Below are 91,661 nucleotides of genomic sequence, written 5' to 3' on the forward strand. Positions count from 1 at the left end.
GGGGGTCGACGGTGCCGCCTGCATCAGGCCCGTCGAAGAGACGGTGGAGCGACTCGGCGGACATCTGCCGCAGCGGCTGATTCTGAGGACGTACCCGAAGTACCCGCGCGAGTGGGACAACGACTTCGCCGGTGTATCTCCGGAGCTGACCCACTGGTTCGCCGACCGCGGTGGAGTTCTGATCGGAATCGACGGCGCCTCGTTCGATCCGATGGACAGCAAGACCATGGACGGGCACCACGCGGCAAGCGATCGTAGCGTCGCGATCCTCGAAGGACTTTGCCTCGACGACGTCGACGAAGGCTACTACGAGTTGATCGCACTGCCGCTGAAGTTCCTCGACCTCGATGCCAGCCCGGTACGGGCCGTGCTCCGGACTCTGCCTTCATCACCCTCAACGCCGACACATGCAGGAGAAGAATCGTCATGACATCGACAACCACACTTTCGTTGGAAGACTGCGTCAAGGCCGACGCAGTGGATCCCCTGAGGGAGTTCCGCCGCGAGTTCGCGATTCCGGAGGGCGTTCTCTACTTCGACGGAAACTCGCTCGGCGCGCGTCCCATTGCCGCGCAGGAATGCGCCGCGAGAGTGATCGGCGACGAGTGGGGCAACGGCTTGGTTCGCAGTTGGAACGAGGCTGGATGGTTCGACCTCCCGGTCCGCCTCGGTGACAAACTTGCCCCGTTACTGGGAGCAGGTGAAGGCGAAGTGGTAGTGACGGATTCGACGTCGATCAACCTGTTCAAGGCATTGGCCTCTGCGCTGTCCATCGCGGCTGCTCAGGATCCCAGCCGGAAGGTGATCGTCTCCGAGCGCGACAATTTCCCCACTGACCTCTACATTGCGGAGGGCATCATCTCGCTGCTCGATCAGGGATACGAACTACGCCTGATCGACCAACCGGGCGACCTCACCGAAGCAGTAGGACCGGACACCGCCGTAGTGATGTTGTCGCACGTCAACTACCGCACCGGAAACCTGTATGCGATGACGGAGGTCACTGCAGCAGTGCAGGAACGTGGCGCCCTCATGATCTGGGATCTCGCACACTCGGCCGGCGCCGTCACTGTCGATCTGAGCGGTGCCGACGCCGACTTCGCGGTCGGGTGTACGTACAAGTACCTCAATGGCGGTCCGGGTTCACCTGCATTCATCTGGGTCAACCGTCGCCATCAGAACACCGGAATCCAGCCGCTGTCCGGGTGGTGGGGGCACGCGCGACCATTTGCGATGGAGTCGGCCTACGAACCCGGCGCAGGAATACGACGGTTTCTGAGTGGTACTCAACCCATCACGTCGTTGTCACTCGTCGAGTGTGGTCTCGACGTCATGCTCAAAGCTGACATGGCCGACATCCGCAGCAAGTCGCTCGCGCTGGCCGATCTCTTCATCAGCCTCGTCGAGGAGCGTTGCGCTGATTACGGTTTGCAGTTGATCACGCCGCGCGAACACGAGAGTCGTGGATCGCACGTGAGTTTTGTTCATCCCGAGGGCTATTCCATCATGAAGGCTCTCATCGCGCGGGGCGTCATCGGCGACTACCGCGAACCAGGAGTGCTGAGGTTCGGTATCACTCCGCTCTATCTCGGATACGCCGACGTGTGGAACGCCGTCGACGTGTTGCGAGACATCCTCGAGAACAAGTCCTGGGATCGCCCCGAATTCCGCGAGCGCGACGCAGTCACCTGATTCTTCCAAGTTTCCGCGGACCGGGAGGTACCGCCTTTCGCAAGGAGCTTTCATGAGTGATTTCAAAAACATTCAGCAGCGAGAATCAGGTCTCAAACGCGAACTCGGCCCCAAGCAGATGAGCATGATCGCGCTCGGCGGTGCGATCGGCACCGGACTCTTCCTCGGCAGTAAGTTCGCCATCGGATTTGCCGGCCCGAGCGTCATCATCAGTTACGCGATCGGCGGGTTGATCGCCCTCCTGCTGATGGGTGCCCTCGCCGAAATGACTGTTGCACATGCGACATCAGGTTCGTTCGGTGCGTACGCAGAGTTCTACGTCGGACCGTTGATCGGCTTCCTCGTTCGCTATCTCTACTGGTCGTGCATCGTCCTCGCGGTCGGTACCGAGGTCACCGCAATCGGTGAATATATGCAGTTCTGGTTCGCCGACGTACCGTCATGGCTGTGGATCGTGTTGTTCTCCGGAGTGCTGATCGGCGTGAACATGTTCAACGTCAAGGCCTTCGGAACGATGGAGTACTGGTTCTCGACGATCAAGGTCTTCGCGATCGTGGCGTTCATCGTGATGGCAGCGTACGTAGTGTTCGGTAGCGGGAACCCGGACTACGGATTTCACAACTACACGGCCGGTGGCGGATTCTTCCCGAATGGTTTGTCCGGCATGTGGTTTGCCGTGATCGTATCGATCTTCAGCTACTTGAGCATCGAGATGATCGCCATTGCAGCCGGTGAGGCGGAAAACCCCGCGGTGGCGGTGAAGAAGGCGTTCCGTGTGACGATCGTCCGACTGTTCGTCTTCTACATCGCAACGCTTGCCCTGATTCTGGCAATCGCTCCGATGGACAAGATCTTGAGCGGCGGAAGTCCCTTCGTCACGGTGATGCAGGTTGTGAAGATTCCGGGCGCAGACAGTGTGCTGAACTTCGTGGTGATCATCGCCGCGCTGTCCGCGATGAACAGTCAGCTGTACGTGTCTTCGCGAATGATGTTCTCGCTCTCCCGTGCTGGTGACGCGCCGGCCATTCTCGGCAAGGTCAGGGCCAACGGCTCACCGGTCAATGCCTTGCTGCTGTCGACGTCGGGTATCGCCGTCGCAACCATCGTCTACGTGCTCTTTCCCGAGCAGGCATTCACCTTGATGATCTCGCTGTCGATGTTCGGGGCGATGGCGACGTGGCTGCTGATCTTCGTGACGCACTGGTTCTTTCGCAAGCGGATGGCAAGCGAAGGACGAACCCTCTCGTTCACGATTCCGTTCTTCCCGGTGGGGACGATACTGGGTGGTGTCCTCATGGTCGCGATCCTCGTCACGACATTGTGGGTCGAGGATTTCAAGATGACCTTGGTGTTCGGGGTGCCGTTTGTTCTTGCCGTGATCGGCATCTACTACTTCACCCGATCACGTCGGGCGCAGAGTCGAGCGGTAACGGCTGAACAGATTCAGGACGAGATCACCGGCACGGTGGTCAAGCGGGTTCCCTGACTCGCGCTGGCAATCACAGGGTTTCGGCGAAGAACTCCACAGTGCGGGCCCAGGCGAGAGCAGCAGAATCCGGGGCGTAGTGGCTGGTCGAAGTGTCGTTGTTGAACGCGTGGCCGGCGTCGGCATAGCGGTACACCCGGGCGAGATCGGACGCGGTTGCGCGCAATTGCTCGACGCTCTCCGGCGGGATACTCGGATCGAGGTCGCCGTAGTGACCGAGCCACGGGACCTGCAGTTGCGCTGCAAGTTCGGTGCCTGCGGCAATCCCATCCCATCGGGCTTCTGCAACGCCGCCACCGTAGTACGTGACAGCGGAATCGACGAGGGGTACGGCGGCACACCACAGGGATGCGGTGCCGCCCATGCAGAATCCGAGGGAGCCGACGTTGTCTGCTCCCTCGGATCGGCTGTAGTCGACGGCGGCACGTACGTCGTGGCCGATGCTTGTGCTGTCGAGTGCCATGAGCGCATCCTTCGCGGACGGGAAGTCGGTGAAGGAGGTCTGTGCGCAGCGGTGGTAGAGATGCGGGGCGACGGCAAGGTAGCCGGCATCGGCGAGGCGTTCGAGGATGCTCTCGATGTGTTGGTTCACGCCCCACGCTTCTTGGAGAACTACTACCGCATGTCTCGGTTCACTCGGCGAATCCGGTCGGCTGACGGTCAGCGGTACATCACGTGTGGTCGTCGTGAAAGTTCCCATGTCCCGACTGTATGCGAGCCCAGCCTGTAGGTGCACGGTCGAACTAGACTCGTCAAATGTTGAGTTCCGCCGTTCCGCCGATCAGCTTGGGCAGTTGGCCGACGCCCGTCGAACCTCTGGCGCGTTGCGCGCAGGCACTCGGATTGGGGCCGGAAGATCTGTGGATCAAACGTGACGACGTCACCGGCCTGGGCGGCGGCGGCAACAAGATCCGAAAGCTGCAGTACACCTGCGCTCAGGCTTTGGCCGTCGGCGCGACGACTCTGATCACTACCGGTGCACCGCAAAGCAATCACGCTCGCTTGACTGCGTCGGCAGCAGCCCGTTTGGGATTGCGTTGTGTGCTGGTGCTCGGTGGTGCCGAGTCGGAATCCGCGCAGGGAAATCTCGTTCTGGATGCACTCGCGGGCGCTGAGATCGTCTGGGCCGGTGGGGACACGGCATCCGCGCTCGACGCCGCGGTGCAGGCCGTCGCGGACTCGGGCGGTGTACCTTTTGTCATTCCCTTCGGTGGTACCAGCGCGGTGGCTGCGCAGGGATACGTGGACTGCGCACGCGAGATCGAACAGCAACTCGCCGGCGTCGATCGCGTCGTGGTTGCACTCGGATCGGGTGGAACGATGGCAGGCCTTGTCGCGCATCTGGGCGTCGACAGAGTTGTGGGCGTCGACGTCGGGGCTGTTGCCGACCCGGTGTCGACTGTCGCTGGGTTGTTGGACGAGATGCCTGGTCCGACCGTGCGAGCCGCAGATCTTCAGATCCTGCGAAACCAAGTTGGACAAGGATATTCGACGCTCACGGAAGCATCAGCCGGCGCGATCCGATGTTTGGCTCGTACTGAGGGCATCTTCCTCGACCCGACGTACACCGGCCGAGCCTTTGCGGGATTGATCCAACTCGTGAAGGACAAAGCCATCACGGCGGGATCAAAAACGGTCTTCCTGCACACCGGTGGGTTGCCTGGCCTGTTCGGACATCCCGAACTGTCGACGCTGCGGTGAGCGAGCAGATCGACTACCCGCTCAGCAGTCCGCTCGACGAACTGTCCGAGTGGCAACGCGTAGTGCGACCGCTGCGCGTCAGTGCCGACGGGTACTTGCGGTTGGCGACCAATCGGCTGGCCGTCGATTCCGACTACACCTGGGAGATGCACCGCCACAGCGATCACGAATTGCTGTGGGCGATCGACGGTGTTCTCGAGGTCCGTACTCCGGAGACTGTGTACACGGTGCCGAGCGGAGTCAGTCTGTGGATCCCGTCCTTTGTTCCCCACGAGGTGACAGCGCGCAGCGGCACAGAATTGTCGTGCACGTGGTTGGTGGCATCCGATGTGACCGGGTTGGATCGTGTGGTGGCCTTGTCCACCCCTCCGCTGCTCGAACAAGTACTCGATCACCTCACCCGAGACGACCTGACCGACGCGGCTCGTCGACGAGCCGAGGCGTTTGCCATCGACCTCGTCGAACCTGTTCCGCGACTGATTTTCGATGTACCGCTGCCGACGACGCCGTGGCTTCGGCAGATCGCAGATCAGTTGGTCGCCAGCCCGGCCGACACCCGATCGGTCGAGGAGTGGGCCACCGACGCGAAGGTCAGTACGAGGACTCTCACACGAAGGTTTCCGGCCGAGACCGGATTGACCTTCTCGGAATGGCGTATGCGATTGCGGGCTCATCACGCGATGCAACTTCTGGCACTCGGTCGAAGCATCTCGTTTGTGGCGCGGAAGACGGGTTTTCGTTCCGAAAGCGCGTTCGGTGCGGCTTTTCGTCGAACGATGGGCGTGACACCGGGGGAGTTTGCAAGCCTGATCGATCATCCGCGCGCGCCAATGACCGATTGGCTACAGGACTAGTCCGAACAGCGACTCAAAGCATCTCGATCGGACTTGTGCCGTGCCGCAGAATGAACTTAGGGTTGGCTAAACAATCACCCTGTAGGAGTTCTGCGTGCGCGCAATTCGATCATTTTCTTTCGGTTCCAGAGTCATTGCAGCGGCGGCGGTTGCCGTCGTAGGTGCGATGGTGGTGACCGGCTGTTCCTCGTCGTCGGCCGACTCCGAGCAGACGGACGTCCGGACCGTCGCGTCGGCGTACGGGGACATCGAGGTTCCGGTTTCACCTGAGCGCGTCGTCGCCGCGTCGTACGACACTCCTTGGCAGCTCATGTCCCTCGGAGTGAAACCGGCTGCTGTGCAGGACTACGGCAAGTGGATCAGTGAATTCACGCCGGAGCAGCAGGCCTTCGTCGACGGGCTCCCGACCATCGGGCCTTTCGGGGAAATGAACTTCGAAGCGATCGCTGCGGCGGATCCCGACATCATTGTCGGCGACGCCGACGAGGTGGACCAAGCGGCGTTCGACCGTCTGTCCGGCATTGCACCCACCGTCATCGTCAAGGGAGAGAGCCGAGGCGACTGGAAGAAGATCACCACCGAGCTTGCTGAGGCAATTGGCAAGACCGACGTGCTCGAGTCGACGCGGACTGCTTACGAAGAGAATCTCGAACGTGTCCGTGGCGAGTACGCCGACGTGATCGCGACCAACAAGTGGATTCACATTTCACTCGGAGACGCGCCCGGCGCTTTCTCGGTTCAGCAGCCCACCGGTGCGATCGGCAATTTGGTGGTCAACGAACTCGGATTGGCGTACGGGCCCGGTGTTCCGACCAATTACACCGATGCCGGATACGCGTCCTATCCGATGGAGCAGTTGGCCGACATCCTGAACGGCGTGACGGTCGTGCTGTATCCGCTGAACGCGGACGGGTCGACCAGTGCGGCGGTTCAGGCGGTCCTCGACGACAACCTCTTCACGAGGCTGCCGGCGGCGCAGGCCGGGCACGTCTTCGGATTGCAGTCGAGCGTTACAGACTTCGTGACCGCGAACGGTTGGCTGAACGAAGTGAAAACGAAGGTGTTTGCAACGCTCTGACGCTTGCTCACCTTTCCACTGCGTGCCCGCAACTGACCAGTTGAGGGCGCGCAGTCTTTTTGGTCGCCACTACGAGCGGAAATCCTGTCCTCTGCTTATGATTTCTGTCACTGCCGGTTACCGTTACTTCGACGAGGGCGACGCGGTTCGACCTTGCCTTGGCAGGGATCATCGATCCTCGGCGACGTGCGGAGGTGGTCGCCATCCCCGCAGATCCGTGGGGTATTTTGTCCGTATCTACTGTCGGGGTGAGCAGTGATGTGCGGGGGAGTTTTTGGTGAGTACAAGCGCTCGTGCCGTCTTTCGAGCAGGGCGCTCTGGATTTCGGGACCATACCCGTCCGGACATTAGTTCTGGTTTGCTGAGCGTGAACGGTGCGTGGGGCGAATCGTTCGAGGGGACGAAAGGCGAGATCGGCGAATGACAGCGACTTCCGACGCACGGCGTACCGAATCGAACGCTGTCCAGAACACCGACTCGCCGTCCGGCGAAAATCCGCGCTGGCGCGACCGCAAGAGGTACCTGTGGCCGCTCGGATTGCTGATTCCACTCAGCCCGTTCCTCTCCTGGATTCTCGTCGACAACCTTCGTCTCGGATTGTTCTGGGCGACCGGCGCGTGGCTACTGGTCATCGTCATCCCGATCATCGACGTGCTGGCCGGTGAAGACGGCGAAAGTCCGCCGGACGATGCGATCCCACGACTGCAGAAGGACCGCTACTACCGCTGGTGCACTTACGCGTTCCTCCCCTTGCAATACGCCGGTCTGGTCTTCGCCTGCTGGTGCTGGATCAACGCTCCGATGGGAATCGCGGAGAAGATCGCGATGTCGTTCACGGTGGGCGTCGTCGCCGGCGTCGGTATCAACGCGGCCCACGAGCTCGGCCACAAGAGCGAGAAGATCGAACAGTGGCTCGCGAAAGTGGCGCTTGCGCAATCTCTCTACGGGCACTTCTACGTGGAACACAATTTCGGCCACCATGTGCGTGTAGCTACTCCGCAGGACCCGGCCAGCTCACGGTTCGGTGAGAGCTTCTGGAGGTTCTTGCCACGAAGTGTGTTCGGCGGGCTGCGTTCGGCATGGCGCATCGAGAGCGCTCGACTCCAGAGGAAAGGCAAACGAACCTGGAGCTTCGAGAACAATATTCTCAACGCTTGGGCGATGAGTGTTGTCCTCTTCGCGACGCTGGTCGGTATCTTCGGTTGGGAGGTCGCGCCCTGGCTCCTGCTGCAGGCAGTTGCCGGATTCACCTTCCTCGAAGCCGCGAACTACCTCGAGCATTACGGCCTGCTGCGTGGCAAGCGTGCCGACGGCTCGTACGTTCGCTGCAGCCCCGCTGACAGTTGGAACAGCGATCACGTCGTGAGCAATCTGTTTCTCTACCAACTGCAGCGGCACAGCGATCACCACGCCAACCCGAAGCTGCGGTACCAAAGTCTGCGTAGCGCGGCCGAAGCGCCGCAACTTCCGGCCGGCTACGCAGTGATGATCGTGATCGCGTGGATTCCACCGCTGTGGCGCCGGGTGATGGATCAGAGATTGTTGGACTACTACGACGGCGACACAGAACGAATCAACGTCGGCTGATCCGCATCCCTCTCTGAACTGTTCGGAGTTGCCGTCTCAGCGACCGTCGTCCCACACGGTGTTGCCGCTTGCAGTCGTCGACGGGTAGTCCTGGACGGCGTCCCAATGCTCGACGATTTTGCCGTTCTCGTCGAATCGGAAGATGTCCATCGAGCCGCTGCCGGCCGTTCCCTCACCGGACGAAGCGAAGGTCTGAACAAAGACGAAGTCGCCCTCGGCTACCGTCCGTGGAAACTTGGTGGCCTTGTCTTCGGTAACGGGTTCGATCCCGGCCAGTGCGGTGACAAATGCGTCCTTGCCGTCAGCGAACGAGGGGTTGTGCTGCGTGTAGGTCGGACCGACCAACTGGTCGGCAGCCTCGGCGGCTTTGCCTTCGTTGAAGGCGAGCTGCAGGAACGTCAACGCGTTGGCCGTGTTGCGCTCCAAGACTTCTGACGAGTTGGACGGCGACGAGGTGGGTCCGTCGAACATCGTGTTCGGATTCGCGGACGTTTCCGGCACGTCTTGAATGGCATCCCAGTGTTCGACGATCTTGCCGTTGTCGACGCGGAAGATGTCGAACACGGCCTGGCCGCGGTCGCCGGGTGCAGACGTGGTGTGGGACTGGAGGGCAACCAGATCGCCCTCGGCGAAAACGCGAGTGATCTCGGCATGCAATCCGGGTGTGGCCTCGACGTAACCGCCTATGCCGCTGACAAATCCAGCTGCCCCATCGGCGGCGGTGGGGTTGTGTTGGATGTAGACGTCGCCAAGGTATCGGTCGGCGGCTTGCTGAACCTGACGGCCGTTGAACGCCAGTTCGTAGAAATCCGTGACGACGGTCTTGTTGGATTCGAGTTGATCGCCCTTTTCGGCAACAACGCTCGTGGACGTCGTAGAACTGCTGGGCGTTGCGGATTCCGCGTCGTTGGAGCACGCGGTGAGCAGGAGTGCGGCGGCAGCGGGAACAGTCATCCAGGCTGCGCGCCTACGAAGGTTGCTCATATTCAGTGTGCGACGGTGAAACGCTGGCGACGGTGGGCCGGAGTCTCGATCTCGTCGACAAAAGCGTGGGCGTAGTCTTCGCCCGCGATGGCGGAGTTGCCCTCGGCGTCCGTCAGGAGAATGTCGCCACCCAACTGGAACGATCCCTTCGGGGCGACGCCGGCATGGGCACCGAACGCTGCGGCCGGGCTCACGTAGAACCAGTCGACATTGCTGTCGGTCGCGCGGAGCGCATCGAGGACGTCGGCGTGAGCGAGTGCCTCACCCTTGTATGCGTCCGGGAAGTCGGGGGTGTCGACGACGCGTGGCCCACCCTCGGAGACCAACAGGCTGCCGGCGCCACCGACTACGGCAATGCGAGCACCGTTGCGTGCGGCGGCATCTGCGAGGGGAGTGACGGCGTCGAGCAGGCGCTTGCCGTCGATCTCGCGAGCGGGGATGGCAACGACAACGACGTCGTTGTCTGCCGTGATCTGCTCCACGATCGTGTTGTCGTGAACAGAACCCTGCACGACATTCGTGTCGGTTCCGGACTGCGCGCTGCGAGCGACGACGGTTACCTCGTGGCCGCGTGAAGCGGCTTCTTTCGCGATTGCGCTTCCTGCAAAACCGTTTCCACCGAATACTGCGATCTTCGACATGGGGTGTGCCTTTCCTTGATGTCGTCGTTGTGCTTGTAGTAGTAAATTTATTCACCCCGAGCTGCATTGTCTCGGTCAGTTGCGGGCATTCCTTGGTGAAAAACAGACATCATGATGACGATGGGCCGACTGCTTCGGGTCGAAGTTGCGAACCGTAGGGTTGGTACATGACTCTCACCGCCGACAACAATGCAGGTCCAGTGGCAATCGAGCGCTCGGACGTCGAAGCTGCGCGGACTCGTATCGCAGGACTGGCGCGGCGTACTCCGATCTTTCGCACTGCGCTACCGACGCCACAGGGTGAGGTACCGGTTCTGTTCAAGCTCGAGTACCTCCAGCACGGCGGTTCCTTCAAAGTGCGCGGCAGTCTCAATGCAGTGGAACGAGCGGTCGCCGACGGCACCATGCCCGATGCCGGCGTGGTGATCGCGTCTGGCGGCAACGCTGCAATCGGGGCCGCGTGGGCAGCGCGGCGACGAGGACTCACCTGCACAGTGGTGGTACCGGAGACAGCGCCTGATGCCAAGGTGAAGGCTCTCGGAGAGTTGGGTGCAACCGTTCACAAGGTAGGCGACCGGTATGCACTCGCTGCTGCCGCTGCGGCGGACATCGCACGCACCAGCGGTGCGCTCGAACTGCATGCCTACGACCTGCCCGACATCGTCAGTGGGGCCGGCACCATCGCTCTCGAGCTCGAAGACGACGCATCCGGACCGATCACGTATTGCGTTGCAGTCGGCGGCGGCGGGTTGGTCTCTGGAATCGTCGCGGCGGCTCGTCCCGAAGATCACGTGGTAGCCGTCGAGCCGACCGGAGCTGCCACCTTGCACACCTCGCTCGATGCGGGGCGTCCGGTGGATATCGAAGTGAACAGTATCGCCGGAGACTCGTTGGGGGCTACACGAATTGGTGCCATCGCCTGGGAGACACTGCATGAGAGTTCGGTAGACAGTGTTGTGGTCGAAGATGATTCGATCCGACAGGCGCGGGCATTCATGTGGCGGGAGTTCCGGATTCTGGTGGAGTTGGGAACCGCGGCAGCATTGGCTCCGGTTCTGAACGGAACGGTGTCGCCGCCGTCCGACGGTGAACTGTGCGTGGTTTTATGCGGAGCCAACACACATCCGACCGACCTGTAATTTCAGCGTATTTGTTTGCCTGCGTGTGAGAAAGTCGCAGGTGGGTACCTCTCGCAGTATGAGTACCAGCAGCATTATCTGGATAATTGTTGCCGTGGTCGTGGTGATAGCGATCGTGGCCGCACTCCTGTGGGTGGCGCGAAACAGGCGTGACGAGCGTCGTCACATCGAGGCAGAACAGATCCGCGAAGACGTCGCAGACAAGTCACTGCAAGTAGGCGAGCGCGAGGCGCGGGCAGAAGAGACAGCAGCCAAAGCGCGCATGGTGCAGGCAGAGGCCGACGCCAAAGCGGCGGAAGCGTCTGCGCTGCAACATCATGCAGCGCAGCATCGGAAAGAGGCGACGAGTTCTCGCGACGAACTGAACCAGCAACGAGATCATGCAGACGCGATTGACCCCAAGGTTCCCAACCCCGAAGAACCGCGGTCGACGCCGGATCAGAACCCTCGAAACCCTTGATCTCGAAACACTTGATGCAGGCGTTCGAGGGAAGCGTCTGCCCGTATATGGTTCGACGATCATGATGAATAAAGAATCGTCACCGCACGACCAGAAGAGCGTCGCGTCCACGGCGGCTGACGTCGCACAGAACAATGTCTTCGAGCGCTTTGCCCGTGCCGGATTCGTCGTCAGCGGTGTGGTTCATCTGCTGATCGGATATATCGCGATCCGCCTTGCTCTCGGTGGATCCGGGTCTGCGGACCAATCGGGTGCGATGGCCGAGTTGGCAGGAAAGCCAGGGGGTGTCTTCGCTCTGTGGGTCGGCGTCGTGGCCTTCCTTGCCATGGCGTTGTGGAGATTGGCCGAAGCTGCGTTGGGAAGCTCGTCGTCGCCGTCCTCTGACGACAAGAAGAAAGAGTTCTTCAACCGCGCAAAGGCTCTGGGCATTTCGCTCGTCTATTTCGGTTTTGCTTTCACTGCATTCGGATTCGCCCGCGGTAGCGGGAAGTCCAGCAGCGGTCAGAGTGCGGGGATCACGGCGCGTTTGATGGAGAACACGCTTGGAACTATCGCATTGGTGATCGGCGGGATCGCGATCATCGCCGTTGGTGTGTACCACGTGTACAAGGGCGCGAGCCAGAACTTCCTCGATGATCTGAAAGGCACACCCAGCAACTTCGTGCGCCGACTCGGAACCGTCGGGTACGTCGCCAAGGGCTTGGCCATCGCTGCAGTCGGCATTCTGGTTCTTCTTGCGGTCAACAGTTCCGAACCCGGCAAGTCCTCCGGACTCGACGGAGCGTTCAAGACGCTGGGCGCGCAGCCGTACGGAGTGGCGCTGCTGATCCTTGCCGGATTGGGCATCATCACCTACGGGCTCTACTGCTTCGTGATGGCGCGCTCGACGAAGATGTAGCGCCTGTAGGCAAGTGGGCCTATCCGAATGACCCGGTCTGGAAGCCGACGTCGCTGCCCGACGAACTTCCCGTCGAGCTACCGAATATGGGTCGTCTCGGAACCAGATCATGCATCAGGTTCACGGCTGCAGGGTCGATCATCGCCGCATTTCCACCGTTCGCCAGAATCGTGATCGACCAGCCGCTGTCGGGAACCAGCAGGGTGATGCAGTTGGATCCCGAGCTGTCTCCGTTTTTCTTGGCGAACCGTTGTGGGAAGTTGGGCGTCGGGGGTTGGAGCTGCCACGCCATTCCCATTCCGAATGCAGGATTCTCCGGAGCTTGCGTGTCGATCTGCTCGAGCATCGAGGTCAGGACTGGTTTGAGCGGGTTGTTTCCGTAGCCGAGAGTTGTTGCAGCCCAAATCGACATGTCCTCGGCGGTGCTGACCAGCCCACCCCCTCCTGCGATCGCACCCGTGTTGTTCCACAGAGGCGCTCGTGTGCCGTCGAGGTGGTACGGAACGGCAAGGTCGGTTGCTTTGGTCTCGATCACGGTACCCATCATCCCGAGCGGGTCGGTGATTTCGCGGGCGACTGCCGCCGCGAATGGTGGCTTCTCTTGTCCCGGAATGATTTTGTCGGCCATGAATGTGCCGAGCAGTCCGAACCCGAAGTCCGAGTACAGCCAGTGGCTACCGGGGGCGAACTCCAAGGCGCCGGCGTCTTGGAGTCCTTTCCAGAGCATATTTCTGGTGTACTTCGCCTTCTCGTCCGTGCACGATCGTGTGGGATCGGCACACCCCGCCGAAAGATTGGGCGGGTCGTCGCTCAGGCCGGAACGGTGGGTGACCAGTTGGCGAAGCGTGATCTCCTCGCCGCCGATGCCTTTCGGCAGCGGGTTGCCATCCGAATACTTGCTCGCCAGGTCGTCCAATCCGACTTCTCCCCGAGCGATCAGTTTCGCCAGTAGTGCAGCGGTGAAGGTCTTGGTCTCCGAGGCGATCTCGAATTGCGTTCGTGGAGTGACTCTCACGCCGTTTTCGACGTCGGCCTGGCCGTAGTGGTACGTAGTGGTGACACTCGCCTTGCGGTTCTTCTCATCCGGTTTGACGATAGCGAAGGCAAGGCCGGGAACGCCGCTGTTCAGCAGTGTCTCTGCGACGCGTTGCACCGCTTGGGCTTCAGCAGGATCGCCGACCCGCGAACCTGGATTGGGTGCCGTGGGGCCGGCGGCGCCGGCGGTCGAGGAGGTCGCGAGGGTTATGACCGCGGTTGCCGCCAGCCCTGCAACGCTGATGAACTGTCGTCGTGACGTCCGGGCGGACCCTCGATCCTGGTTATCCATTGTTTGCACATTACAACCAAAGTCGACTGGTTTGACTGTTTTGTCGGAATTGCCAAGGTGTGGTCCTTAGAGGACAGTGTCGCTAGATCACTCCGCCGTTGACGTAGATGACCTGGCCATTGACCCAACGAGCTGGGCCGGCGAGAAACGCGACAGCCTCCGCGATGTCCGCCGGTGTGCCGAGGCGTTCCAGGGGAGCCAGCTTGGACAGGTTCTCCACTGTAGCTTCGTCTTTCCCGTCAAGGAACAGATCGGTGGCCGTGGGGCCTGGGGCTACGGCGTTGACCGTGATATCGCGTCCCCGTAGCTCTTTCGCGAGAACCAGAGTGATCGCGTCGACAGCACCTTTGGTGGCGGCGTACGCGGCATAAGTCGGAAATGCCAGCTTCTTCACGGAGGTGGAGAAATTGATGATCGCACCACCGCGCCGGACACGTCTGGCTGCCTGCTGGTCGACCACGAAGGTCCCTCGGACGTTGGTCCGATGCATCCGATCGAAATCGTCGAAGTTCAGTTCTGCGACGGTGGAGAGGATCATGATTCCGGCTGCGTGAACGACGACGTCGATGCCCCCGAACTCCTCCTCGACCGTATCGAACAGTGCGGCGACTTCACCTTCGTCGGCGACGTCCGCATGCACCGCTATGGCGCGACCGCCCGCAGCGACGATGGCGTCAGCTGTTTCCCGGGCGCGTTGAATGTTTCCTGAATAGTGCACGGCGACAGCCATTCCGTCGGCGGCGAGCTTCTCGGCAGTCGCTCGCCCGATGCCGCCGGAAGCTCCGGTGACGATGGCGACGCGGGTGGTGGTGTCAGTCATGATGTAACTCCTGAACTGGTTTCGGTTGCATCGGACAGCTTGCGAAGCCACTCTCGTAGTAGGCCGACTTCGTTGGCGGAGAGAGAAGTTGAATCTGCGGCGGCCAGTTGGGCGTCGAGAGTAGATGCAACTCTGTTGAGTGAGGTTTCCGGGTGGGCGCCGGATTCGTCGATGATGGACGCGAAGATTCCGTCGCGAACTCGCTGTGACAGCGTCGGATCGGGGTACTGTTCCGGCCTGACGACGAGCATCAGAGCGACGCCCGCATTGGCGGACATCACCATCTGCGTAGCCACGTCGACCGATACGGTCAGAACACCTGCCGCAGCGCATCGTTCGAGAACGGATCGAAGTAGCGCCTGAGCCTGCAGGGCGGTGTCGGCGCTCTGGGCGGAAGGTGAGTGCATCAAGCGGTAGTGAGCGGGATGCGCGAGCGCGAAGGCGGTGTGCGCATCCCAGCCGGCCCGTAGATCGGCAACGGGGTCATCGGAAGGTGTCGCAGCGCGTTTACCTCCGAGGTATTCGAAGAAGCCCGCCTCGACGACGGCTGCGAGCAGTCCGTCCTTGTCGCCGAACTGACGGTAGAGCGCGGGGGCGCCGACGCCGGCCATCTCGCACACGGCGCGGGTGGATATGTCGCCGTTGGGGGAGGTGTTGAGCAGCTCGGTTGCCGCGGCCAGAATCTTTGCTCTCGAACCCATGGAAACAACGCTAACACAAATATGTAATCGTTGCTATCGCCGGTTTGGTCGTGCGAACGAACTACAGACACAGGCGCCAGAACTTGATCAGATGAGTGAGCCGGTCCGGCCACGGTTCTGTGTGGAGTGACAGCTAGAGCCGTTCTGTTCTCACACTCTGAATGAAGGAATCCTGGTGATCGATTCGGAAACTACTGTTGCGCAGAATAATTCGCATTCCGGTTATCTGGGGTGGATTCTGCGGGTCATCAGTGTCGTGGCGTGCGCTGCGGTTGCAACGGTCGTTGTCTCTCTGACGCTCGGGCCGCCATTCGCGCGGGCCTGGGCACAGTGGGTTGCTCGTCATCTAGGTGGGGACTTCGAGACGGGAGTCGTTGTCGGATTTGTGACTGGGCTTCTGGGCACCGCTGTGACTTTGTTTGCAGCGCTGATGAGTTCGTTGGCGTGGCGGCGACGCGGTGGCCCGGCATTGTCGCTTGGTGTCGGTGCCATTGCCATGCTTGCCGTTATTCCTGGCGCAGTGAATTTGAGTATCGCGGTCGGTGCAGCAGGATCCGGTGTGAGGGCGGCGGGGAGGATCCTCGACGTCGACGGGCCGGCGTTTCGTGGAGCCTGGATAGCCGGATCTGTGGCGGGGCTGTTGCTGTATATGGCCGCGGCGCTGCTGTTAGGGAGGAGCCTTCGTTCGACGTTCGGGCCTGTCAGGCAGGTGGCGGCGCCGCTCCCTGGGGTGGTCGGCGGCACGAATGCCTTGGCCATCGTCGCACTTGTACTTGGAATCTTCGGTGGAGTTCTTGCTATTCCAGTGGGGTATGTGTCGTTGAACCAGATTCGCCGTTCCGGCGAAAGTGGGCGCGGATTGGCAGTGGCCGGACTCGTTCTCGGCTATCTGTCCCTGGTCGTCGTCGTAGGTTTCGTATTCGTGGCTGTGTCCGCGGCCTATCGATAATTTGGGTCGCGCGTCAGAGTTGGGTGGGCTGGAGTGGCTCGATGTCGGAGGTGCGAGGTCCGAACAGGCCCATAGCCCGGGTGCGAATGGACGGTAGTGCTTCGTGGATGCTCCCGCCGAGGCGGTGGAGAGAGTTGAACGAGCGTGATTCCCAAACCGGAAACTCTCCGTCGGTGTCGCGTGATGCTGTGTCCCACAGGAGGGCGTCACCGTTTTCGCTCCATCCGAAAACCTGCAGCGAGTCGGGGAGTGACCAATCGCCGTCGGGTTCGATCATCCAATCGAACTCGTCATCCTGTCCTTCTCTGTAGACCGAATGAAGATGGGCGGTGAGGTTGCGGGCGCGCCCTTGCCAGCCGTCGGCAAATCCGGGAAGGACGGGCGGATAGATGAGCCAGAGTCCGAAGGTCCGCGCCCAACCTGCGTGCCTGATGAATGCGCGATATGAATCGGGGAAGCCCTGCCGGTCGGGAAATCGAAAAGAATCCAAAACAGTGAAATCTATGTGTTGAAGCGTCGACTGGCCTTCTACCGTCAGCGCGTTGGGTCCCTGTGCAAACACGTCCTCAACACTAGCAATGCGAGTTCGTGAAGGATCTTGGGCGGGAGGTCTTGGCTGGTTGTTCCCCGAGTTCGTCGGATCAAATACCTTCAATGGCCCGCAAGATTCACCACCAATCGAATCACCAACTCGCCGTCCACCTCTCGGGTCCGTTTCTCGCAGATCACGTTCATCAATGCGGTGCCCTCATCGATGCCGAGTTGGTGTGTGAGTAGCGTGTCGATCGTGTCGTCGACGCTCGCCAATGCAGCTGCAGCGGAGGCGAGTTGGTCGTTCGTGACTCCTCTGTTGCCAGTCAAGGCAACGCGCAGAGCGCCCCTGGTGAACGTGGTGATCGCGGGTGGTGTCGGTCCGCCCGTGTTGGCTTGTCGCACCCCGGCGATGTCCACCCCGGGTAACAAATCGGACGTGGCCTTGGCCGGCACTCCACCAATCGGATGCATGGCGACAACTCGATCGCCGAGGCGTTCCAGAGCGGTGTCGATCGACGTTACTGTGCCGGCGCGGTGAGTCGCGACCAGCACAGCGACCGAGCCTGTGGTTTTGCGTACCCAGTTCTCGGTAGCGAGCGAGTTGACCACGGATGGAAAGTGATTCGTCGTCCACTCCATGCCGAGTTCGGTGCGGTGGACCATTACTACTCGGACGGTTGGGAAGAGAACGGAGGGTGCGAGGGCCGCAGCCAGATTTCCGATGAGACCGTCGCCGAAAATGAGCAGCGTCTCCGGTGACTCGCGTGAGAGGCAGGAGAGCGCATACCTGACGACGGCGTACGGTTCGACGAGAGTAGCGCGTGCGCTGGAAAGTTCCAGTGGCAACGGCGTGACCAACCCTCCACTGACCGCGGGCACGCCGATGATGACGCGTTGTTGAAACAACCCCTCGACGTTGTGGCCGAGAAGAAACGATGAATCATGCGGATGCGTCGGGTTGACCACGACTCGATCACCTACCTCGAAGTCGGTGACGCCGTCGCCCACTTCGACGACGCGGGTAGCGCCTTCGTGGCCGACAATGGGCGAGGGGTCGTCCCTGTCTCCGCGCACAATCTGAATGTCAGTCCCGCACAGGCTGACTTTCTCGGGGGCGACGAGAAGTTCGCCGGGCCCGGGAGTTGGAGTCGGCCGCTTTTCGACGCTCGACCGACTGCCCCTTCTCACGATTGCGCGATGGGTGAGTTGCGTTGTCATGAATCCTCTTTCACAGCTTGCTTACGCGGAGGCGACCGGCGGCAATATCGTCGGCACCGGACAGGGTGTCGATATCGTGAGGACGGCACAGGTATATCGTCTTACGGATTCTCTCGGGAGTCAGTGACGTGTCCGCGTACGATCGCACCGAGGCGAGTTGGGAACACAGTTCCCTCTCGTACATCTCGGACAGACCTTCGGCGAGCCCGCCACCGATCCCGATGCGATCCAGTCGTGGATCGAGGGCGATCATCGTTCTGACCAGCTCGGCGATCGGCTCGACGACCACGCGCAACAGAAGTGATGCACCAGGGGCGCCTGACTCGAGTGCTGGACCGAACGAATCTCTGTCATAGGGCAATTCGAGAGCCGAGGCGACAGCAGTCAACGCCGAGCCGGACGAGATCGCCGCGACATGTCCGACGCCTCCACATGCGCAGGGTAACTGTCGCACCGTATCCGGCCCCGACGTCACTGCACGAAGGTGGCCGACCTCCCCTTGCAACCCCAATGCGTCCACGGGAATCACTCCCTCTTTTGCATCAGCTATCCGCAGTGCGATCCCGCTGCTGATGGTGAGGTAGGCGATGCGCCGATCGGTGGGACGTGTAAATCCACGAGCGAACGACGCCAACCCTGCCGTCACGTCGTTCACGAGTGTCCATCGAACGTCCGGGCGGTGGGATTCGAGGAGACGCAGCAACGGAATCTCACCGGCAGGAGCGCCGCCCCACAATGGGCCGGATCCATAGGCGACGCCCTTCTGTTCGTCGAGCGCGGCCCCGCACGCCATGTTCACTGCGGCACCCGGCGGTAGATATCGATCCAGTGTCTCGATCAGCTCGCGCAGGAGTTGATCGGGAGTGGCAGACGGTTGTCGGAGCACGCTGGGCGATGGCAGCCGTTCGGTTCGCTCACCGCTGCGGATGCGTAGCCACGTACCTCCCAGATCGACCGATACGGTATCCGTCATATTTCCGGTACCACGTCGATTACGAGCTCCGATCTCTCTCGGGAGAGTCGTAGTGAAGTAAAGTTATTCACTCTCAAAAGGTTTCGTCCGGGCTCGGCTCCGATTGCAACGCATGATGCGCCGGAATCGGCCGCAGCAGCCATGCCGGCCGAGGAGTCTTCGAATACGGTGGAGGAGGCGGCGGGAACCTTCAAGCGCGCCGCCGCTGCAAGAAAGCCCTCGGGATCTGGCTTGCCGACGCGCACGTCCTCAGCGCATACCGACGCGTGTGGAAGCGGGAGGCCGGCTTCAGTGAGCCTTCGCACCATCATCGATCGAGGGGCCGACGTGACAATCGCCCACCGCTCCGGGGGCACAGACGCCAGAAAGTCCTTGGCGCCGGCGATGGCGCGAACTGGATGCGAGTTCTGCTCTTCGCTTTGCCTGATCCAGTTCAGTTCGGATTCGACGTTTGCTCGATTACCGAGAACCCGAACGATGATGTCGGAAGCGATGCGGCCTGGAAGTGCCTGCGCTACCACCGCCCGATCAACGCCGTGCCGGTCCGCGAATTCGAACCAGACGGCCTCGATCGACGCCTGCGAATCGACGAGGGTTCCGTCCATGTCGAACAGCAGCGCCGAGGTCGAAATGGATTGTCGAATCGAGCTGGGCCGCAGAGTCATAAGACGGCCACCCGACTCATTCCCAAACTTTCGCCGGCAATGCGAATCAGATCGAGATCGTGGTCGGTTGAGCGGCGCAGTCGCTGGTCGCCAGGATCGGTATCGAGCACAATCGTCTGTGCACCGATCTCAGACAGAAAATCGATGTCGGCACGTATCTGGTTGATGGTTCCGTACCCGAGTGGACGGTCTGGTGATTCGACAGATTTTTCGGTGGGGAGAAAGTAGATGCGGGGGACGAACTCACGCCCGGGGGCGAGTGAAGCGACTCCAGCGATGCATAGGCCCCGGGTAGGGTGCAATGGGTGCCATGCAGTGCCTAATCTGTTGGTTCGGTCGATCGCAGCGGGTCCGTTGCCGCCGATCCACAACGGAGGGTGTGGTTGCTGCAGCGGTAGAGGTCCGTTGTGCACGCGATGTGTTCCGGCCGAGCCCGGTGCGTCGTATGTCTCCGACGTCCACGCTGCGATCAGGGTTTCGAGAGTGGTATCCGTCAGTCGGCCTCGACGTGTGAACGGAACGCCGAGGACGTCGAAAGCCTGTGCAGTCCAGCCGACCCCGATGCCCACGATCAACCGTCCGCCGCTGAGTCGATCAATCGTCGCGGTCGCATGGGCGAGGTGGGCCGGGTGTCGGTGACTGCCGATCAGCACGCCGCTGCCCAGGCGAATCGACTCGGTACCCGCTGCGAGCCAGGACAGCGTGGCCAGGCACTCGTAAAACGGAGCGGGAGAGCGGCGATTCGCGTCGTCGGTCAACACCACGTGATCCGAGAGCAGGACATTGTCGAATCCGGCAGCTTCCGCTGTCCGGGCCCACGCGAGAATCCCCTCGGGGTCGATCTGCGGCCCGAAGTTGGGGAGATTGATTCCGTACTTCACAGCGAACTCGGAATCAGTCGTGCGGCGCCCCCGTAGCGGAACGTCAGGAAGTTTCCCCCGTTGGCGGTCAAAGGGCGAGGGGCCTCCTGCCGGCCGATGTGGTGCTCGAACAACTCGATGTTCAAGTCGCCGACGGATACCATCGCCATCCGGGACGTTCCTTCGACGTCGAGATCGAACTGTGCCGTCATGAACCCGCGATCCGCTGCGATGTCGGTGCGGAGCACCTCGGTTCCCGAATGGGCGGTCACCAGACGCGCTATCGCGGCGTCGAGGTCCGGGACGCTGTAGCCCGTGTGATCCAAACCGCGGCAGGTCGGGAGAAGGGCCGACGCGATGTCCTCTCGTCTGTGGTGGAGTCGGGCCTGGGTCTCGTGGAAGTATCCCGGCTCCTCGGGCCACTGCTGAAGTTCGAAGAGATCGCCCCACGGCGACCGGAAGTACACCCACTTGTTGCCCGCAATCGGACCCTCGGGTACCTCGATCACGTCGCCGAGGACTGTCACGTCGCTTCGCGAATCAAGGTAGCTCACAGCGAGTTCGATATCGCCGACAGTGAAGCACAGATGGTTGGTGCCGATGTCGACCAACCGCGGCGGGGGTTGATGGGGCCAATCCGCTGATACGAAATCCACGACCCCCGACAATCCGATCGGTACGGAGGCACGTCCGGGGGATCTTACGACGCGGTTCGCACCCAGGAGTGAAGCGAAGAAGTTGGCGGCGGCGTCCGCATCGGGAACGGTGACACCGACTGTGGACAAGGCATTTTCGACATTCGCGGTCACGGTCATGGGATCAGCAGTACCTTTCCTCGGGTTCCGCCCGCGGCCAGCAGAGCGTGGGCTCGGGGTGCTTCGTCGAACCGGAATGTTCGGGCGACAGGGACGGTGACCGAACCGGTCGATACCAGTTCGGCGAATGATTCGAGGCCCGAGCCGTCCTCGTCGACATAGCTTTTCGCCGGTGTGATTCCACGTTGCGGTGCGGGTTGCTCGTTGTCGTCGATGGAGATGAAGGCGCCGTCGTCTCGCACACTGTCGACGGATTCGGCAACACCCGCCGTGTCGACGATGGCGTCGTACTCCTTCTGCGGCAGGTCGACGGGACTCGCTATGACCCTGCTGAGGCTGAGGGCCAAGAGTTCGTCAGTGTCGCTCTCGCGAGCGAGGGCTTCGACGCGGTGTCCCCGCGAGATCAGCAGCGCCGACGCTATTCGGCCCACCGCGCCGGCAGCACCGGTCACCAACACCGTGGATTCTGATGCAAGGTCGAGTTTCTCGAGGCATTGCACAGCGGTGAGCGCCGCGAGTGGGATCGCAGCAGCGTGCTCGAGGGTGACGTTCGACGGAGCGGGTGCGAACAAGGACTGGTCGGCGGTGACGCGTTCGGCATAGGTTCCGTAGCGGTGTGCCGGTTGCGCGATCATTCCGATGACGCGGTCTCCTGGCGTGAAGCGTGTTACCGCGGATCCGACTGCGATAACAGTTCCGGAGACGTCCCATCCCAATACCGCTGGGAAGTGCAACTCGATGGGCAAGAACCCCGAACGGGTCTTCAGATCGACAGGGTTGACGGCAGCGGCTGCAACGGAAACAGTGACGTCTCCGGGGCCGGATGTCGGCTCGTCAACCTCGGTGAGAGTGAGAACGCTTGGGTCGCCGGTGGCTTCGATTGCGATGGCTTTCATGCGATTCCTTTCATGAGACCTTGCGTTGGAGAATGATCGACGGCGTAGCGGGCATTCGCTTCGGCTGCAGTCAGAACCAGTCCGCCGTCGACGGTAACGGTGGTCCCCGTGAGATAGCTCGAACCGGACCCGGCGAGGAACGCCGCGGCTGCTGCGACCTCGTGCACACCGGCCGGACGCCCCAACGGGATAGCGGGGCGATCGATGTCCGCATACGAGGATTCGTCATCGATGCCGTTCATCGCGGTGGCGGTTTCTCCCGGTGCGACGGAATTGACGCGCACTCCGTGGGGCGCGAATTCGAGGGCGAGGACACGACTCGACGCCGCCAATGCGGCCTTGCTGGCGCAGTAGATTGCACCGCCGGTGATGGGGACCGTGTCATGGATCGATGTGATGTTGACGATCGATCCTGCGATACCTCGCGCGATCATCCGGCGCCCCACCGACGAGGCCAACGCAAGTGGGGTGATCGAATTGACGGCCATGACCTCGCGCATTCGATCGATGGCGAGTGCATCTGCGGGTGATCGATCGTTGATCCCGGCATTGTTTACCAGGCAGTGGATCTCACCCAGTTCATCTGTGCATCGCAGAACGGCGTCGACTGTCGATTCGGCATTGCGCAGGTCCAGTTGCAGGGGAACGACGTCGATGCGGAACTGCGCATTTATTTCGCTCACCAACCGTGCGATGCGATCGAGACCATTGCCGTATCCGAGGACGAGGTTGTGACCCTCTTTCGCAAGCGCGAGCGCGATTGCCCGGCCGATACCACTACTCGCTCCGGTTATTACTGTGTATTCGAGCTCACTCAACAGAGATCACCACCTTCGGCCGTGTCCTGTGGCCTTCGAGACGATCGAACGCGGACTGTGCTTCGGTCAGAGGAACCACACTGTCGATCAATGCGGTCAATGCCGGGCGAATCAGCGGGAACAGTTCCGCGGCTCGGCGGTAGTGATCTACCCCGTGACGTACTCCGATGATCGAAATGCCGGCCAGCGCAACCGCTCCGGGATCGATCGATTCCGTGTGCGCCGCGACGCCTACGAGGATGCACTTGCCTCCCGGACGGAGAACGCCTACGGCGGTACCCAGCGCACCGGCGCCGCCAGACGCCTCCACGACCACGTCGTACTGCCCGGTCAGGTGTGTGGCATCGGTGAAACTGTGTGTGACGGTGCCGGAGTCGAGGTGTTCGATCGACCGGGGTTCGAGAACCTCGACGGTGATCGGGTATCGACTCAGCATGGCGATGGACAAGCTGCCGATCGTGCCCGCGCCGACGACGAGAACCCGATCACCCGGCGACACCGAAGCAGCGTCGAGCGCCTCGAGCACCGTTACGAGCGGCTCGATGAGAACGTGCTCCGGTTCGACTGTGACGCGACCGAGTGAAACGACCGTGCGCCGCGGCATGCGGAGGAATTCGGCTGCGGCACCAGGATGTTCGTATAGCCCGACCTCACGCAGATCGGAGCATTGGTTGCGTCGTCCGGCCCCGCAGGCCGAACACGCCTGGCAGAAAATCATCGTGCTCCCGGTGACTACGTCACCCGCCGACAGATCGTGAATATTCGGGCCGGTCTGCTCTACGGTGCCCACCCATTCGTGCCCGAAGTGATGCGGAAACGACGTAAGGCCATCAGTGAGGTATGACGACGTGCCGTGCAACAACTCCAGATCCGTACCGCACAGACCGACATAGGCAACCTTGACGACGACATCGTCAGGCCCGCAGTTGGGACGGTCGATCGTCACGATCGACACGGAACGGGGAGCGTCGATCATCGCAGCTCTCATGGCTTTCACGTCACGCTCCGAGCAGTGCGCCGACTGACGAACAGCAGCAGTACTGCGCCCGCCGCGAGGACTGCCCCGATAGCAGGCAGGACTGCAACACTGTTGCCGCCGGACAGAGCGATCGAGCCGATCCACGCGCCGGCAGCATTCGCCAGTTGGAATCCTGCAATGTTGACCGTGGCAGCAAGGTGCGGGGCTTCGCTTGCGGCACCGATGAGTTTCGAGGCGAGCGGCGGAATAATGGAAAAACCGGTAGCACCGAGCACGAACATCCAGGCGAAGGCAAACCAAGACGTTCCGCCGAAGACGAAGAGAGCGAGAAGTGCCAACGCGAGCGCGGTCAACGCGATGTACAGCGTTTTGTCCAGGTCCTTGTCCGCGTAGTAACCACCGAGTTGATTGCCGACAACAGACCCGACGCCGAATACGAACAACACCACCGTCACCGTCGACACCGAGATGCCGGCATGCTCGGTGAGATACGGCGAGATGTAGGTGAACACCACGAAAAGCGCTGCCTGACTGAGAGCGGTCAGCCCGATCGCCCACAGAACTGGGCCACGGGTGAACACCCGTAGCTCTGAGCTGACGTTCCCGGTCTGGTGCGAGGGAGCGGCGTTGCACGTCGAGGCGATCAGCGCAGCGGTGACCAGCAGTTGGAAAACGGCGATGATCGCAAAAGACCAGCGCCAACCCAGTTGTGTACCGATGAGAGTTCCCAAGGGGACGCCGAGGACCGTCGCCAGGTTCAGTCCGAGGGTGACGCGGGCGATCACACGCCCTTGGAATTCAGGCGCCACCAACGACGTCGCCAGCACCAGGCACAAAGCGAAGAACGTCGCGTGTGGCAGAGCAGTGATGATCCGAAATATCACCATGGTTGCGAAGTTCGGTGCCAGCGCAGTTCCAATGTTGCCGATGACGAAGAGAGCCATCAGAGCCGCGATGAGAGGTGTCCGCGGCACCCTGGTGGTAGCGATCGTCAGTAGAGGGCCACCGATGACCACTGTGACGGCATAGATGGTGACGAGCAGTCCTGCTGTGGAGGTGCTGACCCCGAGGTCGGTGGAGATGTCCGGAAGTACGCCGGCCACAAGGTATTCGACAGTGCCGACGCCGAACACTGCCAGGAGCATCCAGATTATTGCGGCATTCGCGTTGGTAGAGCGAGCCGTTGTCGTCAATTCGTGCGGAGTTTCGACCACCATGGCCTATCCCTTCTCGTATCCGGTGTATTCGACGACTGCGCATCCCCATGTGAACCCGACGCCGATGCCGGTGAGCATGATCCGGTCTCCGGGGTGCAGGGCCTTGCTGCGGCGGAGCAGGTCGAGGCCCAGTAGTGGGTCGGCAGCACCGGTGTGGCCGATGGTTCTGCCGAGTTCGACCAAGGTCTGCTCGGCGCGGATCTTCAGCGGTTCGAAACATTGTTTGCGAAGTAGGACGTTGCCGAAATTCGGTACGATCCAGGTGGCGATGTCACCGTGATGAGTGGCGGCATCACCCAAAGCTGTTTCAGCGCACCGAGACAGGGCGGCCGCGTTGCGTGACCAGAACTCGTCGATGGAGTGAGTCTCGGTGAAGCCCCCCACCCGTGCTCGGAGATCGATCGGGTCGGCGGTGCCGTAGACAGGCATGCTTGTGCGCTCGTGCCCGCGGTGCATCTGCTCGAGGTGTGCATCAGTGACTACGGAAGTCGAAAGAATACGAAAGGGACCCGGATCCGGGCCGATGACAGCAGCGGCCGCGCCGTCTCCGTAGGCGAGACCGCTGTCGGAATTCCACCGGTCGAACAAGGGGAGACGCCAAGCGTCGGATGCAGTTACCAGGCCTTTGCCGTGTCCGTCGAACCAGCGGCCGATCAGTTCGATTCCGACGATTGCTCCGGCGCAGGCTGTTCGGATCTCGATCGGCAGGCAGTCGTCGATGCCAAGTTCGTTCTGAATGTAGGCGCCGCAGTTCCACGCCTCCAGGCCGTTGTGCAGAACCACTGCATGCACGAGTAGGTCGATTTCGTTGCTGCTGATTCCGCTGTCGGCCAACGCAGCTCTGCCTGCGAAAACTGCCATCTCCGGCGCGGATTCGCCGATATCAGGGTCCGACACTGCAACCGAAGTCTGTCCGGTCTTCTGATGTTCGACGGGATCGAACCGTCCTTCGGTCACCATGTCGGAGGCTTGTTCCCGCCTGTCCGGTAGGTATGAGCCGAAGCCTTCGATGTAGAGGCCGCCCCACCTCATGACGCGACCTTCGTCACCGACGTCTCACGGACGCGTAGCTCGTCGCTCTTCCTGTTCAAAAGGGCGGAGGCAGAGTTGATTCCGTCGATCGTGACATCATTGACGAAGTGGTGCCCACCGATCCCGACCGGCAAAGGCAGCCGTTGCCGCCCGTCCCGATGACGCACTGTGTCGGCCAATGCGGCGCCGAGGACGCCCGGTGTGGACAAGACGTCGTTCCAGGTGGGAAGGCCGAGGCGCCTCATTACAGTCAGGACGCGATCAAGTTCAGCTTCACTGACACTTCCCCGCAAATAACCCAGTGCAGACGTCAATGCCATGTCGACAGCTACGGCTTCACCGTGCAGAAGTTCCGGTAGTGCTTCCATCTCGAGCGTGGGCGAGAATGTGTGGCCGTAGTCGACGCAGCGTTCGAGGCAGGATTCCCACAGATTGGGCTGCAGTTCCTCGAGCATCAGGTGGATCGACTCGGCGATGACTTGTGTTGCTGCTGTGTCGAGTTTGTCGGAAGAGCCCTGAAACCTGTCATCGATCAATCGTTCCCCGAAGATTTCCAGCAGTTCGAAGAGGTCGAGGGATTTGATCAAGGCCATCTTGAGTATCTCGGCAAGGCCGTTGGACAAGTGTCGGTTGTCGAGGGTACGCAGGAATGCTCGGTCGACAAAAGTTGCCAGGGCCGGTGCATACGTCCCTAGTCGATTCTTGCCCATGCCGTAGTTGACTCCGGTCTTGACGCCGACCCCGGCGTCGACGAGGCCGATCAGTGTGGTGGGGACCCGGATGTACGGCGTTCCGCGGCGGTAGACGCTCGCGGCGAAACCGACGATGTCGAGTAGAACACCCCCGCCGATCGCGATTACCGGCTCCCTGCGTCGGTCGATGCCGAACCCGTTCATCGCGTCGACCACCCGCACCGCAGAACCCCACTCTTTGACCGTCTCGTCGGCTCGCATCGGTACGAAGGATGCTCGTATTCCGTGGTGTTCGAAGTAGCCTCGAATTCGATCCCCGTGAATTCGGTCGACGTTCGCGTCGATGATGATCAAGCGTCGGTCTCCGCGGTGTAGCGACGCTGCGCTGCACCCGTCGAGTAGTCGAGTGCTGTCCTTGGCGAACAGATTTCGTGCGGCGATCACGTGATACTCGACCTGTTTGACCGCTTCGACCTTCCATGTCGAATCGGTGGCCGCGCTGTGGCTGAGACCCAGTTTGAATGAAGCGGCACTACGCATGTCGATCCCCCTAGACGGTGTGAAAGAGCGTTCGCGAGCTGTGTCAGCAGTACGGCGGTACTTCAGTGAACGAAATGAACTTTCGAGGAGAACAGTAGGACATTCGCATAGTGATCGCTACAAGAGTAGAATAGATCACATTTGGATCGGTAGATGCTGCGGAATTGGGAGGTTGCATGGCCGGGGTGCCGGGACAAGGGCGGAAGTTCGACGTAGACGCGGCCTTGGACAAGGCGATGTATGCCTTCTGGGAGCACGGCTACGAGGGGACATCCGTTGCCATGTTGACTGCTGCGATGCAGATCAATCCACCGAGTCTCTACAGCGCTTTCGGCGGCAAGGAAGGAGTGTTCTTTGCCGCCGTCGATCACTACAACGCGACTCGCGGCGACTTCATGGACCGGGCGTTCGCCGAAGAGCGCGAGGCATCCGAATTGATTCGCCGCCTCTTGAACGACGCGGCGTCCCATTACACCGACGAGTCTTGTCCGGGTGGTTGTCTGATCATCAGCGCGGCGGTCAGCGTGACCGACGCCAACAGTCACATAGCAAACCGATTGCGCGACATGCGAAATGCCAACGTGGTATTGCTGTCGCAGAGGATCGCAGCCGATATCGCCAACGGACTCTTGCCCGCTGACTCCGATCCCGAGGACCTTGCCGAGTTCATCGGCGTAGTCATCCAAGGCATGTCTCAGCGCGCCCGAGACGGTGCAACACAGAGGCAATTGGAACTTGTAGCGAACAGGTCTTTCGACTCGCTGAACTTCTCGAAAGACCTCATCGGCTGAACAGATTTCAGTTGTTGGTCGTGGGTCGAGCTGGATTGGGTGATGGAGAGCATCGAGGTCGGTCCTAGTGACCTTCTATCCCAATATAATTCGTCACTGACCGTGATGGCTGTCGGTTCGTTGAAGGAAGGGGCGGGGCCAGGCGCCGAGTGCAAGGACGGCGAGGGTTGTCTGGACGAGTCCGGTGGTGAAGAAGATGCCCTGCAGCGGCGACCAGGCCAGGATCATGGCTATCTCGACGAAGATCCAGGTCATCATCGTCAGGCCGGCGGCGGCGTGCAGGCCCCACGTCAGACGGAACCTGTTGTGCTGGGCGAAGAGCGCGGCGGCCTGGATGCCTCCGACGACAACGCCGAGGAGGATTCCGGGCCAGAAATATGAAGGGAAGACGGTTCCCTCGATCCACTCAGGAGGCAGGCCCATCCCGCCGCCGATCGTCAGGCCCGCCATTCCTACGAGCGCAGAGAGCAGGTTTAGCCACGCGATGGCGGACAGACCGATCCGGAGACCCCGTGGAGGGAGCGATGTGGACGTCATGCCTGACAACGATAGAGAGGGTCAGTCGAGCCCGTCCATGTTCCTGCGCGTTGCCGCGCTGGCAGCGTCGGCATCACCCGCGACGATGGCTTCCACTAGATCTCGGTGGGCAGCGGCTTCGTCGTCGATCGATTCGGGGTCTCGCGCCGCGACGTCGGTGATCACGTCCAGGGCCGAGTTGCGGAGCGTTTCGATGAATGAATCGAACACCATCGACAACACGCTGTTGTGCGCAGCATTCACCACGGCGCGATGTAGTTCCATGTCAGCGTCGACAAATTCTGTTGGTGTCGAGGCATTTTCACGGGCTTCGAGTGCTGCGTGTAACAGATCGACGTCGGCCGAAGTTCGGCGCATGGCAGCCAGGCGGCCCGCTTCCACTTCCAGGAGTCTGCGTACTTCGTAGACTTCGCGGCGGTCCGAGCGTTTGAGTTCTCGCTCGAGTTCTGTGACCGGTGTCGAGGACATGACGTAGGTGCCGGACCCTTGATGCGAGTAGAGCTGGCCCGACGCGATCAGTGCGCGAACGGCCTCTCTGCCGGTCGAACGCCCGACTCCGAGGAGTGTGCTCAGATCCTGTTCGTTCGGGATTTTGGTCCCGACCGGCCACTCGCCGTCGCCGATGAGGCGCGCAAGTTCGTCCGCGGCTTTCTGTACCAGCGACTGCTGCTTGATCTGGCGCACTGCCATGTGACTGCTCCTGACTGACTCGGTGAACCGCAATGGAGCGGCTCACCGAGTAATACTTCATGTCCTCCGATGAATCTTCAGACTACGGGGCCGTCTTTCGGTTTATCGAAGGGCGATGACGTCCAGTTCGCGCTCCGTCTCGTCTTCCGGGTCGAGTCGTCGATCGCGCAAGGTGAATGCGATGACGGCGCCGACGAACAGCACTGCAGTTGTCGCCCCGATCGCCATGCGCGGTCCGAAGTGATCTGCCAGGTAGCCGAACAGCGGAGATGCGATGCCCCCCACGGACATCGCGAGTCCGAGCGTCACCCCACTTGCTGTGCCGGGGCGATTCGGTAGGTAGTCCTGCGCCAATGTCACCTGTGGCGCGAAGGGCAGGAACATAGCAAATCCGAGACAGACGATTCCCAATTCGGCAACTGCGACGTGCGGGGCGGCAGCGAGCAGTGCCAGTGAAGGTACCGCAAGCAGGTAGCCGAGTCGGATGGATGCGCGTCGACCACGACGGTCCGCGAGGACTCCTCCCAGTAGCGTTCCGGCCGCTCCTGCCAATGTGAAGGAGGACAACACGATTGCAGCGCTCGAGGACGATCCGTTCAGTGCGTTGAGCACGAACGGTGAGACCAACGACAGTGTGGTCACGTACGGAATTGACCAACAGACCGTTACCAGCACGAGTCGTGTGAACGAGCGCCAATCGTCTGACACGGGACCGTTCGCTGCCAGTTGCGCACTCAACGACTGGGCTGACTCGGCCGCACCCGTGTTGGCCGATCGCGACTGGGCGACCATCCACCAAATAGCCGCCACCGCTGCAGGAACTGCGAGTAGATAGCCGCCGGACAAACCGAGTGAGCCAACCACGAGCGTGACAAACGGTGGCGCCAGCGAGGCGCCCAACGTACCGCCCACGGAGAACACGCTCATGGCTTTCTGTGAATGACCTCCAGCCGCGCGTGCCAAATTTGTGGCGGGAGGATGGTATGCGGCGATGCCGATGCCGGCCACGGCAATTGCCAGCCAAGTGACGATGTAGGTGGTGCTCATCGCTGCCACGACAATGCCTGCTGCGGCCGTCACAAAACCTGTGGGTACCAGCCAGTTTCGGCTCTTTCGATCGACCAGCATGCCGAATGCAGGTTGCACGACACTGGATAGTCCGGTCGCGGCGAGCGTGATTCCGGCGACCGCGGAATAGGAATATCCGCGTTCGAGCATCATGAACGGCAACAGCGCAGGCACAGCCCCCTGGTACAGATCGTTCACGACGTGTGTGCCGGTGAGAAATGCAACTTGCCCCTTCTTCATCTCCTTGGGCATCCCTTCGTTCAGGTCTTCAAGTCCTCAGGTCCTCTGAGGACTTGAAAGCTATCACGAACCCGCGGGCGCACGGTTGCGTTGGAGACCTGGATCTCATTCGAGACGACTGACTAACTCTCAGCAGTCGCGGCGTTGCGGGCGGCGAGTTGCGCGAAAGCGTGGGTAAGTTCTGCCGGGCCGACGACATCGATGTCGGTGTCGAATCGGTTGAAGGAGGCTGCCAGCGCCGTCCAAGACCATGATCCGGCTTCGAGACTGCACTGCTCGGGGCCAAGATCTTCGACGATGCCTTCCCCGACAAAGGGAAGAACATAACTGGCTGGTCGATGGAGAACGACCTTGCCGTGGCACGGCCATTTGTTGATATGTTCCGATCCTTTGAAGCGCGCGGACACGTATTCGCTGACGTCGCCGCCGGGGATTTCCTTCGGCGTGAACCGGGGACCGTTCGGGGTGCGTGGGGTGATGCGATCGGCGCGGAAGATTCGCCAGTCGTCTCGCGCGAGATCCCACGCGACGAGATACCAGCGACGCTTGGAGGTCACCAGATGATGCGGCTCCACTCGGCGCGGCGGTGTTATTTCGCTGTTGTCGGTTGAGTGGTCGTTCGAGTAATCGAAGCGGAACACCTCGCGAGCGCGGACTGCAGCGGAAATCGCTACGAGCACCTCTGGGGACACGGAGTCTGCGTCGCCGGAACCGGCCGAAATCGTGGTGAAACTGAGCGCGTCGAGGCGATGGCGCAGACGCGAAGGCATCACTTGCCGCACAGTGGTCAACGCTCGAACCGCATCCTCTTCGATACCGACGCCGGTCAGCGTCGCCGCCTGCAGCGCAACTGCCAGTGCGATGACCTGATCGTCGTCGAACAGCAGGGGTGGCAGCTCGCTGCCGGCGTCGAGTCGGTATCCGCCGTCCGGGCCCATGGTCGCCGCAATGCGGTAACCCATCTCCCTGAGCCGGTCGATGTCGCGGCGGACAGTGCGATGGCTGATGTCGAGCCGCTCGGCGAGTAGAGCGCCCGGCCAGTCGCGTCTCGTCTGCAAGAGGGACAGCAGATTCAAGAGTCGAGTGGTGGTCGCCATGCGGTGAGACTACGACGAGTCTAGGACGAAAACAGTCCTATACGGCTGTGAGAGTCGACGTTGTCAGGGAAAACCCGAGCGACGTTCGTACCAGGAGCAGACATGAGCATCAAGACAACGACCCACCTCAACTTCCGCGGAGACGCCCGCGAGGCTCTGGAGTTCTACCAGTCCGTCTTCGGTGGCCAGGTCACGATCGCAACCTACGGCGACTTCGGGATGCCCAAGGAGGTGCCCGGCGCTGAGAACGTCGTGTTCGGCCAGGTGGAGACAGAGGACGGCTTCTGTGTGATGGCATACGACATCCCTGGACAGTCGGGCGGCTCGGTCGGCAACGCAGGCTCGACACACCGCGAGAACGGCACCACGATCACTGACCAACCGTTCTTCGTCTCGGTTCGCGGTGAAACCCTCGAAGAGGTGCAGAACTACTGGGCCAAACTCTCTGCTGGTGCATCGATCATCGAGGGTCTTGCCGCCGCGGCGTGGAGCCCCGGTTTCGGCATGCTCACCGATGCGTTCGGGGTGACGTGGATCCTCGACGTCGCTGCCGGCGAAAACCCGGCCTGATCATTCAGACGACGAAGCCGCTGGCACCGAAAGGTGTCCAGCGGCTCCAGCGCGTCGGTGCCCGTCTTGCGCCTCTCGGCAAGTGGCCACTCGAAGTGGCAATTCTGGGGTGGTACCCGGGGCAAAGAATCGAACACCGACACCATCTCCAACGAACCTCCACACGGAGTTATTCCATGCTGACTTGTGCCGCGGTCAATCGTGGTCCTGCTCATCGCTCAGCTCCAGCAGAGCTGGCGACAACGGCTTTCGATTCTCTTATGCGCGCGTCGTAGCACCTCGAGGATTGCCTGGGTATGAGATTCCCTGGTCAGTAGGCGAAGCACGAGAACGGCTCAGGCCCTCATCTCGGTGTGAGATGGGGGCCTGAGGTGAGGATCTGAATCAGCCGGTGACACCGGTCAATTCGTTGGGGGCGTGATCGAGAGTGGTCTCGGTCAGGATGCTGCCGTCCTCGAGGTCGACTGCGATCAGCTTCTTCGACGCGGGGTCGGTGACGTAAGCGGTGTGGTCTTCTACGAAGAGCGCGGGCCTGGGCTCTTGCCATTTGGTGGGCTCGGTCCATGCGTCTATGACGGCGATCTTCTTGGTGACGACGCCGGTGTTCGGGTCGATGACGTGGATGGCGCCGTCGGTGCCGAGCACCAGTGCCTCTCCGTGTGGTCCGCGGCCGAGTGAGCGGAAGGTGTAGCTGGTGCCGAGGTCGACGAGCTTGAGTTCGGACGTCGTCGTGTTGGTCAGCGAGACCCGTTGCGGACGTTCGAGTTCGGCGTCCTTGTCGGTCTTGTAATCACCCAGCACGATGTCCGACTCCTCCGAGCCCGCCTGATTTCCGATGCGGCCGTATGCATCCGGACTCTGGACCTTGGTGATCGCTCCGTTCTTGTACACGAGCAACCCGTCCTGGCAGCCCAGCACGATGGCTTCGCCGGCAGCGACTGCTTCGCCGTGGACACCGGGGCACTGTTCGTTGCGCAGGATTTCCCGGCGGTCGGCATCGAGGATGGCAATGCCGTTGCGGGACTCAGAATTTCCGATGGTCGTCAACAGGCTGCCATCGGCAAGTGCGACCGCAACGCCGTGATGGGGTTCTGGCGTGGTGTACGTCTCGACGCGGGGTTGGCGTTTTGCCAACTGCGCCGGATCGAAGATCTCGACCAGTCCCGAGCCGTCGTTGAAGAGAACGGTTTTTCCGGCATGGCGTACAACGTGTCCGGGTTCGTTGGCTGCGAACTCGACCTCGGACATCGCGGGATCGGCTGTGTAGTAATGAGAATGATCACCGTGAGCCGAAGACCACGTGCCGGTGTCGAGCACCTTGAATGCTTCGCCGGCAGAGATCATGACGTGGCGACCGTCGCCGGCCGGGTTGAGTCGGGTGAAGCCGTCGATCTCGGTCTCGCCGACCACGTCGAGGGAAGTTGCATCCAGCACCAGGACGCCGCCGTCGTACGACACGGCGAGACGTGGTGTTGCCGAGGCCTGTTCGGTTGGTGCGGCCGACGTCGTGGTCGTGGTTTCGGACTGGGCGGAGTCCTTGTTGTCGGACGAGCAACCCGTAACGAGGGCGAGTGAGAGGCCTACTGATGTGGCAAGGGTGAGGCGCCGCGACATGCGGGTGTTGAGGTGCATGGGTATAGATCTACTGCTTAATGTAAATGATTGTCAAAGTCGAGTATGCGAATATTCGCATGTCAGGTGTAGTCGGCTCGCTCGAGCATGCGCGAGGCGATGACCCCGAAGACGAGTCCCCAGAAAGCGGCTCCGATATTGAGTAGCTCGATGTCGGAGATCGTCACGAGGAACGCGATCAAAGCGCCGAAGGTGAATTTCCCGCCGAATGCGGTCACGAAGGCTCCCTGTAAGGCCTTGAGCATGGCCAGACCACCCAGAGTGACGATGAATGCCGTCGGAGTTCCCAACATCATCGCGACGAAAGTCGGGGCGAACAGTCCGAAGACGACGGCGAGTAAGCCGCAGAAGATTCCGGCGGTGTATTGGCGTGTCCGCTCTCCCGACGCCGTGAGCAATGCGTTCGTCGGCCCGGTAAGGCACGTCGAGATACAACCCACCGCCGCGTTCACGAGAGAGAACACACCGCAGGCAACCGTTGCTGCCCCGATCGGCGGTTGATGACCCGCTGCGCGGAGGACTGCGATTCCTTGGCCGTTCTGCACGACGACGACTGTGATCGCCAGCGGTACAACCAGTTCGATCATCGCCTGCCAAGACCAGGTTGGCGTGGTCAGCATCGGATGCGCCAGCCACTCGTGCGCGTCGCCGGTGGAGTTGAATCTTCCGGCCGCGAGTATCACGACCACGCCGACGATCAACGCGCCGAGAACGGGCGGAACGAATCTTCCCAGCTTGGCGAACACGCTCAGAGCGACAAAGGTGGCGATCATCGGCAGGGCGATCACCGCGTCGTGGGCGGGCGCTTCGACCAAATCCGTTCCGAAATGAAGGAAAACGCCTGCCACCATTGCCATTACGATGGGCAAGGGTAATGCGGCCATGATCGGTGTGACCCACCCTGTCAATCCCAACAGCAAGATCAGGGCGCCGGTCGCGAAGAACGCTCCGAGCACTTGCTCCCACGGCAGATGCTCCAACGACGCTCCGACGACAACGGTTCCGGGAATCGTCCAGAAGAAGGCCAGCGGCTGCCGGTACAGCCAGGAAGCCGTGATGGTGAGAATTCCGTTGACGAAGAAGGCACCGAAAAGCCAAGAGGCCAATTGAGCTTGACTCAGTCCACCCGCCAACCCCGCAGCGAGAATGACCGCCACCGGCCCGGTGGCCGAGAAGACGATGCCGATGATTCCGTTGGCAATGGACGTTCCGCCGAAGTCGCGCAAGACCCGCTTCGGGCCGTAGAGCGGTTGGGGGAGTGGCTCGGTGACGACGCGAACGGGCGCAGTCGTCGTAGTGTCCGGCATGTTCTCAGTTCTCCTGATGCGGATCCGAAAGCCCTCGGTCGCGGAACAAAGCCGCGAGTTCGCTCCGTGATCGCAGTCCGAGTTTCGCGTACGCGCGCGTGAGGTGATATTGAATGGTCTTGACGGAGAGGAACAATTCGCCGGCAGCTTCCTTGTTGGACTTGCCCGCTGCGACAAGGTCTGCGACGGCTCGTTCTTGCGGGGTCAGGTCGGTGATTCCCTTCTCCGTCCGCGAGAGGTTCAACCCGCCCGCGCGGAGTTCGCGCTCGCAGCGCTCGACGTAAGTAGCGGCGCCCAACGAGTGATACAGCTCGCGGGCGGCGCGGAGGACGACGTCGGCCTCCGCGCGTTTCCCGGCCCGGCGGAGAGTTTGGCCGTAGGCAAAATTGATTCGGGCTCGGTCGTAGGGGAGCGGCAGCGTCTCGATGCCGAGTAGTGCAGCATCGAAACTTTCTCTTGCCGAGTCGAGTTCGCCCCGTGCGCCGTGGATCCGGCCGCGAACGTAGCCGAGACGTGCCGCAGCTGAGCGGTGCTCCCGACGTCGTGCGGTCTGCTCGTGTGGTTGCAGAAAGGCGTCGGCATCATCAGCTCGCCCGACCATGACCAATGCATTGGCGTAGAGATCGACCCACGGCCAGAAGCCCGGCTCGTCGAGCCATTGTTGCGCCTTGCTCGAGGTGAGCGGAGCCAGCGCCACCAGAACTTCGGCGTAGTCGGCGGCGGCCTCGGCAACCTGGGCCCTGGCGAGAAGTGCAGGAACATACATGATTTCGTAGGCATGAATGCCGGCGTACGCACGTCGCACATGGTCACGGGCCAGTTCCCAGTTGCCGCGCAGAGCGTGAATCTGTGCTCCCGACCAGTGGACCAACGGCCGGATGATCTCGATCTCGAACCGATCCACCTCGGCACCGGCGCCCTCGACGGTCGAGAGCGCTTCGTCCCAGGCGCCGAGAGCGAATTGAGTGCGGGCGAGCCAGGCCTGTGCCCACAGTGAGATTCTTGCCGAACCACTGGAAAACTCTGTGGACACCGCACTTTCGAGGTCGCGTCTGGCGGACTCCGGGTGGTCCAACGCAAGCTCGAGCCATCCGCGTCCCATCTGGAAGCGCTGTGCTTGGGCTCCGGGGCGGACACGATCGGAGAGTTCGGCGTATGCCGCGAGCGCATTCTCGGTTCTTCCGGTAGCACCGAGCCCGAGACCCTTGATCGCTTCGGACTCCACTGCTGCGGGATCGGAAGGGCCCACCAATTCGACTGCACGGTCAACCCACTCGACGAGCGCCGTGCCATCGAGCCGAGCCAGAGAATGCAGGACCATTCGTTGGGCGATCATCGCAGCGATGCCTGGCTCACGATCCACGCTGCAGCTGTCCCACGCTCTGGTCAGAAGATCGGCGGCCTCGGTCGGTCGCCCTCTATGGATGGCGAGGTAGCCGAGGACGGCGTCGCGGAGAGGCCCGCGCGAAATACTCTCGATCTCCGGCACGAAGACCATGGCGCGGGGGATGTCACCCGATCCGGTCAGCGCGTCGACTCCGCGGAGCAGTCGGTCCTCGTGTTCGGTTCGGGCCGTGGTGAGACGGCTTGCCGTGACCATGGCGTCGGCGACTTCCGACCACGCGCCGTCGGATGCTCGTAGTGATGCGTACGCAACGAGTTCGGCGGCGAGGTCCTCGTCATGGGTGGTGCTGGCAGCGGCAAGGTGGAAAAGCCGTTCACCTTCTCCCCAAGCGATCTCGGCTGCGCGTGTGTGCAGCAGATGCAAGTGCGCGGGTCCCAACGCCCCGCGCACTGCGGCCGTGACCATCGTGCTGTTCAGTGACACCTCGGTGCTGCCGTGCTGCTCGTGGACAGAAAGGAGGCCGCTGGCGAAGGCGCTGTCCAAGGCGCCGACCACGTCGTCGATTTCGGCTAGCTGAGCAAGATGCGACAACGTAGTGCTGCGCCCGACAACTGCTGCAGCTTCGATCAACGTTCGTGCTCCCGCCGAACACGTAGCGAGGGCGGCGGCGATCGACACTGCACGATGGCGAGGGACGGGCAAAGTTCGGTGCCACTGGGTCCAATAGGTAGGTGGCAGCTCGTCGAGAAGCGAGACGATGTCGAGTGTGTTGCCCGCGGTGAAGTCCTGAAGGGCAAGCGCGACGCCGGAACTGAGATCGATTCCGCTTCGCATCCGGGCGATGTCGATGATGACGGGTGCGTCGATCGGGCTGATGTGCAAACGCGTCGACCAGTGCAGGTCGAGAATCTGCCTGACATCCTCGCGCAGGAACGGCGTTTCCTCGGCGACGAGGACGAAGAGCAGTGGTGCCGTTCGGCCTCGATGGAGGGCAGAGGTGATTGCCTGAAGCGAGCTGACATCGCTGTGATGGGCATCGTCGACGACGATCAGGGTCAGTTGCTCCGCTGCGTCGACGATCTCGTGTGCAACGGCGACCGGGTCCGAGTTGGAAACCGGACGTTCGAGTAGTTGTTCGATCACTCCGAAGGCAGTGTTCGATTCCCACTCCAGCCCACGAGCGCGGCGGAGCGTATGAGCGGAAGAGATTTCGGCGAACCGGTCGACGAGAGTGGACTTACCGCTACCGGCATCGCCCTCGACCAGCACGAGAGTCGGCACTCCTGTCTCTGCCGCGGCCAAGGCTCGGCCGAGAACGGCGAGCTCGCGTTCTCGGCCGAGCAACAGGTCGCGAAGTGTCACCCGACTACCGTAACGCCGGGCTCACCACGGGTTTCCTTTTCGGCACGGTCTCCATCGGATCGAAGTGCAGTGGCACCCAGGTCGGGTGCTCGCTTCGGCACGAAGAAGGTGACGATGGCGCCCAGCACCGCGATGCCGGCGAAGACGTAGAACGCCGATTCGGAACTGATTCCGGCGCTGATCAAACTTCCGCCGATCAGTGGCCCGAATATCCCGCCCAGACGTCCGAATCCGGCGCACCACGCGACACCTGCGGCCCGAGCGGCCGTCGAATAGTAGTTGGACACGAATCCGTAGATCAGAACCTGAGTACCGATGGTTCCGACACCCGCGATGGCAACGGAGGCGAGGAGTACGGGAAGCGGGAACCCGAATGTGAACAGGAGCAGGGCGAGTGCGGCCAGGCCGAAGGTGGTTGCGACAACCCGCTGCGGACCGGTGACGTCCGCGATCTTGGAGGCGAGAAGTCCACCGATGATGGCACCGCCGTTGAGTACCAACAGGAACGAGAGCGAACCCTTCGCGTTGTATCCCGCGTTTTCCATGATCTTGGGCAGCCAGGTGTTCAGTCCGTAGGTCAGGAGGAGGCCGGCGAAGCTCATGAGGCCGAGAAGCGCGGTGCCCCAAACATATTGTCTGCTCGCCAACGCTCGGAAGCCGACCTTCTCGGCTACGGCGTCGTTGGGTCGATCTGTACCGGCAGGCAATGGAATTCCGGTTTTCGAGGAAATGGCGCGAGCTTCCTCGACACGTCCGCGAGCAATCAGCCACGCGGGAGACTCGGGCAGTTTGAACCAGGCGAGTGGGAACAGGAACACCAATGGCAGGGCGCCGATGAGGAACAGTCCGCGCCATCCGATGGAATCACGGAGAACGATCGCCAGGACGGAAGCCATGACGCCACCGGCCGGGACACCGCTGTAGACGATGGCGTTGAACAGATTGCGGCGTCCCGGCGGCGCGAACTCGGCAATCATGGCTCCGGCGGTGGCGACAAGCCCACCGACTCCGATGCCGGTGAAGAACCGCAGCAGACCGAAGGTGGTGATGCTGGTGGCGAACGCTGCCAGTGCCATTCCGACCGAGAACCAGATGATGTTGACCAGCATCATCTTTCGGCGACCGAAGTGATCGCCGATAGCTCCACACGTCAGTGCGCCGACCATCACTCCGACGAGTGCATACGAACCCAACGCGCCGGCCTGAGATGCGGTCAAGGTGCCGATATGGCTGGGGTCGTCCATGAGTACGGGCAGGATCGTGCCGTACACGACCAGGTCGTATCCGTCGAACAGAATGGCAATGGCGGCGATGGTGACCACCCACAACACTGACGAGCGATGGCGGGCACTGGCCCAGGAACCACGTTCGATCGAGGACATGGCGAATCTCCGTTCGAGAGATCAGGAATCGGGGGAGGCTGGATTCAGCCGAGGTCGCCACCGGCGACGGGCAGAACCGTTCCGGTGACATACGAAGCCTCTTCGGAGGCAAGGAAAGTGATAGCAGCAGCCTGTTCGTCCAGGGTGCCGTAACGCTTGAGTAGCGACGAGTCGACGGTCTGGTCGACGATCTGCTGGTACCAGGCCTTCTCCTCGTCGGTCTCGGCACCCGGCCCGCGTGCCACGACGCGTGGTGGCGCCTCGGTTCCGCCGGGAGCGGTTGCCACGACGCGTATTCCGTACTGCGCGACTTCCATCGCCAGTGCAGCGGTGATCGCGCTGACCCCGCCCTTGGCCGCCGCGTAAGGAACACGGTTGACACTGCGGGTGGCGACCGAGGAGACGTTGACGATGGTGCCGCTCGCCTGCTCGATCAGATGGGGCAGTGCGGCGCGACACGTCCAGAGCGTGGGGAACAGTGATCGTGTGACCTCGGCTTGTATCTGCTGCGGCGTGTAGTGCTCGTAGGGTTTGGCCCAGATGGTCCCACCGACGTTGTTGATCAGGACGTCGATGCGTCCGAAGCGCTCCAATGCGGAATCTATTGCATTCTGGGCACCTTCGAACGTCTCGAGGTCCGCGGTCACCGAATGGGAACGCTCCAGCGGTGTCGCGATGTCGTGAACCAGTTCAGCTCGATCCACAAGCGCGACGGAACCACCTTCTGCGGAAACTCTTTCGGCAACGCTGCGCCCGATCCCCTGAGCCGCTCCGGTGACGACCACGACCCGGTCGTCGAACCGGCCGGCGAAGAATCTCGTGCTCACGACGCCACACTTTCCCGAGCGTCAGTGATGGCGCGGTGCATCGTCGACTTGGCGTGTTCGCTGTGCTGGACGATCAGATCACGGGCCGCGGCGCGATCATTCTGCTCGAATGCACTCACGATACGTGAGTGATCCTCCGCGACATGTTCGTCCACCCAATCGGCGGTGCGGAGCACTCGGTTCATCAGTTGTGTGACCTCGAGACGGTGGTATGCCTGCAGCAGCACTTCGTTTCCGGTGCAGCGGAAGAGGAAGTCGTGGAACAGGGCATTGGTTTCGGTGAATGCCGCTGCGTCCGTGAAGTGATCGCGGTCGATGGAAGCAGCCGAGTTCTCCGCCAGAATGCGGTACTCCGTCAACTGTGCCGGAGTGAGGCGGCCGATCGTGAGTTCCATTGCTCCGAGTTCGAGGGCCATCCGAGCGTCGAACTGTGCGTCCGACTCCGTGACCGGCAGATGTTCTTCACCGATCTCGTACGTGCCGGCAGCTGATTCTTCGGCCGAGGCTGCCGGTGAATCAGCCGGTGCTGCCGCATTGTTGAACTTTTCGAAGTAGAAGTTCGTGGGTGTGATCGATACGTCCTTGAAGTGCAGACGTACGGCTTCGACCATCGGCGGCGGGCCGCACAGGTAGACGTCTACGTTGCCGTCGTCGAGGTGATCGGGCTCGATCAAGCCCGTGACATAGCCCTTGTTCGGTGCTGTGCTGTCGGGATCGGATACGCAGTAGTCGAAGGTGAACTGGGGTAGAGACTTCGCGTAGTCGTGCAGTTTGTCGAGTTCGACGAGATCGGTGTCGGAGCTGACGCCGTAGACCAGATGGACGGGCCGAGTGGAGCTTTCGGTACGCATCTTCTCCAGTATGGAGAGCAGCGGGGCCAAGCCGGTTCCACCGGCAAGCAGTAGGGCTCTCCGTTGACCTGACCGGAGGAAGAAGCTACCCATCGGTCCGGTCAATTCGAGAGTGTCGCCTACCTGCGCACGCTGACTGAGATACTCGGACATCAGACCACCCGGGGTGATCTTGACCAGGAACGACGCCGACTCGACCTCAGGGCCGGAGCTGAACGAGTACGACCGCGTCGCTTCGGTTCCGGGAACGAGGATGTTCACGTACTGACCGGGGAGGAAGACCAGATCTGCGCGGTTGTCGACTGCGACGGTGAAACCCACCGTGGAATCCGAATGGCGAATGATCTCGGTGATGGTGGACGTGTACGAACCGGCAGTGGTCTTGGCGACCGCCGACGTGGTGGGAATCTGCAGCACGAGATCAGATTCCGGCACCATCTGGCACGGAAGGCAGTATCCCTGCTCGGCCTCGTCGTCCGTCAGGGCCTCCTCGATGTAGTCGCCGGCGTCGAAAGTACCTGACTCACAGAGTGATTTGCAGGTGCCGCAAGCTCCGTCGCGGCAGTCGAGCGGAATGTTGATTCGTGCGCGGTACGACGCGTCCGCGACGGTCTCGTCGGTGTTGCATTCGACGAAGCGGGTTATGCCGTCTTCGAAACTCAGGGCTACTTGAAAGGTCGGCGCAGCTTGAATGCTCATGGGAAACAGCTCGATTCGAAGGGAAGTCGTGTCAGAAGTGGTAGATGTCGACCACGTGATGGATGTAGTCGTTCTTGAGGACTACCTTCTTCTTCATGATCAACGGCTGCTCGCCCGCGAAGTCGATCGTGTAGTGCGAGGTGCCGAAGTAGGTATCGACTGTGTTGTAGCGGAAGTACAGCGTGAACCAATTGAAGCGGACGTCGACGACGAAGCCGCGTTCTTCGATCACTTCCACGTTGGTGATGTTGTGACCGGTGCGGGGCTCGGGAAGGCTTGTCGCGCTGGAACGGTCAGTCCTGATTCGGAACACGCGGTCCTCGATACCGCCGCGATTCGGGTAGTAGATCAGGGAGATCTCTGCGGCCGGGTCCGTGGTCAGCTCGCCGTCGTCCGCCCATGCGGGCATCCAGTACTCGGAATCGGGGTGGTAGCACTCGATCCACTTCTCGAACTCGCGATCGTCCAGATAGCGAGCCTCACGGTAGAGAAACTGCTGCACTGTTTCGAGGGCGACGGCATTGGTGGTGGTGACAGTCATGATGATGGTCCTCAGATGGTCCGGTTGGAAGCGGCTTGCTCGGCATCTACGGCCGCAAGCATGGCGTCGCGCCAGTACCCGTGCTGAATGGGATACAAGCCTTCGTCCTCGGTCTTGGCTCCGCTCGAGAGCACACGATTCATGCCGAGATCCTTCGCGACGTCGTTCGGACCGGGAATCTGGTGTGTGACGCCACGGCTGAGGTCGTTCCACGGGGCGCCGGCTGCCTGGTAGGTCTTCTGGCAGGAACGGAACTCTTCGAGATCGTCCGGGGTGGCCATACCGCTGGCATTGAAGAAGTCCTCGTACTGACGGATGCGGTTGCTGCGCGCTTCGGCGCTCTCTCCCTTGGGCGCGATGCAGTAGATGGTGACTTCGGTCTGGTCCACGGAGATCGGACGGAAGTGCCGGATCTGGCTGCTGAACTGATCCATGAGGTAGACGTTCGGATACAGGCAGAGGTTTCTCGACGCACCGACCATGAATTCGGCCTTCTTGGAACCGAACTGAGCCTCCAGTTCTGCTTTGCGTTCGAACAGGGGTCGGTCCTCGGGATTGCCCCACCACATCCAGAGCAGGAGGTGGCCGTAGTCGTAGGAGAAGTATCCACCGCCCTGCTTCCCCCAGGTGCCGGCGTCCATGGCTTTGGTCTCGTTGGACGATTCACCGGCGGTGCGGCGAGCGGTGGTAGCGGCGTAGTTCCAGTGCGTCGAAGACACGTGGTAGCCGTCGGCACCGTTCTCGGTCTGCAACTTCCAGTTGCCGTCGTAGGTGTAGGTGGATGCACCGCGCAGAACTTCGAGTCCGTCAGGTGACTGATCGACGATCATGTCGATGACCTTCGTGGTGTCACCGAGGTGCTCTTCGAGTGGCAGCACGTCGGGGTTGAGGCTGCCGAAGAGGAAGCCGCGATAGTTCTCGAACCGCGCCACCCTGGTCAGGTCGTGTGAGCCGTCTTTGTTGAACTGCTCCGGATAGCCACCGGTGCGAGCGTCCTTGGCCTTGAGGAGTTTTCCGCTGTTGTTGAAGGTCCAGCCGTGGAACGGGCAGGTGAAGGTGGTTCGGTTGTCGGTCTTACGGCGACAGAGCATCGCACCGCGGTGGCTGCATGCGTTGATCAGCGCACCCAATTCGCCGTCCTTGTTGCGGGTGATCACAATGGGCTGACGGCCCATGTAGGTGGTGAAGTAGTCGCCGACGTTCGGGATCTGGCTCTCGTGCGCGAGGTAGATCCAATTGCCTTCGAAGATGTGCGTCATCTCGAGTTCGAACAGTTGCTCGTCCGTGAAGACGCTGCGCCGCACCTGGTAGCGGCCGGTCTCCGGGTCCTCGACGAGCGCGTCGTCGAGGACGGCGCGGATGTTCGCGAACTGGTCGGTGCCGCGGGCAGCATCCAACATATCCGTCATGGGTGTCCTCCAGATAAGAGTGGGCGCCTACCGAGAAAGCCGAGGGCTGTCGGACCAAATCGGTGGGACCCGCTTTCCGGACGGGGCTGCGTCCGGTACTGAATTCACCTTGACATCGTGTGTCTCGGGTCACACTAGGCAATTGCCTAGTCCTGACCAAGGGTGCAGTGTTCGTCGAATTCTGCTGATGGGCCATGCCTGCTGAAGACGACGAGCAGGGCGGACTCGACATCGCGAGTCCGCCCTACCTGCCGAGGGGATTACCGGTTCTTGAAGAACGAGACGTCGTCGTTGCCGATGAGGTCAGGGACCGTCCAGCCGTCGAGGTCGTATTCACTCAAGCACTGCTCGGCCAGTCCCTTCATGGAACTTGCGTGTCCACGATTCTGGGCTGCGAACAGCAGTTCGGCTTTGACGTTCTCGTGATTGCCGGAGTAGTTGCGCTCGTAGAGTTCGTGTCGGCCGCCGAACTCGGTCCCGATCGAATCCCACAGCGCCTTCATGACTTTCACGCGGTCGACGGCGGTGATGCCGTCGGAACCGCGAACGTACTTGTCGAGGTACGGACGCACGTCCGGGCTCTTGAAGTCGAGTGAACTCGAAGGCAGGTAGATCAAGCCCGACGCGACGTCCTGTTCGATGATCTCCTTGATCCGCGGGTACCCCTGGATCATGAACATTCGATAGGTGAGGCCGTACTCGAGCTTCGGGATCACCGAATCGCCGACCCACTGTTCGGGATCGCGTGCCATCGATTCGGTCAACGACCAGAAGAGGTTTCGCCACCCGATCACCTCACCGACACGGGTCTGGACTCCGCGGAAGCCGCCGGCGCCGGTGGCTTCGAGTGCCTTCATCAACAGTCCGGCGATGAAGTCGAGCTTGACGGCCAGGCGAGTGCAGCCCTGAAAGGTGAAGCGCGGCAGGAAGCCTGATTGAGGGAAGAATGCGTTGATCCGGTCGACGTCGCCGTACATGAAGACGTTTTCCCACGGAACCAACACCTTGTCGAAGACGAAGATGGTGTCGTTCTCGTCCATGCGACTCGACAGCGGATAATCGAACGGACTGCCCATCACCGCAGCATGTTCGGTGTACGAGGTGCGGCAGATCAGCTTCACACCCGGCGCGTCCATCGGTACCGTGCAGATCAGGGCGAACTGCTTCTTCTTGATCGGCAGACCGTAGTGAGCGATGAAGTTGTAGTTCGTGATCGCCGATCCGGTGGCGACCACTTTGGCGCCGCTGACGATCAAACCTGCGTCGGTTTCCTTCTCCACCTTCATGAAGACGTCACCGACCTCGTCCGGTGGAAGTTGGCGATCCACCGGGGGATTGATGATCGCGTGGTTCCAGTACAGAACTTTCTCCTGCGATTCGCGGTACCAGCGTTCGGCGTTGTCCTGGAACGGTGCGTACAACTCCTTGTTGGCGTGGAGGGTGCCCAGGAAACTCGCCTTGTAGTCGGGGGAACGGCCCATCCAGCCGTAGGTCATACGAGCCCACGTCGCTATGGCATCGCGTTCCTTGAGCAGATCGGCCGACGACGTCGGAGTGCGGAAGAACGGCATGGTGACACCGCCGTTGCCCGTGTCCGTCGGAACGGTCAAGGCGTCCACGTGCTCGCCCGTATGCAGAGCGTCGTACAGCCTCGCGGTCATGCGGATCGGATTCCGGAACGCGGGGTGTGTCGTGACGTCCTTGACGCGATCACCGTGAAGCCAGATCTCGCGACCGTCCTGCAGGCTCGAGATGTACTCGTCACCGGTCATCGGTCGGGTGGCGAAGTTCTTCGTGCGGTTGGCTTCGCAATCGGCGGCCGGATTGACCTGTGGCGCTCCGGAATCTGCGGGATCGACGCCGGTGGGAGGAATTTCGGTGGTCGTCATGGCAAAGCCTTTCAGATCGTTTGGGGTGCGGGCTGAAGATGAATCGGGGTGAACGAAGTGGTGGCGTCGAACCAGCCGCTGTGGGGGTCGTCCTGACTTCCGTTCCAGACTGTGGTCGACGAGGTAGCGCCTAGATCGTGAAAAGTGCTTCGGTAGAACAGAAGCGGATCCTTGCCACTCGACTGAGCGTCGACGATCTCGCCGATGAAGATGATGTGGTCACCGCCGTCGTACTCCCTCCACGGGACGCACGAGATGGTTGCTGCGGCGCCGTCGAGCAGGGGAGCGGTCGGTCCGTCGATCCACCTCGGTTCGGTGCGCTGCGGTCGGCCGGCAAAATGCATGGCCGCGTCCACTTGGTCGGAGGCAAGGATGTTGACCGCAAACGGCGCGTTGCCGAGGTAGCCGCACGCCTTGGACTTGCGAGTCATCGTGATCTGGCACAGCCGTGGTTCCAGGGAAATGGCCGTGAATGCGGTGACCGTGGCTCCGTGTGGTTGACCGTCGGCATTGGTACAGGTGATGACGGTGACGCCGCTCGCGAATTGACCGAAGAGTCCTCGAAGCTGATTTTGTTCCATGACCGGACCTCCTTGTCGGATGGCGGTTGAGTGAGAGTGCCGCGAAGTGCGGGAGGGAAGTAGTGGGCGACTCGCGCCGGGAGTGAAGACGAACGTACGGCGGGCGCAGGCTTCGGTCGATCCGTACAGCGCGGTGGCTATCCGGATTGCGCACCCGATCGCGGCCCGTACCCGTTTTCTCTTGGAAGTGACCGGGGACACAGTGTTCAATGATGTTCAGCGCCCTTGCTCGGCAATGTGGCTGGTCACGGGTTTGGAAGGTGAAGAAGGACGATGGTCGACTCCATGATCGGTACAGCTCCCCGCGACTGGGACGAGGCGTGTCATGCGGTTTCGGACGCCTACTTTCCGCACACGCTGACGCCGTTGTCTCCGCATGCGGCCAGTGGAGTCGGGGTGTGCACCACCGAGTTGGGACCGCTGAGGATCGCTCATATTCGGTGGGGAGCAGACGTCGCCGTCGAATCCGATCATCCCGGTGCCTATGGGGTGAACATCCCGCTCTCGGGCGAGCTCGAGTCGGTGTTCGCGGGCTCGCACGTGCTCTCGACGCAGGGTGTTGCGACGGTATGTCCACCCGACATCACGACAAGAATTACGCGGTGGAGTGCGGACTGCGAGATCGTCGGAGTCCGGATGGACCGTCAGTACCTCGACCGTGAGATGGAAAAGGTTCTCGGTCGACCCGGAATGCACTTGCCTGATCAGGTGGATCTTCGGGGCGACGACGGAGCCAGATGGCTGAAATTTGTTCGCTCACTGTCGGATCAGATACTCGGCCCGGTCGGCGTGCTGCACAACGAACTGGTGGCAGGTCAGCTCTCCGGCGCCGTGGTCACGGCATTCGTCCTTGCCGCAATGCCCGAAAGCGAGGACGCGGTGCGACACGCCAGGCCACGCATCGTCAAGCGGGTGCTCGACGAGATGCACGACGACCCGGCCCGCGTGTGGACCGCAGCCGAGATGGCGGAGGTGGCGGGCGTCAGCGTACGGAGATTGCAGGAGGGATTTCGGCAGTACGTGGGCCGGAGTCCGTCGGAATGCCTGCTCGACATCCGTCTCGAGCGGGTCCATGCAGATCTGGTGGATGCCGACGACTCGACGACGGTCACCGATGTCGCTGTGAGATGGGGTTTCACGCACACCGGACGGTTCGCGTCGTCCTTTCGGCGTAAGTACGGATTGCTGCCTTCCGAGGTGTTGAGGCGCTAGCTTCGGTACCCCATGTCCGCGCTGAGTTGATTCGCCTTTTCGACGAGGAAAGGCGCGACGTCGGCGCGGAAAGCTTCCGGGGATGTTCGTCCGGCCGAGGTCGAACACGCTGTCACTCCGACGACGCTTCCACCGGCGTCGCGGACGGGAGCAGCGAGGGAAATCAGGCCGTCTTCCAGTTCCTCCGATGTGAGCGCGTATCCCTGCTCGCGCACCACCCGGAGGGCGGTATGGAATGCGCCTTCGTCGGTGATCGTGGTGGGTGTGAGGGCGTCGAACGTGGAGTTCGCGATGACGTTGTCGACGATTTCGGTTGGCGCCCAAGCTAGCAGGGCTCGACCCATGGAGGTGGCATATGCAGGCACTCGGGTGCCGACGCTGACGTTGATGCTCATGATCCGCCGGACGGGTACACGCGCGGCGTAGACCACGTCGACACCGTCGAGCACCCCGAGCGACGCCGACTCGTGGGTGTGTTCTGCGATCTCCAACAGACGAGGGAGCGCCGCCTCCGTCAAGGCATGTGATGCCGAGAAGTGCTGCCCGATGCTCAGAACGCGTGGGGTGAGCGACCACCGACTGTTGTTGCCGGTGACGTATCCGAGCTTCTGCAGCGTGAGGAGGATGCGCCGGACCGCGGGGCGGGAGAGACCCGTTTCGGCGGCAAGATCGGCGAGCGACGGGTTGGGGTTCTTCTCGTCGAAGGCCGTCAGCACAGCAAATCCACGCTCGATGCTCTGGATGTAATCGCGATCGTTCTCGCTCACGGAATGGCCTTTCATCTGCGGGTATGCCCGATCGGCGCCTTCGAAGGTTGACAAACCTTGTGACTGGGCGCACAGTACAAGCGTACGCACAGCGTAACAGATGTACGCAGAGCGTACAACCCAAACTTGGGGAGCCGACGCAGCCCAGCAGTACGGCACCCACCCGGTAACAGCCACATACGGCCCCGAGGAGGACCACATGACCACTTCCGAGAGCCCCACCGCAGTAGGTTCGGGTACTGCCGCCACCGACAAGTTCCTCCAGGAACGAGTCAGCGCGGACACCCCGCCCGAACGCGTCTCGGCCATCGCCAAGGACGTGCTCGAGGCACTCGCAGGCGTCATCGACAAGCACGGCATCACCTACCCCGAGTACCGCGTCCTCAAGCAGTGGCTCATCGACATCGGCCAGTTCGGCGAGTGGCCCCTGTGGCTGGACGTCTTCCTCGAGCACAACGTCGAGGAGGTCGCGTACCGCGGTCAGCACGGCACCAAGGGAAGCATCGAGGGCCCGTACTACGTTGCCGATGCCAAGACGTTGCCTGCCAAGTGTGAACTTCCGATGCGTGACAACGAGGTTGGATCGAAGCTGGTCTTCGAGGGCCAGGTTCGCGATCTCGACGGCAAGGGGTTGGGCGGTGCAACCGTCGAACTCTGGCACGCGGACGACGAAGGCTACTACTCCCATTTCGCGCCGCACATCCCCGACGGCAACCTCCGCGGAACGATCGTCGCCGACGACGAGGGACGCTTCGAGATCACCACGATTCAGCCTGCGCCGTACCAGATCCCGACCGACGGCCCCACCGGCTGGTTCATCGAGAAGGCCGGCTGGCACCCGTGGCGTCCGGCTCACCTGCACCTCATGGTGAAGGCTCCCGGTAAGCGCACCATCACCACCCAGCTCTATTTCAAGGATGGAGAGTGGATCGAGAACGACGTGGCAACGGCGACGAAGCCCGAACTGATTCTCGATCCGAAGCCAGGTGCCGACGGAACCAACCGGGTCACATACGACTTCGTGCTCGATCCGGCCTGATCCACAACTGCTCTGAAGAAAGTGATTTGATGACAGACCTGTCGATCGTCTCCATCGAGACGACCATCCTCGACGTTCCGCTGGTTCGCCCCCACAAGTTCGCCACCACGTCGATGACGGCGCAGCCGTTGTTGCTGGTCGCGATTCGCACCTCCGACGGGGTGATCGGATACGGCGAAGGAGTCGTTCCGGGCGGGCCGTGGTGGGGTGGCGAATCGGTGGAGACGATGCAGGTCATCATCGAGAAGTACATCGCTCCCGTGGTGGTCGGCAGGCGCGTGGATCACATCACCGCGATCATGGCCGACATCGAAAAAGTTGTTGCCAATGCACGATTCGCGAAGGCCGCCGTCGACGTGGCGTTGCACGACGCCTGGGCGCGTAGCCTGGGAGTCCCCGTGTACACGCTCCTCGGCGGGGCTTTCCGCGAGAGTGTCGACGTCACGTGGGCACTGGGTGCTGCGCCGGCGGACGAGATCATCGAAGAAGCTCACGAAAAGCTCGAATCCCGGCTCAATTTCAGCTTCAAACTGAAAATGGGAGCACTCGATCCGGTGGTCGACGTCGCGCGCATCGTCAGCATCGCGCAGGCGCTGGACGGCCACGCCGGAGTCCGTGTCGACGTCAACGCACGGTGGGATCGCTTCACTGCCCTGCGGTACTTGCCGCAACTCGCCGAGGGTGGAGTCGAACTGATCGAGCAACCCACTCCGGCAGACCAAATCGAGGTCCTCGCCGAACTCAGTAGGCTTCTACCGATTCCGATCATGGCCGACGAGAGTGTGCAGACCCCACACGACGCTCTGGAAATCGCCCGCCGGAGCGCCGCCGATGTCATCGCCCTCAAGACCACCAAATGTGGTGGCCTCCAGCGCAGCCGCGACATCGTCGCGATTGCCAAGGCCGCAGGTATCGCGTGCCACGGTGCGACGTCCATCGAAGGCCCGATCGGCACCGCCGCTTCGTTGCACTTCGCGTGCGCCGAGCCCGGAATCAACTTCGGAACAGAGCTTTTCGGCCCACTGCTCTTCAGCGAAGAGTTGCTTCAGGAACCCCTGAAGTATTCCGAGGGTCAGTTGCACCTCCCCGCCGGACCTGGCCTGGGAGTCGAACTGAACATGGACGCCGTCAAGACCTGGACCAGGAACTAGAGGATAGAAGAACATGGCACTCTTTCACGTTCGGATGGACGTCGATATTCCGCGCGACCTGGATCCGGAAATACGCGCCGATACCGTCGCAACGGAGAAGGCGTACTCGCAAGACCTTCAGCGACAGGGAAAGTGGGTACATCTGTGGCGAATTGTGGGACAGTTCAGCAACATCAGCATCTTCGATGTCGAGTCGGCTGACGAACTCCATGAGATTCTCTGGAACCTGCCCCTGTTCCCGTACATGACCATCGAGGTCATGCCGTTGACGCAGCACGGATCTTCGATCAAGTAGCCCGCCATGTCTGCCGTGTCTGCCACGCCTCCGAGCCTGCCGGAATCTGTGCAGCAGTGGCACTGCGAGATGTCGGAGACCTTCGGTGGCCTGTGCCCCGAGAGTTCCGTCGATGCCGCGCCTGTCGGTACGGTCAGCGGCGTAAGTCTCGGGGACGTAGGCGCTTTCGACATCTCCGGTTCGCCGCAGATACTCCGGCGGAGCGCACGCGCAGCGAAGCGACACGGTAGTGATCTGCTCAAGATCTGCACGGTCCGAACCGGGAGCGCGATACTGCGCCAATCGGACCGCGAGTTGACGGCCCCGCCCGGCGCGATGATTCTCTACGACGTCGAGCATTCGTACGCGCTGCGTTTCGACGGTCACTGGTCGTGCACCGTCATGACCCTACCGTGCAGTGCGGTGAGTCTGACCGAGCGAGAACTGAATTGCGCGCTCGAGCGCACCCACGACGGTCGGCGTGGGTCCGGTGCATTGCTGGAAAATTTCATCTCGGGCGCTGTTGCATCCCAGGTCGACGGCAGCGCAGCCGGGCTTCTCGGAGATGCTGGAGTCAATCTCGCTTCGGCAGTTCTGATGCAAGGATCTGCGCCCGCGACACCCGGACGTTCGACGCGAGAGGAGATCTTGCGATATGCGCTTCGGAATCTCGACTCACCAGACCTCTCGGTCGCGTCGATCGCCGGTGCGTTGCACCTGTCGCCGCGAACCGTTCAGCGTCACTTCGGTGACGGGGATCTGACCCTCAGTGCGCTGATTCGCCGCGAACGGTTGATCCGCGTACGCCGCGATCTCACCGACGTCTCACTGCGGGGTCATTCGATCTCCATCCTGGCCGCACGATGGTGTTTCCATGACGCACCAGCGTTTTCGCGTGCGTTCAAAGCGGAATTCGGTGCGGCGCCGTCGGAAGTACGTAACTCGCCTGATCCGAACGCCCGCGAACGTCACTGATCTGTCGCATCCGAACAACAAACGTGTCCGATCACGACAACTGGGAGCCCGAATACCGGGGCAGAGTGTGTTTCAGATCGCTTTTTCAGGCTCACGAAGAGCTCAGGTCCACGAACAGCGAGGACCGCAGCGAAAGCTACGAATCGAGGAACGCATGACGAATCTGCTCGCTCATCAGCAATGGCACGGAAAGATTTTCGACGGCCAATGGATCGACGGAGGCGGTGACACCGTCGAGTCGCTCGAACCGGCTACCGGCGAGGTGCTCGGTGTGATCGGCACGGCGACTGCTGCGGATATCGATCGAGCGGCACACATCGCGTCGGCCGCGCAGCCGGCGTGGGCGGCGACGATCGGGCAGGCTCGCGCTTCGGTGATCCGTAAGGCAGCGCAGATTTTGGAAGCCGAGCGAGCCGAGGTGGAGCGCTGGCTGATCCGTGAAGGTGGTTCCGTACCAGGGAAAGCCGCATTCGAAGTTGATCTTGTCATCTCCGAACTGTGGGAAGCCTCGGCACTGCCGACACAGCCGTTCGGGCACCTCCTGCCCGCCAGCCAGGAGGGGCGCACGAGCATCGGTCGCCGGGTGCCCCTGGGTGTGGTCGGCGTGATCAGCCCGTGGAATTTCCCGCTTCTCCTCGCCATGCGCGCTGTCGCCCCCGCCTTGGCACTCGGAAATGGCGTCGTTCTCAAGCCGGATGTTCAAACCGCGATCAGCGGGGGTGCGGTCATCGCGGAATTGTTCACGTCCGCAGGTCTTCCCGAAGGCCTCCTGCATGTGCTCGCCGGTGACGCGGCACCTGGTCAGGCATTGTGCGAGAGCCCGAGCATCGCGATGGTGTCCTTCACGGGTTCGACCGCCGTCGGCCGTCAGGTCGGGGCAACTGCCGGTCGCACGCTCAAGCGTGTCTCGCTGGAACTGGGTGGGAACAATGCGCTGATCGTCCTCGACGACGCAGACCTGGATGCCGCGAGCTCGGCGGGCGCGTGGGGTTCGTTCCTGCATCAGGGGCAGGTCTGCATGACCGCAGGCCGCCACATCGTGTTGGAATCGATCGCCGATCAGTACCTGGATCTGCTGGCCAAGCGCGCAGCGGTCCTGCCGGTCGGGGATCCCAATACAGGCGACGTCGCTCTCGGACCGCTCATCAACGCGCGGCAGATTGCGAACGTCGATCGAATCGTCCAGGGCACCAAGGCGGCCGGCGCCGAAATCCGCGCCGGTGGAACATACGAAGGGCTCTTCTATCAGCCGACCGTCCTGGCCGGAGTCACCTCGGACATGCCCGCGTTCCGTGAAGAAATCTTCGGGCCCGTGGCGCCCGTCGTGATCGTCAAGGACGAAGACGAGGCAGTCAGGTCGGCCAATGACAGCGAATACGGTCTGGTTGCCGCCATTCAAACAGGATCGGTTGAACGCGGCGAGCGGATCGCGGACCGACTGCGTACCGGCATCGTGCACATCAACGATCAGACTTTGAACAACGATGCCTATGCACCATTCGGTGGCACGGGTGCCTCCGGAAACGGCGCGAGATTCGGAACTCAAAGCAGTTGGGACGAATTCACCACCTGGAAGTGGCGAACCAGCCGGCCAGCAGCGCAGACCTTCCCCTTCTGAAGCCGAAAGGTACTCCTATGCACACCATCTCGGCTCACGAACTTCCCATCGTGTTGCAGGACGGCGAATTCGAATTGCGGATGCGAGAAGAAGGCGACATGATCGTCAACTTCGTCAAAATTCCTGCTGGTGCAGACTTCGCCGAACCGTTCGCACAATTGGAAGGCGGGCGCTGTCAATGTCCGCACTACGGATACGTCTTGAAAGGAAGGATCTACACAGATTCCGAAGCAGGTCGGCAAACCTACGATGCCGGCGACGTGTTCTACTGGGCACCCGGTCACGTTCCCGGAGCGATCGACGACTCGGAGTATGTCGACTTTGCTCCCAAGGCTGAATTCCTCGAACTGATCGACGGAGTGCGTAAGGCGATGGGCGGCTGAGCTGTTCGGCCGCCACCGAGGTCAGCGTATTCCGTCGCGACGTAGCGCGACGGACACTGCGGCAGAGCGGTTATCGACACCGAGTTTGGCGTAGATGTGCCCGAGGTGTGTTTTCACCGTCGCTTCGCTGATGAAGAGTGCTTTACCCAGCTCGCGGTTGGTCATCCCCTCGGCGAGCAGGCTGAGCAGTTCGGACTCACGGGCGGTGAGCGCTTCCTGCGGGCGCTGCATCTGCTGGACAAGACGAGAGGCCACGGCGGGGGAGAGGACGCTGCGCCCGGCGAGCGCGCCGCGCACCGCGCCGAAGATCTCGTCAGGAGTCGAGTCCTTGAGTAGGTAACCGATGGCACCGGCGTCCACGGCCCGCACGACGTCGGCGTCGGTGTCATACGTCGTGAAAACCAGTACGGGAACATCGACACCGTCGCTTCGCAGGCGTTTGATCGCTTCTGCACCGTGCATGCCGGTGCCCATGTCCAGATCCATCATCACCAGATCCGGTGAGGCCGGCGGTATCGCCGTGGCCGCCTCCTCGCCGGACGATGCTTCGCCTACTACTTCGACGTCCGGCTGAGTGTTCAGCAGCGCTCTCAGCCCGGCTCGCACGACCAGATGATCGTCGACGAGGAACACGCGAATGGTGGTGGTCACCGGATCCTCCGTTCGAGAGGGAACTGGGCCGCGACGACGGTGCCGTCTCCCGGTGCACTTTCCACGGTGAACGATCCGCCGAGCTGTGCGACGCGGCTTCGCATCGCACGCAGGCCGTATCCACCGTACCGAGAATGGTCGGCGAGCTTTCCCGGATCGAAGCCGACGCCGTCGTCGAAGATGTCTACGGAGACGGAGTGGTCGAGATACGTGATCGTCACGCCCGCCGTTTTGGCGCGAGCGTGGCGGGCGATGTTGGAGGACGCGCTTGAGACCACTCGCACGACGGCATGAGCTACGTCCGAGGGCAAGATGACGGCTTCACCGACGGTGCGGATCCGAACGGCCGGGACGAACTGGCGGGCGGCGGCCACGACCAAGGCGTCGAAGTCGCCCGTACCGCCCTTGGTCGGCGCCAGATCGTGGACGAGGTCGCGACTCTGCATCAAGCTCGTTCGGATGTTCTCTGCTGCGGCATCGACATCGGCTCGAGACGGCGAACCCGTTGTATTCCACGTTTGTTCGGCTGCCTCGAGCCGTAGAAGGGCGCTCGCCAGTCCCTGGGTAACGGTGTCGTGGATTTCGCGCGCGAGGCGCTCTCGCTCAGCGGCAACGCCGGCAGCGCGTTCGGTATCTGCCAATGCAGATTGCGCTTCTGCTACCTGACGCAGAAGCCGAAGGCGTTCTCGGGCATCTCGTTCCATCTGCCCGTACGCGGCCGCGACCAGTGCCGCGGTGCACAGCGGCCCGAGAAGTGTCACCAATTCGGCACGACCGGTGACCCGGTAGAACGCGATACCGGCGAGGACGCCCAGGATCCCGACGAGGGGGTAGGCGATCTTGCTCGGATACAGACGAATGCAGAGGAAGAGAACGGGAAACGCACACCACGCGAAACTCGGGGCAAGCCAGACCAGCGCTGCCCATGCGCTCAGTACCGGCCACATCCACAGCCGTTGGCGAACGACATCTCGCGAGGACACCGTGGCCATGACGGCGTAGAGCAGGGCGAGGACCACGGCCAGGACGAGTACAACCCCGAACCGACCGCTGGTCCCGTGGACTGTGACGTACCGAACTCCCGATGTAGACAGCAGTACGAAGAACGACGCGTGGATCGCATACGCCAACGGGCCGCGTAGGCCGCGTTCGGCGTCGGCGTTCATGGCTCCGTTACTCATCCCTCGAATGTTACGGAGGGCACCAGGCCGTCGTATCAACCATTCGGATGATATCCGGGTAGCCGTAGGGGGCACGGTTCGTCACCCGAGCGCCCGATGTGCGCACCCGCCCCCGGACGCGACGCTGTAGTGGACGGTTTCGAACCATTCGATTGAAAGTGTGCCCGACATGAACCACCGCATTTACACACGACTTCCCCGTACGCTCGCTGTCGCCGTTCCGGTTGTCGCAATCCTTGCCAGCGCCGCATGCTCGACCACCGACACACCGGTGGCGAACGCATCGAGCACGACGTCGATTACTGCCACGCAGCAGCCTGCCGCGACCGGTGATTCGGCGATTGTCACTCAGAATCGACTCAGTGCCGACGCAGCAGTGAAGGCTGCTGGTGCGGCCCTGGCGAAATGCCGCGCCGACGGTCTCGGCTTCGTCACCGTCTCCGTCGTAGACCGCGCGGGAAATGTCATCGCCATGGTGCGCGGCGACAACGCAGCCCAGCACACGGTGGAAGCCTCACGCGAGAAGGCATACACCTCTGCAGCTTTCGGAGCCGACACCAGTGACCTCTCGCAGCGTACCAAAGGCGAAGGATCAACCATCGCCGACCTTCCCGGCACTCTCTTCCTTGCAGGTGGAGTCACATTGAAGGCTGGAGCCGGGTCGATCGCCGGTATCGGTGTCGGTGGCGCTCCAGACGGAATGCAGGACCAAGCGTGTGCTGCCGCAGGTCGTGATGCGATCGCTTCGTCACTCGGCTGAGTGAGCGCATTCAGCGTGCTTCGTGAATTGTGCTTTTCGCCACCTGGATTCGCTCGGCACGACAGATGTCCGATTGTTGCGATGACCTCGACTTTGTAACACCGGAGCCCCCGGAAAGGGACAAACACGTCGACAGTGGAACCGACGATGCACTTACCGAAGCGAGTTTCTTGATGCGCAGTTTCGGGGAAAGACACAACCTTGCAGAGAATCAGATTCACGTTGCCCGAACGCAATACACGGCGGGTGCGGGTGCTCGTAGCGGCGTTGTTGTCGATTTTCCTGCTCGGCGGTATGTTCGGTCCGACCGCCGCGAGTGCTACTCCGGCGCGCTCGGCGCCATGGGGTGGGTACGACGAGTTGTGGGTCCCGTCTTCGATGGGAAACATCAAGGTTCAGGTGCAGTGGGCCGCGCGCGGTGGCAACGCCGCGTTGTACCTGCTCGACGGTCTTCGCGCGCAAAACGACAGAAATGCTTGGAGTTTCGAAACGAACGCACTCGATCAGTACCGCAATGACAACATCACGTTGGTGATGCCGGTCGGCGGTGAGTCGAGTTTCTACACGGATTGGTACGCGCCGTCCAATTTCAACGCTCAGCCGATAACGTACAGGTGGGAAACGTTCCTCACCCGCGAGCTTCCGGACTTCCTTGCAGGGTATGGCGTTTCACCAACCAACAATGCGATCATCGGGTTGTCGATGGGCGGCAGTGCCGCGTTGAACCTGGCGGGGCATCATCGGGATCAGTTCAAGTTCGCCGGCTCGCTGTCCGGCTACATCAATATCTCGGGTCCGGGTATGCGTGAAGCGATCCGCGTAGCCATGTTCGACGCCGGCCGGTACAACGTCGATTCGATGTGGGGCCCGCCGTGGTCATCCGGATGGCTTCGCAACGACCCGTTCGTCAACGCGGAATCGCTTCGCGGACTGTCGATGTACATTTCGTCGTCCAACGGCATCCCGGGACCGTACGATCATCCCTCTGCGCCGATCGATTACTTCCACACAGCGACGGGTATGGGGCTCGAGGCGCTCTCGTGGGTGCACGCGCGTGCATTCGAAATTCGCCTGAAATCCTTGGGAATCCCAGCGACGTACAGCTTTCCGCCCGCCGGAATTCACTCGTGGCCGTATTGGTCTGCTGAATTGTGGATGGCCAGAGGACAAATCCTCGACACCATGAACGCCTGGTGAAGCTGTAGTGAGGATCTCTCCGGACTTGCTCTCGATCGAAAGTCCGGAGAGAACTCGCTCAGAAGGCGATGATTCCACGGAGGTTGCGACCGGCATGCATGTCGGCGAAACCGTCGTTGATCTGGTCGAGGGTGTATCGGTTGGTGATCAGTCCGTCGAGTTCGAGCTTGCCGCTGGTGTAGAGATCGATCATCCAGGGAATGTCGGCGGTGGGATTGGATGCACCGAACAGGGATCCCTGAATTCTCTTCTGGTACAGCGTGAGTTCCATCAGGCTCACGGGAATTCCGACGTCCGTCATCTTCCCGAGGCCGGTGACGACGCAGGTTCCTGCCTTGCGGATCGACGAGAATGCCTGCGCGACATGTTCTCCGGTGGTGACACCGACGGTGACGATGGCCGAATCCGCGCCCTGGCCGTTGGTGAACGAGCGCGCTATGTCGGTGGCTTCCTCCATGGTGGCCACGGCATGGGTGGCGCCCAACTTCAATGCACTGTCGCGCTTGAACGCAACCGGGTCCACCGCGATCACGTGGGCGGCGCCGGCATGCGAGGCGCCCTGCACCGCGTTGATTCCGATTCCGCCGACGCCCATGACGATGACCGTCTGCCCGGGATACACCTGAGCGGAGTTGACCGCGGCGCCCCAACCGGTTCCGACGCCGCAGCCGAGCAGACACAAAGCGTCGAGTGGCAGGTGCTTGTCGACTTTCACAGCCGAGAGAGTGCTGACCGTGGTGTATTCACTGAAGGTGGACAGGCCGCAGGTTTGTGCGACGGGCTGACCGTCGAGAGACATTCTGTAACTCGAGGTTTCGCCGGGTCTGCTGCCAGTCATGATGGCGGCGCCGTTGTCGCAGAGGTTCTGGATTCCGCTTGCACACCAACGGCAACGGCCGCAGGCGGCGAGGAACGAGAACACGACATGATCGCCCTCGGACCATCCTTCCGTGTTCGGCCCGACCTCGACGACGATTCCGGCGCCTTCGTGTCCGCCGCAGATGGGGTAGCGGCCGACTCCGTGGTCGCCGCTGGCGATGTGATCGTCCGAGTGGCACAGGCCTGAGGCGACCATTTTGACAGTGAGTTCGCCGCTGCGGGGTGAATCGAGTTCGAGATCGACCACCTCGTATGTGCCTGGTGCTTGGCGAATGACGGCTCCACGAGTGCGCAAGGTATCTCCTGAGGTAAGAGTTGTTCTTCGGCTTCCTCAGTTGTCTACTCGAGAGTTCAGGACGGGCTCGAGGCCTATCTCACTGATCGGACGTTTCGTATCTTTCAGACTCGTCCGGGGTGCGTCCCAAGATGGCGAGTTGCAGTTCGGTGAGCAGTCGCGTATCCGGCTCGTCCAACGAAATGCCCATGATCTGTTCAGCGCGCCGAATGCGGTAGCGCAGGGTGTTCGGATGTACTTTCAGAGACGAGGCGGCCTTCTTCACATCCCCGAAAGCTGTCAGGTAGGCCGTGAGCGTGAACTGCATGTCAGAGGTGTTCTTGTCGTCGTAGGAGACGAGTCTGTCGATACGAGGGTCTCGCAATCGCTCGTGATCAGCAACGAGGTCGAGTATCTCGCCCAGCAACACCGCGGTGCGTGACGCCGCGAGTGTGGTGACCTTCGAGGTTTCGTGATCATCAGTGGTATCGAGCACGCGGTCCACTTCTCGACGCGCCTCGGGTACGCCGTGCAATCGCGCGATCGGGACCGCGACGGCGGCGCGCACGCTGATGCCCGCACGGGCCTCGACTACTCGCACGGTGTCGTAAGCCCAGTCGCTGATCGCGACCTCGTGTTCGGCCTGAGGAAACAGCACGTAGATCCGGTTGTCGATGATCGTTGTGACCGCGTCGCTGCGGAATGCGCTGGCGCGCAGGCGCAATGCGTTGGTGATTCGATCGAGATTCGATCCGGGCGCGAGTGATGTCGCAAATCCGATGACCGCAGACGGTCCGTCGGTGTTGATGCCGAAGGAGCCGGCCAGCGAGTGCATGTCGACTCCGCCGGAGCGAACGCCGAACAGCCTTTGCAATTGGGCATTCTCGCGGCTGGAGGCGTCCAAGGTCCGCATGAGAATGCGTGCGGCGACTGCCGCTGCACCCCGCAATACCGCTTGGGCGTCGTCGGAAAGAGGTTCAGAGGCGCGCTGCACCCAGATGCTGCCGAGATTGTGTTGGTGTGCAACAGAACCCGTCGGCGCTGACAGGTCCGGGCGGGTGATGCTCACAGCCAACCTGTGCGCGGCTCCGATGCTCGGCTCGGAGGGCAGACTGATGACCTCGTCCGATCGCCTGAGATGCTCGAACACGCCTCTGCGCTCTATCCATTCGGTGTATTCGATCGGCCACTCCCGGCCCAGTATGGAGAGCTGACGGAGTTCGTCTTCACCTTCGTGAGCAGCTGAATATGCGATGACATGGAGTGCCGTGTCGTCGATCGTCACGAGTCCGCCGGTCAATTCGGCGATCGTCTCCGAGAGCGCGAACAGATCCGAATCGCCACCGGCCACAGCTCCTGAGACGGCCCGCGAACGGTACATGCTCTGTGTCAGAAGTCGTTGTACGAGTGAATAGACGTGTCCGGAACTAGCCTGCGGATGTACCGCGGCCACTGCGATTCCGATGTTGCGTGCGGCGGTGAGAAGCGTCGTCGCCTCGCGCGCATTCTTGACGAGCAAGAGCTTCGGACGACGCCTCGCCGGCCTGCCTTCGAACTTTCGCAACCACTGCGTCAACGTCGATTCGGGAACCCCCACGGGGAGGTAGATGTCGGAGATCGCACCACGGCTGTCGGTGCCGTCGATATCGGAGGACTCGACGAGGGCGATCGAACGGATTTCGACATCGAGTCCGTCCGGGCTTTCCAGAAGCTCGATCACGGACTTGTCCGTGGAATGCATGAGGGCGCCGAGGGTGGTGCCGACACTCGGCCCGTTATTCCTCGGACCTGTCGACGCTTGCGGGAGGGCTACAGAAAGTGGCTGCACATTTGCTCCTCGGCCAGTGGGTCACTACAGGCTAACCCCGACAGACGAAATGCAGAATAAGGAAATAGGGGACAAATTTATTCGTCGGGCATGGTGATGCCGAGTTCCTGCACCTTTTCGGCGACTGCCTCTGGAAAAACGTTCTTGAACAGATAAAGGTCTTGTCCGATCACCCAACCAGGTGCCAAAGCCGTCGCATATCGTTCGAAGTATCCGAGTTGTTTACCGAAAAGAACCAATTCCTCGGGACTCGCAACGCCCCACTGCTTGCCCAACTGAATCAGTGCCATGATCAATTCACTGAGCTTGAGTTCACCCAGGTCACGGCCGAGAATCGGGGCCAGGGCCGTTGCGACCTGCATACCGAGCTGATCGTCGTCGACCTCGTAGTCGGTTGCATATCCCAAGGATCGAATTCCGCGGGCGACACGGGCGAAATCACCGTCGATGAGGGTGGCTCGGAACATGTCGGAAAGGATGGATCTCCAGGTCTCGGGAAGGACGCCGACGATGCCGAAGTCGAGCATCGCTATCCGGCCGTCGTCGAGGACCCACAAATTTCCCGCGTGGACATCTCCGTGGAACGGACCGTGAACGATGACTGATTCGAGCCAGACCTTCACTCCGCGCCGGATCAGCATGCGGGCTTCGTCGATGCCGTCCGGACCGGCGACGAACCGATCCAGTGGAACGCCGCGCATGCGTTCCATACAGATGACGCGGGGACCACAGTAGTCCCAGTACACCTCTGGTGTCGTGACTCCTTTGTTGTCGCCGAACGCACTGATGTTGTTCCGGAAAGTGGTTTGCCGGTCGGCCTCGACCGCGCTGTTCAATTCCGTCATCGTGGCGTTGTGCAGATCGCGAATGATGGCGGTGGCATTGGCAATTCGAAGGAACTCGACAAATTTCTCGAGGATGTTCGCGCCCCAGTACGCCGCCCGCAGGTCGATCAGCATCCGCGCATAGATGTCCGGACGCTGGATCTTGATGACCGCCTCTCGGCCGTCGTGCAGAACGCACGCGTGTACCTGCGCTACCGATGCGGCCGCGAGAGGTACGTCGTCGAATTTCGCGAACAGGTCGTCCACGGAGTAACCGAGGTCCTTCTGCACGACGCTTCTGGCCTGCTCGGCAGGAAATGACGGAACATCGTCGAGGCAGCGTAGGCATGCATTGGCGACGGGGGCCGGGAACAGGCCGGACGACGACGCGACCAGTTGCCCGAGCTTGACGAAGGTGGGCCCCAGCGCGATGAAGCCGTCGACCATCCCGTCGGAAGCAGCGTCCGCCCAGGTGCGGCCACGCTTGCGGAAAGGCCACACGATCAGTGCCAGCATGATCGACGTGGACAACACGACGGCGATGATCGCGGAACGCCACAACTGGGCGAGGCCGAAGCGTTCGAGGTCCGGCATGTGGACTTCGAGGGCAGTGGCGGGCACTCCTGACGAGTACGGCCCGACAGGTCGCGTTGGATCCAGCACAGCTCTCCCTCGTTCAACGAGCGCATCCAGCATTTTGCCGTGAGATCACTTACGCGACCCCTTCCGTTAGTCAGTATGCCAAGTCACACATAACTGCCGGAACCGCCTACGCGTTCAGCCTACGATCGGTGAATGCGTGAGCACTTGATCCCGATCGGCGAGGTTGCAAAATCGTTCGGAATTGCGGCGTCGACCTTGCGTTATTACGAGGACGAAGGACTGCTGTCCGCGCGGTCGCGAACTGGCGGCAAACGCTGGTACGGGCAGCGTGAGCTGCGCCGGCTGGCATTGATCCGGATGTACACCGAGACGGGAATGTCCTTGGAACAGGTGCGGTCCTTCATCGAAACCGACACCACGTCCGACCAGTTCTCGACGGTTCTCGCAGATCAAGTGTCGACACTCGAGGCACAGATCGCCGCTGCTACGCGAGCGAAGCTGATCCTCGAGCATCACCTGACGTGTCGGCAAGAGCGTCCGATGCAGTGCCCGTGGTTGCTCGAGCAGCTCGACATTCGTGTCGAAGCGGCGCTTGACTTCAAGTTGACTTGAACCTTCATAGTTAGGGCGCACTTACCGCCCTATCTGGAGGTTGACCATGTCGGCACGACGATGGCTGCCGCTCATCGCCGCATGCATCGGAACTTTCCTGTTACTGACGTACGCCACGATCACAACGATCGCGGTGCCGGCCATCGCAGTCGGTTTGGACGGCAGTACGGGCGCGATGTCATGGGTCGTCGACGCCTACACGCTGGCTCTTGCCGCGCTTCTGGTGGGCATGGGCGCACTCGGCGATGCGTGGGGACGCAAACGCCTCTACATCTGTGGACTGGTCGTGTTCCTGGTTGCAACGGCCGTGTGCGCGATTGCTCCGGACATCACGGTTCTGGTCGTTGCTCGCGGCGCGCAAGGAATTGCCGGTGCGGCGATGTTCGCGACACTCCTGCCTCTGCTTGGCGACGCTTATTCGGGCCGCGATCGGCACGTGGCTTTTGCCGCGTGGGGTGCCGTCGCTGGATTGGCGGCGGGAATCGGCAACGTTGCAGGAGGGCTGCTGACGCAGTTCTTCGACTGGCGTGCGGTCTTCTATTTCGGAATCCCCGTGACCGCAGTGGCGCTCGCAATGGCTGTGTTCTGTTTCGCCGACAGTGAGCGCGGCGACGACAACATCGACTGGGCCGGAATCGTTTTGTTCACCCTCGCTGCCGTTGCCGCGGTTCTCGGCGTGACGTGGGGCGGCGACATCGGGTGGGCTTCGTCGTCGACAGCTCTTGCCTTCCTGATCGCAATCGGTGCGCTGACGGCGTTTGTGTGCTGGCAGCGTCGAGGCAGCAGTCCGATGCTCGATCCGGCATTGTTCCGATCCCTGAAATTCGACGGCGTCCTCGTCGCTGCTTTCGGGTACTACCTCGCGGCCTACGGCCCGCTCGTAGTCCTTTCACTGTGGCTGCAGAACGGGCTGGAACTGTCGGCATCGGCGGCCGCACTCGTGCTCTCGATTCAACCGCTCGCTTTTGTCTTCGTATCGGCCTTGTGTGGATCACGGCTTCAGCGCGTCGACCTTCGACTGTCGCTCGGATTCGGGACGATCCTTTGCGGAATCGGTTGCGTGGCCATGCTGTACGTTCTCGCCGAGCCGGTCTGGCCCGCACTGATCGCCGGGCTGATTCTGACCGGTGTCGGTTCGGCGATGGTGTCGCCGGTGCTGCCGGGTGCCGCGATGTCGGACGCCCCGGCAGAGCGCGCCGGGACGGCTTCGGCAACAGCCAACTCGTCGCGTCAATTCGGGCTTGCCGTCGGAATTGCGTTGTGCGGCTCGCTCTTCGTCGGTCCGGACGAGTTCGCCTTGCTGTGGCCGTTGGTCTTCTGTGCCGGCGTCGGAATGCTCACGGGTTTGGTGTCGATCCTTCTCTTTTCTCGTTCGTCAACTCCTGAAACAGTTCAACCAATCGCCGAAAGGGCACACACATGACCACGCTGTTCACTCCACGACCGCACCGGCGTATCGAGATGGACTGGAATCGCCGCAGGTTCCTCGGCGCTGCAGCAGGATTGGCTGCTGCGCTGGCAGCGGCCGGTTGCTCGCGTTCGGACGCAGACGCCGGGGGCGAAGGCGACGCAGGCTGGTCCTTCACCGATGATCGCGACAATCTGATCGAATTGGATTCACCACCAAGGACATTTGTCACCTACACCGGTATCGCGGGTGCTCTGTGGGATTACGGACTGGTGCCTGTCGGAGTTTTCGGGGCACTGACACGATCGCCGGGATCAACGGACACCAGCATCTCCGGCAATTTGGATTTCGCGAAGACCGACATGGTCGGGCAGCTCTGGGGACAAGTGGAACTCGAGAAGATCGCTTCGCTGGAGCCGGACGTCGTCATAGTCCCTCAGCTGCGTGGTTCGGCACTACTCGACGAGGCGAACTTGGATGCGGTGAAAGGCTTGTCGACAGTACTGTTCGTGGAAACGGCAGCAGGAACCATCGACCGAACCGTGCAAGAGATCGTGGAACTCGCCGTGGAACTCGGGGCGGACCAGGATATGGAGGCTCAGCGAAAAGAATACGACGCTGCGCGTGCACGGATCTCCGAAGTTGCTTCTTCGCTGAATAATTCACAGGTTTTGTTCGCGTCCGCAGATCCGGACACGATTCGTGTCAGTCGTTCGGGATTCCCGATCCTTGCAGATCTGGCGGGATTGGGCCTTGCCGTCGTCGATCCGGCCGCGGGATCGTCGGTCTACGTCGAGAAACTGGCTTGGGAGATGGCGGACCACTATCCGGCCGACATGATCTTCCTCGACGATCGCCCGTCCAGTTTGCAACTGGATACGCTCGGAACCAATCCTGCGTGGTCCAACTTGCCCGCGGTGAAGGCGGGGAAGATCGGGACCTGGAATCCGGAACCCGTGCTCAGTTATGCCGGGATCGCCCGTACGTACAACGATCTGGCTGACCAGCTGCTGGCATTCTCACATTCCTGACCGCCGCGTCGTCTACGACGTATGGACCTCTTCACCGCTCTGTCTGCTCGTGTTGAATCCCTCGATTGGCCTGCGCTGATCGAGGGAATCGACTCCAGTGGGTGTGCCCAGACGACGCCGATACTCGACGAGTCGGAATGTCGCGAAATTGCTTCCTGGTACTCGGAGGTCGACCGGTTCCGGAGCACCGTCGACATGGCTCGATACCGTTTCGGCCAAGGGGAGTACCGGTACTTCGGTGATCCCGTACCGGAGCCGATCACGGCTATGCGATCCGCCTTCTACCGACACCTCCTGCCCGTGGCGCGGGAGTGGGCGTTCAAGCTGGGCGAGGGTGCACCGTGGCCGGATTCTTTCGAAGAATGGATCGATCAGTGTCACGACGCCGGTCAGAATCGCCCTACCCCGATCCTTCTGTCCTACGGACCTGGTGACTGGAATGCATTGCATCGGGACTTGTACGGAGAGTTGCTGTTTCCCTTGCAAGTCGTGATCGGGCTCGACAGACCTCGCATCGACCACGTCGGCGGCGAGTTCTTGCTCGTGGAACAGCGGCCGCGCGCCCAGTCGAAAGGGACGGTGACAGTTCTCGGGCAAGGTCACGCTTTGATCTTCACCACGCGGGATCGACCGGTGCAGAGTTCTCGTGGGTGGTCGAGAGCCCCTGTGCGACATGGTGTCAGCGTGGTGCACTCGGGTACGCGTCGAACATTGGGATTGGTGCTTCACGATGCCGAGTAAGACGTACATTCTCCGCGACGCTCGCAACAAACCCTACGAGAGTTCGACGCCCGGTGTGCTTGGCGGGCACCGGAAAACGAAGATCTACGGGCGACTCGACTGTCGAGGGGCCGCGCAGGCAATCGCGCGTGGCGGGTATGTCGCCAGTCGGGTGTTCTTCGCGGACGAGCCGACCGCGATTGCGGCCGGCTATCGCCCCTGTGCCGTCTGCATGCCCGAAGGTTACGCAGCCTGGAAGGCAGTTGCTACGCGCCGAAGCGGTCGCGGTACTCCTTCGGAATGAGCGGCTTGTCGCCGCGGACCTTCAGCTGCTGGACAGCCCAGGTATTGCCGTCCGGGTCGGCGAATCCGAAGAAGGTGCCCCCGTCACGCTCGTCGAAGACGGTGACCTCACTGGCATCGACGCCGCGGCCGATGAGCTCTTGGCGAGCCGCTGCAGCGTCGGCCACGACCAACTGCAATCCCTTCAACGAACCAGGGGTCATCTCGGTCTGCGACGGCAGGTTCCCGATGACGATCGAGCAGCCCGAACCACGCGGAGTGAGCTGGGCGACCGTCATGTGTTCGTTGACGGTGTGGTGGTCGAGATCGAAACCGACCTTGTCACGGTAGAACTCGATGGAGCGGTCGAGGTCACTGACGGGAACGATGACTACTTCGAGGGTCCAGTCCATGAAACTGCCTTTCGCTGAGGAGGTTCGGGCAAACAGGTGGTCAGAGTTGCGCGACGATCTTGTCCAGGCGTTCGTAACCTTCGGTGACGCCGAGCTCCATATTGCTCTCGATCATTCCGTCTCGCGCTTCGAGGCTCGGATATACGGAATGGCCGGAGAGGCGGGTGCGTCCGTTGCCCAGATCCTCGAACGTGATCGATTCGATGCTGACGACGTCGGGAAATCCCTCGTATTCGAAGGTCTGGATGGCAAAGTCGTTCTCGCGAACGACGTGAAATACACCGTTGAACCGGAACTCTTCGCCCTCGGGGTTGCGATGGACGTACTTGTATCGACCGCCGCTCACGAACTCGTATTCGTCGATCTCCATCTCGTATCCGTTGGGGCCGAGCCACTGCTTGACCAGATCGGGATTCGAATGAGCTGCGAAGACGGCACTGACGGGTGCGTCGAATTCGCGGGTGATGTCGATGTACGGCACGCCCTCAGGAGCCGTGATGGTGACGGGATTGGTGGTAGCCATGGCTAAGTCTCCTTCTGTGTGGTGCTGAGTAGGTGATCGAGCTTGCGGAACTGTTGTTCGTGGATCAGTCGATAGCGGTCGATCCAGGCGGTCAAAGCCTCGAGAGTTGCGGCGTTGAGATGTACCGGCCGCCTCTGGGCTTCGCGGCTGCGAGTGACCAAACCCGCGGCTTCGAGTACCTGAATATGTTTGGAGATGGCCTGTTTCGTGATCTCGAACGGCTCGGCCAACTCGTTGACCGTTTGGGGGCCGGTGCTCAGGCGGGCGATGATCCGCCGTCGTACCGGGTCGGCAAGCGCCATGAACGCTTTGTCGAGACGCTCGTCCGCCCCTGGATCCACGATCACTTGTCAACCATCTCCTTTATCAACCAATCTGTTGATTACGATACGAGCCCATGCCGAGGGTGTCAATGCTTCGAAACCGATTAGCGTGGAAACCATGAACGCTCTGATTCCTCGGCCACGATTGGAAGTGGCGCCGGGGGCGATCCTCGTTCCGGATTGGCTCAGCGTCGAACAGCAACGCTTCTTGGTGGCCGAGTGCCGACGGTGGGCGACCGCACCCGTACCGATGCGCTCCGCTGTTGTCCCTGGTGGGCACAAGATGTCGGTGCAAACAGTCTGTCTCGGTTGGCATTGGCAGCCGTACAAGTACACGCGCACCGCCGACGACGTGAACGGTGCGCCTGTCGCAGCGGTGCCTGACTGGCTCGTCGACCTCGGCCGGGCCGCAGTTGCCGCTGCCTATGATGATCCGACTGCGGGGGAGCGGTACACGCCGGACACTGCGCTGATCAATTTCTACGACGAGGGCGCTCGGATGGGCATGCACCAGGACAAGGACGAGCGCTGCGACGCTCCCGTCGTCTCACTGAGCGTCGGGCAGAGTTGTGTCTTTCGATTCGGGAATTCCGAGAACCGGAACAAGCCGTACACCGATGTCGAACTCCATTCGGGTGATCTCTTCGTCTTCGGTGGAGAGTCTCGGTTCGCATATCACGGAGTGCCGAAAGTTATTGCGGGAAGTGCAAGTCCCGACATAGGTCTGCCATCCGGGCGGCTGAACATCACGCTGCGCGATACCGGGATGTCCTGAGTTTCAGGTTGATTTCGGCCTCGCGAATGGGAGGATCGGTGGGCAGCGCTCGGAGAAGAAACGGGCATTCAATTTATCGACATCCCAGGTCATTCTGAAATAGTCACCAACTGTGGTCATTGGTTAAGGCATCAACCTTCGTTGAATCCGTCCAATTGGTCTCGTTTCATGTCAAGATCAACCGACGACGTTTCAGGCTGAACGAGATGGAGATTCGATGCATTCGATCACACGAGCGGCCCTTATCGGTGCTGCAGCTCTTCCGTTGGCAATGGCTGCTCCCTCGCTGGCCTCAGCTTCCACAGCTGCCGACGTCACCTTCGCTTACAGTGCTTCCGGCTCGACCGTGAGCAACACCATCACAAACAATTCGGGTGGAACTCTGCAATGCAGCACCTCGCTCGCGAACGCGCCCGGCGGAGTGCTGCCACCGATCGAAGTGACGATCGGTCCGGGACAGACGATCTACGAGAGCGGCGTGATCCCCACCGGCACAACAGTTCAGACGATAAACGATATCCCGGACGGCTCCTACGTCGTCCTGGCATCCTGCGGCAGCGTCGATGAACCGACGAGTATGTGGGTATCGGACTATCCAGGACTCGAGCCCTACCTGGCGATGTTCCCGTACACCACATACGCGGTGCAACAGGCATCCTGGGTGGTCTCACTGCCCAGCGCTGGTGCGCCCACATCAACCCCTGGCATGAACTTCGGGAGCTGACACCGGTAGTGGAACTGTGGATCGCCATCTGCCCGAGAGAATCGGTGTCGGGCGCGATCACCGCCGTCTTTGTACAGCCGTGGTTTTCGTCGATCAGAGCTCTCTCTGTTCGCCTGTAGTGACTGCGAAATAGGTCCTATTGATTGCTGAGGCTGAACAATAGAGAGGGCTGAAAAGGTTGGGAGACAGGTATTTTGGCGAGAGTGATCCGTGTGCCATCAGTACAGTCTCGACCGGAACCAGTGATCGAGGCTGATCATGTCGATCTGGTGCATGTCGAGACTCAGCTGGGCAGCAGCTTTCACCGCGTCGGCGCGGGGGATGGAGTTCTGGGGCAGAGTCCAGTTGGTCTCTCGTGCATGTTGCTCGAGAAGGTCGATGACTGTCCGCGGGACAGGCTCGTTGACGTGAAGTGTTGAGCCGTAGCGAAATTGCTGTTCTATCGACAACTCGTAGATGGATCGGGCGAGTAGGTCTACGTCGACTACCGACAGGACAGCGCTACCGCCGTCGATGATCGAGTCGAGGCGAGAGACAATTCGCGTCAGTGTCGGAAGAAACCATCTGTCGCCGGGTCCGTACACGAGATGCGGCCGGACGACCAGGCCTCCGGCGTCGCGCACGAACTTCTCGGCGAGAGCGCGCGTGCGACTGGCAGGTGAGAAGGGGCTGAGAGGTGCGCCGTTGACCGGCAAGTCTCGAAACGGTCCCGGCCCGTACACGGCCGCGGTACTGACGTAGAGCAAGCGTTCGACGCCGACGGCGGCGGCCATCGACGCAACGTTCTGTAGGCCGTGTTGGTTGACGTGAACGCACTGTTGTTCGTCGTCGCCCACGTACGACACGCAACAGATGACGGTCGACGCCTGACTCATTGCAACTCGTAGAGAAGCACTTTCGTTGATGTCGCCGATCACGGTGGCGATTCCTTCACGGCCGAACTGTTTGGCTGCGGTGGCCGTGCGAACGAAACCGATTGCAGCGTTTCCGTGGCGGGAAACCAGCTGTTTCATCACTGCCGAGCCGATGAAACCAGTGGCCCCGAGTACCAGAGTCGTCACGGTGTGTCCGTGTCGAGAGCGTTGCTGCGGGCTCTTTCGACGTATCGTTGAGATTCATTCCGTCGGCAACGAGAGCTGGGTAGATCATGCAGGAGCGTGCTGTCCTGACGCGCCAGGCCGTCATTTTGGGTGCTGCGAAGAGCTTCGAGAAGTTCGGGTACTCCGCCAGTTTGGGCACGATCTTGCAGCACGGGGGTGTGTCGAAGGGGGCGATGTATTTTCATTTCGCGTCCAAGGAGGAGCTTGCGCACGCGGTCATCGCAGCGCAGCACGGTATGGCGATGGAGGGTACCCGGCGGGTTGCTGCGCACTCCGACATCGCGGTCGAAACCCTGGTGCTCGTTTCGCAGGAGATGGCTCGGCAGCTTGTGACCGAGCCCATCGCGCGAGGTGGCATGCGGTTGACGATGGAGATCGGCAGTATTCAAGGCCCCATCGAACAGCCGTACCTCGATTGGATCGAGGCTATCAAGCAGGTGGCAACCCAAGCGGCCGAAGCCGGCGATATCGTCCCGGGCACCGATATCGACGCGTTGGCTCGATTTGTGGTGGGGTCGTTCACCGGAGTGCAGATTCTCTCGGAAATGCTGACGGGCAGAACCGATCTGTACGAGCGGTTGAGTCAGATGTGGAACCTGGTGCTGCCAACGATCGTCCGCGAGGACAAGTTGGCGCACGTCATGCAACTGGCGGCGCTTGCACCGAGAGAGTGGGAACCACCGAGCGCTTGACGTGGTAGACGCGACGAGAAGAACGTGTTCGTTCCCTCTCATGATTGGTCCGCAACTGTAATTTCGAGTTCCGCGGTGGTTTCCAGTTCTTGAGTGAACTGAACTCGGTGCACATGGCCCGACGCGTCAAGGGGGATCGTTGACACCTCGCACGGCGTTTCCCATTCAGTGAACCTCGGAAAGACCGCCGAGAGTGAGGCGATCTTTGTTGCTGGGTTGCCGATGTGAAATCGGAGCGCTTGTCGGGCGGCCTCGAAAAGTATCATTCCTGGGATGTGGTCGACGGGGTGGTCGAAAAGGGAGTGGTTGCGCGGATCGGGAGCGCAGAACATCGCGTGCCGAGCAGGATCAGTGCTGATGAGCACATCTCCATCGGTTAGGCGTCCGACTCGCTCCGATCCGACCACCGCGGCTCCGGAAGGAAGGATGCGTCGGCTCGGGCGGTGGTCTTCTCGTCCTTGCCGAATTCGACGGTATCCCTCGGGGCTGACTCCTCGCGCAACAGCGTTGCATCTGGCGACGTGCCGGTTGCCCTCGCTGAGGATCCCCGATACTTCGACCCCCGAAACCGCTCCGTCGCGATGAGTGAGGTTGTCCACTGTCATCGAGAAACTCAACGGCTCCGCGACTGATTGCACGTCGAGCGCGTCCAGCATCTCGAAGCTGAACGTTTCCATGAGGAACTTGTAGTGCAGTGGAATCTCGTATCGGGTGTGGCACAGAAGCACCACTGCCTGTCGAAATGCTTCTGCCACCCCGAGCGGATCGTGTTGCTCGCTCGATACGTCGAATATCCGGTGCGAGACCGGGAGTTGCACAGCAACCTGGTACGCCGAGTCCGATTCGATCCGGTAGTCCGTCAAGAAAACCTCGGCAACAGCATGTCTGTGGACGAGATGCCGCGGCACTGTGCGTGTGTATTCCATTGATTGAATGCACCTTTCGATGTTCACTCGTGTCTTCGGTGTCGTGTAGGACCTAATATTCGACGTCCGGGCGCGTCATCGAATCGTCAAAATTGACGATCTTTTCGAAGGTCGAGTTCGATCAGGGGCGGCACCCCATCTCGGCGAGTGTGTCTGGGGCACTTCCTGCTAGAAGCGTCCGATCCGAAGTTCCAGTGGGTGTCTGCGTGCGTCGTGACCAGAGCGGCGGAGCATCGCGCATGCCTCCAGCTGGGAATGCACCCCCAGTTTTTGCAGGATGCTTCGGATGTGGGCGCGAACCGTGGTCGGTGCGATGTGGGCGGTTCGAGCAATCGAGTCGACATTCGAGCCTCCGTAGAGAAGGCCCACGATCTCGAACTCGCGATCGGTGAGACTGCTGATTCGTGCGAATTCTTCGGTGCGCAACCGGATGCGTTGTACGAGCGAGGACTTGTCGTGTGCAGACCGAGCGGAGTTGGGGTTGATCGCGGCCTGCAGCTCATCGAGCAGGGATGTGAATGGCAGTTGAGAGTTGAGCACGGCGTGGGCGCCCGCTGCGAGCCCCCGAATCATGGAGTTGCCGCTACTGAGATCGCCGACCAGGACCGATCCCTCGAGCGCGGAGAGCTCCTTCACCTGCCAATCGACGCCCCCGAGTGGTAGGAGAACGAGCGCTCTACCGTGATCGCTGGTGTGATGCCTTAACAGGCTCATGTCTGCGGTTTGTGGCTCGGAATAAGCCCTGGCGCTGATTCCGGCAGCGATTGCATTGGCGAACTCTCGATCGCTATGAGTGGTGTACACGGTGACTGTGCTGGAGAGTGTCATAGCGACTACATCTCCGGTGGAGGTCCACTCCGCCCGCTCTCTTCGCTGCGGAACCAAAACCGTTGCTTTCAGCGTGGTTTCGTCAGCAGGTTAGCTATCGCAGTGACCTTTCCGCTGATGCGCACGAAGGTTACGGCGATATCGCAGTTGCCCGTCCTCCCATGGAAACTCGCGCGTTCGACACCTGATCGTGGACCTTCGAATTATGCTAGGGCGCTGAATATTTGGGCGATGAGTATCCCGCGTAGACGAGTCATTGGGCGTTCCGTCGACGACGTGAACGACTCTCCGGTGGCTCGAGGCATTCAGGCGTCTCGATCGAGTTCCGCGAGGCCGGTGCGTCGCGCCTCAATGTTCCGTGCGCGGCCGGGTCGAGATATTGACTGTTACCGTCAGTTGCACATACCCTGTTCATTGGCGCTGACCTTAGGGAACCCGGCCTGAACCGGCCGATCGTTCTCGGTCACTGCCGACGCCAGAAGTAGCTTCGCGACGACCGACGAAACGAGTTTCCTCATGACACAGCATGTCGACGTACTGATCATCGGCGCTGGCTTGTCCGGAATCGGCGCGGCTTGCCACCTCATTCGTGAGCAGACCGGAAGTACTTACGCGATCCTCGAACGCCGCGAGAACATCGGTGGCACCTGGGACCTGTTCAAGTATCCCGGCATCCGTTCGGATTCCGACATGCTCACCTTCGGATTCGGTTTCCGTCCGTGGATCGGAACCAAAGTGCTCGCAGACGGCGCCAGTATCCGTGACTACGTCGAGGAAACCGCCAAGGAATACGGCGTCACCGACCACATCAACTTCGGCCGCAAGGTCGTGGCAATGGACTTCGATCGCGCGACTGCTCAGTGGTCCGTGACCGTCCTGGTCGAGGCGACGGGGGAGACCGAGACGTGGACCGCGAACGTCCTCGTCGGCGCCTGTGGTTATTACAACTACGACAAGGGATACCGCCCCGCCTTCCCCGGTGAGGACGACTTCCGCGGTCAGATCGTGCACCCGCAGCACTGGCCGGAGGATCTCGATTACACCGGAAAGAAGGTAGTGGTCATCGGTTCCGGTGCCACCGCGATCACGCTGATCCCGTCGATGGCCCCCACTGCCGGTCACGTCACCATGCTGCAGCGCTCGCCCACGTGGATCCAGGCGCTACCGTCCGAGGACCCTGTGGCCAAGGGTCTCAAGCTTGCACGCGTTCCCGATCAGATCGCTTACAAGATCGGTCGAGCCCGCAATATCGCACTGCAACGCGCCAGCTTTCAGCTCTCACGCACCAATCCGAAGCTGGCGAAGAAGCTGTTCCTCACCCAGATCCGCTTGCAACTCGGCAAGAACGTGGACCTGCGTCACTTCACCCCCAACTACAACCCGTGGGATCAGCGCCTGTGCGTGGTTCCCAACGGGGACCTGTTCAAGGTGCTCAAGAGTGGCAAGGCCGACATCGTCACCGACCGTATCGCCACGTTCACCGAGAAGGGCATCGTGACCGAGTCGGGCCGCGAAATCGAGGCCGACGTCATCGTCACGGCGACCGGCTTGAACGTACAGATCCTGGGCGGGGCGACCATGAGCATCGACGGCGAGCCCGTCAAGCTCAACGAGACGGTCGCCTACAAGAGCGTGCTCTACTCCGACATCCCGAACTTCCTGATGATCCTCGGCTACACCAACGCATCCTGGACGCTCAAGGCCGACCTGGCCGCGTCCTATCTGTGTCGCGTACTCAAGATCATGCGTAAGCGCGACTACACGACTTTCGAGGTTCACGCCGAACCTGAGGACTTCGCCGAAGAATCTCTCATGGGCGGAGCCCTGACCTCGGGCTACATCCAGCGCGGCGACGGAGAGATGCCGCGTCAGGGTGCCCGCGGTGCGTGGAAAGTGGTCAACAATTACTACCGCGACCGCAAGCTGATGCACGACGCCGAGATCGAAGACGGTGTGCTGCAGTTCAGCAAGGTCGATATTGCTGTCGTGCCTGATAGCAAGGTCGCCAGCGCATAGTCGGCTCCACCGGGGGATGGACCGGTCGTACCAGTGGGGACGTCGGAGAATGTGCTGGAGATGTTGCGTCGACGTACCCGCGTCACGGGGTTTGCGATCGGTGAGTTCGCTTCCGTAATCGTCGGTTGTGCACCACCACGGGAAGAACATAGGTAGCGACCATGATCACGGCGAGCAGTCCGAGATAGAGATATGGCCAGGTCCATCCCGCTGCTCGTATGGCCAGCAACGATCCGCCCATGATCAAGGGCATCCCGGCCCCGGCGAGCAGGTCGACGTCACGGGGCGAGACGGGTGGGGTTCCGAGCAGAGGTACGCGGCTGCACGAGTTTTCTCTGATCGTGCGCATCACTGACATGCAGTAGAGGGCGGCGCCGGCGATCGCGATCGCCGCGCCAAGTGCAACTTCGACGACGCCGGTTCTCGCGGACATCAATGCGTAGGCAAACACACCCACCGTTCCCAAAGTGACCGGTGCCGACTTCCAGATCGGCGTCGACTTATGGGTGTCGGCGGGAACACTGACCGGGCGCATCGGTTCGAGAGGCTCCATCAGCTCAGCGTGCCATGCGCCGCTCGGGAAACAAACTGCCTGTGCCGTTTCTGGCAGACTCCGGCTGCCTGGCCTGGATGTCGGGACCCCTCACTACGATTCTCATCGTGACCGATTACGACGATCTCGACATGTTCGGTGGCCTCGACGCCTCCTCCCTGCCGCTCCGCCAGCAGCAGATTCTGATGACCATCCGGGATCTCGTGGCTGCCAACGGGTGCACGCCGAGCACACGGCAGATCGGAGACGCGGTTGGTCTGCGCTCGACGTCGACGGTGTCCAAGCACCTCAAGAGTCTCGAGGAGAAGGGCTTCCTCCGCCGAGGAGCGGCCATGGCTCGGCAGTTGGACGTGCGGCCGTTCCTCGTAGGCGCGAAGGAACAGTCGTCGTCGAATACGGTGACGGTTCCGGTCGTCGGTGACATCGCGGCCGGCGCGCCGATCCTCGCGGAGGAGCACGCCGACGAGGTGCTTGCGCTTCCTCGTGAGCTCGTCGGCTCCGGCACGGTGTTCGGACTTCGGGTGCGTGGTGAGTCGATGGTCGACGCAGCGATCTGTGACGGTGACGTCGTCGTGGTGCGCCGCCAGGACGAAGCTCATTCCGGTGAGATCGTCGCCGCGATGATCGACGGCGAGGCCACGGTGAAGGTGCTCCGGCGTCGCGACGGTCACGTGTACCTCGAGCCTCGCAATCCCGCATACAGCGTCATCGACGGCGATCACGCGGTCATCCTGGGCAAAGTTGTTTCCGTGATGCGCCGTATCTGAGAGGTGTCCGGTCTCAACGACGTTTGGCGCGGGGACCGCCGTATTCCTCATCGGTGACTTTGTCGCCCCATGTAGTTTCGGTGCCTCCGTCGCCGGGTCCTTCCCACAGTGCGAGGTGGCTCATGAAACGGTCGGGTGCCGCGCCGTGCCAGTGTTCCTCTCCCGCTGGGGTGTAGACGGTCTCACCCGGGTGGACTTCGACGATCTCGCCGCCGCGAGCTTGAACCAGCGCGGTACCGGAGACGATGTGGAGGGTCTGTCCGACTGCATGGGAGTGCCAGTCGGTTCGCGCGCACGGTGCAAAGCGAACCATGTTGGCGCGCATCCTCGACGGCTCCTGGCCGGCGTAGATGACGTCCCACCAGACGTCGCCGGTGAACCAGTCGCTGGGTGCTTTGCTGGTGGGCTGGGGCTTCAAGATTTCCATGAGGTCTCCTCGGAATCGAAAGGGGCGGTTCAGTTCTGCGTCAGCGGAACAAGTCGAATGGTGTTGGGTGCGGCGGCGCGGCCGGTGACGGAGCCGACGATCTGCGGGCCGTAGCGGTCGTACTTGGTGTGATAGGCGGAGTCGATCGACGAGTGGGCATCCGGTGCGGCGGACTCGAACGCCACGTCCCGCTCGATTCCTCCTGCTCGGATTCGGCCCGTTCCACTTGCCGTTGCTCGGACGAACCACGGGTTGTCGGTTCCGTAGGCCGAGCGAACGTACAGTTGGTTGTCGGTACGGACAACCCAAATCGTGACGTACGGCCTTGCGGTTCCGTCTCGGCGGTACGAGGAGACCTGCAACTCCTCGGCGTCGCCGATCTTGGTCAGTTCAGCCTCGGTCCACGAGTGCGACATCTCGGCTTCCTTTCTCCTGGTCGAATTGCTTTGCGGTACTTCGCGTTCTCGTAGCCGGGACGATCAGTGCGAGGACGATGACGAGACAAGCGGCGAGCAGGGCGGTGCCTGCGGTGAGAGCCGTTGATACGTGATCGGTGAGTGCCGTTGTAGCGTCGTCGGCAGAGGATCCGGCGCCCGCGGAGACTGCGACGAGGATGCCGAGTCCGAGAGCACTGCCCAGTTGATGTGCAGTGTTGACCAATCCTGATGCGGCACCGGCATCTTCGGCCTGTACCCCGGAGATGCCGGCAGAAGTCAGTGGGGCGAAAGCCAACCCCTGTCCGGCGCCGATCAAGATCATCGGAAGTGCTATCGCAGTGAGGTACGTGCTGCCGGGATGGACCAGACTGAGCCACGCCATCCCGGCTAGGGTGACGGCAATGCCAACCGACAGAATTGCGGAATTTCCGAATCGCGGTGTCAGTCGCGGAATAAGCATCGCCACAGCAAAATTGACGATCGTCATCGGGAAGAAGGCGATGCCTGCTTGGAACGCGCTGAAGCCCATGACGCCTTGGAGTAGCTGAGTCGTGAAGTAGAAGAATCCGATCATGGCACCCAGATAGAGCATTCGGGCGGCGTACGCCCCGGATCGCTCCCGGCTACGGAACAACCTCAGTGGCATGATCGGCTGCTCCGCTCTCGCTTCGTTGAGGAAGAGCAAGGTCAGTAGTATCGCCCCGGCCGCCAGTGTCGCAACGGTGATCGGTGAGGTCCACCCCGCTTCGGCCGAGTTGACGGTGCCGAAGACGAGCGCGGTCATCCCGAGTGTGGCGAGAACAGCGCCGGCCACATCGAAACGTCCGGAGTTGGGCTCGGTTTCCGGAATGAACCGGGGAGCGAGAGCGATCATCGCGATACCGATCGGAACGTTGATGAAAAAGCCTGCGCGCCAAGACACCCAGTCGGCAAGGGCGCCGCCGATCACGAGTCCGAGGCTGGCGCCTATTCCCGCAGCAGCGCCGTACCAGGCAACAGCGCGCGTTCGCTCCGGGCCGGGCGGGAAACTGGCGGTCAGCAGTGACAGCGACGCCGGGGCGACCACTGCTGCTCCGACGCCTTGGAGAGCGCGCGCTGCGATGAGCCACCAACCGTTCGGCGCGACCCCGACGAGAAACGACGCAATCGCGAAAATCGCGAGACCGGCCACGAATACGCGACGACGGCCGAAGATGTCCCCGAGACGAGCACCCAGCAGGAGAAGCCCGCCGAACACCAGGGTGTAGGCGTCCTGGACCCAGGACAGCCCGGTTGCCGAGTAACCCATGCTGCTTTGGATGCTGGGTAGCCCGGTGAAGATGATCGAATTGTCGAGCAGGATCATGAAATAGCTGATCAGAATGATCGCCAGGATCGCGGTGGGATTGATGCGACCGGCAACAGGACGGGTGGCAATGTGGGTCACGCGCATCTTCTTCGCAAGTGGTGGACTTTCGCAAGTGGTGGACTACGGGCGGACGAGGACCTTCAACGATTCACGGGAGTCCATGGCTCGGTAGCCTTCCGCTACGTCGTCGAGTCCGACGGTGTGGTCGAAGACCTTGCCCGGCTCGATCTTTCCATCGAGCACATCCGGCATCAGCTCTTCGATGTACGCGCGCACCGGGGCCGGTCCACCGGTGAGTGTGATGTTGGGTCCGAAGAGTGTCCCGAATCCGATTGGAGCTTCTTCGTATTGGGGTACCCCGACTCGGCTGATGACGCCGCCCGGTCGGACAACTCCGAGCGACTGCTCGTAGGCAGGCATGTGACCTACCGCTTCGAGGACGACATGAGTGCCGTCGCCTCCGGTCAGTTCGCGGACTTTCTCGATGCCCTCATCTCCACGTTCGGCAACCACGTCGGTGGCTCCGAACTCGAGACCGAGATCCGTGCGGGTCTTGTGGCGCCCCATGAGGATGATGCGCTCGGCGCCGAGGCGTTTGGCGGAGAGCACTGCCATCAGCCCCACGGCTCCATCGCCGATGACCGTGACCGTCGTGCGTTGGTTGACGCCACCCTTGACCGCCGCGTGATAGCCGGTGCCGAAGACGTCGGAGAGTGTGAGCAGTGACGGTAGGAGTTCGGAATCCTCACCGACCGGCGCCTTGACCAGGGTGCCGTCTGCCAACGGCACTCGGATGGCCTCTGCCTGACCGCCTCCGATCCCGTTTCCGGCCCAGAATCCACCGTGTCGGCAAGACGTCTGCAAGCCTTCGCGGCAGAAGTCGCACGTCCCGTCGGACCAGGCGAAGGGGGCGATGACGAAGTCGCCCTTCTTCAACGTGGACACCTCGCGACCGGTCTCTTCGACCACTCCGACAAATTCGTGGCCCATCGGGGAACCACCGGGCGTGGCCGGCATGTTGTGGTAAGGGTGCAGGTCAGAGCCGCAAACGCACGCCCTGACGACCCGCACGATCGCGTCCGTCGGCTGCTGCAGTGCCGGATCGGGCACGGTCTCGACTCGAACGTCTCCGGCGCCGTACATGATGGTTGCTCGCATGGTGTCCCCTCTTGCTTCTGGTGTCGCGTGCTTCGAAGTCGACGTTTCGGCGTGGACCGGTCGACTGCAATCAGTCAACGCCGCGCCTCGCGGGCGCGGGAGTGTCTGTTGTTCCAGGTAACGGCAGTACCTCCCTCGGTCTTCTCCGCTCGAGTAACGTGAACTGCATGGACAACCGAGCCGAGATCCGCGAATTCCTCAGCTCCCGTCGTGCTCGCATCACACCCGAGCAGGCAGGGCTGCCGGCCTACGGCGGGAACCGTCGCGTCAAGGGGTTGCGCCGTGAGGAAGTCGCTCTGCTCGCCGGTGTGAGCATCGACTACTACGTGCGCATGGAACGCGGAAATCTGGCGGGAGCGTCGGACTCGGTGCTCGAAAGCCTTTCCCGAGCACTGCAACTCGACGAAGCCGAAACTGCCCATTTGTACGACCTCGCGAAGGCCGCCAGTGCAGGCGCACCGAGTAGAAAGCGGCCCGCCCCCAAGGGCGTGAGCCCGGCGATTCAGCAGATACTCGACGCCATCACCGACGCGCCGGCGTGGGTACGTAATGCCAGGCACGACATGCTGGCGGCCAATCGTATGGCGCGCGCGTTGTATTCGCCGGTGTTGGCCGATCCACGTAGGCCGGCGAACAACGCCCGGTTCGTGTACCTGGACCCGGCATCGCAGGACTTCTTCGTGGATTGGGAGCGCGCGGCAGACGACATCGCCGCGATGCTCCGCTCGGAAGCGGGGCGCAATCCCCATGACAGGGCGCTGACCGAGCTCATCGGTGAACTTGCCACTCGCAGTGAGGTATTCCGCACCCGGTGGGCGAAACACAATGTGCGCTTTCATCGGACGGGATTCAAGAAGGTTCGTCACCCCGTCGTCGGCGACCTGGAGCTGAACTTCGAGGCGATGGAACTGCCGTCCAATCCCGGGCTGACACTGCTGGTCTACACCGCGGCGCCGGGGACGCCCACGGCTGACGCACTCAAACTCTTGGCGAGTTGGGCGGCAACCCAGGATCAGCTGGATCCGGCGAACGACAGCGAAGCGGCGCTCTGAATTCGATCGACAGGTAATCGTGTCGATTCAGCTCAGATGCGTTACTGCCCAAGCTACCTGGTCTCCACCTCGTCGTTTCGCCCGATACATCGCGTTGTCGGCGTCGGCAAGAATCCGATCGATGGTTCCCGAAGCGTCCGGGATTGTCGAGGACAGCCACACGCTGGCTCCGACGCTCACGGAAATCGACTGCCGGCCGGCGGGCCGCGATATCGAATTGTGAATGTCCACCACGGTTTGTTCGATGCGACGTGGCTCCACGGGCATGAGAATCACGAACTCGTCGCCGCCAGTCCGCGCAACCAGCCCGACCTCTCCGACCACCGAGTTCAGGCGCCGGCCGACTGTCACCAGCATCCGATCGCCTTCCGCGTGACCCAGTTTGTCGTTGACGCTCTTGAACGAATCGACATCGATCACCACCGCAAGGACTACGTGTCCTTGGAGTTCGCCGACACCGAACAACTGTTGCCAGACATTGTGCAGCCCACGTCGATTCAGGGCAGCGGTGAGTGGATCGCGCCAAGAGTGTCGTGCGTCGTCGGTCAAATACAGGACGAGGAAATGCACGGTCATCGAAGCTGAAGCGATAACACACCCGATGACGAATCCAGTGGACACCGACAGCGAAGAGTCGGTATCCGGATCGGTTACAGCTCGAATTGTCAGTAGCGCAACGACGAACAGCGCGCCGGTGATCTGTGCTGTGACTATTCGAGGGCTGTGGAATACCGACGAATAGTTCGCGACGACCACGAACAGAACGGTGCCGGTCAATGCCAGGAAGCTCGAATGGATTCCGGCGAGAAGTATCAAGGACAAGCAGATATTGGTGAGCGAAACGAAACGAACGGATTGATGGTGACTCGGCCAAGACCGTCCGAGTGACCAGCGAATCATGCAGTAGAGCGCGATCAGGCATGCTGCGCCCGCCGCGAGCCGTTCAGGGAGTTCGGTTGCGCCACCCTTCACGAATTGAGCCAGTACGGCGAGTGCCACGAACACAGCGCACCAAAAGGTGACGACCACCCTGGCTGTCCCCAACATCGATCGAGCAGCCAGGAACCTCGGGAACCATTCGCCGTCGTACGCAAGAGACCACCAGCGACTCAACAGTCCAGTTGTTTGACGAATGTTCTGCCCCAACCCCGCAGCGCCACTGACTCCCATGAAACCCCCTCCGAGATCTTGCGAAAATTCCCGGAAGATTCTTCGTCAAGATTTGATCCCCGAACAAGGTACCCGATAGTTGAACGATGGATTGCCGTCTCGTGGGGTGTGGGCTGCTCTAGGGTGTGATCGGTGTGGTCAGGATCTTTCTGAGTGCCGGAAGGTCCAGGGTTGCAGCAAGATCTGCAATAGTGACCCCCGACAGCGATGCACGCCAGGCTTTTTCGGCGTCGGCCATGACCTTGGCGATTCCGCAGGCGGAACGGCACTGTTCCGGTGGGGCGGCGAGGATTCCTTGCTGTCGAATCTCCGTGCACCGGAACGCAGGTTCGGTGCCGTCAACGGCCTGTACGACGTCGAGAACGGTGATCTTCTCGGGAGCCCGGGTGAGAACGTACCCGCCGTCTCGGCCCTCGGTCGGATTGACCAGACCGGCGTGCGCGAGCGCTCGCAGATGCTTCGCCAGGTATGTCTTCGACACCCCGTGAAGTTCGGCGAGTCTGGCTGTGGGTACCGGCCCCTCGGACTGGCTCAGAACCACGCAGCAGTGGAGTGACCACTCCACGCCTCCGGAAAGCTTCATGATTGGACTCTATCGACGCCGCGGAAAGCGGTGAGGGCCGGACGTCGCTCTAGTTGTCGACGTCAGGCCTTCTCGGCAAGCCACGCGTCGTATGTTGTCGGCGCGATCCATGCATCTGCACCGGGTGTCGGGGTCAGTGCCGAGTTGTCGAGTTTCGCGCCGAAGTAGCCGGCTTCGGGATCGGAGATCACCGAACGCTTGTCGCCGGTGACGAGGAACAAGCGCCGGACCAGTTCGTCGATGCCCAGCGGTTCGGGTCCGGCAATCTCGACCGTGCCGTTTCGCGGCGCGGCGGTCACTACCTCGGCGACGTGGGACACGACGTCTCGAGACGCGATGGGTTGCAGATGTCCCGGCGTTGCGTGGACGGCGCCGTCGGTGGTTCCCGCGTCGGCGATTCCGGCGACGAACTCGAAGAATTGGGTCGATCGGACGATCGTGTAGGGGGTCGGGCCCGCTTTGACCAGGTCTTCCTGGGCGACCTTGGCTCGCATGTACCCGGAATCGGGCAGTCGATCGGCACCCACGATGGACAGGATGACGTGGTGCCCGACGCCTGCCTTCTCTTCCGCGGCGAGGATGTGGCCGGTTCCGTCGCGGAAGAAGGCCAAGACGTCGTCGTCCGACCACGACGGGGAATTGGTCAGATCCACGACGACGTCGGCACCCTCGACTGCCTCGGCGATACCTGCGCCGGTGGTGATGTCGATCCCGTCGCCGCGACCGAGCGCCTTCACGTCGTGCCCGGCGTTAGCGAGCTTGGCGGCGACCTGGCTTCCGATGAGTCCGCTTCCGAAAATGACGATCTTCATGTTTTCTCCTTTACTCGGATAAGTAGTGTCCAAGTATACTCGGACACTACTTATCCAAGTCAAGGGTTGCCCGGTCAGTCGAAGAGTTCGGCGGCCAGTGCTTCGTAGGTCGCGATCGGATCACCTTCGGCGGGAAGTGCTTGGATCGCAACGTGATCGGCACCCGCCGCGACATGCTCCCGAAGTCGATCCGCGATGGACTTCGCGGTACCCCGCGCAACCAGGGCGTCGATGACGCGATCGTTCCCCTCGTTGGCCAACTCTTCGGGCGCAAAACCGAGGCGCTCGAGATTGCTCGTGTAGTTGCGCAGATACAGATACGGGTTGGCGACGGCGGGGCGACCGATTGCTCTGGCCTTCTCCGGATCGGTTTCCAGGACGACCTTGTGCTCGGGGGCCAGGATCTTCGAAGGGCCGAGGATTTCGCGAGCTTCGGCCGTGTGTTCGGGGGTGGTCAGGTACGGATGCGCGCCGGCGGCGCGAGCGGCGGACAGTTTCAACACCTTCGGCCCCAGTGCGGCGAGGACGCGCCGCGATTCCGGGACCTGGGCCGCGTCGAGTTCGTCGAGGTACGACACGAGTGAGGCGTACGGCTTGGTGTAGTCGCCGGTCGCCTCCGGATGTCCGACGCCTACGCCGAGCAGGAATCGACCCGGGTGCGCGGCTTCGAGTCGGTGATAGGACTCCGCCACCTCAGCCGCAGGTGAGGACCAGATGTTGACGATTCCGGTTGCCACGGTGATGTGCTCGGTCGCGTCGAGAAGTTTCTCGGCGATCCGTAGATCGGCGCGTGGGGAGCCGCCGATCCAGATGGTGCCGAAACCGAGTTTCTCGATCGCAGTTCCCAGCTCGGGCGGCAAACCAGCCGCTCCTCGCCAGATTCCGTAGGTGCCCAGGTCAGGTGTTTTCGTAGTCTCCGTCACAGCGGGTGCAACTCGGCTGCTGCCGGGATCTATTCCTTCCGTCGTCATTTGCCCGGCGCGCGGTAGTCGGTCGGTCGCTTGACTGCCTCGTCGATCTGCTCCGGCGTGAGCAGTGTGATCGACTCCGAGCGTGCTGCACCTGCCGCAGCCGTGCGAATGCTCAATGCGGCTGCCGCGACGTCGTCCGGCAGGTTGCCGATCACGAACATGTCGTGACCGCCCAGTGCGAAGTGGCAGGATTCGACAGTGCCACCGATGCTTTCGACCATTCGCGTTATCGCGTCGCGCCGCGCAGTGCCTCCCTCCTGCTGTAGACCGGCGGCGCCGGAGGGTGAGTACGTCACTTGCCAGAGGTATTTCGGCATTTCCACTCCTAGCTCGGGATGGGTACTTCGATCGTGTACCCGTAGGGCGCTCGGTGGCAATGGGTAGGGGACAATCACGGCATGGTTGGAACTCCGGTGATCGTGACTATCGTGTCCGTGTGTGTAGGTTTTGTGATCTTCATGCTCGCTGCCAGTGGTGCACGCGGAAAGTGGGACCGTCGCCTCGTGATCGCGTTGTTCGTCGGTGCGGTGGTGTGCCTGACCGTCGTACCGGTATCCGTCGCGCTCAGCGCCGGAGTTTGAAACACGGAGTGCCAAAACGCTCGAGTGCCGCTTAGTCTGAATCGATGGCAGATATTCGGGTAGGTATCTCCGGGTGGACGTATCCCGCGTGGCGCGGAGATTTCTATCCGAAAGGTCTTGCTCACCGCAAAGAATTGTCTTATGCCGCAGAGAGATTGACGTCGATCGAGATCAACGGCTCGTTCTACGCGCTGCAGAAGCCGGAAAGCTACACCAAATGGCGCAGCGAAACTCCCGAAGATTTTGTGTTCGCGATCAAGGGCGGCCGGTACATCACACACATGAAACGGCTGCTCGACGCCCGTGACGGACTCGCCAACTTCTTTGCCGCCGGAACGCTCGCCCTCGGCCCCAAGCTCGGGCCGATTCTGTGGCAACTACCTCCGACGCTGCAGTTCGAATCGCAGCGATTGGCCGACTTCTTCGACGGTCTTCCCCGTACCACTCAGGCTGCAGCCGATCTGGCAGCACAGCACGACGACAAACTCACCGAAGACCGAGTGTTCGCCCAGACCGAGAGGGACGTGCCGATTCGTTACGCGGTGGAAGCGCGGCACGCCAGCTTCGAGACCGACGAAGCCGTGGACCTGATGCGCGAGCACTCCATCGGTTTTGTCGTCGCAGACACAGCCGGCAGGTATCCCCGCATCACCACTCCTACTGCCGATTTTGTCTATGTGCGGATGCACGGGGACAAGGAACTGTATGCGAGTGGGTACACCGACGAAGCTCTGGACAAGTGGTCCAAGCGCTTTCGGGATTGGATGGACGAGGGCCTCGACGTGTACGTCTACTTCGACAACGACATGAAAGGCTTTGCGCCGCACAACGCAATGTCCTTGTTGGAGCGGCTGCGCTGACGGATCGCCTGGCCTGTCGGTGGGATGTGGAAGGCTTCCGCATGAACACGAGGACCGAGGAGATACCACGATGACGCCAGAACAGCGGACGCCAGAACAGAGCTGGCCGACGCATTGGCCGAAGGTCGCCCGTGACATCGCCGATGCCACGGCCGACGCACTCGCCGCGGTGCGGGCGGCAAATCGTGACGGACTACTCGTGGCTGTCGAGGAACTGCGCGGGCTCTCTTTCGAGCAGGTCAGCTCGGTTCACGCGGCGATCGTGCGCGAATTGCTCGAGGACACGCATCCGGACGGCTTGTCCAGCGAGGACGTGCAGGATGCGCTCACCGCCTGCGCCAAGTCCACGATTGTGTGGCTGCCGGATCTGGACGTGCAGGCGCTCGCTGCGGTCTACACCGGGGCGCTCGGGATTTCGGATCTGGAAGACGATTCGTTCCGTATCGGGCACGGCGCGTACCTGCGTTCGGCGGTTCTGGTCATCGGGAGTTTGTCGACCGGAGTGAAGAAAGCTCAGAGCGCGTACATTATTCGTGCAATCGACGAAATCGCACGTGCTCAGACCATCGAGATGCCCTGAGCGTCAGTTCGTAAATCGAATTAGGCTGAGGTCATGTCCAAGATCGCCAGCGCAGATCGTGTGTCGTTTGCCGAACTCCTCGAGTTCATCAGGCCGCGCCATCGGGCCACGTTCGTCACGGTGAAGAAATCCGGCGAGCTGCAGATCTCTCCTGTGACGTGCGGGGTCGACGACGAGGGTCGGATCGTCATCTCCACGTACCCGGAACGGGCCAAGGCCGCGAATGTCCGCCGCACCCCGGCGGTGTCTCTGTGTATCCACTCCGACGAGTGGAACGGCCCGTACGTCCAGGTGAACGGGACCGCGGAGTTGATCGACCTCCCGGACTCGGTGGAACCGTTGGTCGACTACTACCGATCCATCGCCGGTGATCATCCCGACTGGGACGAGTACCGCGAAGCCATGCGCAAGCAGGGTAAGAGCCTGATCCGCGTCACCGTCGACTCCTGGGGTCCGATCGCAACAGGCGGGTTTCCGCCCGGACGCTGACGCTATCGAGTAGGCGGCGAGAGTTCGACTACATGCGCGTCTTTGGCGGCCAGCGGCTCTTTGCAGTGCGCGCACACAACTTGGGCGTGCAGGATCTCACCGCAACGGTGTTCGACGACGGTTGGCGGCGGACCCGTCGTCGCAAAGGCGTCCCCCCATTCCATGAGCGCCATCAGAATGGGATAGAGCGCCTTCCCTGATTCGGTGGCGACGTATTCGTAGCGCGGTGGATGGTCTTCGTAGCGTCGCTTCGTGAGGACGTCGGCGTCGACAAGGGTGCGTAGACGCGCGGCGAGGATGTCGCGGCTCGCACCCGTGCCCGCGGCGATCTCGTCGAACCGTCGTTGCCCGAGGGCGATTTCTCTGAGCACCAACAGTGACCACTTCTCGCCGACGACCTCCAAGGCGTTGGCGATGGAGCAGTTGCGTCCTTTTGTCGCCGTCATCTCTGGGCCCCTGTTAGTTGAAATGTTAGTTGGGAATTCCAACTTAGCACTTGACGGCATGTATTCGAGGGCGGAAGGTAGGTCGAGAAATCCAACGGAGCAGATGAGGGGTCGTCATGACGGAATTGAATCTCGAGGCAGCAAGCGGATTTGTCAGCGCTGCCGGATTGCAACTGGACGAGGTGTCCGGCACGAAGGTTGTCGGGCACATCGATCTGTCCGAGGAGCATCACACGCCGTGGGGCGTAGTCCACGGCGGTGTCTACACGACCGCCGTCGAGTCCGCCGCGAGCATCGGGGCCAGCACTGCAGTGGCGGACCGTGGCGAATTTGCCGTCGGAGTGCACAACGGAACGGATTTCCTGCGGGCGCGTACGGGTGGGCGCGTGGACGTCGTGGCTGTGCCGATACAGCAGGGCCGGGTTCAGCAGTTGTGGTCGGTGGTCATCACCGATCCGGAATCGGGCAAAGAGGTGGCGCGCGGTCAGGTGCGTTTGCAGAACGTACCGCTGCCGAAGTAGGTCAGTCCCAGATCCCCGAGTCGATGTTGAGTGAGATGCGTTTGAGCAGTGCCGTCAGTTGGGCACGTTCGTCCTCGTCGAGTCCGGTGAGTACTTGACGGTCGCGCTCGACGCGTCGGGGAAACTCTGCCTCGACCAATGCGCGACCGGCATCGGTGAGTTGAAGCAGAACCACCCGCCCGTCGTGTTCGAAACGTTGACGCTCGACAAAGCCCAGCTTGGCCAGGCGGTCTGCGTGTTTTGTGGTGGCGGCGCCGCTGACCATCGTGACGGCGGTGACCTCGCTCGCCCGCAGGGGACGGTCACTGCGAGCGAGTGCGCTCATCACGTCGAATTCGGCTCGAGAGACCCCGCTGGACGCCAGCGCCCGGTCGAGCTGGTGAAGAGACTGCGCGTTGATGCGGGCGATCCGGCCCATCACTTCGACGGGAGCAGTGTCGAACTCGGGGTAGGCGCGCTTCCATTCGCGACGGACTTTGTCGATGAAGTCGTCTTCGGATCTGTTCGCCGCGCCCATGGCCCCATCTTAGCGACAGAATTCACATTACTTCACAAGTAATTTACTAGTGAAATAAATGTATGCTGGGTGGGTGAGCCGAACCGAAACCGCAGCCAGGACGCCCAGCCGTCTCACTCATTCGAGTGAAGCCATTGCACATACCGTCTCCGGGGCGACGTGGCGAGCGGCTTTTCGCGTCGGATCTGCCGACGCGACCATCGCCCCCGCGATCAGGGTCGGGCTCGCCACCGCCGTAGTCCTCGTGGTCGGCGGACTGCTCGGGCATCGGGAATTGGCCGGCTTCGCGGCCTTGGGCGCGCTGTGCGCCGCGTTCGGCAGGTACGAGCCGTATCCACGGTTGGCCGGCAAGCTGGCAATGGTGGGTGCTGCACTGGTGGTTTCGATTGCCTTCGGCGGCGCCATGGGTGTCGCGGGCGTTCCGATGTGGTTGCAGATCGGCATCCTCTCTTTGCTTGCGGGTGCGTCGTACTGCTTCATGTCGGGCTTCCGGATCACCGGACCAGGGCCCGTCATCCTCGTCTTCGCGGCGACCGGTGCAGCCGGATATGCCTCCAGCGTTGATGATTTGGCGCGGTTGGTCACTGCCGGTGCGCTCGGAGTTCTGGTCGGTTGGGCGGCCGCGATGCTCCCAGCGCTCGTACTGCCGATGGGACCTGCCCGCCTGGCAGTTGCCCGTGCAGTTTCTGCGGTGGGGCGTCTCGAACAGTCCGGCGCAGACGGAGTGGAACCGGCGCTCGGATCGATTGCCAACGCCCGCTTGGTTATTGCGTCGAGTGGCCGGATCAAGTCGACCGTCGATCACGGACGCGAACTGGTGGCGGTGCTCGACGAAGCAGAAGCGGCAGTTCAGGAGTGGCAGTTGCACGGCGACGCCACCCTGATTCGCAACATTGCTCGGCACGAGAAGGAGCTTCGGAAGCTCAAGCGTTCCAGCATGATCGAACACGATCTCGCACCGGCAAAGAACCTGGCCGCGCCCGAAGGCTATTTTCTCGAAGGATTGAATCGGCTGTATTCGCGCCCGGTGCGGATGAATGCTCTCCGCATCGTGGCAGCGTCGGCTCTGGCCGGTTGGCTCGCGGCGGGAGCCGGGTTGGAGCATCCGCTCTGGGCGTCGATGGGTGCCATCGCCGCGATGCAGGGGCTGAACTACAAGCAGACCGTCCAGCGTGGGATTCAGCGGTTGGTGGGAAATGTCGGTGGCGCCGTCGTCGCTGCTGCTCTCATCGCATTGACGCTCGGCTACTGGCAAGCGGTTGCCGTGGTCGTGATTCTGCAGACTGCTGCTGAGCTGCTCGTGATCAAGAACTATGCACTGACATCACTGGCCGTCACCCCGATGGCACTGCTCCTCATCGGTTTCAGTGCTCCGATCGGGACCGAAGCGGCAGTGGCTCGCGTCGCGGACACTCTCATCGGCGTGGTGATCGGAGTTGTCGTCGCCGCTGTGACGATCAGTCGATCGGATCGCCACCACGTCACCGTGTAACCGGTTCTGCCGTGTTTCCGGTACTGCGTAGGCTCCTGCAGGTGGAGGACAGCACGCCGGTCGACGGCCGGAAACTGCGTTACCAGCATCGCCGTGCCGAATTGCTCGAGCAGGTAACCGCGTACGTCACGGCGAACGGCGTCGGTGAACTGTCCATGCGGCCATTGGCCAAGGATCTGGGGATCAGTCATGCGACACTCATCCATCATTTCGGTTCGAAGGAACAACTGCTCACTGAAGTAGTTGCCACCCTGCGAGACAGTTCTTCTCTCGACATCTCTTCCGGGACCGACATCGTCGAGATGTTGACGAGTTACTGGAATGGGCGCACATCAGCGGAATCGTTGCCGAACTTTCGCTTGATGTTCGAGATCTACGGACAGGCGTTGTTGCATCCGGAGCGGTATCGCGAGTTTCTCGACCATGTGGTGGGGGACTGGTTGGGTGGTTTGGCGGAAGCTGCGCTCGCGCACGGATGTCCACCCGATCGCGCTGATCGCTACGCGACGATCGTGTTGGCGCAGATTCGCGGGTTGACGCTCGATCTGGTGACCACCGGTGACCGCGTCAGAATCGACGCGGCGTTCGCCGAATTCGCGGCTGCGATGGGCGCTCTGGCCAGCTCCTGGAAGGCGATCTGACGCTCCGAATGCCGTGACGCTTCAGGCGATCTGCTCGAACAGGGACACGATGATCCCTTCAGGCCCCCGGACGTAGGCCATGCGCACGCTGTTCTCGTACTCGCCGATCCCGCCGATGAGTCCGTAACCGTCCGCAGCCACCGCGTCGACCGCAACCTGGAGATCGCCCACCTCGAAAGACACGTTGCGTATCCCGATCTCGTTGGCCATCGGAGCAGGCGATCCGGGTACGTGCTCGGGCGTGACGAAGGACGAGAGCTCGAGCCGTGATCCTTCGCCCGGCGGGCGCAGCATGGCGATTTCGCACTTGGCTCCAGGGATACCGCAGACGGTTTCCACGAACTCACCCTCCACGGATCCGGTGCCCTCCACCTCGAGACCCAGACCGACGAAGAATGCCGTCGCTGATTCGAGGTCCGCGACGGTGATGCCGATGTGGTCGAAACGCTGTACGTGTGCCATGGACACATCCTCCTACTGTTTTTTCGTGCGGTTCGATGCTAGGTCGGAGTTGGGGCCGGAATCTCGACATATACGTTTCACGAAGCTGCAAGATTTTGCTTGACCGATCGGTTAAACAAAATCTACGATAACGTCCAACGAGGTCGCCCACCGCACGAACCGGAGTCGTCAGACGTGAAATTCCAGTCGAAGTCGTTTGCCCGCATATCCATCGCAGCCCTCTGTGCTGCAACGATCGGCTCCGCCGTTGCTGCGCCCATCGCGTCCGCACAGGCACCGAGCGCGTCGCAAGCCACCGGCACTGTGGTGTCGAGTGAGCCGCTACCGAAAGATCTGTGGATTCCGGGTACCGCCGACGCCAAGCGATTCACGTACTGGACCATCGGTTCCAACGGCGGGCCTGCGCTGAGCAGTGGCGCATACTACGTCCCGGCCGGTCCGGCACCGGAAGGTGGTTGGCCCGTCATTGCGTGGGCGCACGGCACCACGGGACTCGACGATTCCTGTGCCCCTTCGCTGGTCGGTCCTGGCCTGCCCGAGCGCGACTACCCCTACCTGGGGCGTTGGCTCTCCGAGGGCTACGCCGTAGTCGCCACCGACTACGTCGGTTTGGGAACACCGGGGCTGATGCCGTATCTCGACGGAAAGGTGGAGGCGCACAGCGTCGTCGACTCGGTCAAGGCTGCTCGGGTGATCGACCCCACCATCTCGAATCGGTGGGCAGTGGTCGGACAGTCGCAGGGCGGCGGAGCGGCCATCACGACGGCGCGCTACGCCACTGAATACGGTGGGGATTCTCTCGACTATCGCGGCGGGGTGGGTACCGGAGTGCCGGCCAACATCGAGTTGACCCTCCTGCCTGCCGGTCCGGGCTTCCCTCCCATCGCCCTCGGCGGCGGATTGACGTCGTACGCGCTCTACATCCTCGCGGGCTTGCGGGAAGCGCACCCCGAGATCGACTTGAATTCCTACCTGAACGACTTGGGAAGGGAAAAGGTCGACTCGGCCGAAAAGCTCTGCGCCGCAGACCTGGACGAGGCTTCCAAGGATCTGGTCCTCGGTGACATCTTTTCCCGCCCGCTCAGTCAGATCCCGAACTTCCAGGGTCTGCTGAACGATTACATGGGTGTACCGACCAGTGGATACGATCGCCCCATCTTCATCGGCCAGGGCCTGCTTGACGTGGATGTCCCTGCACCGTCTGCACTTTCGCTGGTTGCAGCGTTGGTCGCCAACGGTGAACCGGTCACGTTCAAGACCTACAACACCGATCACAGCGGCGCTTTGGTCGAATCACAGGCTGACACGATTCCGTTCGTCGCGAACCTGTTCCGCTAGGCATACCGAGAATCCAGATCATCCCCGGGGTGGGGGGGGGGGGGGGGGGGGGGGGACAGACCCAAACACAGCAAAAAAAAAGAAAAAAAAATA

98 protein-coding genes (1 of these 98 running past the window's edge) are annotated in these 91,661 nt (G+C 61.6%); 41 read left to right on the forward strand and 57 right to left on the reverse strand.

What is annotated here, in order from left to right; genetic code table 11:
- The 3 genes in view from kynB to ABH939_RS22245 are tightly spaced (at most 52 nt apart) and all read left to right on the forward strand, a layout consistent with a single transcriptional unit that may run on beyond the window.
- Nucleotides 1-430, forward strand: the 3' portion of a protein-coding gene (gene kynB, locus ABH939_RS22235; RefSeq protein WP_051649548.1) for an arylformamidase. 302 nt of this gene lie to the left of the window's left edge; only the last 430 of its 732 coding nucleotides appear in the window; its start codon lies off the left edge, out of view; its stop codon occupies nucleotides 428-430.
- Nucleotides 427-1,692, forward strand: coding sequence for a kynureninase (gene kynU / locus ABH939_RS22240; RefSeq protein ID WP_030536021.1), 1,266 nt, complete (start codon nucleotides 427-429; stop codon nucleotides 1,690-1,692). Before kynB ends, kynU begins: the two co-directional genes overlap by 4 nt.
- Nucleotides 1,693-1,744: 52 nt before the next feature.
- Complete coding sequence (locus tag ABH939_RS22245; RefSeq protein WP_209448037.1) at nucleotides 1,745-3,178, forward strand: amino acid permease; 1,434 nt, start codon at nucleotides 1,745-1,747, stop codon at nucleotides 3,176-3,178.
- Between the two features lie 13 nt (nucleotides 3,179-3,191).
- On the opposite strand, the gene ABH939_RS22250 is transcribed toward ABH939_RS22245, so the two are convergent.
- On the reverse strand, nucleotides 3,192-3,878 hold the full coding sequence (locus ABH939_RS22250) for a dienelactone hydrolase family protein (RefSeq protein ID WP_404650146.1): 687 nt from the start codon (nucleotides 3,876-3,878) through the stop codon (nucleotides 3,192-3,194).
- Between the two features lie 56 nt (nucleotides 3,879-3,934).
- Here ABH939_RS22250 and ABH939_RS22255 point away from each other — a divergent pair, with 56 nt between their 5' ends.
- The 4 genes from ABH939_RS22255 to ABH939_RS22270 all read left to right on the forward strand — a co-directional run bounded on the left by ABH939_RS22255 (nucleotide 3,935) and on the right by ABH939_RS22270 (nucleotide 8,398).
- Nucleotides 3,935-4,879, forward strand: a complete 945-nt coding sequence (locus ABH939_RS22255) for a D-cysteine desulfhydrase family protein (protein ID WP_404650147.1) — start codon at nucleotides 3,935-3,937, stop codon at nucleotides 4,877-4,879.
- Nucleotides 4,876-5,733: an AraC family transcriptional regulator gene (locus ABH939_RS22260; protein WP_050655982.1), complete on the forward strand. Its 858-nt coding sequence runs from the start codon at nucleotides 4,876-4,878 to the stop codon at nucleotides 5,731-5,733. Before ABH939_RS22255 ends, ABH939_RS22260 begins: the two co-directional genes overlap by 4 nt.
- Before the next feature lie 94 nt (nucleotides 5,734-5,827).
- Nucleotides 5,828-6,811 carry an ABC transporter substrate-binding protein gene (locus ABH939_RS22265; protein WP_030536016.1) on the forward strand — a complete coding sequence of 328 codons (984 nt, stop codon included), beginning with the start codon at nucleotides 5,828-5,830 and terminating at the stop codon, nucleotides 6,809-6,811.
- 420 nt (nucleotides 6,812-7,231) lie between these two features.
- On the forward strand, nucleotides 7,232-8,398 hold the full coding sequence (locus ABH939_RS22270; protein ID WP_404650148.1) for an alkane 1-monooxygenase: 1,167 nt from the start codon (nucleotides 7,232-7,234) through the stop codon (nucleotides 8,396-8,398).
- A gap of 36 nt (nucleotides 8,399-8,434) precedes the next feature.
- Here the strand turns inward: ABH939_RS22270 and ABH939_RS22275 are convergent, their stop codons facing one another.
- Together ABH939_RS22275 and ABH939_RS22280 are read right to left on the reverse strand one after the other, a co-directional pair.
- Nucleotides 8,435-9,352: a nuclear transport factor 2 family protein gene (locus ABH939_RS22275; protein WP_404650149.1), complete on the reverse strand. Its 918-nt coding sequence runs from the start codon at nucleotides 9,350-9,352 to the stop codon at nucleotides 8,435-8,437.
- A 32-nt stretch (nucleotides 9,353-9,384) separates the two neighbouring features.
- The gene (locus tag ABH939_RS22280) at nucleotides 9,385-10,023 is read right to left on the reverse strand and encodes an NAD(P)-dependent oxidoreductase (protein WP_030536013.1); all 639 of its coding nucleotides are present in this window, start codon (nucleotides 10,021-10,023) and stop codon (nucleotides 9,385-9,387) included.
- A gap of 167 nt (nucleotides 10,024-10,190) precedes the next feature.
- On the opposite strand from ABH939_RS22280, the gene ABH939_RS22285 reads away from it, so the two are divergent.
- The 3 genes from ABH939_RS22285 to ABH939_RS22295 all read left to right on the forward strand — a co-directional run bounded on the left by ABH939_RS22285 (nucleotide 10,191) and on the right by ABH939_RS22295 (nucleotide 12,520).
- On the forward strand, nucleotides 10,191-11,162 hold the full coding sequence (locus ABH939_RS22285; protein ID WP_083056412.1) for a serine/threonine dehydratase: 972 nt from the start codon (nucleotides 10,191-10,193) through the stop codon (nucleotides 11,160-11,162).
- A 58-nt stretch (nucleotides 11,163-11,220) separates the two neighbouring features.
- On the forward strand, nucleotides 11,221-11,622 hold the full coding sequence (locus ABH939_RS22290; protein ID WP_063315577.1) for a hypothetical protein: 402 nt from the start codon (nucleotides 11,221-11,223) through the stop codon (nucleotides 11,620-11,622).
- A gap of 61 nt (nucleotides 11,623-11,683) precedes the next feature.
- Complete coding sequence (locus tag ABH939_RS22295) at nucleotides 11,684-12,520, forward strand: DUF1206 domain-containing protein (RefSeq protein ID WP_003943056.1); 837 nt, start codon at nucleotides 11,684-11,686, stop codon at nucleotides 12,518-12,520.
- A gap of 19 nt (nucleotides 12,521-12,539) precedes the next feature.
- Here ABH939_RS22295 and ABH939_RS22300 read toward each other — a convergent pair whose 3' ends face one another.
- The 3 genes from ABH939_RS22300 to ABH939_RS22310 form a co-directional block, all read right to left on the reverse strand.
- A complete protein-coding gene (locus ABH939_RS22300; RefSeq protein ID WP_065455001.1) occupies nucleotides 12,540-13,847 on the reverse strand; it encodes a serine hydrolase in 1,308 nt (435 codons plus the stop codon).
- 82 nt (nucleotides 13,848-13,929) lie between these two features.
- A complete protein-coding gene (locus ABH939_RS22305) occupies nucleotides 13,930-14,667 on the reverse strand; it encodes an SDR family oxidoreductase (protein ID WP_404650150.1) in 738 nt (245 codons plus the stop codon).
- Nucleotides 14,664-15,368 carry a TetR/AcrR family transcriptional regulator gene (locus tag ABH939_RS22310; RefSeq protein ID WP_404650151.1) on the reverse strand — a complete coding sequence of 235 codons (705 nt, stop codon included), beginning with the start codon at nucleotides 15,366-15,368 and terminating at the stop codon, nucleotides 14,664-14,666. Before ABH939_RS22310 ends, ABH939_RS22305 begins: the two co-directional genes overlap by 4 nt.
- Nucleotides 15,369-15,543: 175 nt before the next feature.
- Between ABH939_RS22310 and ABH939_RS22315 the strand changes: the two genes are divergently transcribed.
- A complete protein-coding gene (locus ABH939_RS22315; protein ID WP_404650152.1) occupies nucleotides 15,544-16,317 on the forward strand; it encodes a DUF4190 domain-containing protein in 774 nt (257 codons plus the stop codon).
- Between the two features lie 13 nt (nucleotides 16,318-16,330).
- On the opposite strand, the gene ABH939_RS22320 is transcribed toward ABH939_RS22315, so the two are convergent.
- The 12 genes from ABH939_RS22320 to ABH939_RS22375 all read right to left on the reverse strand — a co-directional run bounded on the left by ABH939_RS22320 (nucleotide 16,331) and on the right by ABH939_RS22375 (nucleotide 27,556).
- Nucleotides 16,331-16,879 carry an SMI1/KNR4 family protein gene (locus tag ABH939_RS22320; protein WP_223304592.1) on the reverse strand — a complete coding sequence of 183 codons (549 nt, stop codon included), beginning with the start codon at nucleotides 16,877-16,879 and terminating at the stop codon, nucleotides 16,331-16,333.
- An 89-nt stretch (nucleotides 16,880-16,968) separates the two neighbouring features.
- Nucleotides 16,969-18,069 carry an alcohol dehydrogenase catalytic domain-containing protein gene (locus tag ABH939_RS22325; RefSeq protein WP_404650154.1) on the reverse strand — a complete coding sequence of 367 codons (1,101 nt, stop codon included), beginning with the start codon at nucleotides 18,067-18,069 and terminating at the stop codon, nucleotides 16,969-16,971.
- A gap of 10 nt (nucleotides 18,070-18,079) precedes the next feature.
- Nucleotides 18,080-19,042 carry an ROK family protein gene (locus ABH939_RS22330; RefSeq protein WP_083056426.1) on the reverse strand — a complete coding sequence of 321 codons (963 nt, stop codon included), beginning with the start codon at nucleotides 19,040-19,042 and terminating at the stop codon, nucleotides 18,080-18,082.
- The gene (locus ABH939_RS22335; RefSeq protein ID WP_075834608.1) at nucleotides 19,039-19,707 is read right to left on the reverse strand and encodes an HAD-IA family hydrolase; all 669 of its coding nucleotides are present in this window, start codon (nucleotides 19,705-19,707) and stop codon (nucleotides 19,039-19,041) included. Before ABH939_RS22335 ends, ABH939_RS22330 begins: the two co-directional genes overlap by 4 nt.
- Nucleotides 19,704-20,588, reverse strand: a complete 885-nt coding sequence (locus ABH939_RS22340; protein WP_083056428.1) for a TIGR03619 family F420-dependent LLM class oxidoreductase — start codon at nucleotides 20,586-20,588, stop codon at nucleotides 19,704-19,706. Before ABH939_RS22340 ends, ABH939_RS22335 begins: the two co-directional genes overlap by 4 nt.
- Nucleotides 20,585-21,382 carry a VOC family protein gene (locus ABH939_RS22345; protein WP_075834604.1) on the reverse strand — a complete coding sequence of 266 codons (798 nt, stop codon included), beginning with the start codon at nucleotides 21,380-21,382 and terminating at the stop codon, nucleotides 20,585-20,587. Before ABH939_RS22345 ends, ABH939_RS22340 begins: the two co-directional genes overlap by 4 nt.
- The gene (locus ABH939_RS22350) at nucleotides 21,379-22,278 is read right to left on the reverse strand and encodes an NADP-dependent oxidoreductase (RefSeq protein ID WP_075834602.1); all 900 of its coding nucleotides are present in this window, start codon (nucleotides 22,276-22,278) and stop codon (nucleotides 21,379-21,381) included. Before ABH939_RS22350 ends, ABH939_RS22345 begins: the two co-directional genes overlap by 4 nt.
- The gene (locus ABH939_RS22355) at nucleotides 22,275-23,096 is read right to left on the reverse strand and encodes an SDR family oxidoreductase (RefSeq protein ID WP_083056432.1); all 822 of its coding nucleotides are present in this window, start codon (nucleotides 23,094-23,096) and stop codon (nucleotides 22,275-22,277) included. Before ABH939_RS22355 ends, ABH939_RS22350 begins: the two co-directional genes overlap by 4 nt.
- Nucleotides 23,089-24,084 (reverse strand): zinc-binding dehydrogenase, encoded by a 996-nt coding sequence (locus tag ABH939_RS22360; protein ID WP_404650175.1) that lies wholly within the window; start codon nucleotides 24,082-24,084, stop codon nucleotides 23,089-23,091. Before ABH939_RS22360 ends, ABH939_RS22355 begins: the two co-directional genes overlap by 8 nt.
- 5 nt (nucleotides 24,085-24,089) lie before the next feature.
- Complete coding sequence (locus ABH939_RS22365; protein ID WP_404650155.1) at nucleotides 24,090-25,292, reverse strand: MFS transporter; 1,203 nt, start codon at nucleotides 25,290-25,292, stop codon at nucleotides 24,090-24,092.
- Nucleotides 25,293-25,295: 3 nt separating this feature from the next.
- Nucleotides 25,296-26,324, reverse strand: coding sequence for a 3-oxoacyl-ACP synthase III family protein (locus ABH939_RS22370; protein ID WP_075834597.1), 1,029 nt, complete (start codon nucleotides 26,322-26,324; stop codon nucleotides 25,296-25,298).
- Nucleotides 26,321-27,556, reverse strand: coding sequence for a sedoheptulose 7-phosphate cyclase (locus ABH939_RS22375; RefSeq protein ID WP_075834594.1), 1,236 nt, complete (start codon nucleotides 27,554-27,556; stop codon nucleotides 26,321-26,323). Before ABH939_RS22375 ends, ABH939_RS22370 begins: the two co-directional genes overlap by 4 nt.
- 176 nt (nucleotides 27,557-27,732) lie before the next feature.
- On the opposite strand from ABH939_RS22375, the gene ABH939_RS22380 reads away from it, so the two are divergent.
- Entirely contained in the window at nucleotides 27,733-28,347 is a 615-nt protein-coding gene (locus ABH939_RS22380) for a TetR/AcrR family transcriptional regulator (protein WP_063315585.1), read from the forward strand.
- Nucleotides 28,348-28,440: 93 nt separating this feature from the next.
- On the opposite strand, the gene ABH939_RS22385 is transcribed toward ABH939_RS22380, so the two are convergent.
- From ABH939_RS22385 to ABH939_RS22400, 4 genes are all read right to left on the reverse strand, one after another.
- Nucleotides 28,441-28,884, reverse strand: a complete 444-nt coding sequence (locus ABH939_RS22385; RefSeq protein WP_232329933.1) for a hypothetical protein — start codon at nucleotides 28,882-28,884, stop codon at nucleotides 28,441-28,443.
- Between the two features lie 21 nt (nucleotides 28,885-28,905).
- Nucleotides 28,906-29,574 carry a FadR/GntR family transcriptional regulator gene (locus ABH939_RS22390; protein ID WP_064443637.1) on the reverse strand — a complete coding sequence of 223 codons (669 nt, stop codon included), beginning with the start codon at nucleotides 29,572-29,574 and terminating at the stop codon, nucleotides 28,906-28,908.
- 102 nt (nucleotides 29,575-29,676) lie between these two features.
- Nucleotides 29,677-30,882, reverse strand: a complete 1,206-nt coding sequence (locus tag ABH939_RS22395; RefSeq protein ID WP_404650156.1) for an MFS transporter — start codon at nucleotides 30,880-30,882, stop codon at nucleotides 29,677-29,679.
- 122 nt (nucleotides 30,883-31,004) lie between these two features.
- Nucleotides 31,005-31,979: a helix-turn-helix transcriptional regulator gene (locus ABH939_RS22400; protein ID WP_404650157.1), complete on the reverse strand. Its 975-nt coding sequence runs from the start codon at nucleotides 31,977-31,979 to the stop codon at nucleotides 31,005-31,007.
- 102 nt (nucleotides 31,980-32,081) lie between these two features.
- Between ABH939_RS22400 and ABH939_RS22405 the strand changes: the two genes are divergently transcribed.
- Nucleotides 32,082-32,549, forward strand: coding sequence for a VOC family protein (locus tag ABH939_RS22405; protein ID WP_075834587.1), 468 nt, complete (start codon nucleotides 32,082-32,084; stop codon nucleotides 32,547-32,549).
- Nucleotides 32,550-32,933: 384 nt separating this feature from the next.
- Here the strand turns inward: ABH939_RS22405 and aztD are convergent, their stop codons facing one another.
- The 10 genes from aztD to ABH939_RS22455 all read right to left on the reverse strand — a co-directional run bounded on the left by aztD (nucleotide 32,934) and on the right by ABH939_RS22455 (nucleotide 46,374).
- Nucleotides 32,934-34,181 carry a zinc metallochaperone AztD gene (gene aztD, locus ABH939_RS22410; protein WP_075834584.1) on the reverse strand — a complete coding sequence of 416 codons (1,248 nt, stop codon included), beginning with the start codon at nucleotides 34,179-34,181 and terminating at the stop codon, nucleotides 32,934-32,936.
- Nucleotides 34,182-34,243: 62 nt separating this feature from the next.
- Entirely contained in the window at nucleotides 34,244-35,488 is a 1,245-nt protein-coding gene (locus ABH939_RS22415; RefSeq protein ID WP_075834582.1) for a benzoate/H(+) symporter BenE family transporter, read from the reverse strand.
- A gap of 4 nt (nucleotides 35,489-35,492) precedes the next feature.
- Nucleotides 35,493-38,195, reverse strand: a complete 2,703-nt coding sequence (locus ABH939_RS22420; protein ID WP_404650158.1) for a LuxR C-terminal-related transcriptional regulator — start codon at nucleotides 38,193-38,195, stop codon at nucleotides 35,493-35,495.
- Nucleotides 38,192-39,577, reverse strand: coding sequence for an MFS transporter (locus tag ABH939_RS22425; RefSeq protein ID WP_404650159.1), 1,386 nt, complete (start codon nucleotides 39,575-39,577; stop codon nucleotides 38,192-38,194). The genes ABH939_RS22420 and ABH939_RS22425 overlap by 4 nt, the downstream gene beginning before the upstream one ends.
- Nucleotides 39,578-39,621: 44 nt before the next feature.
- Entirely contained in the window at nucleotides 39,622-40,404 is a 783-nt protein-coding gene (locus ABH939_RS22430; protein ID WP_404650160.1) for a 1,6-dihydroxycyclohexa-2,4-diene-1-carboxylate dehydrogenase, read from the reverse strand.
- On the reverse strand, nucleotides 40,401-41,954 hold the full coding sequence (gene benC, locus ABH939_RS22435; protein WP_083056443.1) for a benzoate 1,2-dioxygenase electron transfer component BenC: 1,554 nt from the start codon (nucleotides 41,952-41,954) through the stop codon (nucleotides 40,401-40,403). Before benC ends, ABH939_RS22430 begins: the two co-directional genes overlap by 4 nt.
- A gap of 31 nt (nucleotides 41,955-41,985) precedes the next feature.
- Entirely contained in the window at nucleotides 41,986-42,495 is a 510-nt protein-coding gene (gene benB, locus ABH939_RS22440) for a benzoate 1,2-dioxygenase small subunit (protein ID WP_065351507.1), read from the reverse strand.
- An 11-nt stretch (nucleotides 42,496-42,506) separates the two neighbouring features.
- Nucleotides 42,507-43,904 (reverse strand): benzoate 1,2-dioxygenase large subunit, encoded by a 1,398-nt coding sequence (gene benA / locus ABH939_RS22445; protein WP_003940124.1) that lies wholly within the window; start codon nucleotides 43,902-43,904, stop codon nucleotides 42,507-42,509.
- Nucleotides 43,905-44,164: 260 nt separating this feature from the next.
- Entirely contained in the window at nucleotides 44,165-45,793 is a 1,629-nt protein-coding gene (locus tag ABH939_RS22450; RefSeq protein ID WP_003939685.1) for a 4-hydroxyphenylacetate 3-hydroxylase family protein, read from the reverse strand.
- A gap of 11 nt (nucleotides 45,794-45,804) precedes the next feature.
- Nucleotides 45,805-46,374 carry a flavin reductase family protein gene (locus ABH939_RS22455; RefSeq protein WP_404650161.1) on the reverse strand — a complete coding sequence of 190 codons (570 nt, stop codon included), beginning with the start codon at nucleotides 46,372-46,374 and terminating at the stop codon, nucleotides 45,805-45,807.
- Between the two features lie 273 nt (nucleotides 46,375-46,647).
- Here ABH939_RS22455 and ABH939_RS22460 point away from each other — a divergent pair, with 273 nt between their 5' ends.
- A complete protein-coding gene (locus ABH939_RS22460; protein WP_166502718.1) occupies nucleotides 46,648-47,586 on the forward strand; it encodes an AraC family transcriptional regulator in 939 nt (312 codons plus the stop codon).
- Here ABH939_RS22460 and ABH939_RS22465 read toward each other — a convergent pair.
- A complete protein-coding gene (locus tag ABH939_RS22465) occupies nucleotides 47,583-48,353 on the reverse strand; it encodes an IclR family transcriptional regulator (RefSeq protein WP_003939932.1) in 771 nt (256 codons plus the stop codon). The genes ABH939_RS22460 and ABH939_RS22465 overlap by 4 nt on opposite strands.
- Nucleotides 48,354-48,552: 199 nt before the next feature.
- Between ABH939_RS22465 and catA the strand changes: the two genes are divergently transcribed.
- The 6 genes from catA to ABH939_RS22495 all read left to right on the forward strand — a co-directional run bounded on the left by catA (nucleotide 48,553) and on the right by ABH939_RS22495 (nucleotide 53,793).
- Entirely contained in the window at nucleotides 48,553-49,392 is an 840-nt protein-coding gene (gene catA / locus ABH939_RS22470; RefSeq protein ID WP_003940427.1) for a catechol 1,2-dioxygenase, read from the forward strand.
- A 29-nt stretch (nucleotides 49,393-49,421) separates the two neighbouring features.
- Nucleotides 49,422-50,543, forward strand: a complete 1,122-nt coding sequence (locus ABH939_RS22475; protein WP_404650163.1) for a muconate/chloromuconate family cycloisomerase — start codon at nucleotides 49,422-49,424, stop codon at nucleotides 50,541-50,543.
- A gap of 13 nt (nucleotides 50,544-50,556) precedes the next feature.
- The gene (gene catC / locus ABH939_RS22480; RefSeq protein WP_042925169.1) at nucleotides 50,557-50,838 is read left to right on the forward strand and encodes a muconolactone Delta-isomerase; all 282 of its coding nucleotides are present in this window, start codon (nucleotides 50,557-50,559) and stop codon (nucleotides 50,836-50,838) included.
- Nucleotides 50,839-50,844: 6 nt separating this feature from the next.
- A complete protein-coding gene (locus ABH939_RS22485; protein ID WP_404650164.1) occupies nucleotides 50,845-51,792 on the forward strand; it encodes a helix-turn-helix domain-containing protein in 948 nt (315 codons plus the stop codon).
- A gap of 154 nt (nucleotides 51,793-51,946) precedes the next feature.
- Complete coding sequence (locus tag ABH939_RS22490) at nucleotides 51,947-53,410, forward strand: benzaldehyde dehydrogenase (protein ID WP_404650165.1); 1,464 nt, start codon at nucleotides 51,947-51,949, stop codon at nucleotides 53,408-53,410.
- 17 nt (nucleotides 53,411-53,427) lie between these two features.
- Nucleotides 53,428-53,793 (forward strand): hypothetical protein, encoded by a 366-nt coding sequence (locus ABH939_RS22495; protein ID WP_404650166.1) that lies wholly within the window; start codon nucleotides 53,428-53,430, stop codon nucleotides 53,791-53,793.
- A 21-nt stretch (nucleotides 53,794-53,814) separates the two neighbouring features.
- Here the strand turns inward: ABH939_RS22495 and ABH939_RS22500 are convergent, their stop codons facing one another.
- Both ABH939_RS22500 and ABH939_RS22505 read right to left on the reverse strand, forming a co-directional pair.
- A complete protein-coding gene (locus tag ABH939_RS22500) occupies nucleotides 53,815-54,444 on the reverse strand; it encodes a response regulator (protein ID WP_404650167.1) in 630 nt (209 codons plus the stop codon).
- Nucleotides 54,441-55,610: a sensor histidine kinase gene (locus ABH939_RS22505; protein ID WP_404650176.1), complete on the reverse strand. Its 1,170-nt coding sequence runs from the start codon at nucleotides 55,608-55,610 to the stop codon at nucleotides 54,441-54,443. The genes ABH939_RS22500 and ABH939_RS22505 overlap by 4 nt, the downstream gene beginning before the upstream one ends.
- Before the next feature lie 184 nt (nucleotides 55,611-55,794).
- Between ABH939_RS22505 and ABH939_RS22510 the strand changes: the two genes are divergently transcribed.
- Nucleotides 55,795-56,385 (forward strand): heme-binding protein, encoded by a 591-nt coding sequence (locus ABH939_RS22510; protein WP_003940245.1) that lies wholly within the window; start codon nucleotides 55,795-55,797, stop codon nucleotides 56,383-56,385.
- 246 nt (nucleotides 56,386-56,631) lie between these two features.
- Nucleotides 56,632-57,582 (forward strand): alpha/beta hydrolase family protein, encoded by a 951-nt coding sequence (locus ABH939_RS22515; protein WP_003940156.1) that lies wholly within the window; start codon nucleotides 56,632-56,634, stop codon nucleotides 57,580-57,582.
- A gap of 58 nt (nucleotides 57,583-57,640) precedes the next feature.
- On the opposite strand, the gene ABH939_RS22520 is transcribed toward ABH939_RS22515, so the two are convergent.
- The 3 genes from ABH939_RS22520 to ABH939_RS22530 form a co-directional block, all read right to left on the reverse strand.
- A complete protein-coding gene (locus ABH939_RS22520) occupies nucleotides 57,641-58,756 on the reverse strand; it encodes an NDMA-dependent alcohol dehydrogenase (RefSeq protein WP_042447159.1) in 1,116 nt (371 codons plus the stop codon).
- A gap of 79 nt (nucleotides 58,757-58,835) precedes the next feature.
- Complete coding sequence (locus ABH939_RS22525) at nucleotides 58,836-60,476, reverse strand: CdaR family transcriptional regulator (protein ID WP_075834571.1); 1,641 nt, start codon at nucleotides 60,474-60,476, stop codon at nucleotides 58,836-58,838.
- A gap of 164 nt (nucleotides 60,477-60,640) precedes the next feature.
- Nucleotides 60,641-62,050 carry an AarF/ABC1/UbiB kinase family protein gene (locus tag ABH939_RS22530; RefSeq protein ID WP_007729754.1) on the reverse strand — a complete coding sequence of 470 codons (1,410 nt, stop codon included), beginning with the start codon at nucleotides 62,048-62,050 and terminating at the stop codon, nucleotides 60,641-60,643.
- Between the two features lie 132 nt (nucleotides 62,051-62,182).
- Between ABH939_RS22530 and ABH939_RS22535 the strand changes: the two genes are divergently transcribed.
- Genes ABH939_RS22535 through ABH939_RS22555 form a run of 5 tightly spaced genes read left to right on the forward strand, consistent with a single transcriptional unit; the run spans nucleotide 62,183 to nucleotide 66,065 of the window.
- Entirely contained in the window at nucleotides 62,183-62,602 is a 420-nt protein-coding gene (locus tag ABH939_RS22535) for a MerR family transcriptional regulator (RefSeq protein WP_007729752.1), read from the forward strand.
- A 46-nt stretch (nucleotides 62,603-62,648) separates the two neighbouring features.
- On the forward strand, nucleotides 62,649-64,025 hold the full coding sequence (locus tag ABH939_RS22540) for an MFS transporter (RefSeq protein ID WP_404650168.1): 1,377 nt from the start codon (nucleotides 62,649-62,651) through the stop codon (nucleotides 64,023-64,025).
- Entirely contained in the window at nucleotides 64,022-65,041 is a 1,020-nt protein-coding gene (locus ABH939_RS22545) for an ABC transporter substrate-binding protein (protein ID WP_042925153.1), read from the forward strand. The genes ABH939_RS22540 and ABH939_RS22545 overlap by 4 nt, the downstream gene beginning before the upstream one ends.
- 21 nt (nucleotides 65,042-65,062) lie before the next feature.
- Nucleotides 65,063-65,782 carry a 2OG-Fe(II) oxygenase gene (locus ABH939_RS22550; protein WP_042925149.1) on the forward strand — a complete coding sequence of 240 codons (720 nt, stop codon included), beginning with the start codon at nucleotides 65,063-65,065 and terminating at the stop codon, nucleotides 65,780-65,782.
- On the forward strand, nucleotides 65,772-66,065 hold the full coding sequence (locus ABH939_RS22555) for an Ada metal-binding domain-containing protein (protein WP_007729748.1): 294 nt from the start codon (nucleotides 65,772-65,774) through the stop codon (nucleotides 66,063-66,065). Before ABH939_RS22550 ends, ABH939_RS22555 begins: the two co-directional genes overlap by 11 nt.
- Here the strand turns inward: ABH939_RS22555 and ABH939_RS22560 are convergent.
- The 3 genes from ABH939_RS22560 to ABH939_RS22570 are packed head-to-tail and all read right to left on the reverse strand — an operon-like array spanning nucleotide 66,028 to nucleotide 67,326.
- The gene (locus ABH939_RS22560) at nucleotides 66,028-66,456 is read right to left on the reverse strand and encodes a VOC family protein (RefSeq protein WP_007729747.1); all 429 of its coding nucleotides are present in this window, start codon (nucleotides 66,454-66,456) and stop codon (nucleotides 66,028-66,030) included. The two genes, ABH939_RS22555 and ABH939_RS22560, sit on opposite strands and share 38 nt — an antisense overlap.
- A gap of 40 nt (nucleotides 66,457-66,496) precedes the next feature.
- Nucleotides 66,497-66,979 carry an SRPBCC family protein gene (locus tag ABH939_RS22565; RefSeq protein ID WP_003940319.1) on the reverse strand — a complete coding sequence of 161 codons (483 nt, stop codon included), beginning with the start codon at nucleotides 66,977-66,979 and terminating at the stop codon, nucleotides 66,497-66,499.
- Nucleotides 66,980-66,981: 2 nt separating this feature from the next.
- Nucleotides 66,982-67,326 (reverse strand): helix-turn-helix transcriptional regulator, encoded by a 345-nt coding sequence (locus ABH939_RS22570; RefSeq protein ID WP_003939956.1) that lies wholly within the window; start codon nucleotides 67,324-67,326, stop codon nucleotides 66,982-66,984.
- Between the two features lie 94 nt (nucleotides 67,327-67,420).
- Between ABH939_RS22570 and ABH939_RS22575 the strand changes: the two genes are divergently transcribed.
- Complete coding sequence (locus ABH939_RS22575; protein ID WP_037128920.1) at nucleotides 67,421-68,077, forward strand: alpha-ketoglutarate-dependent dioxygenase AlkB; 657 nt, start codon at nucleotides 67,421-67,423, stop codon at nucleotides 68,075-68,077.
- 217 nt (nucleotides 68,078-68,294) lie between these two features.
- Complete coding sequence (locus ABH939_RS22580) at nucleotides 68,295-68,801, forward strand: hypothetical protein (protein ID WP_404650170.1); 507 nt, start codon at nucleotides 68,295-68,297, stop codon at nucleotides 68,799-68,801.
- Between the two features lie 218 nt (nucleotides 68,802-69,019).
- On the opposite strand, the gene ABH939_RS22585 is transcribed toward ABH939_RS22580, so the two are convergent.
- Nucleotides 69,020-69,862 (reverse strand): NAD-dependent epimerase/dehydratase family protein, encoded by an 843-nt coding sequence (locus ABH939_RS22585; protein ID WP_404650171.1) that lies wholly within the window; start codon nucleotides 69,860-69,862, stop codon nucleotides 69,020-69,022.
- Nucleotides 69,863-69,948: 86 nt separating this feature from the next.
- On the opposite strand from ABH939_RS22585, the gene ABH939_RS22590 reads away from it, so the two are divergent.
- On the forward strand, nucleotides 69,949-70,593 hold the full coding sequence (locus ABH939_RS22590) for a ScbR family autoregulator-binding transcription factor (RefSeq protein WP_007729741.1): 645 nt from the start codon (nucleotides 69,949-69,951) through the stop codon (nucleotides 70,591-70,593).
- 38 nt (nucleotides 70,594-70,631) lie between these two features.
- On the opposite strand, the gene ABH939_RS22595 is transcribed toward ABH939_RS22590, so the two are convergent.
- Together ABH939_RS22595 and ABH939_RS22600 are read right to left on the reverse strand one after the other, a co-directional pair.
- Nucleotides 70,632-71,519, reverse strand: coding sequence for a ScbA/BarX family gamma-butyrolactone biosynthesis protein (locus ABH939_RS22595; protein ID WP_285183597.1), 888 nt, complete (start codon nucleotides 71,517-71,519; stop codon nucleotides 70,632-70,634).
- Nucleotides 71,520-71,687: 168 nt separating this feature from the next.
- Entirely contained in the window at nucleotides 71,688-72,347 is a 660-nt protein-coding gene (locus ABH939_RS22600; protein ID WP_007729739.1) for a LuxR C-terminal-related transcriptional regulator, read from the reverse strand.
- Between the two features lie 516 nt (nucleotides 72,348-72,863).
- On the opposite strand from ABH939_RS22600, the gene ABH939_RS22605 reads away from it, so the two are divergent.
- A complete protein-coding gene (locus tag ABH939_RS22605; RefSeq protein WP_003940522.1) occupies nucleotides 72,864-74,363 on the forward strand; it encodes an NAD(P)/FAD-dependent oxidoreductase in 1,500 nt (499 codons plus the stop codon).
- An 82-nt stretch (nucleotides 74,364-74,445) separates the two neighbouring features.
- On the opposite strand, the gene ABH939_RS22610 is transcribed toward ABH939_RS22605, so the two are convergent.
- Nucleotides 74,446-74,916 (reverse strand): hypothetical protein, encoded by a 471-nt coding sequence (locus ABH939_RS22610; protein WP_054781331.1) that lies wholly within the window; start codon nucleotides 74,914-74,916, stop codon nucleotides 74,446-74,448.
- A gap of 77 nt (nucleotides 74,917-74,993) precedes the next feature.
- Between ABH939_RS22610 and lexA the strand changes: the two genes are divergently transcribed.
- A complete protein-coding gene (lexA, locus tag ABH939_RS22615) occupies nucleotides 74,994-75,683 on the forward strand; it encodes a transcriptional repressor LexA (protein ID WP_172403444.1) in 690 nt (229 codons plus the stop codon).
- Between the two features lie 13 nt (nucleotides 75,684-75,696).
- On the opposite strand, the gene ABH939_RS22620 is transcribed toward lexA, so the two are convergent.
- From ABH939_RS22620 to ABH939_RS22635, 4 genes are read right to left on the reverse strand one after another with little or no spacing between them, the layout of a single operon-like run.
- Complete coding sequence (locus ABH939_RS22620) at nucleotides 75,697-76,110, reverse strand: cupin domain-containing protein (protein WP_007729736.1); 414 nt, start codon at nucleotides 76,108-76,110, stop codon at nucleotides 75,697-75,699.
- Nucleotides 76,111-76,139: 29 nt separating this feature from the next.
- Entirely contained in the window at nucleotides 76,140-76,526 is a 387-nt protein-coding gene (locus ABH939_RS22625; protein WP_007729735.1) for a DUF2255 family protein, read from the reverse strand.
- Nucleotides 76,501-77,973: an MFS transporter gene (locus tag ABH939_RS22630; protein WP_042447232.1), complete on the reverse strand. Its 1,473-nt coding sequence runs from the start codon at nucleotides 77,971-77,973 to the stop codon at nucleotides 76,501-76,503. The genes ABH939_RS22625 and ABH939_RS22630 overlap by 26 nt, the downstream gene beginning before the upstream one ends.
- A 42-nt stretch (nucleotides 77,974-78,015) precedes the next feature.
- Entirely contained in the window at nucleotides 78,016-79,053 is a 1,038-nt protein-coding gene (locus ABH939_RS22635; protein ID WP_030536486.1) for a zinc-dependent alcohol dehydrogenase family protein, read from the reverse strand.
- Between the two features lie 167 nt (nucleotides 79,054-79,220).
- Here ABH939_RS22635 and ABH939_RS22640 point away from each other — a divergent pair, with 167 nt between their 5' ends.
- Nucleotides 79,221-80,105 (forward strand): helix-turn-helix transcriptional regulator, encoded by an 885-nt coding sequence (locus tag ABH939_RS22640; protein ID WP_064073862.1) that lies wholly within the window; start codon nucleotides 79,221-79,223, stop codon nucleotides 80,103-80,105.
- 27 nt (nucleotides 80,106-80,132) lie between these two features.
- Here ABH939_RS22640 and ABH939_RS22645 read toward each other — a convergent pair whose 3' ends face one another.
- From ABH939_RS22645 to ABH939_RS22665, 5 genes are all read right to left on the reverse strand, one after another.
- Complete coding sequence (locus tag ABH939_RS22645) at nucleotides 80,133-81,275, reverse strand: diguanylate cyclase (protein WP_064687805.1); 1,143 nt, start codon at nucleotides 81,273-81,275, stop codon at nucleotides 80,133-80,135.
- A 118-nt stretch (nucleotides 81,276-81,393) separates the two neighbouring features.
- Nucleotides 81,394-81,858 carry an Rrf2 family transcriptional regulator gene (locus ABH939_RS22650; protein ID WP_039973110.1) on the reverse strand — a complete coding sequence of 155 codons (465 nt, stop codon included), beginning with the start codon at nucleotides 81,856-81,858 and terminating at the stop codon, nucleotides 81,394-81,396.
- A gap of 62 nt (nucleotides 81,859-81,920) precedes the next feature.
- A complete protein-coding gene (locus ABH939_RS22655; protein WP_404650172.1) occupies nucleotides 81,921-82,670 on the reverse strand; it encodes an SDR family oxidoreductase in 750 nt (249 codons plus the stop codon).
- A gap of 74 nt (nucleotides 82,671-82,744) precedes the next feature.
- Nucleotides 82,745-83,593, reverse strand: coding sequence for an LLM class F420-dependent oxidoreductase (locus tag ABH939_RS22660; protein ID WP_030536489.1), 849 nt, complete (start codon nucleotides 83,591-83,593; stop codon nucleotides 82,745-82,747).
- A 44-nt stretch (nucleotides 83,594-83,637) separates the two neighbouring features.
- Nucleotides 83,638-83,958, reverse strand: a complete 321-nt coding sequence (locus tag ABH939_RS22665) for a GYD domain-containing protein (protein WP_007729728.1) — start codon at nucleotides 83,956-83,958, stop codon at nucleotides 83,638-83,640.
- 81 nt (nucleotides 83,959-84,039) lie between these two features.
- Here ABH939_RS22665 and ABH939_RS22670 point away from each other — a divergent pair, with 81 nt between their 5' ends.
- The 4 genes from ABH939_RS22670 to ABH939_RS22685 all read left to right on the forward strand — a co-directional run bounded on the left by ABH939_RS22670 (nucleotide 84,040) and on the right by ABH939_RS22685 (nucleotide 86,151).
- Nucleotides 84,040-84,222: a hypothetical protein gene (locus ABH939_RS22670; protein WP_007729726.1), complete on the forward strand. Its 183-nt coding sequence runs from the start codon at nucleotides 84,040-84,042 to the stop codon at nucleotides 84,220-84,222.
- A 44-nt stretch (nucleotides 84,223-84,266) separates the two neighbouring features.
- Complete coding sequence (locus ABH939_RS22675; protein WP_030536491.1) at nucleotides 84,267-85,082, forward strand: DUF72 domain-containing protein; 816 nt, start codon at nucleotides 84,267-84,269, stop codon at nucleotides 85,080-85,082.
- A gap of 70 nt (nucleotides 85,083-85,152) precedes the next feature.
- Nucleotides 85,153-85,662 carry a hypothetical protein gene (locus ABH939_RS22680; RefSeq protein ID WP_003940463.1) on the forward strand — a complete coding sequence of 170 codons (510 nt, stop codon included), beginning with the start codon at nucleotides 85,153-85,155 and terminating at the stop codon, nucleotides 85,660-85,662.
- Between the two features lie 33 nt (nucleotides 85,663-85,695).
- Nucleotides 85,696-86,151, forward strand: a complete 456-nt coding sequence (locus ABH939_RS22685; RefSeq protein WP_007729721.1) for a PPOX class F420-dependent oxidoreductase — start codon at nucleotides 85,696-85,698, stop codon at nucleotides 86,149-86,151.
- A gap of 2 nt (nucleotides 86,152-86,153) precedes the next feature.
- On the opposite strand, the gene ABH939_RS22690 is transcribed toward ABH939_RS22685, so the two are convergent.
- Nucleotides 86,154-86,597 (reverse strand): helix-turn-helix domain-containing protein, encoded by a 444-nt coding sequence (locus ABH939_RS22690; protein WP_075834550.1) that lies wholly within the window; start codon nucleotides 86,595-86,597, stop codon nucleotides 86,154-86,156.
- Between the two features lie 116 nt (nucleotides 86,598-86,713).
- Between ABH939_RS22690 and ABH939_RS22695 the strand changes: the two genes are divergently transcribed.
- On the forward strand, nucleotides 86,714-87,118 hold the full coding sequence (locus ABH939_RS22695) for a PaaI family thioesterase (protein ID WP_003940256.1): 405 nt from the start codon (nucleotides 86,714-86,716) through the stop codon (nucleotides 87,116-87,118).
- Between the two features lies 1 nt (nucleotide 87,119).
- Here ABH939_RS22695 and ABH939_RS22700 read toward each other — a convergent pair whose 3' ends face one another.
- A complete protein-coding gene (locus ABH939_RS22700) occupies nucleotides 87,120-87,635 on the reverse strand; it encodes a MarR family winged helix-turn-helix transcriptional regulator (RefSeq protein WP_003940222.1) in 516 nt (171 codons plus the stop codon).
- Nucleotides 87,636-87,693: 58 nt separating this feature from the next.
- On the opposite strand from ABH939_RS22700, the gene ABH939_RS22705 reads away from it, so the two are divergent.
- Nucleotides 87,694-89,127 (forward strand): FUSC family protein, encoded by a 1,434-nt coding sequence (locus ABH939_RS22705; RefSeq protein WP_404650173.1) that lies wholly within the window; start codon nucleotides 87,694-87,696, stop codon nucleotides 89,125-89,127.
- A 41-nt stretch (nucleotides 89,128-89,168) separates the two neighbouring features.
- Nucleotides 89,169-89,768 (forward strand): TetR/AcrR family transcriptional regulator, encoded by a 600-nt coding sequence (locus tag ABH939_RS22710; RefSeq protein ID WP_030536496.1) that lies wholly within the window; start codon nucleotides 89,169-89,171, stop codon nucleotides 89,766-89,768.
- A gap of 21 nt (nucleotides 89,769-89,789) precedes the next feature.
- On the opposite strand, the gene ABH939_RS22715 is transcribed toward ABH939_RS22710, so the two are convergent.
- On the reverse strand, nucleotides 89,790-90,230 hold the full coding sequence (locus tag ABH939_RS22715) for a VOC family protein (protein ID WP_007729713.1): 441 nt from the start codon (nucleotides 90,228-90,230) through the stop codon (nucleotides 89,790-89,792).
- Between the two features lie 174 nt (nucleotides 90,231-90,404).
- Between ABH939_RS22715 and ABH939_RS22720 the strand changes: the two genes are divergently transcribed.
- Nucleotides 90,405-91,568 carry a S9 family peptidase gene (locus ABH939_RS22720; protein ID WP_003940397.1) on the forward strand — a complete coding sequence of 388 codons (1,164 nt, stop codon included), beginning with the start codon at nucleotides 90,405-90,407 and terminating at the stop codon, nucleotides 91,566-91,568.
- Nucleotides 91,569-91,661: the final 93 nt, after the last annotated feature.

This window comes from Rhodococcus sp. 27YEA6, assembly GCF_044908235.1.
GTDB lineage: Bacteria > Actinomycetota > Actinomycetes > Mycobacteriales > Mycobacteriaceae > Rhodococcus_F > Rhodococcus_F qingshengii.

What these genes read in the sequence shown, in the direction of transcription:
- kynU (WP_030536021.1), top strand. Translation starts at nt 427, where the DNA reads ATGACATCGACAACCACACTTTCGTTGGAAGACTGCGTCAAGGCCGAC.
- ABH939_RS22245 (WP_209448037.1), top strand. Translation starts at nt 1,745, where the DNA reads ATGAGTGATTTCAAAAACATTCAGCAGCGAGAATCAGGTCTCAAACGC.
- ABH939_RS22250 (WP_404650146.1), bottom strand. Translation starts at nt 3,878, where the DNA reads ATGGGAACTTTCACGACGACCACACGTGATGTACCGCTGACCGTCAGC.
- ABH939_RS22255 (WP_404650147.1), top strand. Translation starts at nt 3,935, where the DNA reads ATGTTGAGTTCCGCCGTTCCGCCGATCAGCTTGGGCAGTTGGCCGACG.
- ABH939_RS22270 (WP_404650148.1), top strand. Translation starts at nt 7,232, where the DNA reads ATGACAGCGACTTCCGACGCACGGCGTACCGAATCGAACGCTGTCCAG.
- ABH939_RS22275 (WP_404650149.1), bottom strand. Translation starts at nt 9,352, where the DNA reads ATGACTGTTCCCGCTGCCGCCGCACTCCTGCTCACCGCGTGCTCCAAC.
- ABH939_RS22280 (WP_030536013.1), bottom strand. Translation starts at nt 10,023, where the DNA reads ATGTCGAAGATCGCAGTATTCGGTGGAAACGGTTTTGCAGGAAGCGCA.
- ABH939_RS22285 (WP_083056412.1), top strand. Translation starts at nt 10,191, where the DNA reads ATGACTCTCACCGCCGACAACAATGCAGGTCCAGTGGCAATCGAGCGC.
- ABH939_RS22290 (WP_063315577.1), top strand. Translation starts at nt 11,221, where the DNA reads ATGAGTACCAGCAGCATTATCTGGATAATTGTTGCCGTGGTCGTGGTG.
- ABH939_RS22295 (WP_003943056.1), top strand. Translation starts at nt 11,684, where the DNA reads ATGATGAATAAAGAATCGTCACCGCACGACCAGAAGAGCGTCGCGTCC.
- ABH939_RS22300 (WP_065455001.1), bottom strand. Translation starts at nt 13,847, where the DNA reads ATGGATAACCAGGATCGAGGGTCCGCCCGGACGTCACGACGACAGTTC.
- ABH939_RS22305 (WP_404650150.1), bottom strand. Translation starts at nt 14,667, where the DNA reads ATGACTGACACCACCACCCGCGTCGCCATCGTCACCGGAGCTTCCGGC.
- ABH939_RS22310 (WP_404650151.1), bottom strand. Translation starts at nt 15,368, where the DNA reads ATGGGTTCGAGAGCAAAGATTCTGGCCGCGGCAACCGAGCTGCTCAAC.
- ABH939_RS22325 (WP_404650154.1), bottom strand. Translation starts at nt 18,069, where the DNA reads ATGACAACGCAACTCACCCATCGCGCAATCGTGAGAAGGGGCAGTCGG.
- ABH939_RS22330 (WP_083056426.1), bottom strand. Translation starts at nt 19,042, where the DNA reads ATGACGGATACCGTATCGGTCGATCTGGGAGGTACGTGGCTACGCATC.
- ABH939_RS22335 (WP_075834608.1), bottom strand. Translation starts at nt 19,707, where the DNA reads ATGACTCTGCGGCCCAGCTCGATTCGACAATCCATTTCGACCTCGGCG.
- ABH939_RS22345 (WP_075834604.1), bottom strand. Translation starts at nt 21,382, where the DNA reads ATGACCGTGACCGCGAATGTCGAAAATGCCTTGTCCACAGTCGGTGTC.
- ABH939_RS22350 (WP_075834602.1), bottom strand. Translation starts at nt 22,278, where the DNA reads ATGAAAGCCATCGCAATCGAAGCCACCGGCGACCCAAGCGTTCTCACT.
- ABH939_RS22360 (WP_404650175.1), bottom strand. Translation starts at nt 24,084, where the DNA reads ATGAGAGCTGCGATGATCGACGCTCCCCGTTCCGTGTCGATCGTGACG.
- ABH939_RS22365 (WP_404650155.1), bottom strand. Translation starts at nt 25,292, where the DNA reads ATGGTGGTCGAAACTCCGCACGAATTGACGACAACGGCTCGCTCTACC.
- ABH939_RS22370 (WP_075834597.1), bottom strand. Translation starts at nt 26,324, where the DNA reads ATGAGGTGGGGCGGCCTCTACATCGAAGGCTTCGGCTCATACCTACCG.
- ABH939_RS22375 (WP_075834594.1), bottom strand. Translation starts at nt 27,556, where the DNA reads ATGCGTAGTGCCGCTTCATTCAAACTGGGTCTCAGCCACAGCGCGGCC.
- ABH939_RS22380 (WP_063315585.1), top strand. Translation starts at nt 27,733, where the DNA reads ATGGCCGGGGTGCCGGGACAAGGGCGGAAGTTCGACGTAGACGCGGCC.
- ABH939_RS22385 (WP_232329933.1), bottom strand. Translation starts at nt 28,884, where the DNA reads ATGACGTCCACATCGCTCCCTCCACGGGGTCTCCGGATCGGTCTGTCC.
- ABH939_RS22390 (WP_064443637.1), bottom strand. Translation starts at nt 29,574, where the DNA reads ATGGCAGTGCGCCAGATCAAGCAGCAGTCGCTGGTACAGAAAGCCGCG.
- ABH939_RS22395 (WP_404650156.1), bottom strand. Translation starts at nt 30,882, where the DNA reads ATGAAGAAGGGGCAAGTTGCATTTCTCACCGGCACACACGTCGTGAAC.
- ABH939_RS22400 (WP_404650157.1), bottom strand. Translation starts at nt 31,979, where the DNA reads ATGGCGACCACCACTCGACTCTTGAATCTGCTGTCCCTCTTGCAGACG.
- ABH939_RS22405 (WP_075834587.1), top strand. Translation starts at nt 32,082, where the DNA reads ATGAGCATCAAGACAACGACCCACCTCAACTTCCGCGGAGACGCCCGC.
- aztD (WP_075834584.1), bottom strand. Translation starts at nt 34,181, where the DNA reads ATGCACCTCAACACCCGCATGTCGCGGCGCCTCACCCTTGCCACATCA.
- ABH939_RS22415 (WP_075834582.1), bottom strand. Translation starts at nt 35,488, where the DNA reads ATGCCGGACACTACGACGACTGCGCCCGTTCGCGTCGTCACCGAGCCA.
- ABH939_RS22425 (WP_404650159.1), bottom strand. Translation starts at nt 39,577, where the DNA reads ATGTCCTCGATCGAACGTGGTTCCTGGGCCAGTGCCCGCCATCGCTCG.
- benC (WP_083056443.1), bottom strand. Translation starts at nt 41,954, where the DNA reads ATGAGCATTCAAGCTGCGCCGACCTTTCAAGTAGCCCTGAGTTTCGAA.
- benB (WP_065351507.1), bottom strand. Translation starts at nt 42,495, where the DNA reads ATGACTGTCACCACCACCAATGCCGTCGCCCTCGAAACAGTGCAGCAG.
- benA (WP_003940124.1), bottom strand. Translation starts at nt 43,904, where the DNA reads ATGACGGATATGTTGGATGCTGCCCGCGGCACCGACCAGTTCGCGAAC.
- ABH939_RS22450 (WP_003939685.1), bottom strand. Translation starts at nt 45,793, where the DNA reads ATGACGACCACCGAAATTCCTCCCACCGGCGTCGATCCCGCAGATTCC.
- ABH939_RS22455 (WP_404650161.1), bottom strand. Translation starts at nt 46,374, where the DNA reads ATGGAACAAAATCAGCTTCGAGGACTCTTCGGTCAATTCGCGAGCGGC.
- ABH939_RS22460 (WP_166502718.1), top strand. Translation starts at nt 46,648, where the DNA reads ATGGTCGACTCCATGATCGGTACAGCTCCCCGCGACTGGGACGAGGCG.
- catA (WP_003940427.1), top strand. Translation starts at nt 48,553, where the DNA reads ATGACCACTTCCGAGAGCCCCACCGCAGTAGGTTCGGGTACTGCCGCC.
- ABH939_RS22475 (WP_404650163.1), top strand. Translation starts at nt 49,422, where the DNA reads ATGACAGACCTGTCGATCGTCTCCATCGAGACGACCATCCTCGACGTT.
- catC (WP_042925169.1), top strand. Translation starts at nt 50,557, where the DNA reads ATGGCACTCTTTCACGTTCGGATGGACGTCGATATTCCGCGCGACCTG.
- ABH939_RS22485 (WP_404650164.1), top strand. Translation starts at nt 50,845, where the DNA reads ATGTCTGCCGTGTCTGCCACGCCTCCGAGCCTGCCGGAATCTGTGCAG.
- ABH939_RS22490 (WP_404650165.1), top strand. Translation starts at nt 51,947, where the DNA reads ATGACGAATCTGCTCGCTCATCAGCAATGGCACGGAAAGATTTTCGAC.
- ABH939_RS22495 (WP_404650166.1), top strand. Translation starts at nt 53,428, where the DNA reads ATGCACACCATCTCGGCTCACGAACTTCCCATCGTGTTGCAGGACGGC.
- ABH939_RS22505 (WP_404650176.1), bottom strand. Translation starts at nt 55,610, where the DNA reads ATGAACGCCGACGCCGAACGCGGCCTACGCGGCCCGTTGGCGTATGCG.
- ABH939_RS22510 (WP_003940245.1), top strand. Translation starts at nt 55,795, where the DNA reads ATGAACCACCGCATTTACACACGACTTCCCCGTACGCTCGCTGTCGCC.
- ABH939_RS22525 (WP_075834571.1), bottom strand. Translation starts at nt 60,476, where the DNA reads ATGCATTCCACGGACAAGTCCGTGATCGAGCTTCTGGAAAGCCCGGAC.
- ABH939_RS22535 (WP_007729752.1), top strand. Translation starts at nt 62,183, where the DNA reads ATGCGTGAGCACTTGATCCCGATCGGCGAGGTTGCAAAATCGTTCGGA.
- ABH939_RS22540 (WP_404650168.1), top strand. Translation starts at nt 62,649, where the DNA reads ATGTCGGCACGACGATGGCTGCCGCTCATCGCCGCATGCATCGGAACT.
- ABH939_RS22545 (WP_042925153.1), top strand. Translation starts at nt 64,022, where the DNA reads ATGACCACGCTGTTCACTCCACGACCGCACCGGCGTATCGAGATGGAC.
- ABH939_RS22550 (WP_042925149.1), top strand. Translation starts at nt 65,063, where the DNA reads ATGGACCTCTTCACCGCTCTGTCTGCTCGTGTTGAATCCCTCGATTGG.
- ABH939_RS22555 (WP_007729748.1), top strand. Translation starts at nt 65,772, where the DNA reads ATGCCGAGTAAGACGTACATTCTCCGCGACGCTCGCAACAAACCCTAC.
- ABH939_RS22560 (WP_007729747.1), bottom strand. Translation starts at nt 66,456, where the DNA reads ATGGACTGGACCCTCGAAGTAGTCATCGTTCCCGTCAGTGACCTCGAC.
- ABH939_RS22565 (WP_003940319.1), bottom strand. Translation starts at nt 66,979, where the DNA reads ATGGCTACCACCAATCCCGTCACCATCACGGCTCCTGAGGGCGTGCCG.
- ABH939_RS22575 (WP_037128920.1), top strand. Translation starts at nt 67,421, where the DNA reads ATGAACGCTCTGATTCCTCGGCCACGATTGGAAGTGGCGCCGGGGGCG.
- ABH939_RS22580 (WP_404650170.1), top strand. Translation starts at nt 68,295, where the DNA reads ATGCATTCGATCACACGAGCGGCCCTTATCGGTGCTGCAGCTCTTCCG.
- ABH939_RS22590 (WP_007729741.1), top strand. Translation starts at nt 69,949, where the DNA reads ATGCAGGAGCGTGCTGTCCTGACGCGCCAGGCCGTCATTTTGGGTGCT.
- ABH939_RS22595 (WP_285183597.1), bottom strand. Translation starts at nt 71,519, where the DNA reads ATGGAATACACACGCACAGTGCCGCGGCATCTCGTCCACAGACATGCT.
- ABH939_RS22600 (WP_007729739.1), bottom strand. Translation starts at nt 72,347, where the DNA reads ATGACACTCTCCAGCACAGTCACCGTGTACACCACTCATAGCGATCGA.
- ABH939_RS22605 (WP_003940522.1), top strand. Translation starts at nt 72,864, where the DNA reads ATGACACAGCATGTCGACGTACTGATCATCGGCGCTGGCTTGTCCGGA.
- ABH939_RS22610 (WP_054781331.1), bottom strand. Translation starts at nt 74,916, where the DNA reads ATGGAGCCTCTCGAACCGATGCGCCCGGTCAGTGTTCCCGCCGACACC.
- lexA (WP_172403444.1), top strand. Translation starts at nt 74,994, where the DNA reads ATGTCGGGACCCCTCACTACGATTCTCATCGTGACCGATTACGACGAT.
- ABH939_RS22620 (WP_007729736.1), bottom strand. Translation starts at nt 76,110, where the DNA reads ATGGAAATCTTGAAGCCCCAGCCCACCAGCAAAGCACCCAGCGACTGG.
- ABH939_RS22625 (WP_007729735.1), bottom strand. Translation starts at nt 76,526, where the DNA reads ATGTCGCACTCGTGGACCGAGGCTGAACTGACCAAGATCGGCGACGCC.
- ABH939_RS22635 (WP_030536486.1), bottom strand. Translation starts at nt 79,053, where the DNA reads ATGCGAGCAACCATCATGTACGGCGCCGGAGACGTTCGAGTCGAGACC.
- ABH939_RS22640 (WP_064073862.1), top strand. Translation starts at nt 79,221, where the DNA reads ATGGACAACCGAGCCGAGATCCGCGAATTCCTCAGCTCCCGTCGTGCT.
- ABH939_RS22645 (WP_064687805.1), bottom strand. Translation starts at nt 81,275, where the DNA reads ATGGGAGTCAGTGGCGCTGCGGGGTTGGGGCAGAACATTCGTCAAACA.
- ABH939_RS22650 (WP_039973110.1), bottom strand. Translation starts at nt 81,858, where the DNA reads ATGAAGCTTTCCGGAGGCGTGGAGTGGTCACTCCACTGCTGCGTGGTT.
- ABH939_RS22655 (WP_404650172.1), bottom strand. Translation starts at nt 82,670, where the DNA reads ATGAAGATCGTCATTTTCGGAAGCGGACTCATCGGAAGCCAGGTCGCC.
- ABH939_RS22665 (WP_007729728.1), bottom strand. Translation starts at nt 83,958, where the DNA reads ATGCCGAAATACCTCTGGCAAGTGACGTACTCACCCTCCGGCGCCGCC.
- ABH939_RS22670 (WP_007729726.1), top strand. Translation starts at nt 84,040, where the DNA reads ATGGTTGGAACTCCGGTGATCGTGACTATCGTGTCCGTGTGTGTAGGT.
- ABH939_RS22675 (WP_030536491.1), top strand. Translation starts at nt 84,267, where the DNA reads ATGGCAGATATTCGGGTAGGTATCTCCGGGTGGACGTATCCCGCGTGG.
- ABH939_RS22680 (WP_003940463.1), top strand. Translation starts at nt 85,153, where the DNA reads ATGACGCCAGAACAGCGGACGCCAGAACAGAGCTGGCCGACGCATTGG.
- ABH939_RS22685 (WP_007729721.1), top strand. Translation starts at nt 85,696, where the DNA reads ATGTCCAAGATCGCCAGCGCAGATCGTGTGTCGTTTGCCGAACTCCTC.
- ABH939_RS22690 (WP_075834550.1), bottom strand. Translation starts at nt 86,597, where the DNA reads ATGACGGCGACAAAAGGACGCAACTGCTCCATCGCCAACGCCTTGGAG.
- ABH939_RS22695 (WP_003940256.1), top strand. Translation starts at nt 86,714, where the DNA reads ATGACGGAATTGAATCTCGAGGCAGCAAGCGGATTTGTCAGCGCTGCC.
- ABH939_RS22700 (WP_003940222.1), bottom strand. Translation starts at nt 87,635, where the DNA reads ATGGGCGCGGCGAACAGATCCGAAGACGACTTCATCGACAAAGTCCGT.
- ABH939_RS22705 (WP_404650173.1), top strand. Translation starts at nt 87,694, where the DNA reads ATGTATGCTGGGTGGGTGAGCCGAACCGAAACCGCAGCCAGGACGCCC.
- ABH939_RS22715 (WP_007729713.1), bottom strand. Translation starts at nt 90,230, where the DNA reads ATGGCACACGTACAGCGTTTCGACCACATCGGCATCACCGTCGCGGAC.